The sequence below is a fragment of the Paenibacillus sp. Z3-2 genome (assembly GCF_054161325.1).
Genome location: NZ_CP096397.1, coordinates 2,536,498 through 2,651,840, shown reverse-complemented (window position 1 = coordinate 2,651,840; position 115,343 = coordinate 2,536,498). Strand labels below are relative to the sequence as shown.

At 46.4% G+C, this 115,343-nt stretch carries 103 protein-coding genes and 1 pseudogene (2 of these 104 only partly in view); 29 read left to right on the top strand and 75 right to left on the bottom strand.

The window, feature by feature from the left end; genetic code table 11:
• From M1D71_RS12050 to M1D71_RS12020, 7 genes are all read right to left on the bottom strand, one after another.
• Positions 1–1,702, bottom strand: the 5' portion of a protein-coding gene (locus M1D71_RS12050) for a UbiD family decarboxylase (protein WP_458126626.1). The gene continues 134 nt to the left of window position 1, outside the view; only the first 1,702 of its 1,836 coding nucleotides appear in the window; it begins with the start codon at positions 1,700–1,702; its stop codon lies off the left edge, out of view.
• A gap of 216 nt (positions 1,703–1,918) precedes the next feature.
• Complete coding sequence (locus M1D71_RS12045; protein ID WP_458126625.1) at positions 1,919–3,250, bottom strand: ATP-binding protein; 1,332 nt, start codon at positions 3,248–3,250, stop codon at positions 1,919–1,921.
• 2 nt (positions 3,251–3,252) lie between these two features.
• Complete coding sequence (locus M1D71_RS12040; protein ID WP_458126624.1) at positions 3,253–3,921, bottom strand: response regulator transcription factor; 669 nt, start codon at positions 3,919–3,921, stop codon at positions 3,253–3,255.
• 28 nt (positions 3,922–3,949) lie between these two features.
• The gene (locus M1D71_RS12035) at positions 3,950–5,914 is read right to left on the bottom strand and encodes an ABC transporter ATP-binding protein/permease (RefSeq protein ID WP_458126623.1); all 1,965 of its coding nucleotides are present in this window, start codon (positions 5,912–5,914) and stop codon (positions 3,950–3,952) included.
• 410 nt (positions 5,915–6,324) lie between these two features.
• Positions 6,325–7,617, bottom strand: a complete 1,293-nt coding sequence (locus M1D71_RS12030; protein WP_458126622.1) for an amidohydrolase — start codon at positions 7,615–7,617, stop codon at positions 6,325–6,327.
• A gap of 78 nt (positions 7,618–7,695) precedes the next feature.
• Positions 7,696–7,989, bottom strand: a complete 294-nt coding sequence (locus M1D71_RS12025; RefSeq protein WP_458126621.1) for a hypothetical protein — start codon at positions 7,987–7,989, stop codon at positions 7,696–7,698.
• A 73-nt stretch (positions 7,990–8,062) separates the two neighbouring features.
• A complete protein-coding gene (locus M1D71_RS12020; RefSeq protein ID WP_458126620.1) occupies positions 8,063–8,602 on the bottom strand; it encodes a hypothetical protein in 540 nt (179 codons plus the stop codon).
• On the opposite strand from M1D71_RS12020, the gene M1D71_RS12015 reads away from it, so the two are divergent.
• Positions 8,594–8,908, top strand: a complete 315-nt coding sequence (locus M1D71_RS12015; protein ID WP_458126619.1) for a helix-turn-helix transcriptional regulator — start codon at positions 8,594–8,596, stop codon at positions 8,906–8,908. The two genes, M1D71_RS12020 and M1D71_RS12015, sit on opposite strands and share 9 nt — an antisense overlap.
• Positions 8,909–9,075: 167 nt before the next feature.
• On the opposite strand, the gene yidC is transcribed toward M1D71_RS12015, so the two are convergent.
• Together yidC and M1D71_RS12005 are read right to left on the bottom strand one after the other, a co-directional pair.
• Positions 9,076–9,963: a membrane protein insertase YidC gene (gene yidC / locus M1D71_RS12010; protein WP_458126618.1), complete on the bottom strand. Its 888-nt coding sequence runs from the start codon at positions 9,961–9,963 to the stop codon at positions 9,076–9,078.
• 379 nt (positions 9,964–10,342) lie between these two features.
• On the bottom strand, positions 10,343–11,962 hold the full coding sequence (locus M1D71_RS12005) for a DUF4153 domain-containing protein (protein ID WP_458126617.1): 1,620 nt from the start codon (positions 11,960–11,962) through the stop codon (positions 10,343–10,345).
• A 135-nt stretch (positions 11,963–12,097) separates the two neighbouring features.
• Between M1D71_RS12005 and M1D71_RS12000 the strand changes: the two genes are divergently transcribed.
• The 3 genes from M1D71_RS12000 (at position 12,098) to M1D71_RS11990 (ending at position 14,976) form a co-directional block, all read left to right on the top strand.
• A complete protein-coding gene (locus M1D71_RS12000) occupies positions 12,098–13,897 on the top strand; it encodes an ABC transporter substrate-binding protein (RefSeq protein WP_458126616.1) in 1,800 nt (599 codons plus the stop codon).
• A 90-nt stretch (positions 13,898–13,987) separates the two neighbouring features.
• Complete coding sequence (locus M1D71_RS11995) at positions 13,988–14,572, top strand: AAA family ATPase (RefSeq protein WP_458126615.1); 585 nt, start codon at positions 13,988–13,990, stop codon at positions 14,570–14,572.
• Between the two features lie 59 nt (positions 14,573–14,631).
• Positions 14,632–14,976 carry a LuxR C-terminal-related transcriptional regulator gene (locus tag M1D71_RS11990; protein ID WP_458126614.1) on the top strand — a complete coding sequence of 115 codons (345 nt, stop codon included), beginning with the start codon at positions 14,632–14,634 and terminating at the stop codon, positions 14,974–14,976.
• A gap of 57 nt (positions 14,977–15,033) precedes the next feature.
• On the opposite strand, the gene M1D71_RS11985 is transcribed toward M1D71_RS11990, so the two are convergent.
• The 3 genes from M1D71_RS11985 to M1D71_RS11975 all read right to left on the bottom strand — a co-directional run bounded on the left by M1D71_RS11985 (position 15,034) and on the right by M1D71_RS11975 (position 17,282).
• A complete protein-coding gene (locus M1D71_RS11985) occupies positions 15,034–15,474 on the bottom strand; it encodes an ROK family protein (protein WP_458126613.1) in 441 nt (146 codons plus the stop codon).
• A gap of 44 nt (positions 15,475–15,518) precedes the next feature.
• Entirely contained in the window at positions 15,519–15,863 is a 345-nt protein-coding gene (locus tag M1D71_RS11980) for a MarR family transcriptional regulator (RefSeq protein ID WP_458126612.1), read from the bottom strand.
• A 579-nt stretch (positions 15,864–16,442) separates the two neighbouring features.
• On the bottom strand, positions 16,443–17,282 hold the full coding sequence (locus M1D71_RS11975; protein ID WP_145321320.1) for a YitT family protein: 840 nt from the start codon (positions 17,280–17,282) through the stop codon (positions 16,443–16,445).
• Positions 17,283–17,653: 371 nt separating this feature from the next.
• Here M1D71_RS11975 and desA point away from each other — a divergent pair, with 371 nt between their 5' ends.
• The 3 genes from desA (at position 17,654) to M1D71_RS11960 (ending at position 20,549) form a co-directional block, all read left to right on the top strand.
• Entirely contained in the window at positions 17,654–18,679 is a 1,026-nt protein-coding gene (gene desA, locus M1D71_RS11970; protein WP_458126611.1) for a Delta(5) desaturase DesA, read from the top strand.
• 125 nt (positions 18,680–18,804) lie between these two features.
• Entirely contained in the window at positions 18,805–19,953 is a 1,149-nt protein-coding gene (locus M1D71_RS11965; protein WP_458127223.1) for a sensor histidine kinase, read from the top strand.
• Complete coding sequence (locus M1D71_RS11960; RefSeq protein WP_336759782.1) at positions 19,950–20,549, top strand: response regulator transcription factor; 600 nt, start codon at positions 19,950–19,952, stop codon at positions 20,547–20,549. Before M1D71_RS11965 ends, M1D71_RS11960 begins: the two co-directional genes overlap by 4 nt.
• A gap of 189 nt (positions 20,550–20,738) precedes the next feature.
• On the opposite strand, the gene M1D71_RS11955 is transcribed toward M1D71_RS11960, so the two are convergent.
• The 5 genes from M1D71_RS11955 to M1D71_RS11935 form a co-directional block, all read right to left on the bottom strand.
• Positions 20,739–21,650 carry a hypothetical protein gene (locus M1D71_RS11955; protein WP_458126610.1) on the bottom strand — a complete coding sequence of 304 codons (912 nt, stop codon included), beginning with the start codon at positions 21,648–21,650 and terminating at the stop codon, positions 20,739–20,741.
• 80 nt (positions 21,651–21,730) lie between these two features.
• Positions 21,731–22,471 (bottom strand): polysaccharide deacetylase family protein, encoded by a 741-nt coding sequence (locus M1D71_RS11950; RefSeq protein WP_458126609.1) that lies wholly within the window; start codon positions 22,469–22,471, stop codon positions 21,731–21,733.
• Positions 22,472–22,888: 417 nt separating this feature from the next.
• Positions 22,889–23,392, bottom strand: coding sequence for a ferritin (locus M1D71_RS11945; protein WP_458126608.1), 504 nt, complete (start codon positions 23,390–23,392; stop codon positions 22,889–22,891).
• Positions 23,393–23,631: 239 nt separating this feature from the next.
• Positions 23,632–23,751, bottom strand: coding sequence for a hypothetical protein (locus M1D71_RS11940; RefSeq protein WP_017688846.1), 120 nt, complete (start codon positions 23,749–23,751; stop codon positions 23,632–23,634).
• 100 nt (positions 23,752–23,851) lie between these two features.
• Entirely contained in the window at positions 23,852–24,109 is a 258-nt protein-coding gene (locus tag M1D71_RS11935) for a YolD-like family protein (protein ID WP_036608707.1), read from the bottom strand.
• A 514-nt stretch (positions 24,110–24,623) separates the two neighbouring features.
• Between M1D71_RS11935 and M1D71_RS11930 the strand changes: the two genes are divergently transcribed.
• Positions 24,624–25,742 (top strand): GGDEF domain-containing protein, encoded by a 1,119-nt coding sequence (locus tag M1D71_RS11930; RefSeq protein WP_458126607.1) that lies wholly within the window; start codon positions 24,624–24,626, stop codon positions 25,740–25,742.
• 138 nt (positions 25,743–25,880) lie between these two features.
• Here M1D71_RS11930 and M1D71_RS11925 read toward each other — a convergent pair whose 3' ends face one another.
• Positions 25,881–26,402, bottom strand: coding sequence for a hypothetical protein (locus tag M1D71_RS11925; protein ID WP_458126606.1), 522 nt, complete (start codon positions 26,400–26,402; stop codon positions 25,881–25,883).
• A gap of 71 nt (positions 26,403–26,473) precedes the next feature.
• Entirely contained in the window at positions 26,474–28,114 is a 1,641-nt protein-coding gene (locus M1D71_RS11920; RefSeq protein ID WP_458126605.1) for a GGDEF domain-containing protein, read from the bottom strand.
• A gap of 299 nt (positions 28,115–28,413) precedes the next feature.
• On the opposite strand from M1D71_RS11920, the gene M1D71_RS11915 reads away from it, so the two are divergent.
• The 6 genes from M1D71_RS11915 to mnhG are packed head-to-tail and all read left to right on the top strand — an operon-like array spanning position 28,414 to position 34,322.
• A complete protein-coding gene (locus M1D71_RS11915) occupies positions 28,414–31,368 on the top strand; it encodes a Na+/H+ antiporter subunit A (RefSeq protein ID WP_458126604.1) in 2,955 nt (984 codons plus the stop codon).
• Position 31,369: 1 nt separating this feature from the next.
• Positions 31,370–31,708: a Na(+)/H(+) antiporter subunit C gene (locus M1D71_RS11910; protein ID WP_458126603.1), complete on the top strand. Its 339-nt coding sequence runs from the start codon at positions 31,370–31,372 to the stop codon at positions 31,706–31,708.
• The gene (locus M1D71_RS11905) at positions 31,701–33,179 is read left to right on the top strand and encodes a Na+/H+ antiporter subunit D (protein WP_458126602.1); all 1,479 of its coding nucleotides are present in this window, start codon (positions 31,701–31,703) and stop codon (positions 33,177–33,179) included. The genes M1D71_RS11910 and M1D71_RS11905 overlap by 8 nt, the downstream gene beginning before the upstream one ends.
• Positions 33,180–33,185: 6 nt before the next feature.
• Positions 33,186–33,662 (top strand): Na+/H+ antiporter subunit E, encoded by a 477-nt coding sequence (locus M1D71_RS11900; protein ID WP_458126601.1) that lies wholly within the window; start codon positions 33,186–33,188, stop codon positions 33,660–33,662.
• Complete coding sequence (locus M1D71_RS11895) at positions 33,662–33,946, top strand: Na(+)/H(+) antiporter subunit F1 (protein ID WP_017688855.1); 285 nt, start codon at positions 33,662–33,664, stop codon at positions 33,944–33,946. The genes M1D71_RS11900 and M1D71_RS11895 overlap by 1 nt, the downstream gene beginning before the upstream one ends.
• Positions 33,930–34,322 (top strand): monovalent cation/H(+) antiporter subunit G, encoded by a 393-nt coding sequence (mnhG, locus tag M1D71_RS11890; RefSeq protein ID WP_458126600.1) that lies wholly within the window; start codon positions 33,930–33,932, stop codon positions 34,320–34,322. The genes M1D71_RS11895 and mnhG overlap by 17 nt, the downstream gene beginning before the upstream one ends.
• Positions 34,323–34,450: 128 nt before the next feature.
• Here the strand turns inward: mnhG and M1D71_RS11885 are convergent, their stop codons facing one another.
• From M1D71_RS11885 to M1D71_RS11860, 6 genes are all read right to left on the bottom strand, one after another.
• The gene (locus tag M1D71_RS11885; protein ID WP_458126599.1) at positions 34,451–35,623 is read right to left on the bottom strand and encodes a rhamnogalacturonan acetylesterase; all 1,173 of its coding nucleotides are present in this window, start codon (positions 35,621–35,623) and stop codon (positions 34,451–34,453) included.
• Positions 35,624–35,673: 50 nt separating this feature from the next.
• A complete protein-coding gene (locus tag M1D71_RS11880; RefSeq protein WP_458126598.1) occupies positions 35,674–36,693 on the bottom strand; it encodes a dienelactone hydrolase family protein in 1,020 nt (339 codons plus the stop codon).
• A gap of 198 nt (positions 36,694–36,891) precedes the next feature.
• Positions 36,892–39,114 (bottom strand): MMPL family transporter, encoded by a 2,223-nt coding sequence (locus M1D71_RS11875; protein WP_458126597.1) that lies wholly within the window; start codon positions 39,112–39,114, stop codon positions 36,892–36,894.
• A 111-nt stretch (positions 39,115–39,225) separates the two neighbouring features.
• Entirely contained in the window at positions 39,226–40,380 is a 1,155-nt protein-coding gene (locus M1D71_RS11870) for a type III polyketide synthase (protein WP_458126596.1), read from the bottom strand.
• 236 nt (positions 40,381–40,616) lie between these two features.
• Positions 40,617–41,237: a flavin reductase family protein gene (locus tag M1D71_RS11865; protein WP_458126595.1), complete on the bottom strand. Its 621-nt coding sequence runs from the start codon at positions 41,235–41,237 to the stop codon at positions 40,617–40,619.
• 153 nt (positions 41,238–41,390) lie between these two features.
• Positions 41,391–42,383, bottom strand: coding sequence for an iron-hydroxamate ABC transporter substrate-binding protein (locus M1D71_RS11860; protein WP_458126594.1), 993 nt, complete (start codon positions 42,381–42,383; stop codon positions 41,391–41,393).
• Positions 42,384–42,652: 269 nt separating this feature from the next.
• Between M1D71_RS11860 and M1D71_RS11855 the strand changes: the two genes are divergently transcribed.
• Positions 42,653–43,258 carry a hypothetical protein gene (locus tag M1D71_RS11855; RefSeq protein WP_458126593.1) on the top strand — a complete coding sequence of 202 codons (606 nt, stop codon included), beginning with the start codon at positions 42,653–42,655 and terminating at the stop codon, positions 43,256–43,258.
• A gap of 102 nt (positions 43,259–43,360) precedes the next feature.
• Here the strand turns inward: M1D71_RS11855 and M1D71_RS11850 are convergent, their stop codons facing one another.
• The gene (locus tag M1D71_RS11850; protein ID WP_458126592.1) at positions 43,361–44,596 is read right to left on the bottom strand and encodes a multidrug effflux MFS transporter; all 1,236 of its coding nucleotides are present in this window, start codon (positions 44,594–44,596) and stop codon (positions 43,361–43,363) included.
• Positions 44,597–44,601: 5 nt separating this feature from the next.
• On the bottom strand, positions 44,602–45,345 hold the full coding sequence (locus tag M1D71_RS11845) for a GTP pyrophosphokinase (RefSeq protein WP_062834047.1): 744 nt from the start codon (positions 45,343–45,345) through the stop codon (positions 44,602–44,604).
• A 262-nt stretch (positions 45,346–45,607) separates the two neighbouring features.
• Between M1D71_RS11845 and M1D71_RS11840 the strand changes: the two genes are divergently transcribed.
• The gene (locus M1D71_RS11840) at positions 45,608–46,468 is read left to right on the top strand and encodes an alpha/beta hydrolase family protein (RefSeq protein WP_458126591.1); all 861 of its coding nucleotides are present in this window, start codon (positions 45,608–45,610) and stop codon (positions 46,466–46,468) included.
• Between the two features lie 86 nt (positions 46,469–46,554).
• Positions 46,555–47,271, top strand: a complete 717-nt coding sequence (locus M1D71_RS11835; RefSeq protein ID WP_458126590.1) for a YoaK family protein — start codon at positions 46,555–46,557, stop codon at positions 47,269–47,271.
• Positions 47,272–47,317: 46 nt separating this feature from the next.
• On the opposite strand, the gene M1D71_RS11830 is transcribed toward M1D71_RS11835, so the two are convergent.
• The gene (locus tag M1D71_RS11830; protein WP_458126589.1) at positions 47,318–48,214 is read right to left on the bottom strand and encodes a LysR family transcriptional regulator; all 897 of its coding nucleotides are present in this window, start codon (positions 48,212–48,214) and stop codon (positions 47,318–47,320) included.
• A 135-nt stretch (positions 48,215–48,349) separates the two neighbouring features.
• Here M1D71_RS11830 and M1D71_RS11825 point away from each other — a divergent pair, with 135 nt between their 5' ends.
• The 3 genes from M1D71_RS11825 to M1D71_RS11815 all read left to right on the top strand — a co-directional run bounded on the left by M1D71_RS11825 (position 48,350) and on the right by M1D71_RS11815 (position 51,706).
• Complete coding sequence (locus M1D71_RS11825; protein ID WP_458126588.1) at positions 48,350–49,054, top strand: O-methyltransferase; 705 nt, start codon at positions 48,350–48,352, stop codon at positions 49,052–49,054.
• A gap of 77 nt (positions 49,055–49,131) precedes the next feature.
• Entirely contained in the window at positions 49,132–50,412 is a 1,281-nt protein-coding gene (locus tag M1D71_RS11820; protein WP_458126587.1) for an MFS transporter, read from the top strand.
• A gap of 178 nt (positions 50,413–50,590) precedes the next feature.
• Complete coding sequence (locus M1D71_RS11815; RefSeq protein WP_458126586.1) at positions 50,591–51,706, top strand: AbrB family transcriptional regulator; 1,116 nt, start codon at positions 50,591–50,593, stop codon at positions 51,704–51,706.
• A 108-nt stretch (positions 51,707–51,814) separates the two neighbouring features.
• Here the strand turns inward: M1D71_RS11815 and M1D71_RS11810 are convergent, their stop codons facing one another.
• The 5 genes from M1D71_RS11810 to treC all read right to left on the bottom strand — a co-directional run bounded on the left by M1D71_RS11810 (position 51,815) and on the right by treC (position 57,516).
• Positions 51,815–52,018: a hypothetical protein gene (locus tag M1D71_RS11810; protein WP_458126585.1), complete on the bottom strand. Its 204-nt coding sequence runs from the start codon at positions 52,016–52,018 to the stop codon at positions 51,815–51,817.
• A 77-nt stretch (positions 52,019–52,095) separates the two neighbouring features.
• A complete protein-coding gene (locus tag M1D71_RS11805) occupies positions 52,096–52,359 on the bottom strand; it encodes a YkgJ family cysteine cluster protein (RefSeq protein ID WP_458126584.1) in 264 nt (87 codons plus the stop codon).
• Positions 52,360–52,618: 259 nt separating this feature from the next.
• Complete coding sequence (locus tag M1D71_RS11800; RefSeq protein ID WP_458126583.1) at positions 52,619–53,467, bottom strand: chemotaxis protein; 849 nt, start codon at positions 53,465–53,467, stop codon at positions 52,619–52,621.
• Between the two features lie 277 nt (positions 53,468–53,744).
• Positions 53,745–55,766, bottom strand: a complete 2,022-nt coding sequence (gene treP, locus M1D71_RS11795) for a PTS system trehalose-specific EIIBC component (RefSeq protein WP_458126582.1) — start codon at positions 55,764–55,766, stop codon at positions 53,745–53,747.
• 28 nt (positions 55,767–55,794) lie between these two features.
• Positions 55,795–57,516, bottom strand: coding sequence for an alpha,alpha-phosphotrehalase (gene treC, locus M1D71_RS11790; RefSeq protein WP_458126581.1), 1,722 nt, complete (start codon positions 57,514–57,516; stop codon positions 55,795–55,797).
• A gap of 686 nt (positions 57,517–58,202) precedes the next feature.
• Here treC and M1D71_RS11785 point away from each other — a divergent pair.
• The 3 genes from M1D71_RS11785 to M1D71_RS11775 all read left to right on the top strand — a co-directional run bounded on the left by M1D71_RS11785 (position 58,203) and on the right by M1D71_RS11775 (position 59,371).
• Entirely contained in the window at positions 58,203–58,463 is a 261-nt protein-coding gene (locus M1D71_RS11785; RefSeq protein ID WP_458126580.1) for a hypothetical protein, read from the top strand.
• Positions 58,464–58,765: 302 nt separating this feature from the next.
• Complete coding sequence (locus tag M1D71_RS11780; RefSeq protein WP_458126579.1) at positions 58,766–59,026, top strand: hypothetical protein; 261 nt, start codon at positions 58,766–58,768, stop codon at positions 59,024–59,026.
• Between the two features lie 36 nt (positions 59,027–59,062).
• A complete protein-coding gene (locus M1D71_RS11775) occupies positions 59,063–59,371 on the top strand; it encodes a hypothetical protein (RefSeq protein ID WP_458126578.1) in 309 nt (102 codons plus the stop codon).
• A gap of 787 nt (positions 59,372–60,158) precedes the next feature.
• On the opposite strand, the gene M1D71_RS11770 is transcribed toward M1D71_RS11775, so the two are convergent.
• From M1D71_RS11770 to M1D71_RS11730, 9 genes and pseudogenes are all read right to left on the bottom strand, one after another.
• Complete coding sequence (locus M1D71_RS11770; RefSeq protein ID WP_458126577.1) at positions 60,159–60,851, bottom strand: metal-dependent hydrolase; 693 nt, start codon at positions 60,849–60,851, stop codon at positions 60,159–60,161.
• Positions 60,852–60,949: 98 nt separating this feature from the next.
• Complete coding sequence (locus M1D71_RS11765) at positions 60,950–62,650, bottom strand: glycoside hydrolase family 13 protein (RefSeq protein ID WP_458126576.1); 1,701 nt, start codon at positions 62,648–62,650, stop codon at positions 60,950–60,952.
• 361 nt (positions 62,651–63,011) lie between these two features.
• Complete coding sequence (locus M1D71_RS11760) at positions 63,012–63,470, bottom strand: VanZ family protein (RefSeq protein WP_458126575.1); 459 nt, start codon at positions 63,468–63,470, stop codon at positions 63,012–63,014.
• A gap of 41 nt (positions 63,471–63,511) precedes the next feature.
• Positions 63,512–63,613 (bottom strand): annotated as a pseudogene (locus tag M1D71_RS11755) (AraC family transcriptional regulator); the annotation flags it as partial.
• 111 nt (positions 63,614–63,724) lie between these two features.
• Complete coding sequence (locus M1D71_RS11750) at positions 63,725–66,157, bottom strand: glycogen/starch/alpha-glucan phosphorylase (RefSeq protein WP_458126574.1); 2,433 nt, start codon at positions 66,155–66,157, stop codon at positions 63,725–63,727.
• A 314-nt stretch (positions 66,158–66,471) separates the two neighbouring features.
• Positions 66,472–67,575 (bottom strand): glucose-1-phosphate adenylyltransferase subunit GlgD, encoded by a 1,104-nt coding sequence (gene glgD / locus M1D71_RS11745; protein ID WP_458126573.1) that lies wholly within the window; start codon positions 67,573–67,575, stop codon positions 66,472–66,474.
• A 26-nt stretch (positions 67,576–67,601) separates the two neighbouring features.
• Positions 67,602–68,771: a glucose-1-phosphate adenylyltransferase gene (locus M1D71_RS11740; RefSeq protein WP_076217121.1), complete on the bottom strand. Its 1,170-nt coding sequence runs from the start codon at positions 68,769–68,771 to the stop codon at positions 67,602–67,604.
• Positions 68,772–69,341: 570 nt separating this feature from the next.
• Positions 69,342–70,493: an iron-containing alcohol dehydrogenase gene (locus tag M1D71_RS11735; RefSeq protein ID WP_458126572.1), complete on the bottom strand. Its 1,152-nt coding sequence runs from the start codon at positions 70,491–70,493 to the stop codon at positions 69,342–69,344.
• 242 nt (positions 70,494–70,735) lie between these two features.
• Positions 70,736–72,430 (bottom strand): M3 family oligoendopeptidase, encoded by a 1,695-nt coding sequence (locus tag M1D71_RS11730; protein WP_458126571.1) that lies wholly within the window; start codon positions 72,428–72,430, stop codon positions 70,736–70,738.
• A gap of 605 nt (positions 72,431–73,035) precedes the next feature.
• Between M1D71_RS11730 and M1D71_RS11725 the strand changes: the two genes are divergently transcribed.
• Both M1D71_RS11725 and M1D71_RS11720 read left to right on the top strand, forming a co-directional pair.
• Positions 73,036–73,791: a hypothetical protein gene (locus M1D71_RS11725; RefSeq protein WP_458126570.1), complete on the top strand. Its 756-nt coding sequence runs from the start codon at positions 73,036–73,038 to the stop codon at positions 73,789–73,791.
• 120 nt (positions 73,792–73,911) lie between these two features.
• A complete protein-coding gene (locus tag M1D71_RS11720; protein WP_336759747.1) occupies positions 73,912–74,124 on the top strand; it encodes a hypothetical protein in 213 nt (70 codons plus the stop codon).
• 86 nt (positions 74,125–74,210) lie between these two features.
• Here M1D71_RS11720 and M1D71_RS11715 read toward each other — a convergent pair whose 3' ends face one another.
• Positions 74,211–76,958: a PAS domain S-box protein gene (locus tag M1D71_RS11715; protein ID WP_458126569.1), complete on the bottom strand. Its 2,748-nt coding sequence runs from the start codon at positions 76,956–76,958 to the stop codon at positions 74,211–74,213.
• A 274-nt stretch (positions 76,959–77,232) separates the two neighbouring features.
• On the opposite strand from M1D71_RS11715, the gene M1D71_RS11710 reads away from it, so the two are divergent.
• On the top strand, positions 77,233–78,057 hold the full coding sequence (locus M1D71_RS11710; protein WP_458126568.1) for a protein-glutamine gamma-glutamyltransferase: 825 nt from the start codon (positions 77,233–77,235) through the stop codon (positions 78,055–78,057).
• 137 nt (positions 78,058–78,194) lie between these two features.
• Here M1D71_RS11710 and infC read toward each other — a convergent pair whose 3' ends face one another.
• The 18 genes from infC to M1D71_RS11620 all read right to left on the bottom strand — a co-directional run bounded on the left by infC (position 78,195) and on the right by M1D71_RS11620 (position 96,012).
• Complete coding sequence (gene infC, locus M1D71_RS11705; RefSeq protein ID WP_458126567.1) at positions 78,195–78,686, bottom strand: translation initiation factor IF-3; 492 nt, start codon at positions 78,684–78,686, stop codon at positions 78,195–78,197.
• Positions 78,687–78,805: 119 nt separating this feature from the next.
• The gene (locus M1D71_RS11700) at positions 78,806–79,738 is read right to left on the bottom strand and encodes a manganese-dependent inorganic pyrophosphatase (protein WP_036670609.1); all 933 of its coding nucleotides are present in this window, start codon (positions 79,736–79,738) and stop codon (positions 78,806–78,808) included.
• A 169-nt stretch (positions 79,739–79,907) separates the two neighbouring features.
• Positions 79,908–80,231, bottom strand: coding sequence for a (2Fe-2S) ferredoxin domain-containing protein (locus M1D71_RS11695; protein ID WP_458126566.1), 324 nt, complete (start codon positions 80,229–80,231; stop codon positions 79,908–79,910).
• A 101-nt stretch (positions 80,232–80,332) separates the two neighbouring features.
• Complete coding sequence (locus tag M1D71_RS11690) at positions 80,333–80,509, bottom strand: hypothetical protein (RefSeq protein WP_458126565.1); 177 nt, start codon at positions 80,507–80,509, stop codon at positions 80,333–80,335.
• On the bottom strand, positions 80,493–80,798 hold the full coding sequence (locus M1D71_RS11685; protein WP_458126564.1) for a metallophosphoesterase: 306 nt from the start codon (positions 80,796–80,798) through the stop codon (positions 80,493–80,495). Before M1D71_RS11685 ends, M1D71_RS11690 begins: the two co-directional genes overlap by 17 nt.
• A gap of 99 nt (positions 80,799–80,897) precedes the next feature.
• A complete protein-coding gene (locus M1D71_RS11680; protein WP_458126563.1) occupies positions 80,898–81,905 on the bottom strand; it encodes an LLM class flavin-dependent oxidoreductase in 1,008 nt (335 codons plus the stop codon).
• A 215-nt stretch (positions 81,906–82,120) separates the two neighbouring features.
• The gene (locus tag M1D71_RS11675; RefSeq protein WP_458126562.1) at positions 82,121–84,058 is read right to left on the bottom strand and encodes an LTA synthase family protein; all 1,938 of its coding nucleotides are present in this window, start codon (positions 84,056–84,058) and stop codon (positions 82,121–82,123) included.
• Between the two features lie 115 nt (positions 84,059–84,173).
• Entirely contained in the window at positions 84,174–86,507 is a 2,334-nt protein-coding gene (locus M1D71_RS11670) for a putative PEP-binding protein (RefSeq protein WP_458126561.1), read from the bottom strand.
• Between the two features lie 761 nt (positions 86,508–87,268).
• On the bottom strand, positions 87,269–87,586 hold the full coding sequence (locus tag M1D71_RS11665) for a hypothetical protein (RefSeq protein ID WP_458126560.1): 318 nt from the start codon (positions 87,584–87,586) through the stop codon (positions 87,269–87,271).
• A gap of 133 nt (positions 87,587–87,719) precedes the next feature.
• Positions 87,720–89,384: a helix-turn-helix domain-containing protein gene (locus M1D71_RS11660; RefSeq protein WP_458126559.1), complete on the bottom strand. Its 1,665-nt coding sequence runs from the start codon at positions 89,382–89,384 to the stop codon at positions 87,720–87,722.
• Positions 89,385–89,416: 32 nt separating this feature from the next.
• Positions 89,417–89,719: a hypothetical protein gene (locus M1D71_RS11655; RefSeq protein WP_458126558.1), complete on the bottom strand. Its 303-nt coding sequence runs from the start codon at positions 89,717–89,719 to the stop codon at positions 89,417–89,419.
• A 179-nt stretch (positions 89,720–89,898) separates the two neighbouring features.
• A complete protein-coding gene (locus M1D71_RS11650) occupies positions 89,899–90,177 on the bottom strand; it encodes a hypothetical protein (RefSeq protein WP_458126557.1) in 279 nt (92 codons plus the stop codon).
• A 154-nt stretch (positions 90,178–90,331) separates the two neighbouring features.
• Complete coding sequence (locus tag M1D71_RS11645; RefSeq protein ID WP_458126556.1) at positions 90,332–90,910, bottom strand: histidine phosphatase family protein; 579 nt, start codon at positions 90,908–90,910, stop codon at positions 90,332–90,334.
• Positions 90,907–93,099 carry a class I SAM-dependent methyltransferase gene (locus M1D71_RS11640; RefSeq protein ID WP_458126555.1) on the bottom strand — a complete coding sequence of 731 codons (2,193 nt, stop codon included), beginning with the start codon at positions 93,097–93,099 and terminating at the stop codon, positions 90,907–90,909. The genes M1D71_RS11645 and M1D71_RS11640 overlap by 4 nt, the downstream gene beginning before the upstream one ends.
• Positions 93,100–93,212: 113 nt before the next feature.
• Positions 93,213–94,025: a phosphotransferase family protein gene (locus M1D71_RS11635; RefSeq protein ID WP_458126554.1), complete on the bottom strand. Its 813-nt coding sequence runs from the start codon at positions 94,023–94,025 to the stop codon at positions 93,213–93,215.
• A gap of 42 nt (positions 94,026–94,067) precedes the next feature.
• Positions 94,068–94,658 carry a GNAT family N-acetyltransferase gene (locus M1D71_RS11630; RefSeq protein WP_458126553.1) on the bottom strand — a complete coding sequence of 197 codons (591 nt, stop codon included), beginning with the start codon at positions 94,656–94,658 and terminating at the stop codon, positions 94,068–94,070.
• Positions 94,659–94,666: 8 nt separating this feature from the next.
• Positions 94,667–95,113 carry a RidA family protein gene (locus M1D71_RS11625; protein ID WP_458126552.1) on the bottom strand — a complete coding sequence of 149 codons (447 nt, stop codon included), beginning with the start codon at positions 95,111–95,113 and terminating at the stop codon, positions 94,667–94,669.
• A 14-nt stretch (positions 95,114–95,127) separates the two neighbouring features.
• Positions 95,128–96,012, bottom strand: coding sequence for a helix-turn-helix domain-containing protein (locus tag M1D71_RS11620; protein WP_458126551.1), 885 nt, complete (start codon positions 96,010–96,012; stop codon positions 95,128–95,130).
• A gap of 127 nt (positions 96,013–96,139) precedes the next feature.
• Between M1D71_RS11620 and M1D71_RS11615 the strand changes: the two genes are divergently transcribed.
• On the top strand, positions 96,140–97,429 hold the full coding sequence (locus M1D71_RS11615; RefSeq protein WP_458126550.1) for a Gfo/Idh/MocA family oxidoreductase: 1,290 nt from the start codon (positions 96,140–96,142) through the stop codon (positions 97,427–97,429).
• A gap of 171 nt (positions 97,430–97,600) precedes the next feature.
• Here M1D71_RS11615 and M1D71_RS11610 read toward each other — a convergent pair whose 3' ends face one another.
• Positions 97,601–97,945 carry a hypothetical protein gene (locus tag M1D71_RS11610; protein ID WP_458126549.1) on the bottom strand — a complete coding sequence of 115 codons (345 nt, stop codon included), beginning with the start codon at positions 97,943–97,945 and terminating at the stop codon, positions 97,601–97,603.
• Between the two features lie 124 nt (positions 97,946–98,069).
• On the opposite strand from M1D71_RS11610, the gene M1D71_RS11605 reads away from it, so the two are divergent.
• Positions 98,070–98,492, top strand: a complete 423-nt coding sequence (locus tag M1D71_RS11605) for a hypothetical protein (protein WP_458126548.1) — start codon at positions 98,070–98,072, stop codon at positions 98,490–98,492.
• A 198-nt stretch (positions 98,493–98,690) separates the two neighbouring features.
• Here M1D71_RS11605 and M1D71_RS11600 read toward each other — a convergent pair whose 3' ends face one another.
• The 13 genes from M1D71_RS11600 to M1D71_RS11540 form a co-directional block, all read right to left on the bottom strand.
• Positions 98,691–101,864, bottom strand: coding sequence for a bifunctional cytochrome P450/NADPH--P450 reductase (locus tag M1D71_RS11600; RefSeq protein ID WP_458126547.1), 3,174 nt, complete (start codon positions 101,862–101,864; stop codon positions 98,691–98,693).
• A gap of 286 nt (positions 101,865–102,150) precedes the next feature.
• Positions 102,151–102,705: a glutathione peroxidase gene (locus tag M1D71_RS11595; protein ID WP_458126546.1), complete on the bottom strand. Its 555-nt coding sequence runs from the start codon at positions 102,703–102,705 to the stop codon at positions 102,151–102,153.
• Positions 102,706–102,917: 212 nt separating this feature from the next.
• Positions 102,918–103,643, bottom strand: coding sequence for a LutC/YkgG family protein (locus M1D71_RS11590; RefSeq protein WP_458126545.1), 726 nt, complete (start codon positions 103,641–103,643; stop codon positions 102,918–102,920).
• The gene (locus tag M1D71_RS11585; protein ID WP_458126544.1) at positions 103,633–105,150 is read right to left on the bottom strand and encodes a LutB/LldF family L-lactate oxidation iron-sulfur protein; all 1,518 of its coding nucleotides are present in this window, start codon (positions 105,148–105,150) and stop codon (positions 103,633–103,635) included. The genes M1D71_RS11590 and M1D71_RS11585 overlap by 11 nt, the downstream gene beginning before the upstream one ends.
• The gene (locus M1D71_RS11580) at positions 105,147–105,875 is read right to left on the bottom strand and encodes a (Fe-S)-binding protein (RefSeq protein WP_017688927.1); all 729 of its coding nucleotides are present in this window, start codon (positions 105,873–105,875) and stop codon (positions 105,147–105,149) included. The genes M1D71_RS11585 and M1D71_RS11580 overlap by 4 nt, the downstream gene beginning before the upstream one ends.
• A 145-nt stretch (positions 105,876–106,020) precedes the next feature.
• Complete coding sequence (locus tag M1D71_RS11575; RefSeq protein ID WP_458126543.1) at positions 106,021–106,782, bottom strand: DeoR/GlpR family DNA-binding transcription regulator; 762 nt, start codon at positions 106,780–106,782, stop codon at positions 106,021–106,023.
• Between the two features lies 1 nt (position 106,783).
• Positions 106,784–108,277 carry a rhamnulokinase gene (locus M1D71_RS11570; protein ID WP_458126542.1) on the bottom strand — a complete coding sequence of 498 codons (1,494 nt, stop codon included), beginning with the start codon at positions 108,275–108,277 and terminating at the stop codon, positions 106,784–106,786.
• 234 nt (positions 108,278–108,511) lie between these two features.
• The gene (locus tag M1D71_RS11565) at positions 108,512–109,027 is read right to left on the bottom strand and encodes a DUF2500 domain-containing protein (RefSeq protein WP_458126541.1); all 516 of its coding nucleotides are present in this window, start codon (positions 109,025–109,027) and stop codon (positions 108,512–108,514) included.
• A gap of 109 nt (positions 109,028–109,136) precedes the next feature.
• A complete protein-coding gene (pepF, locus tag M1D71_RS11560) occupies positions 109,137–110,939 on the bottom strand; it encodes an oligoendopeptidase F (RefSeq protein WP_458126540.1) in 1,803 nt (600 codons plus the stop codon).
• 860 nt (positions 110,940–111,799) lie between these two features.
• On the bottom strand, positions 111,800–112,159 hold the full coding sequence (locus M1D71_RS11555) for a winged helix-turn-helix transcriptional regulator (protein ID WP_036608849.1): 360 nt from the start codon (positions 112,157–112,159) through the stop codon (positions 111,800–111,802).
• 267 nt (positions 112,160–112,426) lie between these two features.
• Positions 112,427–112,990 (bottom strand): 6-phospho-3-hexuloisomerase, encoded by a 564-nt coding sequence (gene hxlB, locus M1D71_RS11550; RefSeq protein WP_458126539.1) that lies wholly within the window; start codon positions 112,988–112,990, stop codon positions 112,427–112,429.
• 4 nt (positions 112,991–112,994) lie between these two features.
• The gene (gene hxlA / locus M1D71_RS11545) at positions 112,995–113,627 is read right to left on the bottom strand and encodes a 3-hexulose-6-phosphate synthase (protein WP_336760255.1); all 633 of its coding nucleotides are present in this window, start codon (positions 113,625–113,627) and stop codon (positions 112,995–112,997) included.
• Positions 113,628–113,995: 368 nt separating this feature from the next.
• Complete coding sequence (locus M1D71_RS11540; protein ID WP_458126538.1) at positions 113,996–115,078, bottom strand: lactonase family protein; 1,083 nt, start codon at positions 115,076–115,078, stop codon at positions 113,996–113,998.
• Positions 115,079–115,291: 213 nt separating this feature from the next.
• Between M1D71_RS11540 and M1D71_RS11535 the strand changes: the two genes are divergently transcribed.
• A protein-coding gene (locus M1D71_RS11535; protein ID WP_458126537.1) for an AEC family transporter crosses the window boundary here: on the top strand, positions 115,292–115,343 show its 5' portion. 878 nt of this gene lie beyond the right edge of the window; the window shows 52 of its 930 coding nt (coding positions 1–52); the start codon lies at positions 115,292–115,294; its stop codon lies beyond the right edge, outside the window.

Sequence of the window (115,343 nt, the reverse complement as noted above, 5' to 3'; positions counted from 1 at the left end):
CCCAGTGTTTGTGGTCATACCCGCTATTCACTCCATACATGTCATGTGAAGGGTTGCTGCGGGTAAACGTTGCCCACAAGAAGTTGCTGAGGTTAGCACTCAGGAACGAACTGTCATCACAGAGAATGATCATCGGACATGAGTCCAGACCTCCCTGCTCCTTCAATAGAGATGTGAATGCCTTCATCTCCTGTGCTGTATCCGTATAACTCGTGAAGGCCGATGTCTGGATCGAAACAATCCCTGGCATGATGAGTTGCGGATTTTCATAACCGCGAATGTTCTTCAAAGACTCTGGCACATCCGTGCACAGATCCCGAACCTTGTCGCCATACGCTGCAAAAACAACCTTGCTACCGCTGTTCAGCCCGGTACCCGAGTAATCCAGTGTATCAATCGTCGTATGCGTATAGAAATGAATATCCCGTTGCATATCCATGCGCTCCAAGATATAGGTCAGGAATTCAACTTCCTTATGGGTGTCCAAAGGCTGCTGATCCTCAGCAGTAATAAACAGGTACTTCGCCAAACTGAGCTGACCCGTACCCAAAATGCGATTGGCAATCGTAAGCAACTCTGTCGGCTGCTTCACGGCCTGATAAGGCGTGTAACGTTCACTACCAATAGCGAACAGCAACGGATGCACTCCGGCTGCATCGACTGCATGCACTTCTTTGACGCCCGGAATCTCCTGTTTGATCGCGTCTCCTGTAATCTCATGTATCAAATCACCAAACGCTGTATCCTCTTGCGGTGGACGACCCACAACCGTAAACGGCCAGATGGCATTAGGTTTGGCATAGACTTTATGCACTCGCATTAACGGGAATTCATGCGTCAGACTGTAGTATCCCAAGTGATCACCAAACGGGCCTTCAGGCTTCGTCTCGCCTGGGTAGATATCACCCGTAATGACAAAATCGGCATCATTGCTGATGCAATATCCATCCTTGTAACTGTACCGGAAGCGACGTCCTGCGAGCAGGCCGGCAAATGTCATCTCACTGAGTCCTTCAGGCAAAGGCATAACCGCGGAGAGTGTATGTGCCGGTGGACCCCCGATGAAAATGCTGACTTTCAGTGGTTCTCCCTTTTTGACCGCCTTGGCTTGATGTATACCAATTCCGCGATGAATCTGATAGTGCAATCCAATTTCCTTGTTCATTTCAAAATCATTGCCATCCAGTTGAACCCGGTACATCCCCAAGTTTGAATTCATAATTCCTGGTTTGTCCGGGTCTTCCGAATAAACCTGTGGTAGCGTCACAAATGCTCCACCATCCATCGGCCAGTGCTTGATTAGCGGCAGGTCCGAAATTTGAATCTCTTGAGCAGACACGGGTAGACTAATAGACTTCTGTTTCGGCAAAGCTTGCCATGCAGCCAGACCTGTGCGGACATGCTGAAATGGCGTCTTAAGCGCCTTCATGGGATCGTCACGAACAGCCATCACCCGTTGTACGCCTTCGAGCGTACCACGGAACATGAATTTGCTTCGTTCCACCGTGCCGAACAGATTCGATACGGCCTGGAACTTCGAGCCTTTTACATTTTCGAATAACAAAGCCGGGCCTTTAGCCTCGTGCACTTTCATATGGATCGCTGCCATCTCCAGATGAGGATCAACCTCTTCTTTGACCCGAATCAAATGACCATGCTGCTCCAGATCGTTAATACAATCTTCCATATTGCGATATTTCATTGAATGGCTCCATTCTCTATATGATTAAATTTAATTAAGTTCATAGATTCACATAACGTCTCTTCTATATTATCAAAAGATCCGTGGCTAAACAAAACTATATATGAAAATCTATCGCCTAGACAAATATCAAAAAAAGCAATATGGTAGCAATCTGAATCCTGAACTCACAGGGACCGATTGTTTCCATATTGCTGCTCTCTATTATGGCTTGCCTTAAGATTTAATGACCGATCTGGGAATCGTGACAATAAATTGCGTACCTTTTCCTACTTCGCTCTCGACATCAATTGTACATTGATGCAATTTCAGAATTTTAATGACAATGGATAACCCTAACCCGTTACCTCGAAGCGAGCTGCTTCGCGCTTTGTCCACCATATAGAACCGATCAAAGATATACGGAAGGGCGTCCTCAGATATGCCTTGTCCAGAATCTCTAATCAGCACCTTCACAAATGAAGATGACGTCTCAATTTCGACATGAATGGTACCCTGTGAACCAGTGTACTTGATCGCATTGTTTATTAAATTCTGCCAGACCTGATCAAACAAATCCTTGTCCACTGTGATCTCGCAGGGCAACAAGTCCAGTTCGATCTGTATGTCCTTCGGCGCCCACTGAGGCTCCGCCAATAGGATCGCCCTTCTTAATTGTTCATCCAATTGGAATGTGGTGAGATGAACCGGATGATGCTCCGAATCTAGCGAGGCTAGCCGAAGCAGATTATCACTGAGCCTCGATAAGCGCAGCGTTTCCTCATAGATGATATCCAGATGTTCTTTCTGCTCTTCTAATGGAATAACGCCGTCTTGCAGCGCTCTGGTAAACCCTCTAATCGATGTTAGCGGAGACTGCATTTCATGAGAGACGTTACTGACAAAGTCATCACGAACAGAATCTATTTTCTGCAACTCACTAGCCATATGATTAAAACTCTCCATCAGTTCGCCAAACTCATCCTGTTTATTATGTTTTAACCGCACCGAAAGATCCCCTGATGACATCTCCTTCGCGGCAACGGTTAACCTCTTAATCGGTTTCACAATGTATCCTGACATAAACAGGATTAATAAACTCCCAATGATCAGAACCGTTAACAATGAAGTTAAGAGCGTGTTTCGCAGCGTATGAAAAAGAGAGGAAAAATCGCTTTGAATCAGAAATTTGCCTATCCCCTCGTTCGTTCCGGGAACACCTATGGTCGCAATGCCATCTTTACTGGATAGAAACATAGCATCGGTTGTACCCTCCTCAAATAACGAATGAACTTTGTCCTCTGCCAAGGAAGATAACACTTCACTTTGTTCATTCACCGGAGTAATGTTCAAGCCGTACCGGGCAAAGATATCCATGCTTGATTTCACTTTTTCCGGATCATCGATCAGGTTAATCAGTGCAGCGATGTCTTCAGCAAAAGTAACCATAAAACGATTCGGCGTTTTCTCTTGGGACCCGCTATTCAGCATAAAGGAGAGAATCAAACTCACCAGAACAATTCCGATAAACGTAGCTACGATTCGAAGTCGCAGGCTTTTCCTCAACATCTTCATGTACGCTCCAGCCGATATCCAAGACCTCTGATCGTCGAAATCGACAGTTCAGTTACAGGTTCCAACCGTTCCCTTAACCGTTTGACATGTACGTCAACCGTACGCTCATCACCTTCGTAATCCATGCCCCATAAATCATCTATAAGCTGTGTACGTGTGAATATTTTCCCTGGCGAGCTTGCCAGAGAAAATAACAATTCACATTCCTTCTTTTTCAATTCGATGGTTCGCCCGTCGGCAGCGACCATCAGATTGCCCAAATCAATGGTTACACCGCCGATCTGAATGATGTTCGATGCACTTTTGTTATATCGTTTCAGTAATGATTTCACACGCAGGATTAATTCCACTGGATCAAAAGGTTTAACGAGGTAATCGTCTGATCCTGCATTAAATCCTCTGACTTTGTCCTTGGATTCTCCCTTGGCAGTCACCATCAGGATCGGAATATCCAGGTAAGATCGGATATCTTCCGTCAGTTCAATGCCGTCTATTCGCGGCATCATTACATCGACAATCGCCAGATCAACTTTCGTATGAGAGAGAATATCTAACGCCTCTCGACCGTCTGGTGCTTCCAGCACGGAAAATTGATTTTTTTCAAGATAGATTCGGATTAATTTGCGGATATGGGAATCATCGTCCACCACCAGAATTGTGTTCATGTGTCCATTATCCTTTCCGCAACTGGGTTTATTCGTATCGTAAGGATTCCATCGGGTCCAGCTTCGCAGCTTTTGATGACGGCATCAAACCGGCAACAATACTAATCGCTGTACTTACTACGATACCGAACAAGATATAATATCCCGAGAGATTAATCAATTTTGCCCCAAACGCATTGTCCAATAGAATATTTAACACATAACTAATGATCACTGCAAAGATTACCGCAATAATACCACTAAATAAGCCTAATAAAGCAGATTTGGAGAAGAATATTCGCTTGATATCCTTCTTTCTCGCTCCAATCGCCCGAAGAATTCCGATCTCCTTCGTCCGTTCCACGACACTAATATAGAGTACAACCAATATCATGATACCCGATACGATCAACGAAATGCCTGCAATACCAGCGAGTACAATCGAAGCCATACTTACATATGTCGTGATATTCTCCATGACCTTGGCCATTTGAGAGCCTGCGAAGCCAGCATCAACAGCAGCTTCATTGATATCATTTACATATTTCATATCAGTTGCATAGGCGTTAACCTGAATCGGTCCAATTGTTATTCCTTTGTCCATATACATCTGCTCCAACGTCTCTGATGAAATGTATCCTGGGGATTGTTGCATTGGAGATCGTTGATCTGCTGCTTCATAGACCCCTGAGATGGTTACTTCTTTCTCCAAAGTTACTGGTTTATTTTTGCCATCCATCTCATTGATATATAGAAACACAGACTTGCCGATCATCGATTCAGCCTGGTCATTTCCGCTTAATTGTTTCGCCGTATCCAGAGGTAACAACATCTGATTCTCTACCGGCAGAACCCCCGTTGTCATCAACGCTGGATCAAAAGTATCTGTTAACGTTGTTAGCTGCGTGAGTCCCACACTTTGTTCTTCATTCACCATCGTGGATTTGCCTGTAATGGTCGTGATCGTCTCTACATAATCCACATTAGGAAAATTGCGAATCGTCTCAATATCAGCTTCTGTGAATGGTTTACCTGGCGCCATCAAGGCCTCGGGGCCTTGCATGTCCTTCGCTTCTTCACTCGGCTTTGTTATATCCACAAGCAAAGGGTCCATACTTGAATTGATCTCGTCATTCATATACGTTGTTATACCATTCCCCAAGGAGAGCATCAGGAGAACACTTAATATACCTATAGATCCACCCAAAGCGACCAGGACATTACGCTTGGCGTTGAGTTTCATATTTTTAAGTGCCATCTTAAATGAAGCAAGCAAGCCCAGGCTCCGGGAAGAATCCTGACCACTCTCGTAAACAGCCGTTGAAGGATCTTTCAGGTGAATATCATCACTAATGCGCCCCTCTTCAACCTTCACAATACGTGTACCTGAGTCAGCGACTTTCTGCGAGTGAGTTACGGCAATCACCAGCATACCCTTTTTGGCTATGCTGTCGAGCAGAGCGAGGATTTGATCTCCGTTCTCCTTATCCAGAGCACCCGTCGGTTCATCTGCGAGAATAATATCCGGATTGTTGGATAAAGCCCGTGCAATGGAAACCCGTTGCTTCTGACCTCCAGATAGCTGGTTGGGACGTTTATTCAGATGATCCTTCAGTCCGACCTCCGTTAATATATCAACGGCACGTTGGTTCCGCTCCTTCTCATTTGTATCCGTCATTTGCATCGCAATGGTAACATTTTCGAGGACAGACAGATGCGGGATCAGATTGAAATTTTGAAAGACAAAGCCGATGTTATTCTTCCGATAATCATCCATTTCCTTCTCCGTCATGGCACTTAAATTCTTGCCACGAACAACGACATCCCCTTCATAATCGGAGTCCATCCCACCAATGATATTCATCAGCGTTGACTTGCCACAGCCAGATTCGCCAAGGATCGAGACGAACTCACCCGTCTCAAAACTCAGGTTCAAACCGTGGAGTACCGGAACTCTTTCTTTTCCATATAAGGTGTATGATTTCTTCACATTTTTCACTTCTAGTATTTTCATAAGAATCTCTTCCTCTCCTGATCATGCACGATATCTATCTATTTGATGTTCATATCGTAACAAATCAGTATGAACTGATAATGAACTGGACAGGTTCCTGAGTATCTCCTTATATGCGGAAAAACACCCACGACTTGCTTGTACAGAATCAATTCAAGGACGTGTAGGTGCAAAACAACCCGAATCCTTATACACAAGGACTCGGGTTATCTTATTTTGTTATCGAATTTGATTATATAAGTTGAACTAATCATTTACACGATAACGGAGAGGACAGAAAAAACCTGAAAAAGCGAAGTTGGAGATAACAGCGATTGGAAGGTTATTCTGTCATCAGCTTGCCATCATCGCCGATGCACCCGGCTCAGCTGCCCATGCCTGTACTTTAGCACTACCGCTACCTCTAAAAATTAAATTCCCTCAACAATCCGTTTAGCTCTAACCTTCACCTCACGGTATAGTTCTTCCTCATCGATCGTGAGCAGCTTTCTGCCTCTCATGAGGATCTGGCCGTTCACTATCGTGGTGTCCACGTCTGCCCCATTTACACTGTAAGCCAGTAACGATTCTATCTGATGTACCGGTTGAAGATGTGGTTTCGCCAGATCGATCAGGATTAGATCGGCTTTGCGCCCTGCTTCCAACACACCAACTTCATGCTGTAATGCAAGCAAATTAGCACTCCCGCATGTTGCCATGCGCAGAACTTCCTTGGCTGGCAGACGGGTGGGGTCGTTGTAATCCAGCTTTTGCAGCCACGTTGCAGCTTTGATCTCCTCGAACATATCCACGGTTGTGGCACTTCCCGCTCCATCCGTTCCGATTCCAACATGGATCCCCTGTGCCATCATCTCCGTAATGGGAGCAATTCCACACCCCAGCTTCAGATTACTAACCGGATTGTGTGCTATCCCGCCACGCATGCCCTTCAACCTGCCGATGTCCCTTCGATTGAGGTGAACGCCATGTGCAAGCAGCACATGTGCCTGTTCGAACATACCCGCTTCCTCCAAATACTCCGTCGGTGTCATGCCATAGCGCTCGCGAATCTTCACGACTTCTTCCTTCGTCTCAGCCAGATGAATATGCAGAGGGATATCCTCCGTGACAGCCAGAGCAATGACTTCACGTAGCGGCTCTACAGAACATGTATAGGGTGAGTGGGGTCCATACATGGTTGTAATTCGCCCATCGGCCGCTCCAGACCAGCGTTGCACAAGATCAATCGCCTCCTGCAACCTGCGTCCCCCATCATCCTCCATGAATACCATCCCACGTGTAAGCGATGCACGCATACCCGTTTGCTTAACCGCTTCTGCAATCTCATTCATATGGATATACATATCCGCAAAAGCAGTGGTACCCGAACGGATCATCTCCGCGATGGATAACGTGGCTCCCCAATAGATGTCTTCCGGGTTCATCCGTGCTTCGGCAGGCAGCATTTTGCGTTCAAGCCAGTCCATCAGCTTCAGATCGTCCGAGAATCCCCGGAGCAGACTCATCGGTGTATGTTGGTGGGCATTAATCAGACCCGGCATGGCAACTTTATTGCGGCCATCGATAATCTCATCTTCAGGCTGAGGAGGAATGTGATTCGCAATCTGTATAATGCGATCTCCTTCAACACGAATATCCCCCGTAAAGGGGGCATCGGCATCTTTCATCGTTAGGATCGTAGCTTGCTGAATCAATATACTCATTACATTCACGGCTCCTCTGGATTGGTTATCGTTCCTTCCATACCCGAGGATAAGCCTTTACGTAACGGCAAGGTCAAGTCATTTTAATTTTTGGATCGTCATATTTCTGAAACTTTGTATAAAAGGTTTGGGGTCGATTTCTACCATATATGGGTATACTCCTGTGCTCGTGTGCAGATAGAAAAATCCACCTGCATCACCCATACGGCGAAATGACATGTCAAACACTTCCGTGATGTTGAACTCGCGGTATTTGGTCACGATTTTATCTGAATACAGAATCATGGAGCGGGCATTCATCTCAATCTCTTGGGCGAGACCCGTCACTTCTCTCTGTACTTTGTAATAAGGTAATACAGCAACGCAGTTCATGATCTCCCTCCATTCATGCCATCATTATTGTTCCATCATAGCAGATCAGAGGGTCCTAACAAAAGAAATGAAATCAAGTGATCGTGGTCGTCACGCTTAGCGGCGTAGGAAGTGCATCCTGAATGTCCTGCAAAGAGAGACACTGTTCAATATGAAACACACCATGAGGTAACTTTGACTCTTTTCTATATACGCGTTCGGCCACAGCTGCTGCCACGGCCGCTGTCGCATCTGCTTCCTTGTCACCAACGAGTAGTTGTTCGACGCGGACTTGCTCACCATTTTCCCAACCTACGGCATCGACCTTGACCGCATGCATTGGCTCTCCTCCGGGAATAAGGCCAAATGCCTTGACTGTTCCATTGCGAATAGACGGGATGCGGAGCAAGGAAAACAATCCTACACGTTTGGAAAGCGCCATGGAACTTGTAATCCAGCGTGAGTCCAGACAGAGTCTGGTAGATACGGTTGGAATACGTAACGTTCGAGCAACCACGTGCTGATCGGAAAAGTTAAATCGGTATGCCTTCCGATTTCCCAGTTCCGCTCCAAAATCAATCCTTTTCCCATCTCCGAAACTTTGTACCTCAGTAGGCTTGCCTTTTTGCATCATGCCAGTCTCATGCAACAGCTCAGGGGACCGGACCAGATTGCCATCCGCCTGGAGCAGGCAATGCCGCAGGATTTGCTGCCCTTACTCGCCGAGAGCCATGGATTATCCAGTCGAGAACGGGAACTGCTCGGTTATGTACTACGCAGCTATTCTTCCAAAGAGATTGCTGCCACGATGCATATTGCTGTCTACACGGTTCAGGATCATCTGAAATCCATTTTTGCCAAAACCAAAGTAGCGTCACGTCGCGAGCTCATCTGGTATTTCGTATCTCGTTTCCAGCTGTCGGATGAGCCCTCCATATAACATGAAAGATGAACAACTGCTCAACACTACGAGTAAAAAAATTCTTTTATACAGCAAAAAAGAAGCCAATCCTGAAGGATCGGCTTCTTTCTTAGGCTTTTGCTACGTATAACACGTTCGTTTTGCTAAATATATTCACGATACCGTGATTACGTCCATATCATATCCTACGACTTTGCTGGTTTCGAAGAAGATTTGGATGCGCCAGTTTTTTTATTCTTTTTCTTACTCACTTCCACAACTACAGGTTCCTGCGGGTGTTCTACCGGGTACATTTTGCGGAACAATAACGTCTGTAGTACCAGGAATGAACCCCCAACTGTCCAGTAGAGCGGCATGGCTGCCGGGGCTGATAGAGAAAAGAATGCCATCATCAATGGGGAGAGATATCCCATGATGGCGAACTGTTTTCGCTGCTCAGGCGCCATGTTGGCTTGTGATACCTTGGCTTGAATCAGATAAATGACCGCGACAACTACTGCGAGTACATAATCCGGTGCTCCCAGTTTGAACCATAAAAACGAATGGGAGGACAGTTCCGGTGTAAGTCGGATGGCTGTGTAAATCCCGGACAGAATAGGCAACTGAATGAGCATCGGCAAACAACCGATATTCAGCGGATTAAACTTATGTTTCTTGTATAGTTCCATCGTTTCCTGTGACAGCTTTTGCTTATCAGCAGGGTCATTTTTGCCTTCATATTTTTTCTTGAGCGCATCCATCTCGGGTTTCATGGCGTTCATGATAACTCGGGTCCCCTGCTGGGACTTGGCTTGACGCATCATCAATGGCAACAGTGCTAGACGAATGACAAGCGTAATTACAATAATCGCGATCCCGTAGCTTCCACTAAATATGGTGGCAATGTGCTGAATCAGGTACGACAGTGGAAATACGATATAGTGATTAAAAAATCCCGGTGTCGACGAAGTAATCTCCGACACGTTGTTGCTGCATCCGGCAAGCAGCATGACTGCAAACAATATAGCAATCAGGCCATAAATCCGTCCCTTGCCCGATCTAAAAGTGAATCCCTTGTTGGTCTTATTTTCCATATATATCCTCCCCGTTGATTTGTTGACCAATCGTTCAACGAGGAATGACAATCTGAATCATCTTCATCGGGCGCTTCTCTTCGTCTGATCATGCGACTCCAGACTTCCTGTCTGTGTTGTCTGTCCAAACACAATGCAGGAAGTACTGGTTCAAGTCCACCACCGGCGCCACCTTCCATCCAATACTCGGTCATACCACAGTGAAGATGAGCGATATAGGCATAACTGACGGTGACGATGAGTCCTATCGAGAATAAATACGGTAATAATTCCTGAAGTTCAAACAAGGGATTCACCCCCTTTATAGGTTATTTTTTATATTATAACACTTACATATTGCTTTTGCATAAATCCGTGCTTGAAAACAGCGATTATTCATCTATTCTGTTCTCAATTTGGACAATTCTATCTCGGCTATGTGTCTTGCTACATTATAAGAAGGCCAGGAACGTTCTGATGAGTACATGTCCAAGTAGGCTTGACGTTCCAGCATTTCTCTCTTGAGATCCGGGTACTCCTTCAGAGCAAACTCTCGAAGTAGCGGTGTTGCATCTGCCGATAGACTTGCCAGGTAGGATGCATCAATATTGCCAGTCTGATGATAACGTTCTATGTTCAATTCGGCAATCCGGTTATCCATGCCCACATAATTGACCGCAACATAGGCAGTGAGTGCCAGTACAATATAGCAGCGAATCAGCGGAATCGACGTGTAGCGTATACGAAGACCAGCGATCAGCAACAAGAGTACCAGAAAGATCATAAATGCGTGCACAAGGAAGCGAATATACGTATATCCATACGCCTGCTCATAGAGATTAAGACGCATGAACGCGGAATACAGCATGATTGCTGAACAACTGACCAGAATCAGAAGCAGCACTTGATGCAGGATTAATCCCGCTTTGCCACTCGGACGGGTATACTGCAAAGCAACAATAAGGATAAAAAAGTTAATCCCCGTGACAAGAACCAATTCTGCGAATCCACTTCTCGCATACTCTGCGTAGGACAGATCCACCGGGAGATGCCCCTCACCCGCACCAAACAGGTACGAAAATTGTACGAGCACAAACAGAACGTACACGCAGTTGATAACAATCAGCATCGTCCCCACAATAATGGGGTCTAATCTGAATGGTTCCCGATGAGTCGAATTGTGGGAAGACTCGGGTGTGGTTTTATTCGTAACCTGACCTTTAGTGACCGGGTCCACAGGAGAGAATATATAGGTGTGATCACGCTTATCAACCGTGGGTATTGCTCCATTTTTCCAATGTGCGTTCGCTCTCTTGTCTGCCTCATATTGCATCGGCTGCACGAACCCCCATACATAACCGAAAAACAATATACCTGCGATGAACACCCAGATGATTCTAGGCAATCCTGGCGTAAAAGCCAGTTGATTCAACCACTCTGGAAAACCGGATAAGTACTGATCGAAAACCCCGTCAGCTGACGACAACAACGCGATGACTACAATAAGGATGGGCAGAGATGCCACAAGGCCAATAAGCACTTTGAAAACAACCGTTTTCTGTGATTTGCCCATGCCACGTCCTCCTGCTTTCACAGCAATGGCCGCAACGGTTCCCCAGTGACGTATGGTCTGTGGCAGCACATGGTCAATAGCCGTTCCGATTAAACCGATCTCCCACCACTGCCTCTGTTTCCTGCCCATGAGATACGTCATATGTAAAATAATAAGACCCGGTACAGACAGAAAATTAAAAACACGCAATAGTTCATTGTCATATAACAGGAACGTTAGTGACAGCAACAGTACAACACTCGCCACAAATGCATCAATCCATTGGAAAGACCTCATGCGGTCCCGAGCGAACAGGTACATGAAGCTATAAAAGAGAATTACAAAGATGGGATACGATACGCCAATCTCATTGTCATAGAACAAATACTGGTGAGTGATAGCAAGTATCCATGCAGATCCTAGTGTGATGAGTGCACGTTGTGGTGAAGCCATTATTTTATCAATCATGGGAAAAACCTCCATTAACCTTTCTATGCTTTATTCTAGATGATAAAATAGGAATATAAATAGAAATTAAAATCAATAAAACTTCTTATTTTAGAGAATTACGCCAGGGATCACCTCCAGGAGGGAATCAACACTTTGAAATTACATCAGCAATATCTGCTGTTGCATCGCCATTACGGTCACCATACAGAACATGAACTTACGCTCGCCGACCTTGCTGAATTGCTCGATTGTACGCACCGCAATACGTTAACGATTGTCAAAAAGATGGTTGCCCACGATTGGATTCATTGGGTTTCCCAGCGCGGCCGTGGTCGGCGTTCTTCACTGACCTTGCTTGTCCCGGCTGACCAAATCGCCGCAGAATACATGATGCAGGCCATGAATCGCCGGGAATTGCAGGAAGCTGCCGAGCAGGTGAGCGCATTCTCCAGTTCAACAACCATGCAGGATCATCTCAATCAGTGGTTGCTTGGTTATTCGGGTCATCATACGGAAGCTGGCACCAATAATGAACGGATTGATACGCTTCGGTTGCCCCTGCGCCAACAGCTCCATGCACTTGATCCGCTGTACATTAATCTGCTCGCTGAGTCCTTTGTTACCAGTCATGTCTTTGACGGGTTGGTTCAACGGGGCGAACAGGATGAGATTCTTCCCTGTCTTGCTCATACCTGGGATATCAGTGAAGATCGGCAGACCTGGATCTTTTATTTACGAAAAGGCATTACTTTTCACAATGGTCAGATGCTGACGGCTCATGATATTGTGCATACGTTCGAACGGCTACAATCCACAGAACGCAGGACACTGTACAGCGATGTAAGTAAACAGATACTATCTATTGAAGCGGTCGATCCCTTAACCGTGTGTTTCCAGCTTAAAGACCCTCACGAATTGTTTCTGTCCTTTCTTACAACAAGTCGTGCGGCGATTGTACCTTCACCAGGAAAAAACGAACAGAAAATAAAGCATGCGGGTGATGTGCACGGGATGCAGAAACCTGTTGGGACTGGCCCTTTCAAGGTCACCGCATGGGATGATCACTTATGCAGACTTGAAGCATTCTCATCGTATTTTCAGGGTAGAGCGCATATGGACCGGGTGGATATTCTGCAGATTCCGTGGAGTGCCACGACAAAATGGGATGATAGTCAAGATATCGAAACTCCATTCATCCATCTTGTTCATAATCCGTCTTCGTCTGAGGGTGCAGACTGGACACAGATTAGTGCAGGTGTGATGGTTCATAAATTACTCACGTGTAATACGCAAAAAACCGGACCGTTAAACGATCCGGAAGTAAGAGCACACCTTCAGTCATGCCTTGCTGGAATGTATAGAGATGATGGACATGCAGATGAATCTGAGGTCGTCGCACCTGATTCTGATGCCGTGAATACCGGAATGGTTCACCCGCAAGAATTTAGAGATATAACTAAACGGCTCACTCTCACTAGTCCCGTCTCCCTGCACATTGCCACCATCCCACAATATCGCAGGGATGCCCAACATCTAGCGTCTATTCTGGAGAAATGTGGTTTCTCCTGTACCGTCCGAACCGCTACGATGGAGCAGTTCAAAGGAAATCTGCGGCTGGAGTCTGATCTGATTCTCTTCTCGCTGATCCGGGACAGGGATGAAGAACTGCGCAGGTATGATCTTTACTCCACGTTGTCTGAGCATCTTGAAGATTCTGCTCGGATGACGATTCATGAGATATTGCAAATCATCGTCGCCTCTCCAATCGCAGCAGATCGAACTTCTGAATTAGACCGAATTGAGCAATTCTTGATTGACCAGAACCTACTGTTCCATTTATCTGAAAAACCGGTAGAGACCGCTTATCTGCCTTCCGTTCGTGGTCTATCTTTTAACAGTCAGGGCTGGGTGAACCTGCGTCATATCTGGTTTCCTTCGCAAGTAATCAAGTGAGACTACAATGTGGACTATGCTAAAATAAACAAAATAATATTAGCTTACATTCCACACGATCTTCTCACATAATAAGGAGGCATTACATTCATGAGCAAATTGATTTTCTTTCTCGGCGGGGCTGGGAGCGGCAAGACCACACTTGCCAAAGCCCTCTCACGTAAACATAAAGCTGCTTTCTTCGATATGGATATCCTGCTTCGCCCAGCAGCTGAGGCGATCATGAATCTTCAGGGATTGGATCCTTCCGACCGGGACTCACCTGAATACAAACGTCTGTGCCGTGATCTTGGGTACCGCATTACGATGGACGCTGCTCTGGATAACGTGCAGTTGGGTATTGATACGATCGTTGTCGGACCATTCACCAAAGAAATCGGAACCCCGGATTGGATTGCTCAGGAACTTGCACGAATTGGACGTTCTCTGGATGATACCGATGTTCGTGTAGCCTATATTTATCTGGAAAATGAAGCCTTGTATCACGAGCGAATCACAGCGAGACAATCCCCACTGGATGAATGGAAACTAGCCAACTGGGATGCCTTCACATCTTCTCTCGTCCGAAAAGAAGTAACCTGGCCGCTCCCTGCTGCATCCGTCGCTTATATCGACAATTCCAGTAATGAATCAGCCATTGCCTATGCCGAACTTGAACGACGGATGTATGAGTAGCTTAGAAAATCTAACTACCAATCCCTTCGCACTATAACGCTACGCTGGGAAAATAAAAGGTGGAACAAAAAACCGTTGTTCACGATCAACAGATCGTTTTGTATAAAGAATATGGTTATGCCAATGTGGCAAAACAAATCCCAGTCAATGCCAACTCCACTCTATTCCGTGTATCCTCCATCTCCAAAACGCTGACAGCAACTGAACGGGAAGTGCTTAACCGCATTGCACTGGAGATGACCAACAAGGAGATTGCACAGGATCTGGCGATCAGTCAACGTACAGTGGAGTATCATATTACCTCTATTACGCAGAAATTTGGTGTTAAGTCCAGAATTGGTGCTGTAGTCAAAGGCTATCAGGCAGGGATTCTCGGTGACGTAACACTCCCTGAGAAACGTTAAAGCATGGAACATTTTACGAGAACAACAAAAGAGCGGCAGAACCCCTCCCAATGCAACCTAAGGTAAGTTCTGAACCGCTCTATATGTGGTTTTTTTTACTTCTCTATAAGATGCATTCATGCTTGATGCGGAGGCTCCCTTATCCGTGCTGAGTCGTTTCGCCAGTTGCATCAGTCCATCAGCTGACAACACTTCCTCCAGACAGCGCCCATCTTCCATCAGCATCTCCGCGATCTCTCCGGTTAAGCCACCAAGACCTCGAAGCAGTTGGCCATGCACCATGATGCCAGCTCCCGTTCCTGTGCCGATGGAGAAAAAAATAAACAAGGGATAGTCTGCTGCACCACTCCTGTACTCCCCCAGCGCCGCAAGATTCACATCATTCTCCAAGATTACTTCACAGGGAAATGCACCAGACAACGACTCCAGGGAGAAGGCCTGTTCCAAACCTGCTAACGGGTCCACAATACGATTAATACGCCCCGATTCAGGCTGCACTACACCCGGTATGCCGAACCCAATGCACTGAATCTGGTTCCAGTTCAGATGTTCTCCTCAAGCAATGCGTTCATATGGCTTCGAAGAAGCTCCAGCATCGTCGCTTCTGCTCGGTCATTGGCTTCTTGGACTACCATGGGATACGTTCGATAAGCGATGATCTCTCCACTCAGATCGGATAATGCGATCCGAATACGTGTTGCTCCGATATCTACACCACAGACATAATAGGCCTTTTCATTAAAGCCGATGAGGGTTGCTTTGCGACCCTGAGCGTTGTCAGCCCGTCCCGTTTCCCTCACCAGATTCCGGTCGATCAGATGTTCGACCGCCGATGAAACCGTAGGTTTACTAAGTCCGGTCTGACGGCTGATATCCGCTCTCGACATGGTTCCCTGTGTATCAGAGCATCCATAATCAGATTTTCATTCAGATTGCGAATATATTGCGGTGTGCCAGCCATGTTATCGCCTTCTTTTATAGTTAGTTAAGTTTATTAACAAATGAATTAATTTAATATATCATCGTGCTTGGTTAGGTATACAGCTCTTTGTCTTTGCACTCATTTGCTAGGAAAGAACCCCAACTCCACTCGCAACATAAAAGCCTAATAAAGGTATTATTATACAATAATAGACGTTTATACATTTCCGAAACAAGGACCTGTTCATACAATAATTTATCACAATCAGGGAGGGTTCAATATGTATAGAAAGCATAGATGTTATGATCCAAGGAAAAAGTGTTTTTACAAAAAAATTACGAAAACATGTGTTACCAAAATTAAATATGTTCCTACAAAATGCAAAAAACACTGTCATGTAACGGTTGAATATTGTGGAATCAAGAAAAGAAAACACTATTAATATTCTGTTTGAACTAGATTAATACCGGATAAATTAACCTATCAAAAAAGTTGCGGTCATTCCACCGCAACTTTTTTCTTCCATATATACATATTCATTTCATCAAGTCTTAGAGAGTTCAATGAATCCTTCACCGAATACATCACGCACATCATGAATGGTAATAAAAGCAATCTCATCTTCTGCTCGTACAATTTTCTTCAGCATGGAAACTTCTTGCTTGCTAATCACAATGTATAGAATTTCTTTCTTATTTTTTGTGTAATACCCATGACCAGACAGGACGGTTACTCCGCGGTCCATCTTCTCAATCACTTGCTTGGCGATCTCATCCTGCTTGGAAGAGATAATCATAACTGCCTTTTTCGGATTGAGTCCTTCAATGATGAACTCCATCGTTTTGGTTCCGACAAACAGCAGGACAATGGTACACATTAATCCTTGTGGTCCAATGATGAAGAATGACGAGAAGGCTACAATCAGATCGAAAAACAGAAGTCCGTAACTGATATTCCAATCGAGATATTTGTTGGCAAGCCGGGCCAGGATCACTGTACCTGCCGTAGTGCCTCCCACTCTAACAATCAAACCGATACCAAGACCGGCAAATAATCCACCAAAGATGGTATTAATCCAGAGTTCATCTGATGCAATCGTCCAGCTCTCCGTCAGATGCAGGAACAACGAGTTGAATACGACCGCAATAATCGTATACACTGTAGTCGTTTTATCGAGAAACCGATATCCCACAATTAACAAAATACCGTTCAGGATCAAGTTCATCAGTCCCGGGGACCATTCAAACAGGTAATACAAAATAATCGTAATGCCCGTGACGCCCCCTTCAGCCAAATCGTTCGGGATCACGAACAGGTTCACCGCCAGTGCAAACAGAAAGGCACCTGCCATAATAAATAAAATATCCGTTATTCTCTTCTTCATTATCTACTCCACCCAATCCATCAAAAATCAACCTATTGAACCGTATCATAAGTTGTCATGCACCCAAAGATAGATTTTACCATGCTCTCATCAAAATTTGTATACATAATACAAATTGTTGCGTGAATTGTGCAAAGGAATCTGTAAAAACGTTCTCTTTCCTCTTCTGCAAAGCCAATCCCCCTCCTACACCCATGACAAATGTCATGGTCCATCATTGATGTTCATCATTATAAAAGGCTGACGTTTATGACTTACTGTCATGGTCGTACTGTTTTACAATGATAAAAATGCTTCCTAAAGGAAAATCTATTGGGAAACGGAAGTTATAGCTGGTTACAGATATAACGATTGAAGGAGGACTTACGTCTATGAGTAGAACCAAAGAGATGGCGCTAAAAAAAGAAATAACACCTTATGAAAAAAATGATCTCAGATTAAGTATCCGTCAGTTAATCAATACATTACTCCCGCTCGTATTGCTATGGGCTGCCGCTTACTTTAGCTTATCAGTTTCCTATTGGTTAACCTTCCCGATTGCCCTCGTGGCATCCGGATTTGTACTGCGAACGTTTATCATTTTCCATGACTGCTGTCATGGTTCATTCTTCAAAAGTAAACGCGCCAACGACATTCTCGGCACCATAACAGGTGTATTAACCTTGACACCTTATCAACAATGGAAAGCCGAGCATTCCATCCATCACGCAACCAGTAGTAATCTCGACAAACGTGGTGTAGGCGATATTTGGGTCATGACGGTTGATGAATACAAAGCAGCTTCCCTTTGGGGTCGTCTGTTCTACCGGATTTATCGTAATCCGTTCGTATTGTTCTGCATCGGACCGATCTATGTATTCATACTCGCCTATCGCTTTAACCGCAAAGGTGCAAGACGTAAAGAACGCATTAACACTCACTTGACTACGGCCTTGATCGTTGGGCTCTATGCCTTCATGTGCTGGTTAATCGGTTGGCAGGCTTTTGTTATGGTGCAAGCACCCGTATTCTTCTTCTCCGGTTTCTTCGGGATCTGGTTGTTCTACGTGCAGCATCAGTTTGAAGAAACGTACTTTGAACATGAAGATGAATGGAGTTATGTAAAAGCAGCTGTTGAAGGTAGTTCTTATTATAAATTGCCGAAATTGTTGCAGTGGATCAGCGGAAACATTGGTTTCCATCATGTGCATCACTTGAGCCCGCGTGTACCGAACTATTTCCTTGAAGAGGCACATAATGCAACACCGCCTTTGCAAAAAGCAACGACCATTACACTGCGTTCCAGTCTGGTTGCCCTGCGCTTCCGTCTGTGGGACGAAGATTCCAAACAATTTATTAGTTTCAGACAGCTCAAAAACTCATCCCGCAAGCTTTTGTATAACCGCCAATTCGAGTAACTAATCAAGCGGGTCTGACAGAGAAGCCTTAACTCTGTCGGATTCGTTTTCTTGTATTCAGGCTACAGCCATGCTACAGTCATGCTAAGTTTGAGTACATTGCAAGTTTGAGGAGGAGAATTTCCATTCAAAAGTGGATGCAGATCTTTTATAAAAATACAGGGTTGAACCCTTATGTATGGCTCGTCTTTTTCATCCTGCCCTTCTATTACATTTCACAATATTCCAAATTATGGACAATGGTAACCGGCATTGTGATCATTCTCGTCTTCTTCGTCTGTTATTTGCTCGCCTTCATCACCAAGGGTTGGCAAGTGTACATGTGGATTGGACTGCTGATTGCGATATCCATTACGATGACGATTGCTTATGATTATGCCTATTTCTCATTGTTTCTTGCTTTTTTTATTGGGAATATAAAAAATAAAGCTGGTTTTTTTACCCTCTACTCTGTGAATTTAGGAGCCAGTTTCCTGACCATTAATTATGGTTTCATTAATCAGAGTTCATTGCTCGTGAGTCAGTTCCCGTTTGTATTCATCAGCTTAATGGCCTCCATCCTGCTTCCGATCAGTACGTATAATAAAAATAAGACTGAACAATTGGAAGGCCAATTGGAGAATGCCAACAAACGTCTCGATGATCTCGTGAAAATGGAAGAACGTCAACGTATCGCTCGTGACTTGCACGATACACTTGGGCAGAAGCTCTCTCTTATTGGTCTGAAAACCGATCTTGCGAAGCGTTTGCTCCGCAGTAATCCCGATCAGGCCGAGATTGAATTGAATGACCTGAGACAAACGGCAAGCACAGCTCTGAAGGAAGTTCGAGAAATGGTAACGACCATGCGTGGTACGCAATTAGTCGATGAACTGTTTCGTGCGGAGCAGATTCTGAAGGCCGCTTCAATTGAATATATGCTGGAAGGCAATCCAAAGCTGCAAGACACATCGCAATTGAATGAAAATGTGCTCGGCATGTGCTTGAAAGAAGCCGTCACCAATGTAGTCAAGCACAGTCAGGCAACCGCATGCACCATCATTATTGAAGAGACACCCGCTGATAATGTGCTAACTGTACAGGATAATGGCGTTGGAATAGAACGAACTCGTAAACAAGAACGACGCGGAACGGGAATTTTGGGAATGAAAGAACGACTTGAATTCGTCAATGGTTGTCTGGATATTCGATCTAATACAAACACCGAGGGTACAGCCATCATTATTCATGTTCCCAAGCTCGTCCGCAAACCGATAAAGGAGGCAGAATCATGATTAGGATTGTAATCGCCGAAGATCAGCGCATGATGCTCGGTGCCTTGTCTTCCCTGCTTAATCTGGAGGAAGATATGGAAGTTGTGGGACGTGCCAGCAATGGCCAGGAAGCCCTCACTCTGGTGCAAGAGCTTGCACCAGACATCTGTCTGATGGATATCGAAATGCCCGTGAAGAGCGGCCTTGAAGCCGCAGAAGAACTCAAAGGAATGAGCTGTAAGGTCATTATCCTGACCACTTTTGCCCGGACCGGTTATTTCGAACGCGCCCTCAAAGGCGGTGTACGTGGATACCTGCTCAAAGACAGTCCAATTGAAGAACTTGCCGAATCCATTCGCCAAGTCATGAATGGCAGACGAATCTTCGCTCCCGACTTGGTCGATGAGGCTTATGTCGAAGAGAATCCCCTGACGGAACGGGAGAATGCTGTTCTCGGCCTCATGGCAGACGGGAAGAACACGAAGGAAATTGCGGGACATCTCTTCATCACAACGGGCACAGTACGGAATTACATTTCCATTATTCTCAACAAGTTAAATGCCAGTAACCGCATTGAAGCCATCACTCGTTCCAAGGAAAAAGGGTGGTTCAAATGAAAGTACCGCTTTAACCCATTAAAACATAAGTAAGCACGTAAACCGGCTGCACAAGTCGTATAACATGCTTATAATAAAAAGCTTGGCCCAGGTAAAACACTCCTGGGCCAAGCTTTTTATGCGTGTATTTCAACAATCCAACATTCATCTCAGTCAATTCAATTCAATTGCAGAAAATCCGTGTAGTGCTCAAGATTTTACAGATACTGCCATACCAAGGGCTTCCAATGGTACTTGATCGGTCTTTAGCTGGTGAATTTTATTACCATCCTGCCAAGAGATCGTTACATGAACAGACTTTCCGCCACTTGGATATTCCACCTTGATATACCCTTTATCTTTTGGTACAGGCAATGTATGTGACTCCAGATATTCCACCATTTTTTTCGCAATACCCGGATTATTCATTTCATCTTCGGAAACCGAACGAATCTGTAACGTCCATCTACCTTCTTGCCAAGTCAGGTATTGACTTCCTGCTGCACCTTCATTCATTCCTTTGATACCATGTCCCAGATCCACAGCCATATCGTTTGGAATGTCTTTCAGATCCGTCTCTGGGAAAATTTCTGGCTGATGGGGATCCTTAGAGGTCTTCACTTCATAGGAAGCCAGTACAGGTACCTTACTGTCAGATGCAGTTAACGATGCATCATTAATGGCAATAGACTTAGCCGTAGCGTAAAAGTTTACTTTAAACTCATCAGCAGTGTTGGACGGTATTGCCGCACTCAAATATGAGCCCTTCTCTAACGTAAAGGATGTGGGTAAAGATTTATTCTTCATCGTCAACTGATTACGAATTTGCTGAATTACCTCATTCACATCTGACTGACCCGTGGTAGCTTGGTTGTCATTCGCCTTCGATCCTGATGTTTCTTGATTATCCGTAGTGGTCGTGTTCTCTTGAGTTTCCGCTTCATTTTCATTAGAGAAATCAGCACCACCGCTTCCGGTCTCGGTCTGTTCGCCCACTGTTGTCGCTGGAGAAGAACCATTTTCTGATGATGCAGTATTCGAATCCGGTCCACCACACCCTGCAAGGGCGAGTAAAACGGCTGTCGTTACCGGGATGGTGATCCATAGTGGTTTTTTCTTCATGATGTGTACCTCCTTAGTTGTGAGTTGTGTCCAGTGTGTAGTCCGGATCCATCTATGATCCGATCCACAGATTGAAGAGATTAACGCTTGTCGTTCCAGAAGTTGACCGGTTGCACTTTCTTGCTTAATACTTCAAAACGATACCCTTCTGCCTTCAATGTTTTCAGTACTTGTGGCAGAACCTTCAACGTCGCTTCCTGGTCGTGCATAAGCACAACAGGCGTTGTACCGCTCTTTTGCACATTGTGGATCTGCTTCATTACACTGTTATAGACTTTCTGATGATCCTTCTTGTATTTCCAATCTTCCGAATCCACATTCCAATCCCAGAGATGGAATCCACCTTGACCGAGCAGTACATTACGGAACGCCGGCTTGAGGTATGGTTTACTGCCGTATGGCGTCCGAACGAGACTTGTTTTAACTCCGGCAACCTTGTTCAGACTTCCATTGGCCTGTTGCATTTCTTTCAGACCGCTATATGGAGATTTGTAGAATTTGCCCGGAACATGAGTCACGCCATGCAGACCCAGTCCATGCCCGTCAGCTACAATCCGTTTGGTAGCCTTCTGAAATTGCTCCATCTGAGGACCCAACATGAAGAATGTTGCCTTTGCATGATATTGATCCAGAATATCGAGTAATTGACCCGTGTGAGCGGTTGGCCCATCGTCAAAAGTCAGGTATATGATTTTGGAACTCGCTTTGCTTGCGCTCTCCTTGGATGTAGCAGATTTGGCAGATACCGACTGCGGCAGCAATAGTGGAATGATTAATAGAATTGCAAGTGTGACCATGAAAGATTTGCGAATATGTAGCATAATTAAAAGTCTCCCTTGTATGTTATATTTCCCCGGGTGTCCATGTTTTTCTACCTTCATCCCTTGGCGATTAATCCTAATACTATCAAAGATAGCGGTTCCTGTTCTCGTTTCAAAGGCTACGGTAGAGTTACACTTTTGTCAGATAAACCTAAAAATTAATACGAATTTGATAGATTTGAGCAAAAAAAGATCCCGCCAGGATAGATCAATTGTGACATATCCTCTATTACCCATATTCAGGATTTTGATAGACTTTTGCTCCAATTCAAGCTATTCAATACAATAACGAAAAATTTTTCGCATGCAAAAAAGCTTGCACAAGTGCAAGCCTTTTCTTCTTCAATCAGCATAGGGTAACATGCTGTATGTAAATGGTCTTCTGACACTGGGATCTTCTCGACTCCCTTACGTTAGTTATTCAGCAGGAGCAACGAAAGAACGTTTGCCGAACTCGGCATCCAGCATGTAGAAAGCATTGCTGTCTTTTTCGATGCGGCGCAGCTTCTGAATAATGTTATCGAACAACGCTTCCTCTTCAACCTGCTCATCAATGAACCATTTCAGGAAATACATCGTCGCATGCTCACGTTCATTCAAGGCGATGTCAGCCAGATTATAGAATTTTTTCGTGTTCTGCTGCTCGTGAGCATAACCATGCTCAAATACATCCAGGATCGAAGCATATTCATTCTTCGGTTCTGGCAGAGCCGCAAGAGTGGCACGTTGTCCACGATCATTCAGGAATTTGTATATTTTCATGCCATGGAATCGTTCTTCTTCCGCTTGTACGATGAAGAAGTTCGCGAATCCATCCAGACTTTTGCTGGAACAATATGCTGCCATAGCCAGATATACATGAGCTGAATAAAACTCAAAGTTCATCTGTTCATTTAAAGATTCTGTTAACTCTTTACTCATAATCCAAACACCTCTTTCTTTCTCTAGGGATGGTTATATTCTAACATAACGTCAGCGGGACTTACACCGATTTTCCACAAAATTCGCCAATGACTGAATACATCTCCTGGGCCGTACTGTATCCCGTTCTTATCGTGATTATCTATGGTATATTCAGTCGCAAACATCCATCCAAAATATGAAATAAAAAAAGCTCTGCCAAAGTGGCAGAGCTTCTTTCAACCATTTGAATGCTGCAATTATACCAAGAACGCTTTGGAGATGATAACCAACAGGATGAACAGAACCAGAATGGCACCTACAGAAGTGAAACCTCCGTAGCCGTAGCCTCTTGTTTCTCCACCTAATACTTCGCTCATTGACCGTACCTCCTCTGCAACAGGTATGGGTTATCTTATGCAGGAAGAACGACTTTGACAGGGCGGATGCCCTAATTATTCAAATGTTGTTTATTTCGTTTCAGTACCGTGGAGATTGTACTCGCATGATATCCAGAAAAGGTACCTTTGCCGTGAACTCTTCTTCTGTATACTCTACATGAACGAGTCTTGTACGAGAGTCCATTTTGACAATGACTCCTTGCACCTGATCTTCTTTGCCCCATACCGTCAACAGTACTTCCGATCGTTCACGAAAGGCTTCAACCAGCTGATTCCCCAACTCTTCAAGTTCAAACTCATCCCGTGTAGGTCTTTTTGCTACTTTTGCTTTTGCCAATGTGGCTGCCTCCTCTACTCCGACGTCCCGATTCCACGGGTTGATTGCCGAGTTCATATTCAATTAGTATACCATTCATTTACGTTCGTGTAATGTCATGGAACCCCAGATTGAGCAAATTCCTCAGGCAAGTCACCGTTAACTGTGTTCCCCTATTCTTCTCCAGACTCCACCAATCGTTGCTTTGGGGTACTCCCCGCAGTAAGCACAAGGATTGCAGCGGAACTATTACTCTGGTATCAAGCTCGTTGTTCCCAGCGGATATGTCCCGAAGCGCACCTCCCCTTCCCTTCATCATAATCTCCTGCATATGGAATGGAGCCATGTGTATAGTCTATGAGTATAACGTTGAATTTTGTTTGTCCTCCATAAAAGTTTGCGACTACTCGAAACTTCTGTGAGTCTTGTTCTCTTATAACAGTTAAATACATTTGTGTTTTGTTCATTGTGAATTATAATCTTCATATACGAGAGTAATTCTGTCGTATCATTATGATGCAGTCAGCGGTGATATATGAAGAGTTTCCATACGCACAATAGCCACATTCCAACAGATTACGAATTCAAACATTCCAAATGGATCAAAAAAATGCTTTATGCCTACTGGATTGTCATTATTACACATTTAGCCATTCAGATTGGCTGTTTCCTGTTTCTGGAGTATGATCGCACGCCTGCAGATTTCATGATAAATGTCCTGTTTTGGCCTACTGCGATCAGCAGTGCTTGTATTTTGATCGCGAGTTGGATTGATCGTCGTTTTAGTTCATTTTCCTTCTATGCCATGGCTGTAGCCAGTACAGTTATCGCCTGGACAATTATTCATGTCAATTATGACATTCGGATTATATTAGCGATCTGCCTGTTACCCATCTTCGCTTCGGTTCTGTTCTTCAGTAAAAAGAGAGTCTGGATTGTCTTCCTGATGCAGATGATGGGTTACTTTCTGGTTCTGTTCGATCCGGTCTACCGATTGTACCTCTCCTCATTTGACATGGTATCCATTCCGGCTTTTCTAATCCTAGGTACATATGTAGCGCAAGTTATCGTAACCAGTGGAGTCGAGGTCCTCGACGATCTTCAGGCCAGCATGCTTGCCAAGCAGGACCTTATTGTGCGAAACGCCATTATGACCAAACAGTCCAAAACAGATGGTTTAACCAACCTCTACAACCAAAGCTCCTTCAAGGATTATTATGAAAAAGCATTTGAGTACGCCAACAGTGGCATGAGTCTGCATCTGGCCCTGATCGATATTGATGATTTCAAATCCATTAATGACACGTATGGTCATCGGGTTGGAGACATCATTCTTGAAAAGGTGTCATTGATTATTCAGGAGAACATTACCTCAAGTGACATCGCAGCACGGTATGGGGGTGAAGAATTCGCCTTATTGATGTTTGAGCAGTCTTTCGAGCAGGCCTACGCTCTGGTGGAACAGATTCGTCAGAAGATTGCCCTGATGGGCCATCTGGAACTAGAGGGAGCTTCCATCACGGTGAGTATTGGTCTCAAAAGCTACAGTCCCAACCTAAGCAAAGACAAGTTGTTTGAGGAAGTGGATGCCTGTCTGTATGCTGCCAAACGAACGGGTAAAAATAAAACCGTAACGTCCCTTGATCTGACATAGCTCTTCTTGGAAAAACATTAAAAAAAGTTGTGCTGTACACCGAATTTACGGTTGTACAACACAACTTTTTTTGGGTTTGCTTATGATTAATTAGCCGATCTTCCCCCTAAATCTATACCTACAACGATGTCTGTATCATCATTCCGCCCATTCCCAGCGATGACGATTTTGCTCCAGCCTTGGGTGTAGATCTTCAGACGATCCGTCGATGATAAGACGCAGTTCCTTGATCCAATCCTTAAAGGAATCGAACGAAGCGAACAGATTCGCCATCTCGGTTGTCATATACAGAAAATGAGGAGCCGGGTATTCCGCAGTAATATGGCGCAGCGCGCTATCCACAGGCGTATATTTCTTTCTCTTGCCCTCCAGTCCCTCCACACGTATGCGTAAGGTTGGATGTTCCCGCCGCCAATCATGCAGGCGGTCTTCTCTTTTGTAATATGCCTGAATCGGATCCCGGCTCATCCGCTTATATGTGCTCTCGTGTAATGGATACAGCACGAGTTGTACAAATGAACGAGTATCTACCGTTGCAGCGGCTCGTTCAAGTTGTTCATCGGTCACATGTTCAAACGAGTCATAAAACGTCAGTGTCCCTTTATGGCTGGCCGCAGGTGGCTCAAACCCGTAAGGTACCGATGCATATTTTCCAGACATTTCACCCCTCCTTGTCTATACACAGAATCGTACAAAGGTGATTGGAATCACTCAGCTAATACTATTATATGCTAACTCCCCTGCTTCAACTCGGAATAAAATGTCATTCTATTCTTACCAGCACGTTTCGATTCGTACAGAGCTTCATCCGCCATTCGGATAATCTCACTTGGGTTGCCGCTGTTGGTCGGATATTCAGCCCCTCCGACGCTACATCCAATCTGAATTCGCTCGTATTCAATAATAAACGGCTTGTTCAGGCTTTGAATAATCGCTTCTGCATAAGCGCTGGCTTCCTCCTTCGGATGACTTCCAACAGAGCGAAGTACAATCAGGAACTCATCTCCGCCCAAGCGAACCGTTATGCCCTTCTCCTGACCAAGAGCTGACAGACGCTGGGCTACTTTCTGTAGCAGAACATCCCCAACCTGGTGTCCAAGTGTATCATTGACACGTTTGAATCCATCCAGATCCAGATAAAGAAAAGTCAGCTTATGATTTTCACTTTCGGTCTCCAAAGACTCTTCCAGATACACTTCAAGTGCAGTACGATTCGGCAGACTAGTCAACTGATCAAAATGTGCCAGATTCTGCATCACGACCAGCTCCGAGTCTTTATTCATAAGAGATGTCACCATATCCCGAAGGGATCGGGACAACACTTCGATCTCCTTAATCCCTTTATTCTCGGGAATCTCAAGAACATCTCCTACTCGCAGTCGATTGGCTACTCTGGTCAGAAGCACAATTGGGGCAGAGATCAGACGAGAGACAAACCAGCCAATAAGTGCAAATAGCACGGTAACAGCAAGCCCTGCCCACACATTAAACCACATCAGATCAAATACGGAAGCCAATGCAGTAGACTTGAATTGACGAATGACTACGGTCCATCCTAATCCGGGATAATCCAGGTGACCTTGGCTATAGGCATAGCCTGTGACATAGTCATTCCCATCAGCCCATTTTTCAATGGACCAACTGCTTTTGTTACGCTGAGCCTCTGCGATACCAGGTAACATCAGCTGTTTACCGATCCATTCCTTGGGCCCCAGCAGTACCGTATGTTCACTTTTGCTCACGATAAAGAACTCAATGTCCTTTTCTTCCCACTTGAGCGGAGCAAGTACTGATTCCTCGACTTCCTTCGCCCAGGCCCAGCTTAAATGTGCAGCGAGCACACCTTGAATTTGACCTTTGCTATCCTTTAACGGAAAACTGATATCAACGAATTGCAACGGCTCCCCCGTTGGATTCGGAAGTAGCTTGGCAAGAAGTACTGCATTATGCACATCTCCAATAAATTCACCCTTAATTCCCTCCTGATACACAGGTCTCTCCGATAAATTTTCACCAATCAAGATCCCATCCGTCGCGGCTAAAACTTTTCCCTTCGGGTCCATGAATCCAACCCATGAGAAAGAGGGAAAGCTATCTTGTAGCTGATCCAGCAACATTTGAATCTCCGCAGGTCTGAACCCATCTTCCAACGCTGCCATTCGGCCCAACAGGTCCAGCTCGCCGGCGCGAGCGGACATGAACCGATCGAGCTTGTCCGATGCCTGTGAGGCCGTGCCTGTAAGCGAGTGACCAATCTCTGTCTCTACAGCAACGAATGACTCCTGGCTAAAAATAGATCCAATCGTCAGGGTAACCAGCAAGGATAAAACAGCGAAGATGATAGTAAGCACAGTTCTGATTTTGAATGACATTATTTCCTCCATTACACGGTGAAACCATCTTGCTTCTCAACATAACTATGCTGTAAAGGGTACACGGAATGTCACCTAATCGTTTTCATATTTATCGGAACTTCTGTGTTGTTTCATTATACACATCCATACAATATTATCCTGAAGTCTTCACCGTGTTTCTTCCATTCAAAGAATAGATACGATTCTGTATATACATACTTGGGTTATGAATATAGAGAGCAAGCATATCCTTGAGGATTATGCGCCTGTATGTCACAGAGAGAGTAGTCGAGATACTAAACATTGGGGGTGTAATGTTGAGCCTGCTTCATGTTGCTGTTATTCTGCCTTTTGCCGCTGGCATTCTTCTTGCCATGCTGCATCGTTTCTCCCGTAAATTACATCTGGGATGGCCGGTTCTCCTTGTCCCGGCACTTTTATTTGTATACTTTGCGAGCCTCATACCCGCAGTGTCCCAGCGCAATACCGTATCCGGAAATATCCCATGGATTCCATCACTGGACATTGGATTTAACTTATATCTGGACGGTCTAAGCCTGATGCTGACACTGCTAATCACCGGAATCGGTGTCCTGGTTGTTCTCTACTCCATCTTTTACATGGATATGAAAGAAGCTCTGAACCGCTTCTACCTGTATCTGTTGATGTTTATGGGAGCCATGCTAGGTGTGGTACTGTCTGATAACATGATCGTGCTGTATGGATTCTGGGAATTGACTAGTATTACGTCATTCCTGTTGATTGCTTTTCATTACAAACGTAAAGCCTCGACATCAGGAGCACAAAAGTCATTCCTGATCACCGTATTTGGCGGATTCGCCATGCTGACCGGTTTCATGATGATGTATCTCATCACGGGAACATTCAGCATTCGCGGAACCATTGCTGGATTGGGACAGTTTCAGGAGAGCATCCTCTATCTGCCCGCACTTGTCTTGATTCTGATTGGAGCTTTCACCAAGTCAGCGCAATTCCCGTTTCATATCTGGTTGCCGGATGCCATGGAAGCTCCAACACCTGTGAGTGCTTATCTGCACTCGGCCACCATGGTCAAGGCTGGACTGTATGTTGTAGCCCGATTCACACCGATCTTCGGTGGACAGGGGCTCTGGTTCTGGCTCGTTACCGGCGTTGGTCTTCTGACCTTGTGTTACGGATCATTCCTGGCGGTGAAAAAAACCGATCTCAAAGCGATTCTCGCCTATTCGACCATCTCTCAACTTGGTCTGATCATGTCCCTGTTAGGGGTTGGATCTGCTGCTCTCTACTTCGGATATGGCGAGTCCTCTGCGATGTACACCGTAGCGATAACCGCTGCGCTGCTTCACCTGTTTAATCATGCGACCTTCAAAGCCGCTCTGTTTATGGTCGTTGGAATTGTTGATCATGAAACGGGGACGCGTGACATTCGGAAGCTCGGTGGACTTGCTTCATTTATGCCAGTAACGTTCTCCGTGGCACTGATTGGTTCACTTGCTATGGCTGGTATTCCACCGTTTAACGGATTCCTAAGTAAGGAGCTGTTCTTCCAGGCTATGGTCGAAGTCACGCATCTGCGAATCTTTGGACTTGGGTCCTGGAGTGTTCTTTTGCCGGTATTCGCTTGGCTTGCAAGTGTATTTACCCTGATCTATGCGCTTATTATCGTGTTCAAAACATTCCTCGGTCGTAGCCAAAGCGAGATTCCTGCCGAGAAGTTGCACGAAGCGCCTGCCGGTATGCTTATTCCACCCGTTGTTCTCGGTGTTCTTGTCATCGTATTCGGACTTTTTCCGAACCTGCTGGCTGGATCACTGATCGAACCGGCAATGGCCGCTGTGCTTCCTTCCCTATTGAATGGGAACGAACGCTTCGATGTACATTTCTCCCTGTGGCATGGATGGACTCCGGAACTTATTATGACGATCGGAGTCGTGATTCTGGGAATCACTCTCTACAAGCTGTTGCCACGATGGAGGAATATTTATGAGCATTATCCGCAAGGATTAACGATTAACAATATGTACCATGTCGTACTGGATAATATTCAGCATTATGCACGCAAATGGACGGAAGCCTATATGAATGGCTCTGTTCGTAGTTATCTTGTGTATATTTTCTCATTCACGGTCGCGCTACTGGTCTATGCCTTCTTCCGTTCAGGAGAAAATATTACATGGAATCTTCAGGGCAATGCGCCCTTCTCATTCTATGAGGTTGTACTGTTAGTCACACTCATTGGTGCCGCAGTTTCGATTCCTTTTGCCAAGAACAGACTCTCGGCAGTGATTATGACAGGAGCAGTTGGTTACCTTGTAACTCTGCTGTTCGTACTCTTCCGGGCGCCGGATCTGGCATTAACGCAGATGATTGTTGAGACGGTATCCGTTGCACTGTTTTTGCTCTGTTTCTACCATCTGCCTGAACTGCAACGTGGCAAATCAAGCCGCAGGTATCTTACTGTGAATATGATTGTAGCGATTGCAGTGGGGATCGTGATGACTTTTGTAGCACTGGCTGCAAGCGGGACCGCATCACTGGAGAGCATCTCCACCTTTTTCTTGCAGGAAGCCTACAACTCGGCTGGTGGTAAAAATGTCGTTAACGTGTTACTCGTAGATTTCCGTGGATTCGATACGTTATTGGAGATTATGGTGCTTGGCGCTGCTTCATTGTCCATCTACTCCATGATTAATCTGAATCTGGAAGCGAAGGATCTCGGCGCCAGATTGAAATTCCGCAAGAAAGAAGAAAATCAGGATTCAGAGCTTGAGTTAGACGACAAAGCGGACAATACGAAAAAGTATGGAAACCGCGAACGTAGCACTTCCTCGTGGGACACCGTACCGTTGCAGAGTAATGATGTATTGCTGCAAACGACCACCAAGGTCGTTGTCTTCATCATTCTGACATTCGCCATGCATCTCTTCTTCGCAGGACACCACAATCCGGGCGGAGGCTTCATTGGAGGGTTGGTAACAGCAGCAGCACTGGTATTGATTGCTCTGGCATTCAGTACAGATACGATACGCAAAGCATTACCCATTGATTTTCGCATTTTAACAGGGATCGGCTTGGCGATAGCCCTACTCACGGGCGCGGGTTCATTCCTATTCGGAGTCCCGTTCCTCAGCCAAACCTACGGATATTTCGAACTCCCTTTGCTGGGAGAGACAGAACTCGCCACGGCCATGCTCTTCGATCTTGGCGTTTATCTCGCTGTCCTAGGCGTCACCATGACCATTATTCTACAGATCGGGGAGGATCGTTGATATGGAAATATTGATGTGTGTGGCCGTTGGCATTCTGTTTGCGGTTGCCGTCTTTTTAATCTTGTCACGGAGCCTGCTCCGGATCGTGCTTGGCGTTTCGATATTAACCCATGGCGTGCATCTGCTATTAATTACCATGTCACGTCTCAAAACCGGTTCACCACCACTGCTGGGGGAGATGGCTGAACGTTATGTCGATCCACTTCCCCAAGCGTTGATATTAACATCCATTGTTATTAATTTCGGACTCACTGCTTTCTTCTTCGTACTCTCCTATCGCTCCTATCTGAAGCTGAAAACAGACGACATGGAAGAAGTCAGGGGGCGTCCATATGAATAATATCGTGGTACTGCCTATACTGCTGCCATTGATTACAGGTGTGCTCGCCCTTCTGTTTTTCCGAAAAACGCACATCCAGCGAATCATTAGTGTTATCGGACTTTTGTTCACAGCAGCAGTCTCAACGATACTCATTACTCGTGTGGCTCAATCCGGAGTTCTGACGCTTAATATGGGAGGATGGGCACCTCCCTACGGTATTGTGCTTGTTGCTGACATGGTATCGGCATTGCTTGTCGTTGCCGCTTCGATCATTGCACTGGCGTGCTTGCTGTATGCGTTCCGCAGTGTAAACAAGGAACGTGAGGAACATCACTTCTATCCGTTCTTTCATTTCCTGATCGCAGGAGTTAACGGTTCATTCCTAACCGGAGACTTGTTCAATCTGTTTGTCAGCTTTGAACTGATGCTCATCTCTTCCTACGCTCTAATTGTATTGGGAGGCACGGAAAGGCAGTTGCGTGAAACGATCAAATATGTGTTGATTAACATCGTCTCTTCAGCACTGTTTGTCGCTTCCATTGGCTTCCTCTACTCCATTACTGGGACATTGAATATGGCACATTTATCAGTGAGAATCGCTGAAGTGGGACAGAGCGGGGTCATTACCCTGATTGCCGTACTCTTCCTGATCGTATTTAGTATCAAGGCAGGACTGTTCCTGTTCTTCTGGTTATCAGGCTCTTATGCAGCACCACCTGCTGTCGTAACAGCACTGTTCGCAGGATTGCTGACCAAAGTTGGCCTGTACGCCATTGTGCGAACATTCACACTGATCTTCTATCATGATCCGGATTTCTTCCATGCATTGATCGGATGGATGGCTGGTGCAACCATGGTTCTGGGCGTCATCGGTGCGATCTCATACCGCGATGTGAACAAGATTCTCATCTACAACGTCGTTGCAGGTGTAGGCTTTGTCGCTTTCGGTATGGCATCAGCCAGCCGTCCTGCACTGGAAGGTCTGCTCTTCTACATGCTGCATGATATGTTGATCAAAACCTTGCTCTTCCTGCTCGGCGGCGCCTTGATTGCCGTTGCCGGGACATCCAAACTCGATAACATGGGCGGACTGATTCACCGCTATCCGCTGCTCGGCTGGATGTTTTTCATTAGCGCACTTGCCTTGGCAGGCTTGCCTCCATTCAGTGGTTTTCCGGGCAAGTTGCTTCTCTTCGAAGGCGGCTTGCAGGCAGGATTGTATGGCCTTACCGGTATTGCCGTACTGTCCAGCTTGCTGATGTTATATTCGGTACTGCGAATCTTCATACAGGCTTTCTGGGGCGAACCGCCTGCCGGGGTTGTTAGACGTCCTTACGCGGTGAACGGCTTGCTGATTCCTGCCGGAATTCTGTTTGTATTCATCATCGTAATGGGTGTGGGGGCTGAAGGCATGTTCCAATTGACCTCCCGCGCAGGCGATATTCTACTGCATCCCAATATTTATATTGATGCCGTATTGAAGGAGTAGATGTCTATGGCCTTTCAGATTGTACTGAATCTTATCATTGCCTTTGTATGGATGTTTCTGAACAATGCCTGGAATGGTGTTGGTTTTCTCATAGGTTACCTGCTCGGATTACTTCTCATCGGGGGGATGCGCAGATTCTTCCCCCAACGCTTCTATATTGTGCGAATCTGGGCCATCTTCAAACTAATGACACTGCTGTTCAAGGAACTGGTGCGGGCCAGCGTTGAGGTTATACGCCAGATCATCAAGCCCAAGCTCGATATAAGGCCAGGTATTTTCACGTATAAGACTCAATTGTCATCGGATTGGGAGGTCACCCTGCTCTGTCTGCTCATCTCATTGACACCAGGTACTCTGCCGCTTGAGATCTCAGGTAACCAACGCAAACTTTTTATTCACGCCCTGGATATCAAGGATGAACAAAAAATGAGAGATGATATCCAAAACACATTCGAAAAGGCCATTATGGAGGTGACGCGTTAATGTTATCCTCACTGTTGTTCATCTCATTGCTCATTCTCTCCTTAGCCATTCTGGGTTGCCTGTACAGAGTGCTCCGGGGACCATCCATGGCTGACCGAATCACAGCATTGGATACCATCGGCATCAATGTAATTGCCATCGTTGCCGTTCTGTCGATGATGCTGCAAACCCAGGCCTATCTGGATATCATCTTACTGATTGGCATTCTGGCTTTTCTAAGTACGGTGGCATTTGCACGTTATATTGAACGGGGGGCGGTATTCAAAAATGATGGAGATCGTTAAGATAACCGCTGAAACGGCTATAGGTTTACTCGTACTGCTTGGTGCTCTACTCAGTGCAGTCAGTGCGTTCGGACTTATCCGTCTGCCTGACGTATATCTTCGTGCCCATGCCGCAACCAAAAGTATGACACTTGGTGTGTTCTGTGTACTAAGCGCTACATTTTTCTTCTTTTGGTACTTCGACAATTATATCAGTGCCCGCTTGTTGCTAGGTATCCTGTTTGTATTCATTACGGCTCCAGTCGCCGGACATCTGAATGGTCGGGCTGCCTATCGCACAGATGTACCGCTGTGGGAGCAGAGTGTTCAAGATGAACTGGAACCCTTGTTAAAGGGTAAAAAGGTGAACCATGAAGCCAAGGACATGATGGAGTAATCCTAGGCCTATGCATAACAATACCCCCGAGGATCAACCGCTCGTTTCGCGGTATGTCCCGGGGGTATTTTGTTTTATTTTTCATCAATACTTCTTATCAACCATGATTGGAATGACTGACCGGTTCGTCAGAATCCATTCAGTCCCTGTCTTTTCAGATCCGCAGCAACAATACGGGCAAGCTGGGCAGCACCTTGCCGATTCGGGTGCAGACTATCCCCTGTCATATACAGAGCGAGTGTGGCTGCCGGACCAATCGACGTGAAATAAGCAGAACTCAGCTTGTTCAAGTCAACGAGACTCACTCCCTCTTCCTGAGCCAGTGCACGTGTGGATTGATTATACCAGCGATTCTCCGCTTGATGCACATTAGCTGAATTAAAATCAGTTGCCCTGCCCTGAGGTGTGGAAAGGATAACCGTCACTCCTTTATTCTTCGCCTGGCGCACCATATCTCGCATAATCTCTTTGAACTGAGCCTCCGTTGTATTGTTCTTGGCATTGGTATCATTAATCCCGAATTGCAAAATAAAATAATCTCCTGGCTTGATATACTTCAGAATCGCCTCCATCTGACCATCATCACGGAAACCTCTCGCAAACTGACCACTTGCCGCCATATTGCGAACCTGAAACGTAGTATTGTTCACATAGGACGGAAACAGCTGTCCCCAACCTCCTTGTACACTGCTGCCAAGCGGATAGTAATTGCAGACTGTTGAATCGCCACCAATGTAGATCGTGCGGTTGGTTACCGTCTGATTGGATATTTTTCGGATTTCGAGAGCACTAAGTGTGAACGCGGTACCCGTCTTCCCTTCCGTAACCAGCAGGTTTAATTGTCCATCAGTCACCGGGATCTGGAACTGATCCGCTGCCCCGTTGCCCGTCATATTGATGATCTGGTATACACCTTCTGCAGCCACGCTGGCTCTGGCAGTATTGCCCAGGACCACTTTAACTTCATATAGGCCATTGGACAGATTCACATTGAAGGTATTGGTGCTCTTCGTGCCGTACGTCAGAAACTGCACAGCGTCACTCTTAACCCCGCTTCCCGAGGCAGACACATTCCTCATCTGTGCAGGTGTGTTGAAGCCATAGCCTTTCGTAGGCGTATAGGCATCTCCTGCGGACACACCTGTGTAACCGCTCTCAACTGGACCCGAGCCAAAATCAAATCTGTAGTTGTCCGTTGCAGCCTCAGCGACCTGCCCCCCTCTGCTTCCCAGACCTCCCCCGATCGTACTTGTAAACAGAATAAGACACAGTAGATATTTTACGGATGTTGACCATTTCATTACTGAATTCTCCTCTCGATTCAGAATTAAATTGGTGCATAATCCACAACTCACAGCACTTGATCAAGCCAGTCATACGCTTTTGCTCCGCTAATCTCATGTCCACCTGTAAAGAAATCCGCATCCAGCGATTCCTCTGCTCCCGCATGTTCATAGATGTGTGTCAATCGCTCATAGGCCTCTCTTGCTGCATGGAGCGGAAATACCTGGTCATCACTTCCTGCTTCAATAAAAAGTGGCCTAGGGACAATCAGACCGATGATGTCCGGCAAATCCGCTTCACGCAGAATTCCTGGCACATAATTGTCCAGACAATGGTTCCGATCCAATATGCTGCCATGGAATGTACTTGCATAACCACTCACTACAACGGCACGGAAACGTTCATCCAGCGCAGCTGTAAATGCGGTAACGAGTCCACCGCCCGAAATCCCCATACTTCCGACTCGCTGCGAATCCACATCAGGCCGAGTCGATAAATAATCCAATACTCGCGTTGTTTCATATGCCCGATGCCCGGCAAGGGTCTGCCCCACCATGAGCAGATGCGAAGCAATTTTCGTACAGGAGCTCGCACCTGGTGGCGCTTCACGATCTTCTTCTAGTCTGCGATCACCAAATCCGAGCAGTTCTGGAGCCGCAACCACGTATCCCCGCTTCACAAGAGCAACTGCAAAATCCTTGTGTAATCCAGGCTCTCCTGTCCGTGGCGAACCATCCGGTTCCATACCAGAGATCTCCCGGCTACCATACCCGTGCCCGTGACATGCTACGATAGCAGGTCTCTTCCCATCGGTAACGCTGATATCACTTGGAATCAACACATATACAGGCATGCGAAGTCCTGCATAGGTTGTGATCTCGATCCGCTCCCGTATATATCCGTCACATGTGTTGCGTTCCAGTAATACAGGATGAAGTGCTGCCGCCATCGTTGGAAAACCACCCAGTCGTTCTCTTACGCGTGTACGCAACTGACTGCGCCATAACTCAAGGGGTTGATCTGCATGATAAGCGGAACGGCCACGAAGATTGGTTTGTTGTTGCAGGTAGGCTTCAATATCCGACATGGGCTTGTGTCCCTCCTGTTTTTCATAGGATAACTTAGATGATCGACCGACCGAAATATTCGATTAATCCAGTCCATTATAGAACATCTATGTCACTTATGAATTGAACATGTTTGCCTGTTTTGAATGGAATCACACGATTGCGAGCCAAAAAAAGGATATCTCCAACCTAATGACAGGTTTCGGAAATACCCTTCATTATAACTGACCTGGTAACCACCAGTTCCATCTGCCCATTAACTTCATCAGGGCAGGGACCAATATTAGGCGGATCAGGGTAACGTCAATCAACACTGCTGCCGTGATCCCGATCCCTAACTGCCTGACTCCTGCCACTTCTGCAAAAGCAAACGGTACGGTTACCGCCAGCAGTATGGCTGCGGCGGAGGTAATTAGACGGCCTGTAGAGGCCAATCCCTGTTGAACTGCCACGTCACTGTCTCCGGTTCGTCTATAGACTTCCTGAATACGACTCAGCATAAATACCCCATAATCCATGGATATGCCGAACACCAATCCCGCAATGAATACAGGAATCATAATGGCAATGGCTGACGGTTCCATCCCCAGATGTCCCTCATTAAACACCCATACTAATATGCCAAAAGAAGCGGCTAAGCTGAGCAGATTCATCAGAATCGCCTTGATTGGAATGAGCAGAGATCGAAACGCCGCCAACAGTACAAGATAATTGGATACCACTACAAATACAAGTACTTTGGGCAGTTGCTGTGTGACTTCCTGCATAATTTCATGTTGCTTGGCAGCTTCACCGCCATAACGAAGTTTTATGTCGTTAGAACCCAGCGCATGATCGCTGTTTCTCATTCGTTCCAGCCAGTCTGCAACTTGTTCCGAACCGGGCTCCCCATGTACGGTGGCTATTAATCGAATCGAATGATCAGAGACAGTTGAATGCATCCATGTCGGATGCAATTCATTGCCTGCTGTAGAAGAAGTCAACGACGACGGTATTCGGAAATGTCTTTGTGAACCCTTTTGATCCGGTTGGAACAGGCCCCATGGTGAATTAATGCTCACGACATTGGAGTCCTGTAGGAATTGGCGTACTTTGTTATGGGCCATCTGCCAGTGAGAGGCAGTCAAATCTTGCTGCTGTCCGCCAATCACCACCTCGATGGTGGAGGTATTCTTTTGTCCAAAATCATGCTGCAACTGCTCTGCTGCCTGGCGGGACTCGATTCTGGCTGGCAGTGAAGAAGCATCCGGGATGGCTAGCTCCAACCGAGTCACTGGATAGACACACAGGAGCAGCACAACCGTACCCCCGATCGCCATTCTAACGGGTCGTTTCATGACCATGGCTGACCAGTTATACCAGATCGAGCGTCTGGGAAACGGATGAACTGACTTTCGCTTGAAGACTCGAACCGCAGACAGAGAAAGCAGGGCTGGCAGCAGCGTTACGTTCAACAGTAGCGATAGAAGCAGCACGATAATGGCCCCCAAGGATACGCTCAGAAACATCGGAAGTCTGATCCAGAGCAGACCCAGCAGTCCAAGGAGCACGCAAGCTGCTGAGAACAACACTGCTCTGCCAGCTGTACGCATTGTTCGCTGAAGAATCTCACTCTGAAGAACCATACTGCTGCCCAGATCGTTAGCTTCGCCTTCATTTCCATGGGCCTGCTGAAGTTCTTCCCTGTACCTGCTCAGAATGATCAGAGCAAAGTCTATACTAAGTGCCATGCCCACCATTGGAATCACATTAATGATAAAATTGGACAGTTCCAGATGATAGCCAAGGAGAGACGTGATTCCCATAGCTGTAATGACAGCACTGATTCCCATCATCACGGCGATTAATGCGGCATATAGACCCCTGAATGCAAAACATAAAACGATCAAGGCAATCGGAATTCCCACCATCTCTGCCCGTTCCAGGTCACGAAAGCTCAGACGGTTCACGTCCTGCTGCACGACCGTCTTTCCCGTCAACTGGATCGTACCTGGACCGTCTATTGTCAGCATGGTGCGCAGCTGCTCCAGCGGGGGACCCATCCGATGCGCAGGTACATCCATGTTCACAAGGGCATAAGCCTTATTGTCTTGCAGCATCATCCCTTCCCTAGCATCAAGAGGGGATGTAATAGAGGTTACCGCAGGCAACACTTGGACCTGTCTCAGACAATCCCTGATCCACTGCCGGAACTCTGCTGGTGAGGTAGCTTCCTTTTTCTCAAAAACCAGAATAATCGGATCAGCAGGAGAACTGAATTCGTTCTCGAGAACAAGCTCAACTGCTTGCGCGTCCCCGTGAACCCGTTTCAATCCGTGATCCTGAACAATGTCAGGTAACTTCCACGCCCAGACCGCTGACATCGCGATGATAAACACCCAGCAGAGAATAATGAACCGCGGATATCGGCTAATGAGGACAGCAAGTCTGCGATAACCCATACCTAAGCTCCTCTGCGATCAGATTGGCAATTCTAGTTACGTTCATCGGTAAGATCGGTAAACACGCTCATACACGCTTTCCAATCTTGCCCCTTCGCCCGGGTTCACGATCTATTGGATGCCATGATTCACAGGTGTTCTGTTCGCAATAGGTGCAGGAATGTATGTAAAAGGAAGTAATTCTGCTGTCAGTCCCGGGCCAAAGGCCAGTGCTATTCCACTGGAATGATCTTCTTTGTGTCTGTAATCTACACGGATGGCTTGAAGAACAAACAGAATCGTCACGGACGACAGGTTGCCATAATCCCGCAGGATGTTACGACTGTAGGAGACCTGCTCATCCGTCAACTGATACAGCTTCTGAACGGCATCCACAATGCCTCTGCCTCCCGGATGGATCGCCCATATTTCCGGTAAAGCACTTCCCTCCAGTAACCGCTCTACCTCTGGTCCGAGATGCAAGCCAAGCAGCTTCGGAATCTGTGGTGACAGATAGAGATCAAAGCCTGTATTGCCCACTTCCCAGATCATCTCTTCTGCACAGTCCGGGAGCAGCGTCGAGTATCCACGGCCCAGTCGAAAACATTCATTGCGGCCTGTTCCAGACGCACCAATTACGCAGGCAGAGGCGCCGTCTCCGAAGAAAGATGCAGCATACAGGTCGTCTCGTTTGGCAGATGGCTGGAAGTGAAGCGTACACAGCTCCACACACACGATAAGAACTGTCGCTTCCTGATCTGTCGCTACGATGGAATTGGCCAATTGTATCGCCTTCAGACCGGCTGCACATCCTTGAAATACCAGCGGAATCCGGTTGATATGTGGTGACAGTTCAAGTTGCTGGATCAACCGAACATCAAGTCCAGGCAAAAATTGTCCCGTGCAGCTCACGGTAATGAGATGCGTAACTTCTGCCGAGGATACGTCTGCATCCTGAAGAGCCTCTCCTGCCGCTTCCAGACCAAGCGGAACAGCAGCTACTTTATATTTGGCCATGCGCTCGGCTGTGGTCGGTACTTCCTCGGCAGCGGTAAAAGGTAAATATCGGCAAGCATCCACAGGTTCAAGCAGATTCGGTTCACATGTATATCGAGTCTCTACACCGCACTGATTAAAGATTCGCTTGGCCCATCGTCTCGCATCCGGCTCATGTTCCAGCGCTTGTGCGAGACGGGAAGACACATCCTTTTGCTCAATGCGATGAGCTGGCCACGCCGCTCCTATTCCCATAATACTTGCCCCTTTAGTTCCCTCAAACTGGTTCATCAGCTTAACCTCCCTATTTTGTACGTGTTCAAAAGTGGGCTTTTTTTTAACAACCTATATATAAAGTAGGTTCATAGGACAGATGCAGGGTATAGTACAAGTCTATTCACTCCCTGTCCTGTTTATGTTCATATTAACAAAGCAAAGGCGGACCACATATGCGAGTTACGCACGTGCTGTCCGCCTTATCTATAGGGTTAAACTCATTCATGTCTCACATATACGTTCGGTTAGAACTATTCAGGCCGAATTACCGTGAATCGTTCGCCAAGCTTGGCATAATCATTACCCGCCAGTCGACTGACCGGTTTCAAATGATCCATCAGGATATAGCCCTTATCAGGATTATAGACTTGTTCGCTGAAATGATACTGCACAATGCGTACCAGCAGTAAGTCGCTCGCGGGTTTGCCATCATCGTTCGTGATGGGAATATGCTGATACAGTTCGCATTCCATCCGAATAAGTGCTTGCTCTATTCCCGGAACCGAGACTTTTTTACTTGGCACTGTAGTCAGTTTTGTCCGCTCAAGCTCACTTTCATGGGGTTCAAGTATGGCTGCTGTCTCATTCACTTCGGCTATGATTGCTTCATCACATATATGCACGACCAGTTCCTTATGAGCGAGCACATTGCGTGCAGTATCTTTCATAACGCCTTCCTTACGTGCAATGGATATGGATAACAGCGGCGGGTCCGAACTAACTACATTGAAGAAACTGAAAGGCGCTGCATTAATTACACCATTCTCATCTGAACGTGTCGTCACAAAAGCAATTGGACGTGGCACCACCGAACCACTCATCAGTTTATAGTTGTCTCTTCCCGTTATTTCACGTGGATCCAATGTATACATATGTAAATATCCCCTTCCCTGCTCGTGAAGTAAATGACAACTCTACTTCATGACACGTCAAGATTCTACTTCTTATTATATATCGTAAAATGCTAAATTGACAAAAAAACTCCCTGGTACCCATTGCACCAAGGAGTTTAAACATGCTATTTCTTATTTAACGATGCTGTTCTGAATGTCTTCCATAATTTGAAGATTCGCTTGAACTCCACTATACAACCAGCTGCTGGAACGGGTAAATTCGAACAAATTACCATTTTTCACAGCCGGAATGCTTTGCCATACCGGATCTTTCAGTGCTTCTGACCCTGTACCTTCATCACTATTCACAAAGAACAAGTAGTCTACATCCATTTCAGCCAATTTCTCCATTGAGATGGAAGACCAGTTACCTGTCGCATTGGCAGAGATTTCTTTTACAACTTCGGGCTCTACAAGTCCAAGTTCTTTGTACATCACTTCTCCACTCGATACATTGTCACTTACGATGAAAAACTTGCCGCTAACCAACCAAATGGCCGCTGCCGATTTCGTTCCACCTGTAACGCTGTTGATTTTTTCCTTGATTTCTGTAGCTTTAACTTCGTAATCATCCAGCGCTTTTTGTGCTTCGGCACTCTTATTCAAAATTTCACCGATTTTCAACTGCGTTTTGCGCCAGTCGCTATTAATCTCATCGCCGAGTACGTAAGTAGGTGCAATCTTACTGTACTGTTCGTATTTCTCACCTTCAACCACACTTTCGGAACCGATAATAATCAGATCTGGGTTAAAGCTGGTTACCGCTTCGAAAGGCAGATCGAAGGCAATCGTGGGAATACCATTCAGATCTTTTTGTAGATATTCCTGAATTCCGTTGGCTACAGACCATTGGGCAACTGGCTTAACACCGAGTGTTACCAGATTGTCTTCCAGATAAGAAGCGATGATACGCTCCGGATTAGCCGGGATAATTACTTCGTGTCCCATTGCATCTGTTAATGTGCGCTCTGTGGCGGCTTCTGTTTGCGTCTCTGTCTCCGTTGCTGTGTCGTTCTCTCCTGCTGCTCCATTCTCTGCTGGCTTCGTTCCACACGCTGCCAACCAGATGGACATGACCATCACCGTAATTAGAAGCATGATCATCTTGCTATTTCTCTTAAACACGTGATTTATCCCCTTTCAATATGAAACCTTATTCGGCGTTATTGTGACAGATATCAACGTTCAAAAATATGGATACTATTATTGATACATATAATATCCGTATGTACATTTGTCCAACTCCATTGACAATGATAATTGTTATCAGTCAAGTTGTCAATTGGGTAATGCCCTGAGCGGATCCTATAAAATCTTCTTGGCGGCATTCACCTATAGGCGGATGCCGCCATATGCTGAATGCAGAATACGATGACAGGAAGGATGTTCTGTACATGAGTTACGTATATAACCCTTATCTAAGTTATGGGGAAGACCGTTCATTTCAACTGCCCCCACTGTTCCCAGGTGGTGGAGGTGGCACACCGGGTGGTCCGACGTTTCCTGGTTTACCTGGCGGCCAAGGTTCCTATCCTCCATTCATTCCAGGCGGCGGAACAGGTCCATATTTCCCCGGAGGCATTCCGGGTACAATCCCGGGGACAGCACCAGGCGTACCTGTGCAACTGGCACAAGGCAATCTGCCCACCCTGCTTAGTGCCTATCCTCGTCCGGTAGGCCAGCCTCCGGCAAACATGCTTTTTCTGTATAACCTGATCAAAAGCAGCCCAGGTCTGCTTCCGCTCTTCCTCCAGCAACAGCCACAAAGTCTGACTCAAGCTGTACAATTTGCACAGACTGGTGCAGCGGCGCCTCGGGATAACGAAGAACGTGCTCTGCCCAACTTTTGCTACAACCGATGGTCTCTTGTATTCACTTACAATGATGTCTACCTCATGTGGCCTGCCATTAATCTGTTTGGTTTTGTGGTTGGATACTTCTATCCATTCCTTACGCCAGGTATTTTGTTGAATACACAAATTTTGTTCGCGCTCTGCTAATCCTGTCCTTACTTACAGCAAGAACCCCACTTGGAAGCATGATTCCTGCCAAGCGGGGCTCTTTTTTCGTTCTTTTAACCTGACGTTTCAGAATCAGTACATTCAACTCAATACCTGATCATTCTGACGCTTGCTGCCTCTACTGACCATTAGGAAGTAGATCACCAAGGCACTGAGATCAGCACACGCGATAACGATTCCCATCGGCACAGCTGTACCTTCTCCTCCGAGACCTACAAGCGGAGCGACAATACCTCCGAACAGGAACGTCATCACTCCGATAAGCGCAGATGCACTGCCTGCCGACTTCTCCTGATTGGCCATAGCCAGGGCGAAGGAAGCGGTATTCACCAGCCCGACACTGGATACCACCAGAAATAACGGAATCAGCACAGAGATCAGATTACCTCCAGCCAGAATGGCGATGAGCAGTGAGGTTCCTCCCACCGCTGCGGTTAGCAGCCCTGCGATTAACAGGCGAGTCTCCGATACCTTTCCTGCAAGTCTGCCGGCAATCTGACTGGCCAGAATAATGCCTAGCCCGTTAATGGCGAAGCAGACACTGAACATTTGCGGGGATACCCCGTATATCTTCTGAAGCACAAACGGCGAACCTGATATGTAGGCAAACATGCCAGCGGCTACAAACCCCTGGGTTAACGCATAACCCATAAACTGGCGATCCCCGGCGATTTGGCGAAACGTAATCAAGGTCTGCTTCAGTCCCCCGCTTGATCTGCGGCTGGAAGGCAGTGTCTCCCCTAGACCGAAAATGACAGCAAACAGCGTCAATATGCCTATGAGGCTGAGCAAAATAAATACGCCGCGCCACGAGGTATACGTCAACAATTGTCCACCGATGATCGGTGCAGCAATCGGGGCTACGCCGTTAATCAGCATTAACAGGGAGAAGAATCGTGTCAGTTCGGGACCCGAGTATACGTCTCTGACAATCGCACGCGAGATCACAATACCGGCCGCTCCAGCCACCCCCTGAATGAATCGTAGCACAACAAAAGAGCCCATCGTGGGGCTGACCAGGCAGAGTATGGACGCGATGGTATAGAGCACAAGACCTGCAATGAGCGGTGTTCGCCGACCACGTACATCACTTAGAGGTCCGGCAAGCAACTGTCCCACCGCAAGTCCAATCATACACGCCGTCAGGCTGAGCTGAGCATACGAAGTAGATGATCCGAACTCATCGGCCAGCGTAGGCAATGCAGGCAAATACATATCCAGGGACAACGGCCCGAAGGCCGACAACGTCCCCAGAATTAAAGCCATCCGCACACGAGATGTGGAGTTCGTGTTCATTGAAGCTGTTTTACTTTTCATCGAGTTTACTCCCCGCTACCCAGCAGCTTGAGCAAGTTGGAAGGCAGTGTGAACTGTTGATTGTTAATAATAATACGGCGCAGTTCTTCTTCATCCCGCTCGTTCTCAGCATCCTTGATCTCCTGAATTTCCCGGTGAAGTCGCTCCATCTGCTGATCCAGTGCATTCGCAGAATCTGCCGCACTTTTGAGTTCTCTGGTCAAATGCTCGGGAACATCCTTATTGTATTTATAAAAAATCTTATGCTCCAGACTCGCCCAGAAATCCATCGCGATTGTACGGATCTGGATCTCCACACAAGCTCGCTCCTCACCATTGGACATGTACACAGGCACTTCCACCAGAAGGTGAAGACTTTGGTAGCCGTTTGGCTTCGGATTCTCGATGTAGTCTTTGACCTCCAGTACACGCAGGTCACTCTGGTTGCACAGCATATCCTTAATGCGATAGATATCCGAGATAAAGGAACATGTAATCCGTACTCCGGCGATATCCTTGATATTTTGCTTAATACTTTCAAACGTTAACTCATGATTTTTGCGGAACATCTTGTTCATAATACTCTCAGGTGACTTCAGTCTGGACTTCGTATGCTCAATTGGACTGTAATCATGCAGAGACTGGAATTCTTCCTTCAGTACTTCAATCTTGGTCTCCATTTGATCCAGAGCAAATTTATAGATCATCATAAATCTCGTAATTTCATATTTAAATTTCTTGAATTGATCGATAGGATGTGGAGCGTTCATTATGGTTTTCTTCCTTTCTTTCTGCACACTAAAGTTAGTTTTATAAATAGGAGGGCAGCGGGCAATCCACATGTCTCCTGAACCATTATAAATCATATGGAGCCAATAAACGAATTTCTCACATTCGGGCTGGTGATTCAGCCTGGAAGGTATGGGAATTTATTTTACGCGCATCATATAGAAGCATCCCTATCATTTGGCTCGCCACTACCGATGAAGGAGGTCGATTTCCCTGCTCTATCAAGTGACGTACTCGTCCGACATGCTTCGGGTCAAGGCCTATTTATTCCTGCCACACGGCTGTTCGTTATCTGCTCTCACAGCATACGGAACTTCTCATCCCTTCTCTGGCTCCTCTACCTTACCGGACTTCGTTTCCAATGAAAAGTCTCTACATCTACAACCACTCGCCAGCCACTACCCTGCTGTAAGAATACACGCTACGGGTAACACACTGAAACAGTGGCCGGTACTGATCTATTGTCGCGGCGGACTTGGCAGCTATGGTGGGGTGAATACCGTTTGGCTTGAGCAATTTGTGCAGAAAGGTTATATCGTGTTTGCTCCATCCTATCGTGGCAACGAAGGCGGTGAGGGGCATGACGAATATGGCGGAAGAGATGCAGAAGACGTGCATGCCGCTTACCGATTGGTGCAACGTTTGCCTTTTGCCGACCCGACTCGGATATCGCTGATGGGATTCTCCCGTGGAGCTATTAATGCGGTACATACAGCATCTGCCTATAATGAGGGGCCAGACAAAGTACATAAGTTAGTCCTATGGAGCGGTGTCGCCGATGTGGAACGCACGTATCATGAACGAACCGACCTGAGACGTACATTGAAAAGGGTGCTCGGTGGTTCCCCCCGTACGGTTCCGGAAGCATATCTTGTCCGTTCCCCTTTGTCGAATGCAAACAAACTATCTTGCCCCGTGCTGATCATGCACGGTACATCGGATACGCAGGTGAATTACAGTCATGGCACCCGGATGTACCACTGGCTGAAGCGCCGGGGCGCTAACGTTACGTTTCACGCCTACGGTGGACAGGACCACCATTTTCACCAGAGAATACATGAGTCAGCAGTGAATAATATGTTTGACTGGCTTGCGGCGCCGTAGTCCTAAGCCATGAATTTCATTTTGAAGAATCATGCGATATGGCTGTATACTGGAGGGGTTACGTTTTTTTTGAAAGGACGGATATGATGAATCAAAACACCCTCCAAAAGTACTCGATGCTCTTTCTATGTATGGCTGCGGGGATGGTCGATCTGATTGGATATTTGGGTCTGGGACACGTGCTAACAGCCAATATGACGGGGAATATTGTACTATTGGGTATTGCCATTGCCCGTGCTCAGGAATTTGTCGTGCTGCGTTCGCTCCTAGCTCTCATCGGCTTTATTGCTGGCAATGCCATTGCCGCACACATGATCGGGCATGTGCATACCAAAAATGGCTGGTCTTCTCGGGTTACATCCGTATTCACTGTTGAGAGCATATTGCTCCTGCTGTTCGCGATCGCCATGATTAGTCCATACTCAGAACAACTGTCCTATCTGTTGATTGTCATACTAGCCATTGCAATGGGTATGCAAACGACTGCGGCGCGCCGCATTGGAATTGCTGGTATCTCAACAACCGTACTTACCAATAATCTGGCCGCCGTGGTAGAAGATACCGTAAGCATTCTTAGAAAGCTGCGACATGTCAATATCCGAACACTGGCCAAAGCCCTGTCTACAGACTCCTACCTTCGTGCAGGTGCTGTTGTTATCTATCTGGTCGGGGTCATTGTAGCCGCATTGCTGTTCCACCGTGTGCCCATGATCGCAGTCTGGATTCCTGCGCTGATGATAGGCGGTGTAACCCTATACGCCCGATTACATGCATGGGGAACATCACAACAAAGCGAAGGCTAATAGCCAAAAAAGCAATCTATTCATTTTTAAGTACAATCGCAATTTTTTATTTCATCAAAGACGCCTCTTGGCGGATAAGCTTGACGAGATGCTGTGCAGCAGGCGACAATACTTCCCCGGCTCGTGTACATACGGCAACCGTATTTCTCAGCTGTACACCTCGAACGTACACACGAGCCAGCCTGCCTTGCTGCACATCTTCCTTCACAACCAAAGAAGATATAAAGTTGGCTCCATAACCTGCCTTCACTGCACTGATCGTTTCGTTCAGCCCGTTGAACTGAAGCGCAATGCGGGGGGCGGCCAGGTTATTTGTTGTGCAAAGGGAAACCAGTCGCTCACGCGTGGCACTGCCTTCTTCACGCATAATGAACGGTTCTGCCACCATCTCATGCAGCTCAATTTTTTTGCCTGCATAAGGATGGTCGGGATGGACAACAAACCACATCTCATCCTCAAACAATTCGTCCCATTGGACACCCCCATGTGTGATTCCACTTCCACCATATACTGCAATCTCTGCCTCGTAGCGAAGCAATTGGTCAAAAGCCATCTGGGTGTTCGTTGTGCTCACAACCAGCTCCACATCCTCATGCATTTGCTTGAACCGCGCAATCCAGGCTGGCAGCAGAAAATTCGAAGGTGAGTAGGTTGCCGTAAGACGTATGAGTCCTTTCTTGCCCTCCCGAAAATCCTGCACAAAATTCTCGACATCCTGCTCCAGCATGAACAGACGCTCGGCATAACCTGTTAACTGCATCCCGGCATCCGTGAGCACCAACCTTCTCCCCTCTGAAGCAAAAAGCTGGATTCCCAGTTCACGCTCAAACTTCTTCACCTGGGAAGATACCGCCGGTTGACTAATATTAAGTTCATCTGCGGCACGAGTGACCCCGCCATATCTCACGATGGCATGAAATAATCGTAATCCATGCAGATTCATGCGCTACACCTCTTCCACGTATATATAATCTAAAGTTATATTAACATACATAATATATATTTTATTTATATGTTCATTCCATCTATAGTTGAATTATGAAATCAATACAACATACAAGGAAAGGAACATGTGAAGATGAAAAGTATAAATACAACCGGCCTACAGCATACCTGGACTCAAGTCGACGACTACATGAACGATCTACTAATCCCTTCGGATGCCCTGCTGGAACTTACACTGCAAGCCAATGCCGAAGCCAGATTGCCCGCTCATGACGTAATACCGAATCAAGGGAAGTTACTTCAACTTCTGCTCCAAATCCAAGGAGCAACCCGAGTGCTTGAAATCGGCACATTGGGTGGATACAGTACCATCTGGATGGCAAGAGCCCTGCCTGAACATGGACACATCGTCTCACTGGAATCCGAACCACACCATGCAGACTTGGCACGAGCCAATCTTGCACGTGCAGGACTTCTGCATAAGGTTGACCTTAGAGTTGGTCCTGCACTGACCACCCTTCCCGATGTTCAGGAAGAATACAGGGAGCCGTTTGATATGATCTTTATCGATGCTGACAAACCCAGTAATCCCGATTATCTGAGATGGGCCCTTCGACTGACTTGTCCGGGGAGTCTGATTATTGGTGATAATATCGTCAGGGACGGTGAAGTGATTCGCGCAGACAGTACAGACTCCAGAGTTCAAGGCGTTCGATCATTCCTTCAATTAATAGGTAATCACCCCCGGCTTGAAGCTACAGCCCTGCAAACGGTCGGTAGCAAAGGTTACGATGGATTCGCCATCGCTCGTGTAATGGATGTCCCTGAACCAAAATAAACAGTGGTCAATTCTTCCGCAAATTCCCCTTTCCTGTTAAACTGGAATCACTGCACGGTCAGACTGGGGGGAACCACTTGAGAGTTTTACGACAGATTCATGCTGAAATTCGCGGCTGGTCCCGCAATATTCAACTGTTTTTCCTGGCAAGCATTCTGTATCAGATCGGAAATGGCATGTTCTCTGTCTTGTACAATCTGTATATTCAGGGTCTGGGCTATAATGATACAATGAACGGCCAGATTGTAAGTATTCAATCACTCGCAACAGCCATTATGTTTGTTCCTATTGGTCTATGCGGTGATCTGTTCAGCCGCAAGCGGCTGCTCATTACCGGAGCGTTATTCAGCGGTATCTTTCTGATCGGACGCTCCTTCGATTATTCGGCTACCGGACTGATCTGGTTCGCGGTATTCTCCGGTCTTTTCGCTGGTGTATTCCAGGTACTAGCCATTCCTTATCTGGCGGAAAACGTCAAGAAAAGCCAGCGGCTGAAGATGTTCAGTTATTATTCATCCCTTGTGCTGGCTTCCCAGGTTCTTGGCAGCCTGGGTGGCGGCGTATTTGCAGATTTGTTACATACGGCAGGACTCGCCAAAGTGACCGGATTACAGACGGTTTTATTTGTCGGTGGTGCAGCAACACTTGCTGCGTTTATTCCACTGTTATTTGTCACCGAAGGCAAGGCTGCTCCGCAGACCACAACTCCGGCGCAATCCGTTCTTCAACCCGTTGCGGATCTAAAGGAGAGTTCAACGAATACGCCAAGCACGAATGATTTAATCACGAAGAAAAAGGATTCCCGACTGATTGGTCAGTTTGTAGTAACCCAGTTATTAATCGGATTAGGTTCAGGACTCGTTGTACCGTATCTGAATCTGTATTTCACCAATCGATTCTCGGTTTCTCTAAGCGGCATGAGCTTGCTGATTGCACTCGGCCAGATTATGACGATTGTATCCATGCTGATTGGTCCTACCCTGGCGGCAAAAGTCGGGAGCGTACGAGCTGTTGTTATTTTCCAGGTCATGTCGCTACCCTTCCTTCTATTAACAGGTTTCACCAATCTGTTGTTTATCGCTTCAGTGAGCTTTTTATTCAGGCAAGCATTGATGAATGCAGCCAATCCCATTCACTCCGCCATACTGGTGGATCGAATCTCCGACAAACGCCGCGGGATTGCCAATTCACTGATGCAGACCTCGTTCATGATTGGTTGGGCTACCATGGGACCTGTTCAATCCTATCTGGTCACCACGTACGGAACGTACTGGGGTTACGCGATCACATTCAGCATCACAGGCTGTCTATATGTTATTTCATCGTTGATGTACTATGTCATGTTCAAAGAACCCTAACCTTCCGCTACCGCTCTCGCACAAGAATCATGAGCTGAACAGAAGTAGTCCGTGTGTTCCGTGGACAACGCATTGTATCTCATCATCAGGAGTGATCACACATGAACTTGAATCTTTCATTGAACCTGAATGCATACCTGAATCTCATAACACCTCATTCAACCGGTAGGCTAAACGGATGGAACTGATGCGCAAGCTCGGTTCCCACGTTGTCTTTCGGTTTTTTCTTAGTCTGGTTGTGTCTGTTCTTGGCGGATTGCTGTTCACCGCCATTCATATGCCAATTCCTTGGTTGCTCGGTCCGATGGTATTCATGCTGCTTGGTTCCCAAGTCGCCAAATGGCCGCTCATGTGGCCTTCCTCCATTCGGGACTATGGCATTCTTATTGTTGGCTACTCCATTGGGCTCACCTTAACAGAAGAGGCACTGCAAGGCATCCTGCAACAACTTCCCATGATGCTGCTGATGACCTTGCTGTTAATCGGATTGTGTGTGCTTACGGCCTACATCGCATCGAAAGTGACTGACTTTGACTTTCCCTCTCTGCTGATTGGCAGCATTCCGGGAGGACTATCCCAGATGGTTTCCCTTGCAGAAGAGATGAGATCCATCAATCTGACGCTGGTTACCTTTTTGCAGGTGACTCGGCTGATCATGATTGTCTTCTGTGTTCCGTTCTTACTGTTCAGTCCATGGATTGGAGGTACAGCAGGTACTGGGTCGGATCAGCCGTTCATTGACGTAGCGACATGGGGTGCCCTTTTCCCCGAGATTCTCCTCTATGCTCCGCTCTGTGTAGCGGGTGCGTGGGTTGCACGCAAACTCCGGTTTCCGACGGCTTTTATGTTGGGTCCCATGATTGTTATGTGTATCATTCAATTAAGCACAACGATGGACACGTCCAATCTGCCAACCTCTCTGTTAAACGTATCGCAATTGATGATTGGTAGTCACGTTGGATTGATGCTCAAGCCGGAACAGTTGCAACGTAAAACGCAGACGGTGACCCTAGCGGTGATAAGCAGTGTACTGCTCATTGCAGGTGCGCTTGGTTTGAGTTATCTATTAATGAATGTATTCTCCCTTTCGGCGGCTACCTCCCTACTCAGTATGGCCCCTGGCGGAATGGATCAGATGAGTATCATGGCACACGAAGTCAATGCTGACCTTTCAGTTGTGTCCGGGTATCAATTGTTTCGCATTCTGTTTATTTTCTTCATCGTCTCTTCCATATTGAAGATGATTCTCGTACATATGTTAAAAGAAAAGAAAGCAGAGCCCTCACTTCAATGATCTTATTTCGCCTCTTCCATGACAAAGAGAGTATCCACTTGATATCACATCCTGCAGATACTCTCTTTTACTTGTACAGACCCATTCAATTTTAAGTCAAATGATTACTTATGAATAGATTCGGTTGTACATCCAGCCCACAATACCCACCGTAACTACCATTGCCCCAATAATAAATGCATAATACCCAATCTTGCTCTTGGGCTCCGAAGTCTGATGGTCATAATAGTCCGAGTTACGTCGGTAAAACCCCATCCATAACTCTCCGATCATATTCACAACTACCAATACAAAACGTTTAACAAGCCCCATTGTATTCGCGTCTCCTCTCTCTGATCGACCTTCTTCCATATTAAGTATAATTATCCCAATTAATTAAAACAACCTACTCATATTACCTTTGGTGCAGTTTCTTGCTCCAACCAGGTAAGAATTTCAAAGGCTTCCTCGTCAGTGCTACCACACATCTCTTCCTCTGCTTGCAATCCACTGCATACCGCAGGACGATCTTTTTGGCCAAAAATTCCGCAACGATTATCATCCGTAAGCTGCACGCAGCGTACACCTGCCGGCTTGCCATGAGCCATGCCCGGTATCGGTGATGATATGGAGATCGCGATACAACATGCGGCGCAGCCTGTCCTGCATTCCATATTTGTTTCCTCCTAATTATACTTATAGTACTTATATTACGTGTTCAAAAAGACCGGTTTTCAGTACCGAGAAGATGGGATGAAGCTAGAAATGGAGTAGCGGAGCGTAGGGAAAACTACGTGAGCAACTACAATGTTTCCAAAGGAAACATACCTCGTAAGCCTCCCGCTTATTTCGGCTGAATGCCATATTCGATGCTGATGATGCCATTAGGCATCCTTCGTAATCAAAAGCGGACTTTTTGAATTACCTCTTATATTACAGTCGATTTACCCAGGTCCAGGTTCGAGCCAGCCCCTGCGCGATTCTTCGATTCATGCTTGCATTGGAGAAATAACCTCCATGACTTAACGGATTCCAGCTCAAGGCCAAGCCGCCAGAGTTCACTTCAATGTCTTCTTTCACCGCTTTCTCATAAGCCGGATCAATGGGACGCAGCGGATAACCCAGAATATCGTCCCGATCATAGAAGTTCACCCATTCGCCTTCCAAGCCGGCAAAATATTGATTCACATGGGAAGAGGGCACCTGAATCGGGCAGCTAAAGTCATGATAGCGTAGACTCCACAAGGGCAGTGTCGTACCAAACGAGTAAAAATTGGTCAGGGTGTCCCCCCGCTCCAATGCCGAGTTCACATCCAAAATCTCAGGAATACGACTGGACGGATATTGCAGATCGTAGAAGAAGTTACTTGCGATTACAGCACCCAAACTATGAGCAACCACACAGAGCGGGGCTTCCGGTCCGTTACGCTGTGCAAGGATATGCAGCGCCTGATTCAACGTTCGATGTACGGCATCATAGTTATGGCCTTGATTCTCCACCGGTTGATAAGCAACCGCGTCAGCGAGATAATGGATGACAAATCGGCGCAATGACTGATAGTTCAATCCCGGAGAGCTGACGAGCTGTTGAAAGAGCTTCTCTTCCCGCTCCTCAAATACATCCGCCCAATATACAGGTTCGATATCCAGCATCATTTTGGCGGCTCCAGGCAAGACCATCACCTGATCCAATTCCTTATGCAAACAAGTAATCAGCTTGTCCGCATACCCTTCCTTTCGCATACCCAGCCCATGAATGACCATCACCGCAACACGTGTCATGGCTCTCCTCCTCATCGATTGACTAGTGCGTGTCTCAAAATCTGATTCCTTCAGAGTTTTCTGACATGTCCGAGGATCTCTTTCTCCACCATATGAACGCCACTACTCGAACATGCCTGTAGCATGCTTTGTAGACGATACCTTCTATCCACCATTATTTCAAAAATGTGATTCTTCCATTTTATATACAGTTTACCATGATCGTCATGAAAATAACGATCTTACAACAAAAAAGGAGCTGCGCATCACGCAGCCCCCGTCATGTTGTGATATTCAATTAACCTTTCAGATGAACCTTCAACACACCATTTTGATTGGATGTAACATCACCTGTTGTGACTTCCACCCGTTCAACCATATCTTGGCCATCTGGAATAATAATCGGTGTAATCAACGGATATCCCGCATCTTCAATTACCTTACGATCGAATTCCAACAGCTTTTGTCCAGCTTTTACATGCTCGCCAGCTTCGACATGCATATGAAAACCTTCACCCTTGAGTGATACCGTATTGATCCCCACATGGATCAGTACCTGTAAACCACTCGCATGTTCTAGAATTACCGCATGTTTGCTTTTGATCACATGAGCTACCTGAGCATCAAACGGGGCAACAACCACGTTGCCGGAAGGCTCAATCGCTACACCCTCACCCATTTGTTTTTCTGCAAAAGCCGGATCAGGCACTTGCTCCAGTGATACGGCCCGCCCTGTTAAAGGTGCCATGATTTCCAGTGTATTCACGGCTTCATTCCCTACTTGAGCATCACTACGTGTGCGCTGGTTCGAGTCTGAATTTGTAGTAGAAGTACTTACTACTCCTGAAGCAGATGGTGATGTAACCGCTTTGGACTCCGTACCCGTACCATTGCTTTCACTACGATCTTCTTTTCTCAGTTTGGCTCTGCCAAAAAGGACGGTCAGTACAAATGGTACAACCAGAACAATCGCCATACCGATGAAGAAGACGCCCCACTTGTTAGGGAAAATAGACAGGAAGCCCGGTACGCCACCTACACCAATGGAGGTTGCCTGAACATTGTTCATCGTCAGCAGCACACCACCAATAGCGGAACCAACCATACCGAAGATAAACGGATAACGATAACGGATATTCACGCCGAAGATCGCCGGCTCGGTTACCCCGAGGAAGGCCGACACCGAGGACGTTGCTGCAAGTCCTCTCATTTTCTTCTCACGCAGGACAAGCATCATGGCAAGTGCCGCTGAACCCTGTGCGATATTGGACAATGCCAGCATCGGCCACAGGAATGTACCGCCCTGACTACCAATGAGCTGCACATCTACCGCGAGGAAGGTGTGATGCATACCGGTGATAACCAGCAAAGCATACAAACCACCGTAGATCAGACCACCCAGAGCCGCGTATGAATCATAAACATAGATCAAGCCAGATGTGATCGCATTCGCAATGGCGAATGTCACTGGACCAATGATCGTAAAGGCCAAGAATCCGGTAATCAGCAACGTGACTGGTGCAACGACCAGCAGTTTAATCGAATCATGTACCCTTTTATTGAGGAAAATCTCCATCTTCGCAAGCAGATAGGCCGATACCAGTACCGGCAGAACCTGCCCTTGGTAACCGATCTTCTCAATCTCCCAACCGAACAGATTCCATGTTGGCACTGTGCCTTCATTCACGGCATCAGCATAACCATATGCACTCAGCAGATCGGGATGTACCAGAATGAGACCCAGGACGATCCCGAGCAGCGGACTGCCGCCGAACCTTTTTACAGCTGCCCAACCGATTAGAGCCGGCAGGAACGTAAAGGCTGTACTTGCGATCGTATTAATAATGGAAGCAAGATCCTTCCATGCTGGATAGACATCGACCAGTGATTTTTCGTCAAAGAAAATGCCTGGACCTGTCAGAATATTGTTAATACCCAGCAACAGACCTGCCGTGATGATCGCTGGCAAGATAGGGATGAAAATATCCGAGAGTGTTTTGATGGCTCGCTGGATTGGATTTTGCTTTTTACCAGCTACGGCCTTCACATCATCCTTGGAAGAACGATCTCCCCCGGTAATCTGAATCATCTCATCATAGACCTTATCCACCAGACCAGGCCCGATAACGACCTGGAATTGTCCTTGAGAAGAGAACTGTCCTTTGACCAGGTCATTCTGATCCAGACTTTCGGTATCCACTTTACTCTCATCATACAAGGCAAATCGGAGTCGTGTAACACAGTGCGTTGCAGCCTCAATATTCTCTTTGCCGCCAACTGCTCGGACGATCTCCTCAACCTGTTTTTTATCGATTGCCATAGTGTCACTTCCTATTTATAAAATGTGATTAGTCCTGTTGTGGCACAAGCCACATATAGGATGCATACGGACTGAGGGAAATTTCCTCCGTCAGCGCAGGCGCTGCCTTCGTATTTCCGATGAGCAACTCTGCTGATTTGCCTGCAATGTGATCATTCCAGACCGCTTCCGGAAGCGAGAATGTGACGTCACGTTTACTGAAGTTTGATACGACAATCAGAGTTTCGCTTCCATTGGTCCGTGCGTAAGCAAACACGTCTGGGTGTGCATCGTCCAGGCGTTCATACAGACCGTCGGTCAGTACGTTAACCTGTTTACGAAGGGCAATCAATTTGCGGTAGTGGTAGTAGATCGAATCCGGATCAGCCAACTGCTGTTCTACGTGAATGGAAGGATACCGCTCATCCACCTTCAGCCAAGGTGTTCCCGTAGTGAAGCCTGCATTCTGACTTCCATTCCACTGCATCGGTGTGCGGGAGTTGTCTCGGGAACGCTCTTTTACAATGTTGAAAGCCTCTTCTGCGGATTTGCCTCGTTCTTCCTGAAGCAATCGGTACATGTTCGTGGATTCGATATCGCGGAATTCGCTAACGTCATTCCAGACCGGATTCGGCATGCCGATCTCTTCACCCTGGTAGACATAAGGCGTACCTTGCATTCCGTGTATCGTTGTTGCAAGCATCTTCGCACTCTCGGCACGATAGTCACCATCATCGGCGAATCGGGACAGTGCTCGCGGCTGATCATGGTTGTTAAGGAACAGCGCGTTCCAGCCTCCACCAGTCTGCATACCTGTCTGCCACTCACTGAAGAGCTGCTTCATCGCTTCAAAATCATACGGCATCAGTTCCCATTTCTGACCATTCGGATAATCCACTTTCAGGTGGTGGAAGTTGAACGTCATTGAAAACTCACGGGAAGCAGGGTTCGAATATTGGATACAATGCTCCAGTGTTGTGGAGGACATCTCCCCTACAGTCACCATGTTGTAAGGCCCGAATACTTCATTGTACATCTCTGTGATGTACTCATGCACACGCGGTCCATCCGTGTAGTATTTGCGTCCATCACCCGGTGACACGCTGCCATCATCATCAGGGAAACGCTGATCTTTGGAGATCAGGTTGATCACGTCCATACGGAAACCATCCACACCTTTTTCCGCCCAGAACTTGATCATATCGCAAACAGCTTTTCGTACTTCTTCATTCTCCCAATTCAGATCTGCCTGCGTTTTATCAAATAAAGTCAGGAAATATTGTCCCGTCTGTTCATCGAACTGCCAAGCAGGTCCACCGAACTTCGATTGCCAGTTGTTCGGCACACCGCCATCCGGGGCAGGATCTTTCCAAATATAATAATCCCGATACGGATTATCCTTGGATGAACGGGATTGCTGGAACCATTCATGATCTGTCGAGGAGTGATTCACCACAATATCAATCATCAGTTTCATATCACGAGCCTTCAGACCTTTCAACAGTTCGTCAAAATCCTCCATCGTCCCATAATCCGGATTAATCCGATAATAGTCCGCTACGTCATACCCATTATCATGCTGCGGGGATACATATACCGGCTGCAACCACACAATATCGATACCCAGATGCTGCAAATAATCAAGCTTCTCGGTTAAACCACGAATGTCTCCAGTGCCCGATCCGGTAGTATCATTGAAGCTCTTCGGATATACCTGATACACCGTTGATGTCTTCCACCAAGATGACGGAGTTGTATGATTAGAACTCATGTTAACGCCTCCAATAAATTGTAATCCTTCATTCCATGTTCTCAACTAACTTCATATCTATATTACATAAGTAAACATGTATATACAAGTTGAAACTATATTATGTATATTCTTCGTCTCTTCTACACATACCCCATAAATGTTGTCTCTGTAACAAAAAAATTTGGAGTCTGCGTTCGCAAACTCCTTGATACCGGTATCTGCAATACAAATAAACCGTCTGTTTCCCCAGTGAATTCACTGAAGAAAACAGACAGCTCAGTTTCGGTAACTTGATTGACGAGGGTAACTTGCGATTCCAATTCCCTTCGTTACAGTATTTCGGTTGACACGATTCCTTTACCCTGTTCACGTTTACTCATCAGGGCAACGGCGGCAAAGGCTCCCCTTCTACCACTTCCTTGCTCTTATAAGCCTTCATGACTTCATGAATGGCCTTTTATAATTTTTCCTCTTAGACATTTATTTTGCTCCTTTTTTAAACATTGAAACATGAATAACCCGATCCTTTTCGTACTGTAAATAAGCATGCCCTCATCTTACTTATAAAAATGGGGGGCTATTTACCGTTGTAAGCCAATCTATGAGACAAGCGTACAAATTTGATAGATTTAGGTATTTGCAAGATTCGTAGAGTCATTCTCATGCGTAACATAAAGTATCTTCAGAGAAAGGAGATGAACAACATGGCACTTACTCCGAATCCTCCCGGCACATTGGTTCGCCTTACGATCGGTCCAAGCGTCTTGTCCATCCTGGGATTGAACGTTGCGATCCCGACTGGCGCAACGATACTGGTCACAGTCGGTGATCTAAAAAAACTGACTCACTTGACACAGAACCTATCGGCAGCCTCTATCAGCTCATTGAGATCCAACCACAAGCCTGTGCTCATTAAACGAAACGCCAAAGAGTATCAACTCACTTTTAACCGCCGTCGCAAGTAATATGTTCGGCCTCCTGGAAGGGAGGCCCTCATATGAATGAAAAACGAAGCTTCCATCTATTCCTTGTTCCGCTATTCGATCCTTTGCCGACAATGTCGTGCAAAGCATCGGAGGGCAACGGGCTTAACTACCACCCTGAACCTCATTACCTGACTGAGTATGTCACACCCTCTATTCTAGAAAAGGCAAGTCAGACTTAATGAGACAAGCGTACAAATTTGATAGATTTAGGTATTTGCAAGATTCGTAGAGTCATTCTCGTGCGTAACATAAAGTATCTTCAGAGAAAGGAGATGAACAACATGGCACTTACTCCGAATCCTCCTGGCACATTGATTCGCCTTACGATCGGTCCAAGCGTCTTGTCCATCCTGGGATTGAACGTTGCGATCCCGACTGGCGCAACGATACTGGTCACGGTCGGTGATCTGAAAAAACTGACTCACTTAACACAGAACCTATCGGCAGCCTCTATCAGCTCATTGAGATCCAACCACAAGCCTGTGCTCATTAAACGAAACGCCAAAGAGTATCAACTCACTTTTAACCGCCGTCGCAAGTAATATGTTCGGCCTCCTGGAAGGGAGGCCCTCATATGAATGAAAAACGATAACAAAAGGAGAGTGTCTATGGCGGGATGTCCAAGTCTACACTACGTTAATGTCACGAAAAAAGGGTTTGAACAACTTCGCAAAGAAGGGAGAAAACACGGATTTGCCCTTCCAAATTCGCCATCTGGGAAATTTACTGTGTCCGCAAGTGGCGCGAATCTATCTTTTGCCTACAAGTGGACATCCGATATGAAGTTAGAGCTTCAATGCACCAAGAAGCCTCCATCTATTCCTTGTTCCGCTATTCGATCCTTTGCCGACAATGTCGTGCAAAGCATCGGAGGGCAACGGGCTTAACCACCACCCTGAACCTCATTACCTGATTGAATATGTCATTGTCATATTCTCCCCTCTATTCTATAAAATGAAAGCCAGACTTAAGCGACTTTAAGTCTGGCTTTCATTTTTTGCTTTCTGGGTCGAACAGAGTAGAAAGGATGAGTTATCCTCAATCAGCTCCCTTGCAGATTAGCATGAAGGTTTCCGTTACAAAAACGATGAAGAAGTTGGTTGAAAGTTGCGTGGGGCCTGCGATCTTATCGGAACGTAGCTGACGCAGTGAAGTGCAGGACGGGGAATTCTTAGGTTTGGCACTGCCCGCTTCGACACACAGTGCCAACGTTATTCGTGTACCAGAAGGATAAGTTGATTACGCATCACCTTTGCCGATTGCGCATAAACCGATGATCACGCCGTAAAGCCGCCAGCAAAATCATTTTGATCAGTTTTGACGAAGCCGGTTCCAATGGCTGCAGCAGGCGCCAAGGTAGGGCCACAGGATGCCTACGCCAATCCCGATGATTACCGCTACGATAATTTGAAAAAATAATGATTTTACAAATGACATGAACGCTCCCCCTGTTTGCGATCAATTCGGATTTTCGGTTGGTTTCCGTGTAACTTTTTATATCATTCTGTAACGGAGATCAACAATGGCATTTCAATGTTTTTGTCATTTCTACCAACACTACCTGTGAAAATTCAACCTGAAACCGGAAAAAGACGAATATCGCGTCAGTTATCTTGACGTGTTATTCGTCTTTATCCATTAATCCATTTATTATTGAACTGGGTTAAATGTACATCACAGGCTAATCGATTCTCCCGGGGCCAGCACGCGGCCTTCCAAACCTTTTGCAGCCAGCTGCTGCACGAAGTGTTCTGCATCCTGACGAATGACCGGGAATGTATCATAATGAACCGGAATCGTCAGCTTGGCATTAAACCATTCGGCCGCTTGCAGCGCATCCTCAGGTCCCATGGTGAAATGTCCACCAATCGGCAGGAAGGCAACATCGATATCATGACGATCACCGATCATTTTCATGTCCCCGAAGAGACTGGTGTCTCCGGCATGCAAAATCGTTTTCCCACCAATGGTAATGATATATCCAGCAGGCAAACCTGCATACATGATCCGTTGTTCTTCTTCCAGCACAATCCCGGAAGTGTGAAATGCCTGAATCATTTTGGCTTGAGCAAAGCCAAGATCTACCGTGCCGCCCATATTCATACCGAGCGTGTCCAGTCCTTTCCAAGACATATATGTAGCGAGCTCCACAATAGCCACAACCTTGGCGTTATTCGCTTTGGCAATCGGTTCAGCATCGAGAATGTGATCCATATGTGCATGCGTTAGCAACACTACATCGGTCTTGATATCTTCAGGCTTCGTGACAGCAAGTTCGTTGCCTCGCAGGAAAGGATCAATGATCAGAGACTTTTCTTCTGTGCCCAGCTGCACACTGGAGTGACCATGGAACGTAATATTCAACAACTTGGGTTCCTCCTTACCTATACTTTAATTATTTGAGATCATCCTATTTATTATAAATCATAGCTCTTCACCAACGCAAAATTACGCTTTCCTCCGTCTTACCGCTGCTTACGATACACCCTAGCTTCATAAGGCTGAAGCTGAATGGCACCTTCATCCGTAGAATAACGTCTGCTTACATTGCTGATCATCAGCTTGGCATGCTCGGAAGTCCAGCCTTCTGGCCAATGCATCTCAGGCTCATCCCTACGGAAATTCAGAATGACCAGCATCTGCTCATCTTCCAGCGTTCGGGTATAGGCATATATCTCCGGATCATCCGGTAGTAGCAGTTCATACGCGCCATAGATAAGCACTTTATGCTGTTTGCGAAGGGCGATTAGCTTACGATAATAATGCAAAATGGATTGCGGATCACTTTCGGCATCGGCTACATTAATCTCAGGATAACTTTCATTCACCTGAATCCAAGGCTGACCTTGGGTAAACCCAGCGTGTTCCGTATCATCCCATTGCATCGGCGTGCGGGCGTTATCGCGACTCTTCAGCCAGATCGCCTGCATGACTTCATGTTTCGACTTACCTTGACCAATGTAATGATTATAATAATTTTTCGTCTCAATATCCCGGTATTGCTCGATATCCGGGAAAGCGACATTGGTCATGCCGATCTCTTCCCCTTGATAGATATAAGGTGTTCCTTCAAGTGTAAGCATCCAGGTTGCCAACATCTGAGCAGAACGCACCCGATACTTACCGTCATCTCCAAACCGGGAAACCGGGCGTGGCTGATCATGGTTGCCCATGTAATTGGCGTTCCAGCCTCTACCATGCAAAACCGTTTGCCACCGGCTCATGATTTCTTTAAGTTCGGTCAGTTTCCATTCCTTATAGTTCCATTTACCAATTCCTGAAGATTTGGCATCAATGAACATATGCTCAAACTGGAATACCATATTAAGCTCGTCACGATCCGTCCCGACATAAGCAAGCGCCTGCTCAGGCCCAAGTCCGGAAGTCTCGCCAACCGTCATGGGTCCGTAAGGTTTCAATATCATATTATTCAGTTTCTTCAGGATCGAGTGCACTTGTTCCAGGTTGGAAAAGAGCTGATACGCTGGAACCACCGGCAAATTATCCGGATTATGGGCACTTGGCAGACCTTCTGCCTTGGCGATATGCGCTACTGCATCGAAACGAAAGCCGTCTACCCCTTTTTCCAGCCACCAATGCACCATCTCATACATCTCTTCTGCCATCTGTGCATTATTCCAGTTGAGATCAGGTTGTTGTTCCGAATACAGATGCAAATAATATTCATTCGTCTCGGGATCATGCTTCCATACCGAACCTCCAAAATAGGACTCCCAATTATTCGGCACCTGCCCATTTTTGCCTGAACGCCAAATATAATAATCCCGCTTCGGATTCATCTTCGATGAACGAGACTCAGCAAACCAAACATGTTCATCCGACGTATGATTCAGCACCAGGTCCATCATGATCTTGAGACCACGCTTATGTGCCTCTGCCAATAACCGATCAAAATCCTCCATCGTGCCGTATTTGCGCAGAATGGCGTAATAGTCCCGGATATCATATCCGTTATCATGTCCTGGTGAATCGTAGATGGGACAGAGCCAGATCACATCCACGCCCAAATTCTCCAAATAATCGAGCTTCTCATAGATACCCTGCAAATCACCCTGACCATCCCCGTCCGAATCCTTGAAGCTGCTCGGGTAGATCTGGTATACGACACTCTCTTTCCACCAAACGATATCGTCCACCTCGCTCATCTTTGTCCACTCTATAAATTGAACGAAAGAATATTTACACTGGACACTCCGATGACAGAACAACCTTCCGATCGCTGTTATCCCCAGTTTATGAATTCCCCTTAAAAGGGGAAAATCCGGGGATAGCATATGCTTCCGATGCAGCTTTCTTTCAGAAAGCTTTTAGGCGAACGCTCTCGCTTCTTCAGGTTATTTCTGTCCTCTCCGTTTCGTGTAAAATGTTTAGTTCAATTTATATATATAATCTCTGCTCACGATATAAATAAGCCGTTAATATGTTTTATCCGAAAAGATTCCCTTGTAAACATTTAAAAGATATCTCAGGTAAAAAAAGACCCGGTCATGGACCGCGATCTGCGGTTCAATTCCGAGTCCTTCTTAGTGAACATAAGATTAACTTAAATCCGGCGTAACCTATCCAAGCACCGATCGTGTTCAGAATAATGTCATCCACATCAAACGAACCTACACGTGTAATCAATTGTGTGACCTCAACACCCAGCAGAAGCAAAACAACTGTTGCTGTAAAGGTCAGGAACGAACGGCACCTCCAAAACAACCATGGAATCCAGATGCCCAGCGGAATGAACAAGACGATATTGCCAAACAGATTCTTGACCCAGGTATCTGTATTGTACCTCTCCGTCTCCATAAGAAGTGGCCGAATCGTCTCGAAGGGAACGAGATTATATTGATAATACATGCCAGGCGTTCGTCCACTGACAAACAGTAAAATGCCCATAATCAGTATGTAAAGCAATGCCGTGCAAGCAACAATGGTGAGCATCCATTTGGAGTGAAGCCATGACTTTTCGCTCATTCATTCGTCCCCCGACCTTGAATTCCGCGAAGCGGTAAGGTCTATTTTAACGGGATATAGATCTTCATGTCCAGTTGTTCAGGCGTCGATTTCCAGACATCCGTCACTTCAAAGTCCGGCCCTTCCCTCGGCTCATAGTTGGACTGTATGCCAAAATCCCCTTGTTCTACAAGGAGATGCTCTCTACGCTTATTGATTAACCAGCAGAGATGGCTCTTGTGAACAAGGGGACCTGTTTGTCTAACACTCTATTCTTAACCCTTCCAGTTCCCGGACACCGGATGAATTCCCCAGATATCCGTAGCATACTCACTAATCGTACGATCACTGGAGAATATGCCGGAATGCGCCGTGTTCAATATCGCTTTCCAAGTCCAGCCCGGAATATCCCGATAAGCCTTGTCAATGGCAGCATGCGCGTCTGCATAAGCAGCAAAATCACGCAATACAAAGTATTCGTCACCATGAGCCAGCAGCGAGTCATAAATATCCCAGAACTCCCCGTCTCGATAACAGAATGCACCTGGATGCACCAATTGCTCCACGACCTCGCGAATCCGTTCATCGTGCTGCACAATTTCATTCGGACGGTAGCTGCCGGAACGATAATACTCAAGCACTTCGTCTGCACGCAGACCATAGATGAACATATTCTCTTCTCCAACCTGCTCTGCCATCTCCACGTTGGCTCCATCCATCGTGCCAATTGTTAAGGCTCCGTTCATCATAAACTTCATGTTGCCCGTACCTGAAGCTTCCTTGCCTGCGGTTGAGATCTGTTCACTAACATCCGCAGCCGGAATGATTTTCTCTGCAAGTGAGACGGAGTAGTTCTCAAGGAAAAATACCTTCAAGCGGTCATTCACGGCCGCATCCCGATTCACCGTGTCAGCCACGGTGTTAATCAGCTTGATGATTTTCTTGGCAAAATAGTAACTCGGCGCTGCCTTCGCGCCAAATATAAACGTACGTGGCACCATATCAAACGAAGTATCATGCTTAAGCCGGTTATACAAATGCATGACATGCAGAATGTTCAACAGTTGCCGTTTGTACCCATGCAGCCTCTTCACCTGTACATCAAAGATGGAGTCCGGGTTCACTGCGGTTCCGGTATGATCCAGAATATACGCAGCAAGACGCTCTTTGTTATCCCGCTTAATCGAACGGAACTGCTCCTGGAATGATGTATTATCCGCAAAACCTGCCAGTTGGTCCAGCTTGCCCGGCTCTGTTATCCATTCATTGCCGATTGTATCCGTAATCAGATCCGACAGTTTCGGATTGGCATGCATCAGCCAGCGGCGATGAGTAATGCCGTTCGTTTTATTATTGAAACGCTCTGGATACAGTTCATAGAACGGAGCCATCTCGCGCTCCTTCAAAATCTCGGTATGCAATGCAGCGACGCCATTCACGCTATGACTTCCTACAATCGCCAGATGGGCCATCCGCACCTGATCGTTCGCAATAATCGCCAGATGTTGAATGCGATCCTGATCTCCCGGATACATATCCAGCAGCATGCCACAGAAACGTTTGTTGATCTCTTCAATAATCATATAGATCCGTGGGAGCAGCTTGCTAATCATCGCTACTGGCCATTTTTCAAGCGCCTCGCTAAGCGTCGTATGATTGGTATACGATACGGTTCTGGTCGTGATATCCCATGCTTCATCCCAGCCGTAACCCTTCCCATCAATCAGGATGCGCATCAGTTCGGGAATAACCAAGGTCGGATGCGTATCGTTGATGTGGAAAGCCACTTTATCCGGCAAACGATCATACGGCAGCTCCAGCTTGTTAAACGTACGCAACGCACTTTGCACGCCTGCCGAACACATGAAGTATTGCTGCTTCAATCGCAGCAGCTTTCCTTCGTACTGGGAATCATCCGGATACAGGAATTCCGAGATCGATTCGACCGAACGGCTGTAATCCAGATAGCCGTAATAGTTCGAAGGGGTGTCGAGTGAAGTCTCGCGCTTCGGCTCGGCACTCCATAGCCGCAATGTATTTACATGAGTCTGACCATAACCGATGACAGGCACGTCATAGGGAATGGCTACAACCGATTCGGCATCTTTTGTAACAAACTGATAATGTCCATCCTGTTCGTGAGCTTCTACACGACCCCAGAACTGCACTTCCACCTTTTTGTCCGGACGACGTACTTCCCATTCGTTGCCTTTATCCAGCCAGTTGTCAGGTAACTCCACCTGATTGCCATTGATGATTTTTTGTTCAAACAACCCATATTTGTACCGTATACCGCAGCCATGTCCTGCATATCCGAGTGATGCGAGTGAATCCAGGAAACAGGCAGCGAGTCGTCCCAGACCTCCGTTACCCAGTCCTGCATCCGCCTCCTGTTCTTCCACCTCTTCCAATGAGAAGCCCAGCTCAGCCAAACTGTCACGGACCAATTCCAATTCATTCACATTCAGCAGATTGTTGCCGAGCAGACGTCCAATCAGGAATTCCAGCGAGAAGTAATAGACCTGTTTATCCTGGCGCTGCTTAAACCCCTGATTCGACGCTGCCCAATCCTGACCTGCATATTCACGAATCATGCTTCCCAGTACGTGGTACACGTCTTCCTCTGTTGCTTCTTCAATCGGTTTGCCCAATTTGCTGACCAGATTCCGTGTAAAGATACTCTTGAACGTTTCTTTATTGTCAAACAAAAGTAGGTTCCTCCCGGGGAAATCCTGCAGGACGGTGGCGGTTCATACACTCAATATTTTGGTTTGAGCATGCGCCCGTTACGGTTACGAATCGTTCTTTTGATCGCTGTTATCCCTGTATTTTCTTGAATTTATTATTTAGATGTGGAAATACAGGGATAAAGGCGACCGCTACGCTTCTTCAGAATCGATTTCGTCCCCTTCACTTACTGCTACGCTCTTTACCAAACAACTTTCGTCTACGAACCTTAAATCCATCCTACAGGATTTTTATTTTATATATTTTTATAGAAGATATCGGTTACGTGTGGGCTTTAGATAATAGTGCTTTTCGCCAAAATGTATGGATTCGACGGGTCACCGATCAGTGTCTGCCCTCCGGTCAGCTTCACGTCTTTATCGAGAATGACGTTCTCAAGTACGGTCCCTTCACCAATGTAGCATTTCTGCATGATGATCGAACCCTTAATTTTGGCACCTTTAGCCACCTGTACACCACGGAACAGAATACTGTCTTCCACCTCTCCACCTACAATGCAGCCATTCGCAAGCAGTGAATGTTTAACATCGGCGGTATCCAGGTATTTGGCTGGGGCTTCATATTTAATTTTCGTCTGGATCGGATCTTCCTTGAACAGTTGTTCATACTGCCCTGTGTTCAACAGATCCATACTGTTCCGATAATAACTGTCAATGGAATTGATGACCGCGTGATAGCCATCATATGCATACGCAGCGATATTCAATCCATCTGGATTTTTTTGGATAACGTCTCGGAAGAAATGGCTCTCGCCGTGATCGATGCATCGCTGCACCTGGCGCAGGAACAATTCCTTTTCCATGATGAAAATTTCTGTATATATATTCGGGTGGTTAGCGCTTTGGTGAATGTCCACCACGTTACCGTCCCCGTCATGGTCAACCTTGACACAGGCGTCATGCTCAGGCAGCAGCTGATCCACTTTTTTGCAGACCAGTGTAACGTCCGCTCCTTTGTTGATGTGATATCTGTAGACATCCTGGAGGTCTGCTTTGGTCACATGGCGACTGCCCGCATGCACAACATATTGCCCTGCACCTCTGTGGAAGAAGTCCAGATTGTTATGAAAATGCTGCAAGTCCCCCTGTGATGTATCTGTTGGATCGTTCCAGTCCGGTGGCAGAATAAACATGCCTCCATGCTTGCGATCCAAATCCCACGGCTTGCCGTCACCGAGATGGTCCATCAGCGAGCGATACTTACGACGGACAAACACCCCTATACTCTCAATTCCGGCATTCATCATATTAGATAGAACAAAATCGATCAGACGGTAACGCCCGGCATAAGGTACCGCGGCTCCGCAGCGAAAGTACGTCAATTCCTTCAATTCCTCAAGTTCATGGTCAAGGTTAATAACTCCGATCAATGATTTCATCGCATGCACCGTCCTTTTGGCTTCAATTAGGCCTTGCTGGTTATTCCTTGTCGAAGCTGACGCTCCAGTTCTTCCTGATCGACGAGTAATATATCACTCTCATCTCCCGGTGCAGGCGAAATCTGTGTTCCATCCGGAATAACCAATCCTTCTGCAATGATTGCTCGGTGAATACGCACATTTTGCCCGATCTTCACCCTTGGCATGATGACAGAATCTATAACGGCGCTGTTCTCCCCAACCTCAATTCCATAGAACAGAACAGAATGATTGACCTCTCCATGCACCACACTGCCTTCACTAATAATACAATTCCGCACCTTGGCCGAAGGCGAGATGTATTGTGCAGGTTGGTTCGGATTACGTGTAAAGATACGCCAGTCCGGATCATTCAGATTAAACGGGGTGTCTTCGTCCAACAGATCCATATTGGATTCCCATAGACTGCGAATGGTACCTACGTCTTTCCAATACCCTTCGAACGGATACGCGTATAAGGATTTTTCATTTTCAAGCAACAACGGAATGATATCTTTACCAAAATCATAAGAGGTGGATGCCTGTTGTTCATCCTGAATCAGGAAACGTTTCAGTACATCCCACTTGAAGAGATAGATACCCATGGAAGCAAGTGTGCTCTTGGGCTCAGGAGGTTTTTCTTCGAATTCATAAATGCTATAGTCATCGTTGGTGTTCAGCACCCCGAACCGGCTGGCTTCTTCCAATGAGACATCAATGACGGATATCGTGCAGTCCGCGTCTTTTTCTTTATGGTACTGAAGCATCTTTTCGTAATCCATTTTATAGATATGATCCCCTGACAGAATGAGCACATGCTCGGGATCGAATTGTTCAATAAAATTCAGGTTGCGGAAGATCGCATCCGCTGTGCCCCGGTACCAGTTGCTTCCATCTTCACGTTCATGAGGAGGAAGTACGTATACCCCGCCGTTTTTACGGTCCAGATCCCAGTCACTGCCAATGCCTATGTAAGAATGCAGGACAAGTGGTTCATACTGGGTCAACACACCCACCGTATCAATACCCGAATTGGAGCAGTTACTCAGTGGAAAGTCAATGATTCGGTATGTTCCTCCAAAATATACAGCTGGCTTCGCCAGTGATTTGGTCAATCCTTTTAACCTCTTCCCTTGCCCTCCGGCAAGTAGCATTGCTACAACTTCTTTTTTCGCCATCATTACAGCCTCCTCCACGTGCATTCGTTCTGATTCATTTCAGAGCCCATAATCGATATTCTATTGTGTGGACACTGTTGTCATGATTAGGAGCATGCTGTACAGATGTGTACCCGGTATTATTCTTATTGCAGTTGAACTTTTGGATTGTGAAGCCTGAAATAGAGATGATGCTGTGTAGAATTGCCTTGACTGTCTTACTGAGGTGAAAGTTGGATGCAGTACTTAAGGTGTAGCTCGTGAACAATGTAATAGACATCTCCTATTTACATTAAACACGAAACGGACTGGGGAATCTTGCTGGAAAACTTCGACATCAAATTAAGGTTCAGATTACCCTTACTTGTGTCGCTGCTATTCATAATGTATTCGATAAAAGGGAATGAAACTCCTTTAGTTTTTGTGTAATCACCAAGTGGAAAAATAAGTAAAAAAGGATCCATACATGACAAAAAAGCCGACTTTCGATTCCGGCTCATTTTGTCTGTCTATTTTATGGACCCTGCTTGGCCATCGACTCTAGCTTTAGCAGGATCATATTGTACTTTGGTGTGTCCGTTCTGAAATGGTCTATATTATTTTACGGAATAACTCCATCACTTCATCCTTCGATGGTTGATAGGGGTTGCCTGGTGCACAGGCATCTTTCATCGCGTTATCGGCAAGCAGTTCCACATCAGGATCTTTCACGCCCAGTTCGGACAGTTTCTCGGGGATACCTACTTCCTTCGATAGCTGACGTATAGCCTCAATAACATAATCCGAGCACTCCTCATCACTTCTACCCTTCACATCCATACCAATTGCTTTGGCAATATGACGGAATTTGCCGGGTACATGCTTGGCATTCAGCTCCTCCACATAGGGGAGCAACATGGCATTGCACACACCATGCGGCAGATCATACACGCCACCCAATTGATGCGCCATTGCATGGACATAACCAAGGCCCGCATTATTAAACGCAATCCCGCCAAGGAAACACGCGTACGTCATATGTTCCCGCGCTTCCAGATCGCTGCCGTCTCTCACGGCTCTTGGCAAATATTCAAAGATCAATTCAACAGCTGCTGCAGCTGTCGCACTTGTCACTGTAAATCCGCCCGGCGTAACCATCGCTTCCACGGCATGGGTCAACGCATCCATTCCAGTGGCCGCTGTAAGACTTGCAGGTTTGCTGAGCATCAGCTCCGGATCATTAACCGACAGGGAGACCAGACTGTTGCGGTCCACCATCACCATCTTCACTTTGCGTTCCTCATCTGTAATCACGTAGTTAATTGTCACCTCGCTCGATGTGCCAGCCGTTGTGTTAAAAGCCACAAGTGGCACGGATTTATGTTTCGATTGATGCAATCCTTCATATTCACGGATATGTCCACCGTTCGTAGCTACAATGCCAATGCCTTTGGCAGCATCCTGCGGTGAACCTCCGCCTATCGATATAATGGCGTCACAGCCATGATCCTGGAATACTTGAAGTCCGTCATGTACATTCTGACACGTTGGATTGGGCTGAACCTCATCATATACTACATAGTCTAACCCTGATTTTCTTAATATAGACAGTACCTTTTCAGCAACACCTGAAGTAATCAATGGACGATCACTTACGACCAGCGCTTTGCGAATACCCATCTGTTCAATCATCTGACCTGCTTCTTGTAAACATCCTCTACCCATCAAGTTCACGGGCGGAACATAATATGCATGTGTTGCCATTTGAACCAGCCTCCTGTAACCCCTGATTTACTATCTACATTGTAACTGAATCCGTTTTCAAGTATAGTGAAATAAATCACAATGAGTCTAATAAATGTTACACTGAAGCTGATTTTTACCTGTAACGAAAAAGACGACTCAGACACCCGAAGGTCTCCAAGCCGTCTTACGCGTCGATTATAAAGTTTGCACCCAGTATTATACCTTACATGATGCGTTCACTAAAAGTATACCTACGAAGGCTACAACGCCTTATCATTCACACCGTCAAGCCATGCTTCAATATCCCCAATTACGGAAGAGACACAACCATCCTCGAACGGAGATTTCAATCCAGCCAGTTCAACCAGTCCAGTGAAGGACAGGCTTCCCCCCGCTTTGCACAATGTCAGATAGTCGGCCCATGCGGACTTCATATCCTCGTTGCTGCGTTTCCAGAACTGGAATGCACAGATTTGAGCGAGCGTATAGTCGATGTAATAGAATGGCGATGAGAAAATGTGACCCTGCTTGTGCCAGAAGCCACCTTGCTCCAGATAAGCATTATCTTTGTAATTGATGTGCGGCAGATAGGTCTTCTCAATGTTGCGCCAAGCCTGCTTACGCTCCGCTGGTGTTGCATCCGGATTCGCGTACACAAAATGCTGGAATTCATCCACGGCTACGCCATACGGAATGAACAACAGACCGGAGGACAGGTGATCGAACTTATACTTGTCCGTATCTTCCTTGAAGAACAACTGCATCCACGGCCAAGTGAAGAACTCCATGCTCATGGAATGGATCTCAGCCGATTCATACGTCGGCCAGTTGTATTCAGGCACTGCAAAATCACGGCTCTCATAGACCTGGAAAGCATGACCTGCCTCGTGCGTCAATACATCGATATCACCCGATGTACCGTTGAAGTTGGAGAAGATAAATGGCACTTTGTAATCGTTCAGGAACGTACAATATCCGCCGCCCTGTTTACCTTTTTTGCTTACCAGATCCATAAGCTCGTTTTCGGTCATCATCTGGAAAAACGCATCCGTCTCTGGCGATAATTCAGCATACATTTTTTTACCATGTTCAATAATCCAGTCCGCGTCACCCTTCGGAGTCGGGTTACCCGTCTTGAAGCTGAAGCCTTGATCGTAAAAATACAATGTATCCACATCAATTCGATTACGCTGGCGCTCTCTGAGCTTGGTCGCCACAGGTACGATATAATCACGAACTTGTGCCCGGAAGTTCGCTACCATCTCTGCGTTGTAATCCGTGCGGTTCATGCGATCATAGCCGAGTTCCACATAGCTTGGATATCCCAGTTTCTTCGCAATCTGTGTACGTACTTTGACCAACTCGTCGTAAATGCGATCGAATTCAGCTTCATGCTCAGCCATGAAAGTGTATCTTGCTTCCGACGCACGCTCCCGCATGGAGCGGTCCGTAGACAGTTCAAATGGATGAAGCTGGGGCAACGTACGCTCTTCACCTTCAAACGGAATCTTGGCCGAAGCGATCAACTGGTTGTATTCTGTGGAAAGTTTGTTCTCCTTCTGGAGTTCTTCGATAATTTCCGGGCTGAATGTTTTCAGAGAAAGATCCGCCAGCTGGAACAATTGTGAACCCCATTTTTGTTCTAACTCGTTGCGGAATTTGGAGTTAACCAGTGCGCGGTAAAAATCCGTGATATATTCCTGCACAATTGGTGCGTTCTCATCCAGAAATTCGTTCTCCGCCTTGTAAAACTCATCATTGGTATCAATGGAATGACGAATGTAGACCAATTGGGCTTGCGTCTCAAAATCACTGCGCAGCGCGTTAATCTGATCCATGAATCCGCTCTGCTCTTCAACCGTTACCGCAGCTTCGAAACCACTCAGCAGCTCACGGAAAGATGTCTTGATGTGTTCCAGATCGGGACGTGTATACGTATACTCACCAAATTTCATTTATGTACACCCTTTCCTGTTTGGCAGAATTTCGGGGATATCCCGAGTTAAACTACCCCCTATTATACAAAAGAGTAGCTAAAAAATCCCATCTTTACGAAAAATATTTGTCCATCGGTCAAATTGTGCAACATCATTGGTTATATATATTACGTGCCAATGTAAGGTCACGTACTCAAGATGTTTTTTCACACAAATAAGCTCGCCTCGCATTAGCGAAGCCAGCTTATAGGCTTGTCTCTTCTGTTCCACATTTTAATGAATACTAGCTTTGGTCTTTGTCCATAATCCGATAGAACCAGCCCATTCCGACCATGCCCACGACCATAATAACAGCCATAATAATAATATATGTCATGAATGTAACCTCCCTGCTTCCGTATATTCATCACACTACTACTAGTGTACACTGTGAAGCTCCGTTTGAATTGACCGAACATTGACAAAAATACGAAATCTTTAATTTTAATAAATCAATTATTTCCACAATCATACTGTATCATTCTCATCTTGCTGCACTGTTAAAAGTTTCATCCGCCAACCTTACGGTGTATACTATACTTCTATGAATTGGAATTGGATTATACGTAGAAAGGTTGAAAGACATGTCGACTCGCATCCCTTTACGTCAGCTAATGCTTACTGTTCTACTGACCCTTATGTTATCTATTTTATCTGCCTGTGCTGATGGAGAAGCCCATCTAACGGTTAATTTGGATGGTTCAACGGATCTGGATCTAGATCTCAAGGTAACCAACTCTGCACTTGGAAAGATCGGACAAGACAATCTCATGCCTCTGATCGCAGATGCATTGAATCGAAATAACTTCCAGGCAGAGGTATCGGAACAAGGGGATCAGAAGCAGCTCACCGCAACAAACCATTATGAAAAAAGCAATACGACCAGCTTTGATACGTCCAAGTTACCACAAGGCATCAAGGTCGAACAATCCACTACACCCGGCTTCTTCACTTCCAAAATGCACATCACAGCAGAAGCCGATCTGATGGAGTCCATGCCGGATGGTGAGATCAAAAATCAGATCAACAAGGTGCCCGGCTTTCTAAAGAACCTCTTGTTGAAAGATGTAAATTTTGACTTTAAGTTGTCTCTGCCCATCAAGGCAGCCGACTCCAATGCGGACCAAGTGGAGGATAGTGGAAAAACGCTCATTTGGCACGTTTCACCACTCCAGATGAATAAGCTAGATCTGACTGTACAGGTTCCCAATATCCGGAACATCATCATTATTGCAGTCCTTGGTTTATTGCTAATCGTTACGCTGCTCATCTGGATTTTCGTTCGCCGCAGACGCGCCAGACAGCCCCAAAGTGCAAGACCACATCGGGGTAAACGTTAATTCCATCACTACAATTTCATTTGTGACTTGCCAAACGGTGTTATGGATAGTAGAATACATCCGTACTGTGTGAACGGTTAGATTTTTAATTATGGAAAAGCTAAAGAGGTGACAGATTTCATGAATATCCGGGAATGCCCACTACCTGGTATCGGAGTTAAGTACCAGTTTGATACAAAGAGCGGCAATCAGTTAGTCATTATTGTACACGAAGACGGACGCCGTGAATTATTCTCCGTTGATCCGCAAGACAACGAAGAACTTACTCTGATTGCAGAATTGGAAGATGATGAATGCGTAACCCTCTCCGGGTTAATCGGAGGATGGTCCTGATCCTTGTTATCAGGAGTCTTATTTATTTGAATGAATGACAGAATAACCTGCACCTTGAGTTTCTTAAGGTACAGGTTATTTTTCTGTCAGGTTACCTTCTGAGAGCGGATGTATGGAACCCATGTATTCAATACGCGGCTGATCTCCGTGGAATGGAACGGTTTGCTAATAAAGTCCTGCATTCCGCATTTCAGGCATTCCTCACGGTCACTTGCGCCTGCAAAAGCTGTAATCGCTGCAATAACCGGGATTTCCGGATGAGTCTGCCTGATTTTGCAAGTTGCTTCAATCCCATCCATAATCGGCATTTGAATATCCATAAACACCAGGTCATATTGCACCTTGTTCAATGACTCGACGGCCTGTGCACCATTTTCAACAATATCACATACCCCGCCGAATTTACGCAGCATTTCCTCCAGCAGATGACTATTGACCGCTTGATCTTCAGCAATCAAAATTTTGATGTCATGACCAAGACTGGCTCGATCCAATTGCAATTCATTATTCGTAGCTACTTTGATCGAATCACTACTTTCATCGAGCCACCGCTCAAGCACCAGAGTGAACTGAAATTCTGCACCCGCACCAATCTCACTCTGTACGCCAATCGCTCCGCCCATTAACTCCACAAGTTTTTTGCTGATCGCAAGCCCCAGACCTGTCCCGCCAAACTTGCGATTGATGGCCGGATCTAGCTGTGAGAAGGATTGGAACAGTTGATGCTGCTTATCCATTGGAATACCAATCCCTGTATCCTGAACCGTGAAGGTCAACATCAGGTGATCTTGACCATGCTCCTCTGAGAAATCAGCGCCTACCTTCACCGTAATACGGCCTTTCTCTGTGAATTTAACGGCGTTCCCCACCAGATTAATTAGAATCTGCCGTATTCGTGTCTCATCCCCTCGAACACGTTCAGGAATCTGATCCGACATTTCACAGTAGAGTTCAATATTTTTCTCTGACGCCTTAAGTGCAAACAGTTCGATCACGCCACCCAGCATGGTCTTAATTTCTACAGGCGCACGCTCCAGATCCATTTTGCCTGCTTCAATTTTGCTGAAATCCAGAATTTCATTCAAAATGTACAAAAGGGATTCACCGCTGTCTATCATGATTTCCGCAAAACCCTTCTGTTCATCATCCAGCTCCGTTTCCATTAACAGATGGGCCATGCCCATGATACCATTCAATGGCGTACGAAGCTCATGACTCATGATGGCGAGAAACTCGGACTTCGCACGGTCTGCGTGTTCTGCTGCTTCCTTGGCACGTATGATGTCCTTCACCGATGTCATATCACGGAAAACCAAAACGGCTCCACGGGTTCGCCCCTGATCCACAATCGGCTTCAATTGAAACTCAGCCAGGAAACTGGACCCATCCGGTCTCCAGAATACGGATTCAGTACGCGGCAGACTTCGTCCCTCACGTACAGCCTGCAGAATCGGTGTAGCCTTAGATGCATAAGGAATACCTTCGCTCTGCATTTGGATCATCATCTGTTCGAGCGGTTTACCATTCATCTCACTTGGACAGATGCACATCATCTCTGCGGCAGCTGGATTGGCAAAATTCATATTCCCTTCCAGGTCCAGTCCAATAACACCCTCAGACATCCCATTCAGAATCAGCGCCCTTTCATAGCTCAGATTCTCAATTTCCTCAACGTAACGCTTCGACTCTGTAATATCACTTGTGATTCCATAGATGCCAACGACTTGGTCCTCAAGTAAAATCGGAACATTGATGACACTTGTCTCTATTCGCTGACCGTTTTTGTGAATCAAACCTATCTCGTAGCTCTGTGCAGTCCCCTTTACTGTCTCCTCAAAATGATACCGGGTCTTCTCCAAATCCACAGGATCGATGAGATGATCAAAAGGTCGACTCAGCAACTCTTCCTTGGTGTGTCCTGTCAATTGTTCCTGACCCACATTGGCCTTCAGCAGATTGCCTTCCAGATCAAGAGAGGCCACGCCCAGCGGATTACAGTCGAACAATGATCTGTACTCTTGTAGGCTTAACTTTTGTTGCTGGCTGACTGTGATATCACGGGTTACGGCGACCATCTCTTTTAGGTTACCTGAATCGTCATAGACATAATGGGTAATCGTATCTGCCCATACCGTTGATCCATCCTTATGCTTAAGACGGTAACTGATTCGTTTAGGAGCCAGCCCCTGCCTCTGCTCTTCCACGTAGGTTTCAACCAAAGGCACATCCTCGGGATAGATAACGAATGTTCCCGGCTGTCCAATAACTTCTTCCGGTTCATAGCCTAGCATGCTTCTACATGCATCCGATACATACTGGAATGTACGTTGAGGATCCGCATGATGTATGGCAATTAAATCTAGAGAAGATTCCGCCAGGAGACGAGAAACACGGCTGCTTTCCTCCAGTTGTTTGCTTTTCACTAAAAGCCGTTCCTCTGCATCCTTTTGTTTTGTAATGTCAGCAGCTTGTACCAACAGGTATAACGGATTACCATTCGTTTCATCCCTCACAATGCAGGCTCTAATCGTTACCCACAATAACGAGCCGTCCTTTCGTTTCAGACGAACCTCTGTCTCGTACATCGGACGTGCTTCATCGGTCATTTCCCAGAACTTGCTGCGGAATTCTTCTATGTGCAGATCTTCTTCATAGATCATATGTATGACCGAAGTATCAATCAGTTCTTCTTCACTGTATGCGAGCATCTCACAAAATGCCGGATTAAGCTGCATCCAACGACCATTCACATGCGAAGCGACAGCAATGCCTATTGGCGCGTGCGTGTATAATTGTTCGAACAGAGACCGGCTCCCTGTAATAGATTTCGACACCACATGTCCTCCTTTATGAGAATCTGAATGTATTCCGTATGAACAGATCCACCAGAACATAACTTCATCTATAAGAGTACTACCCCAAATGCCATGATTTTTAAACGAGATCGATTAAAATCCCCGCATGAATTCACATTTCTTAAGTAGCGCTACTGACAACTTTCATTGCAGACATACCAATTCGAACACATGACGTCATATACTACACAATACCCGTGCACTCCCGATTATACAATGTTGAAAAATTGAACATGAACGGAGGTTATGGATCATGATCATTGTCGCCAATCAACCCATCGAACTGAACCGCTCGGAATGGTCTGCTTTTGAATGGCATTGGTTACAACAACTCCAGAATCGTCCAACAAGGTACATTTATCAGTCCATGGATCATCTTCATTTTGAATGGGATCTGAGGAGCTCTCTCGTGGATGCAGCGGAAGGATTGGATCGTAGCGGGGTCAGTTTTGCATCCTTTGAAAAATCCAGATGTAATCCTGCCTACTGGAATCGTAATGCGGAGGGGGGATTCGAACTAAGGCCGAACGTGACTCCTGCCGATGGCATCCGGGATATCTGGCGGAATGGACATTTGTATGCCTTTGAATGTGCAACTGCGACAGTCATTGTGTTATATGGCGGGGTGCTGGGCAGCATTCGTGAAGATGCCTTTAACGCCTTGTTCCGTAATCTGTTACTCTTCGACTGGCATTATGACAGTGATCTGCGATTGACCGAAAAAAACGGTCGGGAAACCGCCCTTCCAGGAGATGTGCTCTATTTCAAAAACCCGGATGTCTCTCCGGAAACCCCCGAATGGCAGGGGGAAAATACGATTATGCTGCGTGAAAACTGGTATTACGGACATGGCATCGGCATTGCACGCGGCGAAGATATTATTCGTACCCTGAATCAGTTTCGTTTTCCTGGCAGCCAAGTCTCTGCTTACTTAATGGATATGGTTATCTATCCTGATTTCTACTATTTATCCCGATTCGCCAAGAACAGCCAAGCCAACATTTCCGCCGGATCTACGCCTGTATTACCCGGACAGTTATATGTCCGTCTTGGAGGCAGCCGTTATTTACGGAGCTAAACGACGACGACGGGAACGGTAACCGCTCACACGCTGAATCACACGATATATCAATCACCATGATGACAGAAAAAAGCCCAATGGAGCAGCAATTACCCTGCCACCTCATTGGGCTTTCCCACATCGCTTACGGCAAATTAGGCAATCGGGTCCAGTTGCACAACAACCTGTTTACCACTCACCTGAACCCCTGTCGATTTGCTGCCGAATTCAGCAAGCGATTTGCTCAGTTGCTCTGCCCACTCCTTGCCAGCAACTCCCTCTTTGGCTCCATGCACCTGAATGACGAGTTTTACCGAATCACCCTTCTTCAGAATGCGCTCCGCCTGAGACTGCTTCGTCTCCCGGTCATGGTCTTCCATCGCAAGGTTCAACCGAATTTCCTTTACTTTACGTTTATCGGGAGATTTACTCGCTTTTTTCTTCGCCTGCTGCGCTTCCGCTTTGGCTGCTCCAGCTCCAATCAGCTTGCATGGTGGCGGACTGGTCATCAAGGACAAGCACACCAGATCTACTTTATGCTGCTTCGCAAGTAGAAGTGCTTCCTGCGTAGACATAACACCCAAATCTTCACCGTTCAGGCCCGTAAGCTGCACTTCGGCTGCTTTGATCTTGTCATTTTTGATCATGATTCTTCCTCCTCTACATCAAAAGCCTGTCCTGACCATTTACGGATCAGAGCAGGCTAGGATGGTGTTGCTACTATTTGCAATACATATCAGCGTACGAATACGCCAATCGGCTTGATTTACAGCGTGTTGAATGCTTCAGTCAGAACCGGTACAATTTGTGATTTGCGTGATACTACGCCTTTCAAGATTGCTCTGCTGTCGGACAGCGTCACATTGTAGGCTTTCTCCACCGCTTTAGTGGATGTACCATATGCCAAGGCAACGGAATCGTTATTCAAAATGTCTGTTACAACAAATACGAACAAATCGAGACCTTTACTCGAAATAATGGCTTCAATAGCTGCTTCAAGCTCAGGTTGCTTCACGAGAACATCATTCACGTCAACAGCATTAACCTGTGCAATTTCCACTTTGGACTGGCCCATCACGAATTCTTTGGCATCCAGGGAGATCAGCTCAGCAATCGTTTTTTGGCTCAGATCCGCGCCGGCTTTCAACATATCCAGACCATAGCTGTCTGCATCTACACCAGCAATAGCAGCCAGTTCACGCGCAGCAGCTACATCCTGCTCTGTGCAAGTCGGAGATTTGAACAACAGGGAATCGGAGATAATGGCAGACAGCATCAGACCAGCAATCGGTGCACTCACTTCGATACCGTTTTCTTTGTACATTTTATTCAAAATGGTTGCTGTACAACCTACAGGCTCTGCACGGAAATACAGAGGTCCGCTTGTCTCAAAGTTAGCAATACGGTGATGGTCGATAACTTCAACGACAGTCACTTCCTCAATATCGCTTACACTTTGCTGACGCTCGTTGTGGTCAACCAGAATAACCTTGTTTACTTCATTGGCAGCTGTTTTAATCAGACGAGGTGCTGCGATTTTGAATTGATCCAGTGCGAACTGGGTTTCACCATTGACTTCGCCGAGACGCACAGCTTCAACGTCCTGACCCAATTTTGTTTTCAGATCCGCATAGGCGATTGCCGAACAGATCGTATCCGTGTCGGGATTTTTGTGACCGAAGATTAACGCTTTTTCCATATTCATAGCCCTCCGTCAATTCTGATTTAGAATAATACATGTCCTATTTTTAATCATACCCTACTGATTATAGCGCTTATAAGGCTTAATTCCAATCCCTTTACAGCGAATTAATTGCAAATCATTCTCAGGTCAGTCATTTTGAAAAAATAATATACGCCCTGTAATGCTAATTCACAGAGGTCTTGGCCACATTAGCAATGAGGTGCTTCTCCAATTTCTCCCCTTCACACAAGGCCTGTACGAGCGCTCTGCCTGAATCCGTTGTCATTTGGCCATACCAGTCACCCTGTGGATACACAATGGTTACACACGCATCATCACACCGACCATTACATTTGGTACGCGTCGTATGGATGAATCCTTCAGCCTGCTGCTTAAGAATCTCGTCCCGCACCGCCTGAGTTACTTCTTCTCCCCCATTACGCATGCATGTTCCACCGTTGCAGAGTAAAATGTGATGTTGCAGTTGATCCAGATTGTAGATAGCCAAACTTGGTTCATTCCCCTCAAGTCGATATGATATGTATCCTAATTATTCCATGCTACAACCTTATAAATTAGCATATGAAACCCTCATACGCAACGAAAATATTAAATCTCAGGCTCTTCCGGGTTCTGCTCTCGCTGCACAAAAAAGGTCTGTAAACTGCCATCCTCACTAATCTCCAGCAGGTTCAGCTGCGCTCCGTAGGCACAACCACCGTCAATGCCAATTTTGTCTCCGCTCGGGTCAAACCAAATGCCTGTCTGATCATGCAGATGTTTCACGGGTGTATGTCCAATAAAGTCCCGCTATCCAGTGTTGGTCATATTCCTCAACATCATGAGTCAATGCCTTGACCATCATGGCATCGTGATTGCCTTTGATCACAATAATATGATGCTCTTGCTGAAGCTGCATAATCTGTTCAATGACCTGTTTGCTGCTTGGACCTCGATCCACATAATCCCCCAGCAAAATCAATTCATCCTGCATCGGATTATAGTCTACATGCTTAAGCAGCGCATTAAATTCATCATAACAGCCATGAATGTCACTAATCACACATCTGCGCATGTGAATCTCTCCTCTCCCTGATCACGCAAGAGTATAACCGGAACCTTGCAAGAGCAAGATTCCGGTCTGTTCAGAGTAGTTATTCCCGTTTACTCACCATTAGTCCTGCTTGAGTCCAAAGGCTTCTGCAATCAGGCCGAATGAGCGCAGACGTGCTTCAAACGAATGAACCGCTGAAGCGATAATCACTTCGTCTGCTTCATGACGTTCAGCCATTGCAATAATTTTGTCTTTCACTTGATCCGGTGTACCCACAATGGAAAAAGAACGGCGCTGACGGATCTGTTCCATCTCCATCGCTGTGAATGGATAGTTGTTCACCGTCTCCAGGGATGGGAATGAGCTCTGTTCAAGACCTCTTCCCAGGCGCAAGAAGAAAAGTTCATTACTGCGTGCAAGTTCAGCGGCTTCTTCTTCTGTCTCCGCGCAGAATGCCGAGACAGCAATCATCGAATGTGGTTTGTCATTCAGGATAGACGGCTTGAAATGCCTGCGGTAATGCTTCATCGCTTCTTCGCCTCCTGGAGTTCCGAAGAATTGGGCAAACGCATACGAGGTCCCTTGCGCGGCAGCAATTCTCGCACCTTCAGAGCTGGAACCCAGCAGCCAAACTTCCGGAACAGTGGGAACCGATGGTCCCGCCACAAGGGATGCGAATCGATGATCCTCAGGCAATTCTTCGTGGAAGTATCCGCCCAGATCCGCAATCTGTTGGGGGAAGAAGTGTACATTTGAAGATTTCCCCTCATTCAGCGCTCTGCTGGCAATCGGCATGCCTCCAGGCGCTCTCCCAATACCAAGGTCAATCCGTCCCGGATGAAGAGCTTCCAGCAGACGGAAATTCTCTGCAACCTTGTAGGCACTATAATGAGGCAACATCACACCGCCGGAACCTACCCGAATTCGATCTGTATGCGCGGCCACATGTGCAATCATAACCTCAGGACTGGAAAATGACAGCGCACCGCTACCATGATGCTCCGACATCCAGAACCGGGAATACCCCAATTGATCCGCATGTTGAGCAAGTTTCACCGTTTCCTGTAACGTATCCTGTACACTTCGGCCTTCATTGATATGTCCATGTTCAAGTACACTCAATTTCATATATATTCAATCCTCTCGTCTGTTTGGTTCATGAGTACTGTGAATTACTCTTTTGCTCACTTATTTAATGCTTCCTCCATTGTAACATTAATTATTACAGTTTCAATCTTTAGTTATCCTCTTTATTACCACATCCGTACAATTAACATACAAAAAACGCCACCAGTTCTTAGACCAGTGACGTTTTTACTATATCTTATTGGAGAAATATTAATTTATGGTGCACGCTTCGGTAACAACTTCACATACTCGTCAGACAGTTTCATCAGGCTGAGCACATGTTCATAATCGGAACGATAAGGTTCCAAATCCGTTACGGGTTCATATGTTTTCAGCGAGTACGCTGTTCCATCATCAAAGCCAGCACCCGGAATAAACATAATGTCATTGTTGACGAATGAACCTGTTGGCAAGTAATAACGAATACCGAATGCATTGTGATCCATATTGAGCAGATCATGCCCGAAAGCAGTGAACTTCTCATCCTGGAGCGAGACACCCATCAGATTCATGATCGTTGGCAGCATATCCAGCTGTCCGCCAGGCTGTTCGATCAATTGCCCTTGGGTCTGTTTCGGTGTGTGAATCATTAACGGGATGTTGAAACGACTTACCTTGCCGTCATAAGGGACGCCAAGATTGGCCTGAATCTGCTGTGTGATCTCTTCGTCAGCAGGCAGACCGAAGTGGTCTCCGTAGAGTACCAGCGTTGTGTTATCCCACAAACCGTTCGCCTTCAACTCATTAATGAGTTGACCAACCGCGTAGTCCGTATAGTTGATCGCTTGCAGATAATCGTGAAGCAGTTTGTTCGTGATCGTTGCGGGAATCGTGATTCGTGCCCGATCAGCAGGAACGGTAAACGGCGAGTGGCTTGATGCCGTAATGAACTGAGCATAGAACGGCTGATTCGCAGCCTGATGTGCAGTCATTTTTTCCACACCTACACGATATAACTCTTCATCCGATGGTCCAAAGTCATTGAATCTGTCGTTCTCGAAGCTGGGCTTGTCGAAGTAACGAGTGAATCCGAGTGCCGGATACATTTTGTTCCGGTTCCAGAAAGTAACGTCATTCCCATGGAACGTCTCTGACTCATATCCCTTTTCCGCCAGTACCTTGGGTAGACTTGGAAGATCACGATCGCTATACCCGGCTGACATGGGAACAACGCCAGTTGGATAGATAGACGTGTTCGACATGAACTCAGCGTCTGATGTGTTTCCCTGTCCGATCTGTTGGAAAAAATGAGAGAAATAATAGCTTTCTTTGGCCAGATCATTCAGTACCGGCGTTAATTCCTGACCGTCCAATGAAGCATTAATCGGGAAATTCTGAAAGGACTCCAGTTGCAGTACAATCAGATTACTACCTTTGGCCTGACCAAAGTATTTGGCTTTCATGGCTGTACCGTCACTTGGTTTATCCTGATACGGATACTGGCTAACCAACGCATTGATCTTCGCAATCGTTTCGTTAATGTTGCCATTCGCAATGGCCTCATTTTCTTTGCTCGTTAGAATGGCAGACGAGACCTGATAGTTCAGGAAACCGAGATTCTCGGCCCGCACCAACTCGTTATCAATCGTTTCACCTTTGACAATAAAACTGCCAGACAGCACGATGCAAAATGCGGCGGTAAGCGCGACGCCGAGTTTGCCCCAGTAACGTCTCCGGATTCTACCAAACGTCAACCCGCTATCGCGATAACTGCTGCGGTTACGGCCAGCGGAACGTCTGCGCATAATCAGCCATATCGGCAACGCCAGTATAATGTCTACGAAAAATAGAAAGTGCGTCGGTCGTACAAGAGGCCCTATACTGCCCCGCACTTGAGCAACTTGCCCCAGTTCACTAAGCACAGTATAGGTGGGTACCGAACTGAAATGAACATTATACAGCGTAGCGGCGAACAAGATCAGGGAAAACAGAATATTGAATCCTCCGTAGACTGCTCGCTTCCAGGCTTTGGGCACGATCAGATCCAGCAGGCATACCACCGTTAGCGCACCCAATGTGTCAGTTAACAGACCGATACCGGATAGACCCTGGAAAAAGAAATACCGTAGAAGTGACAACTTCAACAGCATCAGGATGAATAACACGGCGAATAAGGTCCGTGATGAAGTCCGTTCATTTTTGGAATTATACATGGTCGCTTTCAACCCTTACCCTGAAATTTTACGTTCATTTTACAAAACGTATATTTCAGTATAACAGTTTTCTGGTTGCTATTCCATGGAAGTTCCGTGTAGGACAGGGTGCACGTTACGCAATGGTGGATATATCTGCGTTCTGTATGTTCGCGTCGTCTCTCTGCCCCTTAATGGCAGCTTGTGCAGCCGCAATTCGTGCATACGGGATCTGTTCAGGCAAACAGCTTACGTAATCCAGTCCAATGCGATGACAGAATGTAATGGACTCCAGATCCACTGCATTCTCTCCACAGATCCCTGTCTTCAGATGAGGTTTTCGAATTCGACCCTGAACAACCGCCATCTCCACCAGTTGTCCGACTCCCTCGACGTCCAGCACATCGAATGGGTTATTCGTTACCGTACGAGAGTCCTTATCCAGTTGAACGTATCGCTTCTCAGCTTGTTCGCGACTATATCCAAACGTCATCTGTGTCAGCGCATCCGTCCCAAAAGAGAAAAAGTCTGCCTGGCGAGCAATGTGAGTCGCCGTCAGCGCGGCTCTTGGAGCTTCGATCATTGCCCCCACTCTATACAGACAATGCCGCTTCTCCTCACCGAGCACTTGGTCAGCCACATGATCCACCAGATCTCTCATCACCTGAAGTTCATGCACATGACCCACCTGTGGGATCATAATCTCCGGACGTACCCACCAGCCTTGACGAATGCCTTTCACCGCCGCGCGGAATATCGCTTCAAGCTGCATATCAACGATTTCCGGGAACACTCTACTCAGACGACAAGTCTGTTGCCCCAGTGTCGGATTGTGTTCGTGCAATTCACTGACTCTGCGAATTACACCCTCCAGTTCCTCCAGATCATTCTGATGGTCTACTTCCTGCCGCTCCTCTGCTTGTAACCACTCGCGCCGTTTCTCCAACACTCCCAGATCCGGGAGCAGTTCATGTACCGGTGAATCCAGCAAGCGAATGGTTACCGGGTACCCATCCATCGCTTCGAATAGTTGTTCAAAGTCAGACTGCTGCATCGGTAACAGACGTTCCAACCCACGCCTGCGTTCGGATTCACTATTAGCTAAAATCATTTTTTGTACAAAAGGTAACCGCGAGGATGACAACAGCATGTGTTCTGTACGGCACAATCCGATTCCCTCAGCTCCCAGTTGCCTTGCTATCATGGCATCCTGTGGTCGATCAGCGTTAGCAAGTACCGTCAGCTCTTTCACTTCATCAGCCCATGCGAGCAGTAGTTGCAGATCTGATGATGAAGGTGACACGGAGTCTGGCTGAATCTGTATGGGAAGATTTCCAGTGCCCGCTTCTCCGCTAGAATCTGTGTCATGCTTCAGCACTTCCGTGATATGCACAGGTTCGATGCGTAACAGTGCATCCTCCTTGGTAATGAGTCCTTCAGACACGAATTCCACAGTACTTTTTAATGAGGCTGTAGAGGTTAAACGGGCAGATTGGGTCTGCACAACATACAATGCCCCGGAATCAATCACAAAGGTGATTTCCTGAACTTCTCCTGTACGCGTCTCCAACTGGCTTCCTATCTCCAGCAATCGTGCATACAGTTCAGGTTCGTCATCTCTTAACCTCTCCAGACTGTTATCCGTTTGATGGGAGTTCCCGGTTGGGACGTAATATCCAGTAATTCCTCTTTCTCCTGTAAGTGGGTTGCGCGTATAAATTGTTCCGGTCCCGCTTGAGTCTCCACATTTTCCATGCATCATCGTCTGTATAAGAACAGGAGCGCCTAGCTCCGAAGAAATATAATATGGTTTACGCATGATCTCGTCCTGAGATCTGGATGCTTTAACATGCTGTGTATGATATATCGCACGTACTACTTCTTTGAACTGAAGTTGAACATCCTGAGGAAAAGGGTTACGCCTCTTCGCTTCAATTAAATATTTAAATTCCGTAATGGTTAATTCAAGTCGTTCCACCTCATCCAGACCCTTGACATCACTCGATATTTCTTTGAAAAATTCAGACGGAATTCCGTATACCAACTGTCCATATTCCCGTAAGTAATCTAGGTAACATTGGAGTGCGTACAACCGATTACCAGCTTGACGTGCGAGTCCTTCCACAGTGTTATCATTCAGACCAACATTTAACAGTGATTGTGTCACCGTTGCTGATGCTCGATCCTGATCCGTACGTACCGCGAGCAGTAGCGGATTTTCCGAATGTCCAAAAAACCTCCCGGTTTGCTGTTCCAAGTGTCGGATTGCGTGAACAATCTCTTCCTCTCCTTCACTGGAAAGATGTCCAAGACGGGTACAGAACTCGCGACAGCATTCCGTTGTGACTACAAATCCAGCCGGGACAGTCCACCCTGCATGCATTAGCTCTGCAAGATCAGCCGCTTTACTGCCCATTAGCCTCTTCATCTCAGCCGTACCTTCTTCCAACAGAACTACCCGTTTTGTCATTACAGCTCTCCCATCCGCCATTCATGGCTATGCTTGAAGACCTCAATTCCTGCGTTACAGATCAGCCTTCATTCTAATGGTATGTCACAATCGGTCAGTCAAGGACATTCGCATCCTTATTTTGTGCTCGTTATCCTGTTTTTTTGTAAACGCTACACTAAAATAAGATGAAACAAGCCTTTCGAGCAGTAGCATTGACTCATTCATCGTAGTGATCAGAATCGTTCAGCACATGGGGCGGCAATGATATTTTTATAGTTTATCGTGATTCCTCCATTGTTCTAATTTTTGAAACGAAAAAGACCGCCATATCAATGACGGTCAGGCTTCAGCATGATTATTGAAATAGATATTTGAAAAATAAAACTGTACAAAGAACACCTATTATCAAAAATATAATTGCTGAGTTCCGATATTTCTTCCACATCCGAATGGCATTAGCAATATTTAGGATGCCTAGTGCAAGCATGCTAATACGAGAATCTACTTGAAACAAGTTGAATACTAACATAATGGCAACTATTATTGAGGTACACCAGAACCATATTGGAATTTTATCCTTGATCATTAATCTGCTCCTTTAGGTTATATCCTATCCCTTATAAAATATTCCTCATTCTAATTTAAATTCCTTTATTTGGTATATAAATCCCAGTCAAAAGGACTCACTCTCAATGCCTGTCTGCATATCATCCGAGGGACTAGTGATGTGATCGAGGAATATGGTTTACCTGCTTGTTCTATGAAATTTAATGAATTAGCTATTCCCATTCACCTTTTTTGACGTAAGTTGCATCATAGGCAACAATTACATTCGTTTTATCAGTTACCCTTTGTAAATCATCGACTACAACTTCTTCTTTACCGTAATCTGTTAAACTAGAATCCACTTTCTCAAAAACTCCATAGTCCTTCACATAAATTACATCTGGATGTTTAGAATCATACCGTAAGCTTTCGGGAAGATCTTCACCCGATATTTCATGCGATTCGGCAATCGTAGTCGTCGATATTTCTGTAGCAGGAATCATACCAATAACAGCTACTACTAAAAGTGAGGCCCAGATTTTTTTCCGCATAGGATGTCTATACTCCAATTCATTTTTCCTATATCATACATTAAATCAGATTAGTATAATATTTTTTCATTTTTCTTCGAAGTTGAATTTTAATATTGAAACCAGCTTGTTTGTGAATTTCAACTCTCATCCCTCAAGCCATGAACCTCAGTACATCCTCAATCTTCTTCCCATGAGAAATCACACCGTAGTTCATCCACGACATGAAATCCACTTCATACACATTACCACTCTTCACCGCAGGCAGGCGTTTCCATTCGTCCCTTTCGAGCAGTTCGCGCTCATCTCCAGGTTTGGCAGAATTCCCAGTGTCAAATGTAATCAACAAGTGATCCGCTTCAAGCTGACTTAACTGCTCCAATCCAATGAAGATTCTGCGCTCACGACTTGTCCATTGCTGCACACGGGAATGCGGAGTCAATCCAAGATCCTGATAAATTACAGGCCCGACGTAACCCTGCCGATCCCCATACAGAGTAATATCCGATGCGGATATACGCAAAAAAGCCACCGTCTGACCACGTAAAGATCGTGCTAACCGGCCTTTGGCTTCTATGGCTTTGTCCTCATACGCACCAATTACATCTTGAACCCGATTCACCTTTCCCAATACATCGGCGGTCGATCTCAAAATGGAGCGCCAATCCTCTCCCAGATGATCTACGTAAAATGTAGGTGCTACCTGCTCAAAGCGGTCCAGATTCCATCGATCAAGTCCCTTGTTCAGCATGATAAAGTCAGGTATATTGCCCACATTAAATTGAGCATCCTGCTGGCTTACATCGAATTCGGGTACGTCATCCAATCCCAAATAATGCTGTCTACCCCAGGAATGATGGGAACATTGCAGTACAGGTTTTACGCCAAGAGCCAACACAAAGTCCTCCAGATACGGAGCAAAGACACGAACCTCTTGACGGTGATGACGGCGGTATAGTCCAGGTGAAATACCAGCATATTGCTTGAAACGGCGACCAAAATAATACTCGCTGCTAAATCCCACATTCTGAGCAATTTCATGGATGCGATCATCCGTCAGTTGCAAGAGTTGCTTCGAGCGCTCCAACCGAACCGCATTTACATATTCAAGTGGGAGCTTGCCCGTAATTTTTTTGAATTGCCGAGTGTAGCTCGCTCTTGTTAGACCAATATCTGCTGCGAGCTCATCAACGGTTATCGTCTGATTATAGTGATCACCAATATAACGAATTGAACTTTGAAGGCGGGCACGGTCATCTGGTGCTTCGGTTTCGGGATCACTCTGGCGAAGCAAGGCACGGAACCACTCCTGGAAACGAAGCTGTACATCCCATTGCTCCAGCCAATCGCTAGTGATCTGTTGACGCAACATTTGTTCCAAAGATTCAAGGCAGGAACTCCATGGACTGTAATTCAGCTGAATAAGAGGTGGCACTGTCGGAGAATCTGTACATTTGTGCAGTGTACGCTGCCCCGCAGTGTCTTTGGAATGCATAACATTCGAAGTCTCTTCTTTTAACTCAACCACCATCAGATCAAGTTTATAGTACTGCAATGGACTTTCTATCCAAGGAGAACTTTCTATTTTAACGGATGTTCCACCGGGAACAAACATAATCATTCCTTTTTCCAGATGAGATTCCCGATCTGAGCACACCATTGAGCCCTTTCCAGACGTTACAACAAATATGGAGTGAGAGGACGACATTCTGTATAGCAAACGTTTATCAATATGAGATTTATGATGATCTACGTACTCCATACGCTGAAGTGCGCATAGCCAGGGCTTTGGAATCCGTTGCATTATTGTGTGGCTCATGTTCATCGTCCTTAACTGAGAATTATTATCATTTAAATCGGATTATACCACTGCACTACAGGTGTAATATCGAGCGCCTTCAGATAATCTTCCACATATATTCCAGCAACCCGCTGAGGTTGAACCGGAATCGTCACATCTCCAAATTCATCCTGCACAACTCGTGTCGCAGGCTCTGTCTCGGTTCCAGATGTATTTTCTCCAGAAGCTACACTTTCAGTTGCAGGAGTCTGTTCCGCATTCGTAGCGGCATTTGTATTACATCCCGATATAACCAGACCCATGAGCAGTAATGTAATCGCCCACCCTTTGAAACCTTTAACTAAACCTACCATGTTACCCTTCACCCCTATGTGATCTGTTGATGTAACCGTGAGAACGTTTCACATATAATGATTATCATTCTCATCGATTGCTTAGGTGAATTGTACCTTATGCCTCAGCCGACCCACAATGTACATTTGATGCTGTTTTTTTATACAAACGAAAACAACCCTGTTGGTCCTCCCCCCGCTTATCGCAGGGGCAACCTGCCTTGACGATAACTTTCCAACAGCTGATCCACAAAGGAATCTCTAACCGTACCCTGTAACAATGCAGCCCCAATTAAACCAATATCATCACTCACATACCCCGCCAACTCAGGTTCGCCTGTAAATGCTAAGGTTTGTTTGAACGCCTGTTCCCTGCATGCGCGTAGCACCTCTTCTTCAGCCACCTTGGAAGCTTGAGCCCAACGTTCAAAAGATTGCATCCAGTCGTCGGCAAAAGCAGTACCATCCCTTTCATCCAAATAAACTTCCACATCCAACTCTTCGAATGTCTGCTAGGTCAGAATCCGTCCCTCATTCAGATCCGCCAGTAGCTTCTGCACATCCGTTCTGCTCATTGATTTCCCCCAATTCCTCATCATGTCAAATACATCTCATTTCTCATATATAACTCTGTTACTCCCACAATCGGGTGACCTGCACCAACTTGCACCTTCCATCAAACTCCAACGTATAGATATCCGGCATTGTAGTAGTCTCCCAGAAATCATAACCGTAGGAAGAGTTATAGTGTTGAAAGATAAGCGTCATCACATCTCCATGTGTTCCGATGACTATCTTCTGACCCGCATGTTTACTCAGAATTCTCTCGATCACCGCTACTGCCCTTGAGCGAGCCTGTTCACCAGACTCTCCTCCAGGGTACGCATACATGGGATCTCGGTACAATCGTAGCTTGGCTTCACGGAAATTCTTATGCTTCACATCCGAACTCGACAACTGGCGTTCACGCAGATCTTCCTCTGTCACCACAATTCCACCTGACCGATCTGCCAGAATCTGAATCGTATCCACCGCTCGCCTGTAAGGGCTTGAATAGAACAGTTGAATCTGCTCCCCATGGAGCAGATTGGCAACCGTTCCCGCATCTTGATGTCCTTGCTCTGTCAGCCCACGCTCGCGTTCCTGTCCTTCAACATATTGAGACTCCGCATGTCTAACAAAATACAAAACTGTGCTGGCTTCGCTCATCATCCGCCCGCCAACCCTTTCTTCTTCTCAATGACAATCAGGCAGGTGCTGTCTGGCAAAGGCGCAGGCTCGCCATCTTCGTGCATGAAGATCATTCGTTCTCCGAGTGCTTCCGTGTACCCTTCCTGAAGGAAATGTCGGAACGTAATGATCTCGGCTTGTTCGCCCAGCGCTTCTCGAATGCAATTATCATAGGCCGTCGGTGTAAATATACCGAACTGTTCCTGAATCTCATGCACATATGCCTCTTCGCCCCACGTATAGGTATAGAGAAATTCCATCGCATCGTTGATCGGCATCACAACCTCGTTGTCTGAGATACGCTCAAATTCAATCGCACGCCCCTGAAAATCCTCTGTGTACCGCTCCAGCGAGCGCATCCCATCCGGTTCCAGGAAACGAATCCGGCGTTTCTGTGCTTCCGGTTCACTCATGATGCCATCCCGAATCAGAATTCTTCCTCCAGGTGACAACACATGGAATGAGCTTTTCAGCGCTGCCACAACCGTGTCGGAATTAAATCTTCGGCCGTCAAGTTCAATATATGAATACAATTCATGCAGAATGGATGAAAAAATTACCGTATCCACTGTGCCTGGTTGCACATATTGCTCCAGTTGCAGGGCATCCCCCTTCATGACTTGCCAGCGATGTCCCTCACGCTGTTTCTTGCGTTCCAGCGCTTCAATCACATTGGCTGAGATATCGATACCGATCGGCTCCACTTCCGGTTTTTCCTGCTCAATCAGATCCAGCAGAATCCCTCCACCCGGACCAATATCAAGTACCCGTTTACCCACGATATAGTCCAGCAGCACTTTTTTGTAATCACCCGAACTGTTCATGTCGGACAAGTACGTCTCTTCATTGTGGAACCGGTCATAGGCATCCCGGCGCAACCCGAACAGATCGAATAAAAGCAGCACAGCCTTCTCATACAATGGAGACTTTTCCGCTTCAATACAGAATGCAATGAGCTTCTCCGCCGCCGGGGAAAATTCAAAGGTCACGAACAGGGTATCTGGTAAATCTGTATGGCGCTCAATTCGATGTGTTAGATGGGGGTACACGATCTGCTCTCCTGCAGCTAACTGTTCCCACGAATACTGTTCCAAATACTTTTCGATCATTCGTTTTTTGTAAATATTCAGCTTTTTGACGCCTTTATAGTCGTAATACATTGTATTCATCAATGGTTCGAAGCTGATGTGACGAACGATAGCGGCCTGACCTTCCATGGGTGTGGAATACATACTCTCACTGTAAAGCGTCAACAGGAACACTTTTACCATCTCCTGCAACGAGAAATCCTGCATAGCCGACTCCACATACCACAGCGTACGATGAGCCAGCGGAGCCAGAATTGAATCCACATCCAGTTCCGTTTGAAGTTTGGCATAAGCCGTGTCCATCGCTTCTCCTTGTTGGATGGATGAACTTCTCAAACGGGATAACCGTTCTTTCACGCTCCAGTCTTCATGCTCCGGTCCGGCGATAATCCAGCCTACAATTCGCTCCACCTCAGCCTGAACCTGTTTCCATAGCGCTGGATCAACGCCTGCAATAATACACTCATTTAATGCCATCAGTAAGGCGTGCAATTCTTCTGTAGACAGCCATCCTTTACCGATTATGGAGTGAAGCGGAGTATTCTCGGCAAATGGAATTTCCCCACGTATGTATTGTCCAATTAGTCCATGCGTAGCAATAAGGGTACGAACAACCTCATGTCTCGGTGTGGATGAAATCGGTGTAGCGTGTTCACTTATAGAACCGGGTTGACTAATTCTCGTCTCCTTGTTCTTATCGATGTTGTTATCCAGTTGGCCTGCCGCCACATAGAGGTCATACAACTGAGCGGACCCCACATTGTGCACAAACAGGTTAACGCCTTGCTTTTGCCATGCCCGCCGCTGCTCCCGTGATCCGGCCTTCGCCGTCTCTGACCACATTAATACTTCCTCGAGAATTTCACGGACCCAAAAAGAAACCTGAAGCTTCTCCAGCACTTGAAGTGTACGCTCGGTGTAATTCAGCACCGGATTTGTGCCCTCAAGTTCGGCGATAGAATGAATGCGCTCGAGGTTAATATGCGGCTTCTCCGCTGCTGCCAGCAGTTGCAGCCAATGCTGCTGGGCTTCCGGCGTGTTGCCTGATTTGTAAGATTGTATGGCCTTTAATGAATGCAGCATGAATTTGTCCCCTCTCTTTCTCTACCCTTTTATATAAAAAATGATTAGATTCGTCTATAGAAGTTGAACTAATCATTAACACGTGTCAGTGTAAATAATCTTTAATTAAATTTTTATAATAGACGAAGTTGTTCCTGAACAAACTTGAGCAACTGCTGCGCCTCTTGATCGGGTAGATTTTCATCAAGACGAGCAGCAGCAACTGGTAGCATCCAGGATTCAATCGCTTCACGGGAAATCCCGGAAAGATGTATGTAGTGATGGATATAATGTTCGAGAATCAATTCACGAGCCTTTTCAAAACCCGTGTGAATAGCAGGCGGAGTATCTTCCGACATTGTACCGCTCATTAATATTACCCAGCTTCGAGCCACATCACCCGCAGGATCCCCAGACATTCCAGTCATCCAATCGATAACCCAGTATTGCTCGCCCACCTCACTCAGCATCACGTTATCGGGGTGAAAATCGCCATGACAGATCTGCTGCCGATCAGGCAATATTGTTAAGTAGGAAAGTATTCGTGCTTTATCATTCTCCGACAATAATTGAACATTGCGGATCGCTCCCGATAAAATCTGCTTCTGAGAGGGAAGTGTTGCTTCATCATCCCGCTCGCAATGAAGTTTGTAGTGGCAGTCAGCCATTTTGAATGAGAGCTGCTCCACTACTTTCGATTTCTGAATCATAAGTGACAACAGCGTGGTACCCTCGATTCGTTCAAAAACGATGCCTGCACGCGATGTAGTATGTTCTATCAAGGTTACTGCCTGTGGGACAGGTAGCCCTTTTTTGTATGCCAGCTCAGTTATTCTAAATTCATTTTGAACCGCTTCGTGAGGAAAATCAATTCTGTATAATTTCATAATGAGGTCGTTCGAATACGCATAGATTTCCGCAGTTCTTCCTTGACCGATTTGCTCCATACCTGCCTCCGATCTTCGTCTTATCCAAAAGTAGTTAACCCACTACTCAAACTCAATTCCCCTGACTTTAGAGAAAACCATACAATCGACCAGCGTGCCTGTACTGTCCCGCCGCATCTTACGTAGTATACCTTCTAGCGTATAACCCGCTCGTTTAGCTACGTTGGCACTCCGCACATTACGGGCATCACAGCGGATCTCCAGCCGATTGGCCTCCAGATGAGTAATGGCGAATTGCTCTATCCCTTTCACCGCTTCCGTCATCAAACCCTCGCCAGCTCGTGATGTTCGAATCCAGTAACCGATCTCGAAACAGCGTGCATTCCAGTCGATCCGATGTAACCCGCTGCTACCTACTAATTCATCCGTATGTCTGTCACGCAAATGTAACATCAAGTCAGTACGTTCCAGATATTGCAGCCTTGCTTTACGAACAGTCGCTTCAGACTCTTCCAATGAAGGGATCTTCTCGGCAAAAGGTAACCACAACCGCAGCTGCTCCGCACTCTCACGGACCGCTTCATTAACAGCCGCGCCATCCCCCCATTGCGGTGCTCGGATCGTGAGGCGTTCCGTGTGGAAGCTCTCGGGAATCGTTAACATAATGGGATTAAATGAAGATGAGTCTGTCATGGTTGCACCTACTCCTCCACCTGAAATATGGAATCAATGATCAGCGGCAAATTATCCCTCACAGATACGGCACCGAATACTGAACGGGCGTGTACCCCTTGATCCCCGAATACCTCCATCATCAGATCCGAGAATCCATTCAGTACTTTATGATGTTCCTGATACGAAGCGGACGCATTGATGAAGCCCTGCACTTTAACTACTCTCTTCACCCGATCCAATGATCCCAGCACATCTCGAACGACAGCGAGTACCTCCAATCCAGCGTTCCGGGCAAAACCATATCCCTGCTCTGTTGTGAATTCTGCTCCAAGTTTGCCGCGTTCGGAGGTATCAGGTCCTTTCCCGGATACATACATGATTCCATTGACAATAACGGCATTGGCATATTTCGCTGCGGGGGCGCTCGCCTCTGGCAAAATGATCCCCAATTCATTCAATCTCGCTTCAATCATCGTTTATTTTCCCCCTATTTTATCGTTCTCATTGAGCCTGTTTCCCTGTACTCCTGCCTGTAGGATCTTGGTGACACCTGAACGGTACGCTTGAACATCTTGCCAAAATGAGAGAAGTTACTGAATCCGGCAAGCCAGGCGATGTCCGTAATGGACTCCTCACTTTCCCGCAGCAAACGCTGTGCTTCCTTTACCCGTAACAGATTCAGATAGTCACTGAAGGTAAACCCCGTCGTTTGCTTGAACAATCGACTCAGATAATGCGTACTAATGCGAAACGTGTCCGCCACCTCCGGCAATGTCAGTGGTTTCTGATAGTTTTCATTCAAGTAACGCACGACGGCCTGTGTCTTGGGATGAAGAACCGGCTCACGATCATCGGAGCATAACCTGCCCAGATGTTGATTACGATAGGCATGCAGCAACAATTCAATAGCCCGGTGACGCATTAACAGATTGCTTCCAGGTTTGGGATAAAGCATTTCATCAACCATTTCGCTAACCATCCGTTCCAGAACCTCAGTGACTTGAGATGGAAACCTTACAATTGGAATCTCCCAGCAAAAGGGTTCTTTCAAGCCTTCAACTAACTCCGTTGAAATAGCCATGGCTACAAAAAGCTCAGGCTTTATATAGAGTACCATACGCTCATGGTCGGGCATGCCACTCTCCAATGTCTTATGAACCGTATTCCGGTCAACAAACACCAGATCGCCAGCCTTTACCCGATAGGTTCGGTCCTTGATGAAATAGATACGCTCACCAGACAACAGGTAATACAACTCATAATGATCATGCAGGTGGTCATCCGTCATCGAGAAATACCCAATGCGACGATCATATTCAATGTGCAGTAGATCCGTGGGATCATGAAAATCCGCACGAAAGGGTTCAGTCATGTCTCCCTCTCTCCTTTCCATAAATTATAGCAAAATACGCGGCATTTGAAAGCGGTTACGCATAAAATGCGGCGAAAGAAGTACTCCGTTGTTATAGTCTAAAGCTATATTCAAGGAGGCGATAGACATGAGTAACAAGAAACGTTATGTATTAGTCGGGACAGGTGGCCGTGCCGAATTTTTTTACGGTGCTCTGACACGGGATTTTAGGGATACATCCGAGCTTGTCGGCTTTTGCGATATCAATCAAGTCCGTATGAATTATGCGAATCAGTTACTGAAGGAAAAGTACAAGTATCCAGAGGTACCTACTTATCCTGCCGATCAGTTTGATCAGATGATTGAGAACGAGAAGCCTGACTATGTCATCGTAACGAGCGTTGACCGCACCCATCACAAATATATCATTCGAGCGATGGAACTTGGATGTGATGTTGTAACCGAGAAACCGATGACCATCGATGAGGAGAAATGTCAGGACATCCTGAATGCCGTCAAGCGGACCGGTCAGAACGTAAGAGTAACCTTTAACTACCGTTATGCGCCGCACCATACCAAAATACGCGAGCTTATTTTGAATGATACCATTGGAAAGGTCACTTCCGTTCACTTCGAGTGGCTGCTGAATACCCGCCACGGCGCAGATTATTTCCGTCGCTGGCACCGGGACAAGCGCAATAGCGGCGGACTGCTCGTTCACAAATCCACGCATCACTTTGACCTGGTGAATTTCTGGATTGGTTCGCAACCGGATACCGTGTTCGCATTCGGAGATCTCATGTATTATGGCAGAGAAAATGCCGAGGAACGCGGTGTAACACAATTCTACAACCGGGCAACCGGCAACCCGCTCGCGAAGGAAGATCCTTTTGCACTGCATTTGGATTCGGATGCTCATCTGAAGTCCATGTATCTGGATGCCGAGTCGGAAGATGGTTATCAGCGCGATCAAAGTGTATTTGGGGATGGCATCAATATTGAGGATACGATGGGTGTTCTTGTGAAGTATCGGAACAAAGCCATTTTGACGTACTCCCTCGTTGCCTACCAGCCATGGGAAGGTTACCGAATTGCCATTAACGGCACCAAAGGCCGGATTGAGATGAATATCGTGGAACAATCCTATGTCAATTCATTGGGTGACAAAAGTAAGGAAGGTGCATTGATCGGTAAAACATTGCGCGTTCTTCCGATGTTCGATGCGCCATATGAGGTTGAAGTGGAAGAGAAAGCAGGTGGACATGGCGGAGGTGACCCGGTTCTGCTGAATGATCTGTTCGGAGAGCCTGTAGAAGATCCGTTCCATCGTGCAGCTAACCACGTGGACGGTGCCAGATCCATTCTGACCGGTATTGCGGCCAATCGCGCCATTGCCACAGGATTGCCTGTCAATGTCAATAACCTGGTTCGTTTCTAGGTCTCACACGTCATTAACCATATACGCCAAAAAGCGCAAGTTCAGAGGCTTACTGCCCTGCACTTGCGCTTTTACATTTCAATATATTCTGTTGCTGGTATAAGGCAGATCATAGCCAATTTGATTTGAGAGAAGAACCCACTCTCTGGTTACAGAGGAGAAGACTTTCCTTTACACCTTCCGTTGCCATGCAGGGTGACGATAAAATTCAATGGTATCGATATAATTTACCGTGAACTGCTGCTCCACATCTGACAGGTTCAACAGCTTGCGGTCGATTTGCTTCATACCCATGACTACATCGTGTCTTAGGAGGTCCATCGCTATTTTGCCTACAAATCCACCTTCCATCTCCTTGTGCTTGGCACGAAACTCTTCATTGTAGATCAGGTCAGGTGTGAATGCCGCTTCGACGAATGCATTAACGAGCGTAAGCTCATTGCCATCCATCTGTACTGCCAGATAATAATTGCCACGCTCATCCTGAATGAGGTCTTTATACATTTCTACAATCACTTGGATCACTCCCCTATTATCAAATAAAACCCCGTTAGCCGTAACGAACATGGGCTATCAAACGTACACCTTCCGCCCCCGTTCCTTCATATACTAGGTACAAATGGCGAACGGAGGAATACTTATGAGCTGGCAGCATCTCCATACTGGAAAAACACTTCAGCAGCGTCTGGCAGAACTCCAGGGGCACCTTGCAGAACTGAATACTCCACTCTCCGGGTTGGAACCGGGACGTATTCGTCGTGTCTATTCAAGGCAGTTTATCAAAGTAAACCGTCAATTATTCATTCCACTCAGTCTGAATTCCATTCGGGTATTCGATATTCCTCGAACACGGCGAGGCATCCGAGTGGGAATCCGCACGACGTTTCCTTCCTGGAATGCATTCAACAATATCAGACTTGTGGGCGTGGGACTGGATTATCTTGAACTCCAGGGAAAAGGCAGAGTCCCTTCCCGTATTCTGTTTCCTCTCTCCAGCGTCGAGTCGATCTATCGGCCAACCGCCGGAAGAAAGAGCCTGAAACGACCTTGTACCCGGAAGTAAAGCTGATTCCATTGCAAGCGCTGCACGGGTTCAACAATGTCTGCGTACGGGTGCTCCCTTCCAATTTATAATTATAACTCATACTCCCACTCATCTGCTAAAGAATCAGTTTATGTCAAAAAGCGGTGAGAACAGAACTGCTTCTGTGTCTCACCGCTCAGCCAGTTAGGGATCACTTTGATCCTTCACATGTTTACATTAGATGCCTGTCCATACATCTTTGGCATAACGACCTTCCTGCTGAAGCTGATTAAGCCAATCTTCTGCTTCCTTCGCAGACTTGCCATGTATATCAGCGTATGCATGCTGCAGTGTGGCTTCCACATCAGGTGCCATCTTGCTGCCATCACCGCAGATATACAGATGCGCACCCTCTTCAAGCAAAGGAATCAGATGACGGGCATCGTCTCTCATCAGATGCTGTACATAACATTTCTCCTCCCCGTCTACACGGGAGAAGGCCGTATGAAGCTTCACAATCCCTTCTTGCTGGGCTGCTTCCAGTTCATTTTTGTACAGATAATCATGTTCAGGATTCCGGCACCCAAAGTACAGATGCGCTTCACCAAGCTCTTGACCCTGCTGCTTCAATACATGTCTCGCCTGCAAGAAACCTCGGAATGGGGCCACTCCTGTACCCGGGCCTACCATGATGACGGGAACCTGTGTATCCTCCGGCAATTGGAACCCGGACTCTGGTGTCCGGGTGAACATGACAATCTCATCACCCGACTTCAGGTTGGCCAGATAGTTCGACGCAATACCTTTGTATTCTCCCTGTCCACTCCATGCCGGGGCACGCACAACACTGACCGTAATACTCGTTTGATCGGGCTGAACACGTGGTGAACTGGAGATCGAATAATATCTGGCTTTCAGTGAAGGCAATAATTCGAGGAACCGCTCGAATGGCAGTTCACATGCCTCATATTTTACCAGATAATCCAGCATGGATATCCGTTTATTCCGCACTTCATCCATATACACAGATTCATCAAGCAGCGCTTCAAGTTCCTTCTTATGCGGTGGACATACTGTGTATGCTGCCATTTCTCTCAGTTGCGCTCGAGTTGCCGCCTCCTGAAGCTCAACGCTATGACTAAGCAGGTCATACAGGTTAACTGGTTGATGCAATGGTAGATGTGCGGCACTCCGACCGGATGCATCCAGAACCAGATGCTCTGTTCCGGTAAACCCATATCGACGAAGTACACGTTCTACAAGTTCCGGTGGATTCTGTGGCAGAATACCCAGATGATCACCTTCCTTGTAGGTTATCCCTTCAGGCAGTTTGATCTCCAGGTGACGTGTACTGCGTTCACTGCCCGCGTCGTGAAGCTCTCTGTTCTCCAGTACTTCCGCTACATGTGCATCATACGTATCTGCAAGCGGGGTCACGGCGAGCCCACTGACAAACTGTACAAATAGTGAGCTGCGTTCGCTGTTGGAGCTTGTGTTCAGTTTGAGCCCCATAGTTCGTGCGAGATCCGGCCATAATTGCTCCGTCCAATCCCCCACCTGTTTCTCAAAATCACCGCTTGCATCTGACTCACCCAAGGGCGATAACCGCTCTGCTCCTCTGGAAGACAATTGTTCGTCTATTAAACGCGGAATACGCTGATAGGTGCTCGCCCAGTTATGGTCACCGCATCCCAGAACAGCGAAACGCACACCTTTGAATTCATTGGCGTCCGCATGTTCAATCCACTCGACGAACATCTTGGCATTACTTGGCGGCTGACCATTATAGGATGCGCTGACAATAATAACGGCACCATCCTTCGGCAGTTTGCCAACGCGATCATCCAGCGCAGCAACCTCACTGCGGAAACCCTGATATCTGGCGGTATCGGCAATCTCACGCGCAATGCCTTCCGCCGTGCCCAGATTGGAACCGTACAGAACTAGCATCGGTGTGTGATGGGCATTTGCCGCATCTGGCTCTGTTCTTTTGGCAACTGGAGTCGGTTCTTCGACCGCTACACCCGGAACGGCCATGACCGGTTGACCCCCACGAGCACGTACGCGAATCGTAAAGTTATCCGGTTTGAGCGTCAGGGTTTCTTTGACCTTCAACTGATAATCCGCATGATCTATGAAGTCAAAATGCTTGAGGACCATGCCCAGCACCAGCGTTGCTTCCTGAAGTGCAAATTGCTGACCAATACATGCCCGTTGACCGTTACCGAAAGGCTTGTAAGCATCATGCGGCACTTTACTCGGGTCTTCGAACCGTTCCGGCCGGAATGCTTCCACATCATCTCCCCACGCTGCACGGTCCCGATGAAGCTTGGGAATAAGGACACTGACGCTGTCACCTTTTTGCAAAGGATATTGACCCGCAAGCACCGTATCTTCCTTGGCATACAGGGAAAAGGCCGGAGCTGTAGGCCATAACCGTAGTGCTTCGTTTAAAACCATGCGAACGTACTTCAGATTGCGAACCTGATTGTACGTTGGAACTGGATCTTTCAGAACCTGATCCACTTCAGCTTGGGCTTTAGCTAATGTATCGGGATTCTTCATCAGATAATAGATGGCGAAGGATAACAGACCACTTGTGGTCTCATGTCCTGCAATCAGGAATGTAATAATCTGATAGCGGATGTTCTCATCATCCAGTGTTTCTCCTGTCTCCGGGTCCTTGCCGCTGAGCATGTGGGACAACAGATCGTCTGCCCCCTCCTGCGGTTTCTCTTTTCGCTCGGCAATGATGTGATCCACCAACGAGAACATCGAACGGATATCTTGTTCAAACTGTTTCTTTTTGGTGATCATCAGCTTGTCTTGCAGACGCAGGCGCTGCAATGAACTCATGGATTCATCCAATGCCCTTACCATACTCGTAATGAATGGGTGTGGTTCTTCCCGGTAGAAACTGTTAAACCGGTAGTTGAAACCACACAGTCCAATCGTGTCGAGCGTAAGACGCGTCATATCATCCGGAACGTTAACTGTCTCATCCGGGTTCAATCGTGACCATTTCTGAACCAGCTGCACAGCCAGGTCAATCATTTTATTGTGGTATCCCTGCATGGCACGCTGACTGAAACTTGGCAGCAGTACATTATGCGCTTTTTTCCAATTCGGCTCATCGGTCCAACTCGTAAATAGTCCATCTCCTGCAAATGCACGAACCTTCGCAAGGGGTGCCCACACACGTTTGTCGAATTTGGATTCATCCGTTACCTCGGCGACCAGTTCGTGACCTGAAATATACAATTCACTTCGCCCAGGGTACTCCATTCGAAAGATCGGTCCATACTCATCAGCAAGTTTCACCAGAGATTGTACGGGCTCATCAAAGTTCAATTGCGGCAAATTGCCCAGCGGACCAAATGTTTTTGGTTGAGGCACTGAAATTGGTGACATGACGCTCACTCCTTCTTTCCAAGTTAAAAGTTCACAACTAAAAAATAATGACGTGATTACACTTGCTCTTCAGATCAACAGACTCGCGTTATTTTTTGCACATTTTCACATTTCATCCAGATAACCTTAAAACTCACAGAAGAACCAATTGACCAAAATAGTATATTGGTCATTTTTGATTAAAAAAAATGTATGCATTCGTTATCTTCTTTTACCCTAACATTTCCAGTTCCAATCTTCAACAGTCCCAAAGTCATAGGACTTCAGGACAGTAATTGCAGCATATCTAGGATTTCTTTAACAGATTCTGAATAGCTGACTCCATCACTAATGGGGCAACTGTCGTTTCATAACGGCCATGGACGTCTCCACTACGGTCGATCAGGAATTTGGTGAAATTCCATTTGATTCCGTCTCCTTGGTACAATTCTGGATGCTTCTCCTTAACAAAGGTGTCCATCCACTGTCCTTCTTGCGTGTCCAGATCATAACCTTGAAATGGCGCTTCTTCAATCAGATAACGAAACAACGGATGCATCGACTGCCCAATGACCTCAACCTTCTCCAGGATCGGAAAGGATATCTGAAACTGTTTCCTGCAATACTCGACTATCTCATTGCTACTGCCTGGTTCTTTGTCGTTAAACTGGTTACAAGGAAAGGCCAGAATCTCCAGCCCCTGATCACCATACTTCTCATACATCTGTTGAAGTTCATTGAATTGGCGGTAGTAGCTACACTGACTTGCTGTATTCACAATAAGCAGGACTTTCCCTTTTAAAGCTGAAAAATCACCCTTGTACCCATCCATGAATGGAACCTGATATGAAAATATACTCATCGTAATGCCTCCTTTTTCTCTTTCGTAATCACATATGAATTCTCTATTGAGATGGATTATACACCGCTATCATTGATAGTTGAAATATATAATAAATATTAATTCAATAGCTTTAACCTATAATACACAAACAAAAAACTGCCCTTAACAGCCAAAAGCTGCTTCGCGGACAGTTGTCAAAATCATGTTGTGCAATCACTCTTAACACGCAGCTAACCCATAATCAGACCATATACAATGCCTGGTCCGTGTACGCCAATAGTCAAATCATTTTCTATATCGGAAGAGCGGCTTGGTCCTGAAATAAAGTGAATGCCTGCCGGAAGATTCTCTCTTCCCGCTTCGTCAAATCGATCCAGCGTCTCACCCAGTCTGGTGTACAGTCGGTCCAATGGAATAATAATGATGAGTACTGTAGGCAGTAGACTAACCGAGCGTCCCTTTTCTGGTGAAGAAAGTACAGTGACCGAGCCTGTGTATGCTGTAGCGTAATCTGCCATGACCACACCGATATCAGCCTCGGCTGCACGCGCCTTCCAGTTCTCATCCGCTTGACTATTCCAGACTGAGATCTGTACATCGGGAAGCTTCTCTTCCAAACCCAGATCCTCTAGCGCCTGTTCATTTTGGCGAATGATGTATTTGGCACTCAACTCATGAGATTTATGGGCGATGAATCGGGATACTTCATCCATGTTCTGAACCCGGGCGATATGGGCACCTACACTCACAAAGTTATCGGTAAATGCCTGAATACGCTTCTCTTCATCCCATTCCAGTTCAGTCCAAAAATCGGGTGCTCCCCGAAAGGGTTGGGTCGGCGCATGTCGTTGCCTTGGTCTTCTCAATTTCGAAGCAATATCATTCATGAACTGCTCCTGTTTCTCAATGGACTTTTTCTCCAATTGCGCAAGCCATTGCTGATGTTCAGTGACCATGCTCACCCTCTCCTTCCTCTCGATCACGAATAATCTGCTCCATACGACTGCGGACGGAAGAATCCATGGCCTTATGGTCTTCGTTCAGTTCCTGATCCAGCTTGTTCCATTGCTGCCGGAAAGATTTCTTGGCGAGACTTGGGGCAACACGATAATTGTTCCAGCCTTTAAGTGGACCCAGCTTGAGTGAAATGCCATTGTTGCGTACAACTGCTTTCTGCCCGATCTGTCCCAGACGTATGGCTGCACTGAAGCGTTTGGAATTGGAAACAACGGCGGCAAAACCCTTCATGCCTATACTTTCCATTTTGTTTCCATGGCCGTCTTCCACTTTACGCCTACGTAAATAAACAAGCATATCATGCAGTGGAATTTTAACAGGACATGCTTCATAACAGGCGCCGCACAGACTCGAAGCACCCGCGATGTCATTCCATTCATCAATATTGCCATTGAGTGCAGGCGTCAGTACCGCGCCAATCGGACCACTGTATGTTCCACCGTAGGCATGACCTCCAATATGACGATATACCGGGCAAGCATTCAGACACGCGCCGCAGCGGATACAATTCAGCAGTTCTTGGAATTCGGGATCACCGAGCTGTAGGGATCGACCGTTGTCCACGATAATAATGTGCATTTCATCCGGCCCATCTCCATCCGCTGTGCGGCGAGGACCTGTGATGCCTGACATATACATCGTTAATTTCTGACCTGTTGCGGAGCGCGGCAACAAGGTTGCCATGACCTCCAGATCTGTCCACGACGGGATGATCCGCTCCATGCCCATGAGTGTAATTTGCGTTTTCGGAACAGTGGATACCATACGGGCATTACCTTCATTTTCGAACAAGACCATGGAACCAGTCTCTGCAATCGCAAAATTACAACCCGTCATGCCAATATCGGCTTCCAGGAATTTCTCGCGCAGCTTTTTGCGTACAAACCCAGCGAGTACTGTTGTATCCGGTTCCAGAATTTCTCCTGCTTCCTTCGATAACAACTCTGCGATCTGGTAGCGGTTCTTATGGATTGCTGGAATGACAATATGAGAAGGAGCTTCACCTGCCAACTGAATGATGTATTCACCCAGATCGGTCTCAATGGCTTCAATGCCTGCCGACTCCAGCACATGATTCAGATGCACTTCCTCCGATACCATCGATTTGGATTTCACCACCGTAGAAGCTTGCTTGTGCGCCGCAATATCCAGCGCAATCGCCGCTGCTTCCACCGAGGTATCTGCAAAATGAATATGAACCCCATTCGCGCGAGCATTATTAACGAATTCATTCAGATAATAATCAAGATACGCAATGGTATGCAGACGAATCTGACGGCCACGCTCCCGCCATTCATCCCAGTTTCCATGTTCTTCTGAGGCCGACTTTTTCCCATTACGCAATCGTTCTGTCGTGAATTTGACCGCTTTACGCAGAAAATCATCATTCAAGGCCAGTCCGGCACGTTCTTTGACCGTAGTATCCATGGCTCCCGGTTGGCTCATCCTGTTCGCACCCCCTCATACAGTAGTTCCGCCAGATGCATCACACGCACCGGTTCATTCCGATAACGCAGATTACCTGCGATATTCATCAGACAGGCCATATCCAGCCCAACCAGCACTTCGGCTTGTGTCTCTTTGACATGATCGACCTTCTCGGTAACCATCGCTCCTGAAATATCGGACATTTTGATGGCAAAAGTACCCCCGAACCCGCAGCAATCCTCAGCGAATGGAAGTGGAACCAATTCCAGTCCCTTTACTTGAGAGAGCAGCGCCATCGGTTCATCCTTCACACCAAGCAGACGGCTGCCATGGCAGGATGGATGATAGGTTACTTTGTGTGGAAAATGTGCGCCCAGATCGGTAATCCCGAGTACCTGAACGAGGAATTGAGTGAATTCATAGGCTTTGGCTTCCAGTCGTTTTGCCTTCTCCAACCATACCGGTTCATCCGCGAACAGTTCGGGATAATGATGAATCATATACGTACAAGATCCCGAAGGACACACCACAAAGTCACTGTCGTCGAATGCTTCCAGAATTGTCTTGGCTGCTACCCGAGTCTCATCCCAGTACCCGCTATTGTAGGAAGGCTGACCGCAGCAGGTCTGAACCGGCGGGAAATCCAGCCGAACGCCATGAGCGGCGAGCAATCTGACCATGGCCTCCCCGACTCGGGGATAGATGGCATCACTGAGGCAGGTAATGAATAAGGAGACCTTCATAATTACACGCTCCTATTAACTGATTAGTAGATGAATTGACTAAAGAATATTTACACTGGACACTCTGATGACAGAATAACCTTCCGATCGCTGTTATCCCCAGATTTTTTGATGTAGTTCAATTTGTATAAATAAATCGTAAAACTTAAACTGTAATAATCCCTATGTCGTATCCGCTCAAACGCTCGGTCTGTTCAGCCTCCAATGGCTGATCGGTAACAATTGTATGAACTGCACTTAAACCGGATACCCGGGCAAAGGCACGAACACCAAATTTACTGGCGTCTGCAAGTAAGATGACCTGATCCGCTATGCCAACCATCTTCTGCTTCAGCCTTGCCTGGAGTTCATTGGATTCACTGATTCCGCCGCCTTCGAGATGAACACCTTTACAAGACAAGAACAATTTATCCACATGATACGTCTCCAGAGAACGCTCCGCGAGCGGCCCAACAAAAGACAACGAGCGAGATGCCAGTTGGCCTCCTGTCGAGATGACTTCAACCTTGTCACGGCTGCTAAGCTCCGTGGCTACTTGAATGGAATTGGTTAATACCGTCAGCGGAAAATCAGGCATGTTCGCTGCCATATAGCCTGCCGTTGTGCTGGCATCCAACAGAATGCGGTCACCCGGATTAATCATCGCCAGAGCCGCTTGTGCAATCCGTTTCTTCTCTTCCGCATGGGTTGTCTCCCTGATCCGGTAAGGAATCTCCGGCTGATCTTCCTTCACACTCACTGCACCACCGTGGGAACGACGCAGTCGTCCTGCCTGTTCCAGCCGATCCAGATCCCGCCTGATGGTTTCCTCAGTCACCCGGCAGCGTTCACTAAGCTCGGATACACGCATACTGCCTTTTACATTCACCATCTCCACAATCCGGTCGTACCGCTCGGCTGCCAGCATGTTACACCTCACTCCCCGCTTGCGAATTGGCCGAAGCCGTCACACGCAGAAATCTGCCGTAAGCTTCTTCCCAGATTGACCTATCCTGCGGCTCATACGCTGTTACCGGAAATGAATCTCGAATGGCCTTACGTGCCTCCCAGATATCTTTAAAAGCTCCACTCGCCATCCATTGCACAGCCATATTCCCGATGGCACTTCCCTCTGCCGGACCTGCCCATACCGGCTTGCCAATGGAATTTGCAGTCCACTGACATAACAAGCGGTTCTGGATGCCTCCACCGACCATATGCAATCCGTTGAACGTTTGTCCCGACAATTGTTCCGTCGATTCCAGAACTCTTCTATACTTCAATGCCAGACTCTCCAGAATTGCCCGGGCAATAGCCCCCTGATCTTCTGGTACCACTTGCTCTGTAGCACGGCAATACTGTCGTATACGCGTCGTCATATCTCCTGCTGCCATAAACAGTTCATCATCCGGATCAAATAAACTGGCAAATGGAGGTGCCTGTTCCGCCTTCGCCAATAACGCATCGTAGCTAACTCCCTGACCCTGACGATCCCACTCCCGCATGCTTTCCTGCAAAATCCACAGGCCCATAATGTTCTTGAGCAGACGGAATGTTCCGCCCGCCCCGCCTTCATTCGTAAAGTTCAAGGCCAGACTCTCGGCACTAATTGCAGGATGATCTATCTCTGTACCCATCAGGGACCAGGTTCCACAGCTCAGATAAGCAAATGAACGTTCTATTGCAGGAACAGCCACTACGGCTGAACCCGTATCATGCTCTGCAACGGCAATTACCGGAATAGGAGAAAGCCCCAGATCGTTACAGATACTGCTGCGCAACTGTCCAACACGGGTACCTGGCAGCACGGCTTCACCGAACAGTTTCTCCGAAATGCGAATATGCGCTAGCAACTCAGTATCCCACTGCCCCGCTGATGGATTGTACAATTGGGTTGTCGTTGCATTAGTGAATTCATTCACCGCTTCTCCTGTCAGGAAATAACGAAGCAAATCCGGAATCATGAGAAAACGCTCTGCTTCATGAAGAAGCGGGGAACCACTGCGTTGAAGCGTTGCCAATTGATACAGGGTATTGAAGCTAAGAAATTGAATGCCTGTACGTTCGAAGATTCGCTGAGAGGTCAGCTCTTGGCGTACCTGATCCATCATGCCGTTAAACTGTGTATCACGGTAATGATACGGGTTACCCAGTAATTCACCATTACTGCCGAGCAGACCAAAATCTACGCCCCAGGAATCAATCCCTAAGCTTTCCGGCGCTTCGCCCTGCTGTTTCACAAGCGTAAGCCCTTGCAACAATTCATGATGCAATCGCAGAATATCCCAGTGCATCCGCTCGCCAACTTTCACCGGTTCATTCTTGAACCGATGGATCTCGCTCGTTTCGATGCCTCGGTCATTCAGATGTCCTAGCAGCGCTCTCCCGCTCCCAGCACCCAAATCATAAGCCAACACGCTCACTGCGCTTCACCAACCTTTCGAGCCATTCCTTTTTTCCAATCCTTATCTCTTCAATCATTCCGTAACTCTGTACTTATTCTGTATTTATTGTTTGTTTGTTTTTGTTTTATACTGTTTTACTTTATTTTACGAGTATATCACCATTGTAAGCGTTTGAATACCCTCCGATTTTTCTTTCTTTTCTGCATACCAAAAACGACTCTCTCCCACTTGGGAGGAGCCGCAGTTCTTTTTTTACGTATAAAACTGGCCTTTGCTTACCCCCGACTGGGGCTGTACATCTCTCTCAAAATGCTTGAAGCGTGTCCCTTGATACGTCAGCATCCCTCGATCATTCTCCACCAGCATGCCATATTCGGTTCCACCAACGATCAGTTCAATACGCTCACCATTATCGAATTCAAATGTAACAGAATACCGGGTAGTCGCACTGCTATCCCCACTACCACCTGAGACTTCCGTTCTTTTGGTCACAACGGTTGAATGCAGGGTTAACTGGGCTGCCGCGTTATTCGATGACCACGTGCGTACCCCTGAAATAATAACAAAAACAATAACTCCCGCAATGATGAGAAATATGCCGCCAATGAAAATCGAAGCAAATGCATTCATTGTAGCAAACTCATTGAATCCCGAAAAAAAACCACCCTGATTGCCCTCAAAACCCGGTACTCCATTCATGTCATCAAAAACACCGAAGCCATCCACGCTTAATCGGCCGATCGATGAGGACACGCTCGTTAACGCCATTCATCATCGTTCCTTTCCCCTTGCAAAATAAGATGCACCGCCCCCACGCAAGGAAGGCGGTGCACGCAGACAACCCGTTCTGCCTTGTCCGTATACTATATGAACCAGATCAGGAATACAGACGTTCAAGTTCGTCGACCAGACTGCCTACATAGGCAACCGCGGAACGAATCGGCTCAGGTCCGGACATGTCCACACCAGCTTGCTTCATCAACTCCTGCGGCGGGAGACTTCCACCGGCTTTGAGTGCATCTAACCAGCGATCCACCGCAGGCTGTCCGTCTTCCCTGATCTGCTGTGCCGCCGCTGTGGAAGCTGTCAGACCTGCCGCATAGGTATATGGATAGAGTCCCATATAATAATGAGGTTGTCTCATCCACGTAAGTTTGGCCCCTTCATCAATAACGAGATCAGGTCCCCAAAATTCGGAGAGGATGTCTCCTTTGAGCTGACTTAACGTCTTCGCCGTAATTGGCTCATCCTTTGTGGCGAGAGCGTATACTCTGCGTTGCAATTCACCTTCCAGTAGATGCGTAACAAAGTTATGATAATACGTATTCAGGAGTTGCAAAATGACCCAGCGACGCATTCTTGGATTATCGGAACGCTTCAACAGATGATCTGCCAGCAGCATTTCATTCATGGTCGATGGTGCCTCAATGAAATAGAGAGATGGGCGTGTATTCGTGAGCCGTTGGTAACGACCCGCGAGCATGAAATGGCCTGCATGTCCCACTTCATGGGCAAGCGTAAAGGCTCCGCGCATGTTGTTCGCCCATGAAATCAGGATATAGGAGTGCGAACCATATATGGAAGAACAAAACGCTCCTGTGGATTTGCCTGCGTTATCTGCGTAATCCACCCAGCGATCACGAAATGCGCGCTCTACGATCTCGCCATACTCCGGACCGAGCACATCCAGTGCCTCGCGAATGAGCGTACATGCCTCCTCATATGTAATGGCAGGGCTAAATTCAGGATCAAGCGGCGCCTTCAGATCACAGAACATCAACTTGTCCAAGCCCAGTTCACGTTTCTTGAGAGCGGCCAGTCTGCGCATATGAGGTGCAAGTTCCTGCTGGATAATATCCAGAATGTTATTGTACATCTCTTTGCTCACTTGCTGTGGGCTGAGGAGCATATCTGTGACATCGTCGTAACCACGCAATCTGGATAAGACAACCTGTTTCTTCACTTCGGTTGCATAACCTTCTGCGAACGTATTTTTGTACTCATTCAATGTGGAGCTGAACGCAGCATAAGCAGAGCGGCGCAGCTTTGTATCGGACGACATCTCATAATTATTTTCATAGAATGACCAGGACAGTGGACGAGTATTGTCCTCTCCATCGAGGGCATCGTCAAACGTCATGTCTGCCAGTTTACCGCGCAGATAGATACGGTATGGTGAATCCAGCACCTCTCCGAGTGAAGCGAGTACCTTCTCGGTCTCCGGTGTGAGCCGATGTGCCTTTTCTCGAATCAAACGCTCCAAACTGCGCGCATATGGTTCCAGACCCGGAAGCTCTTGAATATAACGCTCTACAGTTCCATCCGGTAGTTCGACGATCTCTGAATTTATAAAAGACAAGGACGACGACAGATTCGATAGGATATCTCCTGCTTTGGCAGAGTTCTCTATATTCACCGGATTGGTGCTGTCTTCCGACTGCTTAAGTCGGGCATAAGAAGCCGTCTTGCCGATACGCTCCTGCAAAGCTTCACGAGCAACCAGACAAGCCAGCAATTGTCCAGCGCCTTCGCCCAGACGTCCTTTGAACGTTTCAATCTCGGTAGCAGCCTCAGGAAGTGATCGAAGCTCCTGCTCCCACTCCACATCGGTTGCAAACAGGTCTCTCAGATCCCAAGTTGCTTCTGGGTTTACCTCAGCACGTGTACGTATTTTTTCCATCTTTAGTTGTCATCCTCCTTGCATTTCCAATATCTCTCATCGTATCATATTCCGCTCATCTATACATGACATCTCCTAAAATGAGACTCAGCATTGTCGTAGATAACAGTTGATCTCTCAATATTCTTCAAATACAGAAGGTGAATTTGATTAGAAAATAGATGTAAGGGTTTCTGAGAGATTTCATTGGAAACCCTTACTGTGAATTTAATTTACATACTATATATCACATAAAATACTATATTTATAGTAAAAGACGTTATTATATAATTTTTATTGTGTATTACAATACATTTTTTCAATCTTTTAACAAGAACAAAGACTTGCGTTAATAGATAGAGAATACAATATTTCACATTGATTAGAGATGTATACTATTGGAGGCTCGAGTGATTTGAACTTAAATGTAATAATGAATATAATTATGACTGCTATGTTGCTATTCATTTTTCTTTTTCGAAACAACGTAGCTGTTTTAGTTTTTAGTGTTGTATTGTTCGGAATAATGCTTTTCACAACGAATAATCAAAGAACCAAATGGAATGTCGTAACGCTTGTGATTCTATCCATAGTAATGATTATTTGGAATATCTACCTCTGGATTTGATTAATTCAAATAGAATGCACCTTGTAACCTCCTTGGTTTGTTTATTAATCCGTTAACTCGCTAGCGTTCCGGACCCATAAAAATCATACCAAGGAGCTTTTTTCAGACATCAAATTTCTTCATAATAGAAATGCTGTCCTCTACGTTTCGTATAAACTTTTGCTCATGTGACCATGGTTTGAAAGTAAATAAAAAAAACGCTAGGTGATGGCAAAAAACCCATACACCGAGCGATTTATTGAATATAACTTATTTAACTTTCTTTCCAGATTACATTTTCCCCATAATTTTTACCCCAGTTATACATCGCATGCAGCACGGGCATCAGGCTCTGGCCGTGATCCGTCAACGTATACTCCACCCGAGGAGGTACTTCTGCGTACACCTTGCGCTCAATCAGTTTGTCTTCCTCCAGCTCACGTAGCTGGTTGGTCAGCATCTTCTGGGTAATATGAGGGATTAAGCGTTTCAGCTCACTGAATCGTTTGGTGCCTTCCAGACCCAAATGCCACAAAATAATCAGTTTCCACTTGCCCCCGATTACCGCAAGAGTCAATTCCTTCTCACAGTTGATTTCTTTCAGATTAATCCGTTCCTTCACTTCGGATGCCATGGCTCCAAGCCCCCCCATCTTCAATCTTATATCGGTATCATACGCATGTTACGGGGACACTCCATAAGAGGGTAACTATCCGCTCCATACATGATGTAATAAGTACATTCATTCGATACAGCTTTCTATTAATTCTACTACAGCCTGCACGGGATGCAAAGTTTAACTAACTACCTCGAATAAAACCTATAAGCTTGAAAGGCTGTGCATCGCAGAAAAAGACCGAAACCCTTCACAAGCAAAGGATTTCGGTCTCGCATCTATTCACTATTCCAGGTTTGCGTGGCGGCCAAACATATCCGCTCCAGTCATACCCTTCATTTCCATCATGGTAAGGATGAGAGCATCCATACCGATTAACAGTCCTTGTTCGAACAACGAGCCCATCGGCTGAATGGTTACGGCTGCTCCGGAAGTTGCTGTGTCCTCTTTGGCTGAAGCCGGGAGACGCACTACCGTAGTCGCCAATTTGCCAATCGTGGACTCTGGCTTAATTGTAATGAGACCTACAGGTGCACCTGCTTGACTAGCCTTCTGAGCCATGGCTGCCAGACTGCCTGTCTCTCCTGAGCCAGAGCACAGCAAGAGGAAATCCTTCGAGCTGATCCCAGGTGTTACGGTCTCGCCCACCACATATACACGAAGCCCCATCTGCATCAGTCTCATGGCAAAAGCCTTTCCCATAAGTCCTGACCGGCCTGCTCCTGCTACAAAAATCTGTTCTGCAGCCAGAACATGTTCAGCCATCGCTTGCATCTCTGCATCATCGATCTGGCTTAACGTGCGTTCCAGCTCCTTCAAGATGTCAGCTGCGTATTGTGTTTTGGTCATTCGCTTACCCTTGTTTAACGAGACGTTGCATTTCAGCTGCAACTGCCGCTTTGTCCGCTTGTCCTGTGATACCGCCACCTACAATAACCAGATCCGGTTGTGCTTTGATTACTTCTGGCAATGTTTCCAGCTTGATTCCACCAGCGACAGCCGTTTTAGCGTTTTTCACAGCAGCTTTGATCGTTTGCAGATCTTCGAACGGGCTTTGTCCTTCAGCTTGCAGGTCATAACCTGTGTGTACACAGATGTAATCTACGCCAAGCGAATCAATTTCACGAGCACGCTGTTCAAGGTTAGGCACGTTGATCATGTCCACGAGAACTTGTTTGTTTTGTTTCTTCGCTTCTGCTACTGCACCTTTGATTGTACTGTCATTGGTTGCCCCAAGCACAGTGATCAGATCCGCACCAGCCTCAGCTGCTTTCATGATTTCATAACCACCAGCGTCCATAATTTTGAGGTCTGCAAGAACTTGCAGATTAGGGAAAGCTTCTTTCATTGCCTTAACCGCGTGCAAACCTTCATTAATAACGATTGGTGTACCAATCTCAACGATATCAATATATTGTTCAACCTCTTTAACCAGTGCGATACCTTCAGGGATGTTTACCAAGTCGAGTGCCAATTGCAATTTCATCATTTATTTCTCCTTTGTTGTTCAAGTATGAGTCGTTCCTGTAAAAATAATAATCAGATATTTAGCCTGCACCAATTCGTCTGTTCAGATGCATGCAGTGTTTGTTTTGGCTACTCATTCATTGTAGACCCTGACTATCCATTCAGGAAGTACGCACTTTGAAGTGGGGTAGTTACTTGTACGTAACTAATGAAATCAATTGGTTGTTATATGAACTCATTTTAGAAGTGTCCCTTCATTTGAACCGAAATTTGCATACTAAAAAATCCTAATCACTCATCCAAATAAATAGACCCTGCCATATAGGATATAGGCAGGGTCCTTTTCTAATTTTCAATCCAGCCAGAGCTGATTTTAGCAATTATACCTTACAGATATACAGGTTTCACACACACCGGCTTGGATACACCTGTGCTGTGACCTGTGTATTTCAGACGTCCGCTTTCCTGATCCACTGTGAATGTCACGAGGTTGTTGGTATCGCGGTTGGCTGCGATCAACAGTTTGCCATTAGGTGTCAGAGCAAAATGACGCGGGTGCTCACCTTCAGCAGATACATGCTCAACCAGTGTCAGGTGACCTTTGTCTGCGTCTACTGCAAATACAACGATGCTGTCATGTCCACGGTTAGAACCATATACATAACGTCCATCATTGGAAACTGTGATCTCGGCTGTTGTATTCTCTTTGCCATCATAACCATCAGGCAATGTCGATACCGTAGACAATTCAGTCAACGTGCCCGCTGCTGCATCATATTTGAACGAAGTAATGGAAGAATCCACTTCATTGATAACATAAGCGAATTGACCATTCGGGTGGAACGCCAAGTGACGTGGGCCTGCTCCCGGATGAGTTTTGGTTTCACTGTGCAGCACAAGTTCATTTTTGTCTGCATCAATGGAATAGATCGCAATGTTATCCGCGCCCAGATCCTGTACCATCATGTATTTGCCATCCGGACTGAAGAATGCGGAATGCACATGTGGCTTGTCCTGACGTTCAGGATGCGCACCTTGGCCTTCATGTTTCTTCTCGTCCAGAAGCGCTCCAACTTCACCGTTATCCGTCAAGGCTTGCAGTCCTACGAGACCACCGTGGTAGCTGGACAGGATCAAGTATTTGCCGGAAGGGTCACGCTGGATATGACATGGTGGAGCTGAGATGGAGTTATTCCGGTTCAGCAAACTTAATTTTCCTGTAGAAGGATCAATGCTCAGAGCTACCGCTTCAGACATTTTGTTGCCTTCAGCTGACGCTGTTTCACCAATCGCATACAGTTTGTTTCCTTCAGCATCCACGTTGACAAACGTTGGGTTTTTCACACCCGCGATGCCGTCAAGCTTGGACAAGCTACCTGTATCCTCATTCAATTCATATGCATAAATGCCCTCATTTTCCGCTTCGGCGTAAGAGCCGGCCAGTACGAGCAAGCGTTTTGATTCACTCATTACAGTTTCCTCCTCTATGTGTATGTAATCTTGTTGCACCTCTTCTATAATAAATCTGCCATATCAAAATAGCAATCTGCTGTCGCTGCACATCCGTGAAAACACCCGCTAAACAACGGCTTTCTGCACATGATCATACTGAAATCCATTCATATGAAGTGCATCTTCTGCTATGATAAGATAGGTTTTTCATCCAGAAGGGACTGAATTGCATTGCTTCACTCATTTTTACTCACGTTATACCATGTATTCCTGCCGATATCAC

What these genes read in the sequence shown, in the direction of transcription:
- M1D71_RS12045 (WP_458126625.1), bottom strand. Translation starts at nt 3,250, where the DNA reads ATGTTGAGGAAAAGCCTGCGACTTCGAATCGTAGCTACGTTTATCGGA.
- M1D71_RS12040 (WP_458126624.1), bottom strand. Translation starts at nt 3,921, where the DNA reads ATGAACACAATTCTGGTGGTGGACGATGATTCCCATATCCGCAAATTA.
- M1D71_RS12035 (WP_458126623.1), bottom strand. Translation starts at nt 5,914, where the DNA reads ATGAAAATACTAGAAGTGAAAAATGTGAAGAAATCATACACCTTATAT.
- M1D71_RS12030 (WP_458126622.1), bottom strand. Translation starts at nt 7,617, where the DNA reads ATGAGTATATTGATTCAGCAAGCTACGATCCTAACGATGAAAGATGCC.
- M1D71_RS12025 (WP_458126621.1), bottom strand. Translation starts at nt 7,989, where the DNA reads ATGAACTGCGTTGCTGTATTACCTTATTACAAAGTACAGAGAGAAGTG.
- M1D71_RS12020 (WP_458126620.1), bottom strand. Translation starts at nt 8,602, where the DNA reads ATGATGCAAAAAGGCAAGCCTACTGAGGTACAAAGTTTCGGAGATGGG.
- yidC (WP_458126618.1), bottom strand. Translation starts at nt 9,963, where the DNA reads ATGGAAAATAAGACCAACAAGGGATTCACTTTTAGATCGGGCAAGGGA.
- M1D71_RS12005 (WP_458126617.1), bottom strand. Translation starts at nt 11,962, where the DNA reads ATGATTGATAAAATAATGGCTTCACCACAACGTGCACTCATCACACTA.
- M1D71_RS11995 (WP_458126615.1), top strand. Translation starts at nt 13,988, where the DNA reads ATGAGCAAATTGATTTTCTTTCTCGGCGGGGCTGGGAGCGGCAAGACC.
- M1D71_RS11980 (WP_458126612.1), bottom strand. Translation starts at nt 15,863, where the DNA reads ATGTCGAGAGCGGATATCAGCCGTCAGACCGGACTTAGTAAACCTACG.
- M1D71_RS11975 (WP_145321320.1), bottom strand. Translation starts at nt 17,282, where the DNA reads ATGAAGAAGAGAATAACGGATATTTTATTTATTATGGCAGGTGCCTTT.
- desA (WP_458126611.1), top strand. Translation starts at nt 17,654, where the DNA reads ATGAGTAGAACCAAAGAGATGGCGCTAAAAAAAGAAATAACACCTTAT.
- M1D71_RS11960 (WP_336759782.1), top strand. Translation starts at nt 19,950, where the DNA reads ATGATTAGGATTGTAATCGCCGAAGATCAGCGCATGATGCTCGGTGCC.
- M1D71_RS11955 (WP_458126610.1), bottom strand. Translation starts at nt 21,650, where the DNA reads ATGAAGAAAAAACCACTATGGATCACCATCCCGGTAACGACAGCCGTT.
- M1D71_RS11950 (WP_458126609.1), bottom strand. Translation starts at nt 22,471, where the DNA reads ATGCTACATATTCGCAAATCTTTCATGGTCACACTTGCAATTCTATTA.
- M1D71_RS11945 (WP_458126608.1), bottom strand. Translation starts at nt 23,392, where the DNA reads ATGAGTAAAGAGTTAACAGAATCTTTAAATGAACAGATGAACTTTGAG.
- M1D71_RS11940 (WP_017688846.1), bottom strand. Translation starts at nt 23,751, where the DNA reads ATGAGCGAAGTATTAGGTGGAGAAACAAGAGGCTACGGCTACGGAGGT.
- M1D71_RS11930 (WP_458126607.1), top strand. Translation starts at nt 24,624, where the DNA reads ATGAAGAGTTTCCATACGCACAATAGCCACATTCCAACAGATTACGAA.
- M1D71_RS11925 (WP_458126606.1), bottom strand. Translation starts at nt 26,402, where the DNA reads ATGTCTGGAAAATATGCATCGGTACCTTACGGGTTTGAGCCACCTGCG.
- M1D71_RS11920 (WP_458126605.1), bottom strand. Translation starts at nt 28,114, where the DNA reads ATGTCATTCAAAATCAGAACTGTGCTTACTATCATCTTCGCTGTTTTA.
- M1D71_RS11910 (WP_458126603.1), top strand. Translation starts at nt 31,370, where the DNA reads ATGGAAATATTGATGTGTGTGGCCGTTGGCATTCTGTTTGCGGTTGCC.
- M1D71_RS11905 (WP_458126602.1), top strand. Translation starts at nt 31,701, where the DNA reads ATGAATAATATCGTGGTACTGCCTATACTGCTGCCATTGATTACAGGT.
- M1D71_RS11900 (WP_458126601.1), top strand. Translation starts at nt 33,186, where the DNA reads ATGGCCTTTCAGATTGTACTGAATCTTATCATTGCCTTTGTATGGATG.
- M1D71_RS11895 (WP_017688855.1), top strand. Translation starts at nt 33,662, where the DNA reads ATGTTATCCTCACTGTTGTTCATCTCATTGCTCATTCTCTCCTTAGCC.
- mnhG (WP_458126600.1), top strand. Translation starts at nt 33,930, where the DNA reads ATGATGGAGATCGTTAAGATAACCGCTGAAACGGCTATAGGTTTACTC.
- M1D71_RS11885 (WP_458126599.1), bottom strand. Translation starts at nt 35,623, where the DNA reads ATGAAATGGTCAACATCCGTAAAATATCTACTGTGTCTTATTCTGTTT.
- M1D71_RS11880 (WP_458126598.1), bottom strand. Translation starts at nt 36,693, where the DNA reads ATGTCGGATATTGAAGCCTACCTGCAACAACAAACCAATCTTCGTGGC.
- M1D71_RS11875 (WP_458126597.1), bottom strand. Translation starts at nt 39,114, where the DNA reads ATGGGTTATCGCAGACTTGCTGTCCTCATTAGCCGATATCCGCGGTTC.
- M1D71_RS11870 (WP_458126596.1), bottom strand. Translation starts at nt 40,380, where the DNA reads ATGAACCAGTTTGAGGGAACTAAAGGGGCAAGTATTATGGGAATAGGA.
- M1D71_RS11865 (WP_458126595.1), bottom strand. Translation starts at nt 41,237, where the DNA reads ATGTATACATTGGATCCACGTGAAATAACGGGAAGAGACAACTATAAA.
- M1D71_RS11855 (WP_458126593.1), top strand. Translation starts at nt 42,653, where the DNA reads ATGAGTTACGTATATAACCCTTATCTAAGTTATGGGGAAGACCGTTCA.
- M1D71_RS11850 (WP_458126592.1), bottom strand. Translation starts at nt 44,596, where the DNA reads ATGAAAAGTAAAACAGCTTCAATGAACACGAACTCCACATCTCGTGTG.
- M1D71_RS11845 (WP_062834047.1), bottom strand. Translation starts at nt 45,345, where the DNA reads ATGAACGCTCCACATCCTATCGATCAATTCAAGAAATTTAAATATGAA.
- M1D71_RS11840 (WP_458126591.1), top strand. Translation starts at nt 45,608, where the DNA reads ATGCTTCGGGTCAAGGCCTATTTATTCCTGCCACACGGCTGTTCGTTA.
- M1D71_RS11835 (WP_458126590.1), top strand. Translation starts at nt 46,555, where the DNA reads ATGAATCAAAACACCCTCCAAAAGTACTCGATGCTCTTTCTATGTATG.
- M1D71_RS11830 (WP_458126589.1), bottom strand. Translation starts at nt 48,214, where the DNA reads ATGAATCTGCATGGATTACGATTATTTCATGCCATCGTGAGATATGGC.
- M1D71_RS11825 (WP_458126588.1), top strand. Translation starts at nt 48,350, where the DNA reads ATGAAAAGTATAAATACAACCGGCCTACAGCATACCTGGACTCAAGTC.
- M1D71_RS11815 (WP_458126586.1), top strand. Translation starts at nt 50,591, where the DNA reads ATGGAACTGATGCGCAAGCTCGGTTCCCACGTTGTCTTTCGGTTTTTT.
- M1D71_RS11810 (WP_458126585.1), bottom strand. Translation starts at nt 52,018, where the DNA reads ATGGGGCTTGTTAAACGTTTTGTATTGGTAGTTGTGAATATGATCGGA.
- M1D71_RS11805 (WP_458126584.1), bottom strand. Translation starts at nt 52,359, where the DNA reads ATGGAATGCAGGACAGGCTGCGCCGCATGTTGTATCGCGATCTCCATA.
- M1D71_RS11800 (WP_458126583.1), bottom strand. Translation starts at nt 53,467, where the DNA reads ATGACACGTGTTGCGGTGATGGTCATTCATGGGCTGGGTATGCGAAAG.
- treP (WP_458126582.1), bottom strand. Translation starts at nt 55,766, where the DNA reads ATGGCAATCGATAAAAAACAGGTTGAGGAGATCGTCCGAGCAGTTGGC.
- treC (WP_458126581.1), bottom strand. Translation starts at nt 57,516, where the DNA reads ATGAGTTCTAATCATACAACTCCGTCATCTTGGTGGAAGACATCAACG.
- M1D71_RS11785 (WP_458126580.1), top strand. Translation starts at nt 58,203, where the DNA reads ATGGCACTTACTCCGAATCCTCCCGGCACATTGGTTCGCCTTACGATC.
- M1D71_RS11780 (WP_458126579.1), top strand. Translation starts at nt 58,766, where the DNA reads ATGGCACTTACTCCGAATCCTCCTGGCACATTGATTCGCCTTACGATC.
- M1D71_RS11775 (WP_458126578.1), top strand. Translation starts at nt 59,063, where the DNA reads ATGAAAAACGATAACAAAAGGAGAGTGTCTATGGCGGGATGTCCAAGT.
- M1D71_RS11765 (WP_458126576.1), bottom strand. Translation starts at nt 62,650, where the DNA reads ATGAGCGAGGTGGACGATATCGTTTGGTGGAAAGAGAGTGTCGTATAC.
- M1D71_RS11760 (WP_458126575.1), bottom strand. Translation starts at nt 63,470, where the DNA reads ATGAGCGAAAAGTCATGGCTTCACTCCAAATGGATGCTCACCATTGTT.
- glgD (WP_458126573.1), bottom strand. Translation starts at nt 67,575, where the DNA reads ATGAAATCATTGATCGGAGTTATTAACCTTGACCATGAACTTGAGGAA.
- M1D71_RS11740 (WP_076217121.1), bottom strand. Translation starts at nt 68,771, where the DNA reads ATGGCGAAAAAAGAAGTTGTAGCAATGCTACTTGCCGGAGGGCAAGGG.
- M1D71_RS11735 (WP_458126572.1), bottom strand. Translation starts at nt 70,493, where the DNA reads ATGGCAACACATGCATATTATGTTCCGCCCGTGAACTTGATGGGTAGA.
- M1D71_RS11730 (WP_458126571.1), bottom strand. Translation starts at nt 72,430, where the DNA reads ATGAAATTTGGTGAGTATACGTATACACGTCCCGATCTGGAACACATC.
- M1D71_RS11725 (WP_458126570.1), top strand. Translation starts at nt 73,036, where the DNA reads ATGTCGACTCGCATCCCTTTACGTCAGCTAATGCTTACTGTTCTACTG.
- M1D71_RS11720 (WP_336759747.1), top strand. Translation starts at nt 73,912, where the DNA reads ATGAATATCCGGGAATGCCCACTACCTGGTATCGGAGTTAAGTACCAG.
- M1D71_RS11710 (WP_458126568.1), top strand. Translation starts at nt 77,233, where the DNA reads ATGATCATTGTCGCCAATCAACCCATCGAACTGAACCGCTCGGAATGG.
- infC (WP_458126567.1), bottom strand. Translation starts at nt 78,686, where the DNA reads ATGATCAAAAATGACAAGATCAAAGCAGCCGAAGTGCAGCTTACGGGC.
- M1D71_RS11700 (WP_036670609.1), bottom strand. Translation starts at nt 79,738, where the DNA reads ATGGAAAAAGCGTTAATCTTCGGTCACAAAAATCCCGACACGGATACG.
- M1D71_RS11685 (WP_458126564.1), bottom strand. Translation starts at nt 80,798, where the DNA reads ATGCGCAGATGTGTGATTAGTGACATTCATGGCTGTTATGATGAATTT.
- M1D71_RS11680 (WP_458126563.1), bottom strand. Translation starts at nt 81,905, where the DNA reads ATGAAATTGAGTGTACTTGAACATGGACATATCAATGAAGGCCGAAGT.
- M1D71_RS11675 (WP_458126562.1), bottom strand. Translation starts at nt 84,058, where the DNA reads ATGTATAATTCCAAAAATGAACGGACTTCATCACGGACCTTATTCGCC.
- M1D71_RS11670 (WP_458126561.1), bottom strand. Translation starts at nt 86,507, where the DNA reads ATGACAAAACGGGTAGTTCTGTTGGAAGAAGGTACGGCTGAGATGAAG.
- M1D71_RS11665 (WP_458126560.1), bottom strand. Translation starts at nt 87,586, where the DNA reads ATGCGGAAAAAAATCTGGGCCTCACTTTTAGTAGTAGCTGTTATTGGT.
- M1D71_RS11660 (WP_458126559.1), bottom strand. Translation starts at nt 89,384, where the DNA reads ATGAGCCACACAATAATGCAACGGATTCCAAAGCCCTGGCTATGCGCA.
- M1D71_RS11655 (WP_458126558.1), bottom strand. Translation starts at nt 89,719, where the DNA reads ATGGTAGGTTTAGTTAAAGGTTTCAAAGGGTGGGCGATTACATTACTG.
- M1D71_RS11645 (WP_458126556.1), bottom strand. Translation starts at nt 90,910, where the DNA reads ATGATGAGCGAAGCCAGCACAGTTTTGTATTTTGTTAGACATGCGGAG.
- M1D71_RS11640 (WP_458126555.1), bottom strand. Translation starts at nt 93,099, where the DNA reads ATGCTGCATTCATTAAAGGCCATACAATCTTACAAATCAGGCAACACG.
- M1D71_RS11635 (WP_458126554.1), bottom strand. Translation starts at nt 94,025, where the DNA reads ATGGAGCAAATCGGTCAAGGAAGAACTGCGGAAATCTATGCGTATTCG.
- M1D71_RS11630 (WP_458126553.1), bottom strand. Translation starts at nt 94,658, where the DNA reads ATGACAGACTCATCTTCATTTAATCCCATTATGTTAACGATTCCCGAG.
- M1D71_RS11625 (WP_458126552.1), bottom strand. Translation starts at nt 95,113, where the DNA reads ATGATTGAAGCGAGATTGAATGAATTGGGGATCATTTTGCCAGAGGCG.
- M1D71_RS11620 (WP_458126551.1), bottom strand. Translation starts at nt 96,012, where the DNA reads ATGACTGAACCCTTTCGTGCGGATTTTCATGATCCCACGGATCTACTG.
- M1D71_RS11615 (WP_458126550.1), top strand. Translation starts at nt 96,140, where the DNA reads ATGAGTAACAAGAAACGTTATGTATTAGTCGGGACAGGTGGCCGTGCC.
- M1D71_RS11605 (WP_458126548.1), top strand. Translation starts at nt 98,070, where the DNA reads ATGAGCTGGCAGCATCTCCATACTGGAAAAACACTTCAGCAGCGTCTG.
- M1D71_RS11600 (WP_458126547.1), bottom strand. Translation starts at nt 101,864, where the DNA reads ATGTCACCAATTTCAGTGCCTCAACCAAAAACATTTGGTCCGCTGGGC.
- M1D71_RS11595 (WP_458126546.1), bottom strand. Translation starts at nt 102,705, where the DNA reads ATGAGTATATTTTCATATCAGGTTCCATTCATGGATGGGTACAAGGGT.
- M1D71_RS11590 (WP_458126545.1), bottom strand. Translation starts at nt 103,643, where the DNA reads ATGGTCACTGAACATCAGCAATGGCTTGCGCAATTGGAGAAAAAGTCC.
- M1D71_RS11585 (WP_458126544.1), bottom strand. Translation starts at nt 105,150, where the DNA reads ATGAGCCAACCGGGAGCCATGGATACTACGGTCAAAGAACGTGCCGGA.
- M1D71_RS11580 (WP_017688927.1), bottom strand. Translation starts at nt 105,875, where the DNA reads ATGAAGGTCTCCTTATTCATTACCTGCCTCAGTGATGCCATCTATCCC.
- M1D71_RS11575 (WP_458126543.1), bottom strand. Translation starts at nt 106,782, where the DNA reads ATGCTGGCAGCCGAGCGGTACGACCGGATTGTGGAGATGGTGAATGTA.
- M1D71_RS11565 (WP_458126541.1), bottom strand. Translation starts at nt 109,027, where the DNA reads ATGGCGTTAACGAGCGTGTCCTCATCGATCGGCCGATTAAGCGTGGAT.
- pepF (WP_458126540.1), bottom strand. Translation starts at nt 110,939, where the DNA reads ATGGAAAAAATACGTACACGTGCTGAGGTAAACCCAGAAGCAACTTGG.
- M1D71_RS11555 (WP_036608849.1), bottom strand. Translation starts at nt 112,159, where the DNA reads ATGGCATCCGAAGTGAAGGAACGGATTAATCTGAAAGAAATCAACTGT.
- hxlB (WP_458126539.1), bottom strand. Translation starts at nt 112,990, where the DNA reads ATGACCAAAACACAATACGCAGCTGACATCTTGAAGGAGCTGGAACGC.
- hxlA (WP_336760255.1), bottom strand. Translation starts at nt 113,627, where the DNA reads ATGAAATTGCAATTGGCACTCGACTTGGTAAACATCCCTGAAGGTATC.
- M1D71_RS11540 (WP_458126538.1), bottom strand. Translation starts at nt 115,078, where the DNA reads ATGAGTGAATCAAAACGCTTGCTCGTACTGGCCGGCTCTTACGCCGAA.